The organism is Alkalihalobacillus trypoxylicola (assembly GCF_001590785.1).
GTDB lineage: Bacteria > Bacillota > Bacilli > Bacillales > Bacillaceae_D > Alkalihalobacillus > Alkalihalobacillus trypoxylicola.
In genome coordinates, this window is record NZ_LTAO01000012.1 from 669,796 (window position 1) to 779,723 (window position 109,928).

104 protein-coding genes and 2 pseudogenes (1 of these 106 running past the window's edge) are annotated in these 109,928 nt (G+C 35.7%); 72 read left to right on the forward strand and 34 right to left on the reverse strand.

Annotated elements, in window-relative coordinates:
- Together AZF04_RS10325 and AZF04_RS10330 are read left to right on the forward strand one after the other, a co-directional pair.
- On the forward strand, nucleotides 1-1,309 hold the 3' portion of the coding sequence (locus AZF04_RS10325; protein WP_061948620.1) for an acyl-CoA carboxylase subunit beta. Its footprint begins 224 nt before the window's first position; 1,309 of the gene's 1,533 nt are visible here — the last part of the coding sequence; the start codon falls outside the window, past its left edge; the stop codon is at nucleotides 1,307-1,309.
- Nucleotides 1,310-1,424: 115 nt separating this feature from the next.
- Nucleotides 1,425-2,045, forward strand: a complete 621-nt coding sequence (locus AZF04_RS10330) for a hypothetical protein (protein WP_061948621.1) — start codon at nucleotides 1,425-1,427, stop codon at nucleotides 2,043-2,045.
- 39 nt (nucleotides 2,046-2,084) lie between these two features.
- Here the strand turns inward: AZF04_RS10330 and AZF04_RS10335 are convergent, their stop codons facing one another.
- Together AZF04_RS10335 and AZF04_RS10340 are read right to left on the reverse strand one after the other, a co-directional pair.
- Nucleotides 2,085-2,810: a hypothetical protein gene (locus tag AZF04_RS10335; RefSeq protein ID WP_061948622.1), complete on the reverse strand. Its 726-nt coding sequence runs from the start codon at nucleotides 2,808-2,810 to the stop codon at nucleotides 2,085-2,087.
- A gap of 431 nt (nucleotides 2,811-3,241) precedes the next feature.
- Nucleotides 3,242-4,633, reverse strand: coding sequence for an MATE family efflux transporter (locus tag AZF04_RS10340; protein ID WP_235599971.1), 1,392 nt, complete (start codon nucleotides 4,631-4,633; stop codon nucleotides 3,242-3,244).
- Between the two features lie 170 nt (nucleotides 4,634-4,803).
- On the opposite strand from AZF04_RS10340, the gene AZF04_RS10345 reads away from it, so the two are divergent.
- The 7 genes from AZF04_RS10345 to AZF04_RS10375 all read left to right on the forward strand — a co-directional run bounded on the left by AZF04_RS10345 (nucleotide 4,804) and on the right by AZF04_RS10375 (nucleotide 10,353).
- Nucleotides 4,804-5,832, forward strand: a complete 1,029-nt coding sequence (locus AZF04_RS10345) for a LacI family DNA-binding transcriptional regulator (protein ID WP_061948623.1) — start codon at nucleotides 4,804-4,806, stop codon at nucleotides 5,830-5,832.
- Between the two features lie 90 nt (nucleotides 5,833-5,922).
- On the forward strand, nucleotides 5,923-7,008 hold the full coding sequence (locus tag AZF04_RS10350; protein ID WP_061948624.1) for an AI-2E family transporter: 1,086 nt from the start codon (nucleotides 5,923-5,925) through the stop codon (nucleotides 7,006-7,008).
- Between the two features lie 23 nt (nucleotides 7,009-7,031).
- Nucleotides 7,032-7,397, forward strand: coding sequence for a rhodanese-like domain-containing protein (locus AZF04_RS10355; protein WP_045480389.1), 366 nt, complete (start codon nucleotides 7,032-7,034; stop codon nucleotides 7,395-7,397).
- A 274-nt stretch (nucleotides 7,398-7,671) separates the two neighbouring features.
- Entirely contained in the window at nucleotides 7,672-7,941 is a 270-nt protein-coding gene (locus AZF04_RS10360) for a hypothetical protein (protein WP_061948625.1), read from the forward strand.
- A gap of 270 nt (nucleotides 7,942-8,211) precedes the next feature.
- Nucleotides 8,212-9,003: a serine aminopeptidase domain-containing protein gene (locus AZF04_RS10365; protein WP_061948730.1), complete on the forward strand. Its 792-nt coding sequence runs from the start codon at nucleotides 8,212-8,214 to the stop codon at nucleotides 9,001-9,003.
- Nucleotides 9,004-9,008: 5 nt separating this feature from the next.
- Entirely contained in the window at nucleotides 9,009-9,842 is an 834-nt protein-coding gene (locus AZF04_RS10370; protein WP_061948626.1) for a YitT family protein, read from the forward strand.
- 10 nt (nucleotides 9,843-9,852) lie between these two features.
- Nucleotides 9,853-10,353, forward strand: coding sequence for a BsuPI-related putative proteinase inhibitor (locus AZF04_RS10375; RefSeq protein ID WP_061948627.1), 501 nt, complete (start codon nucleotides 9,853-9,855; stop codon nucleotides 10,351-10,353).
- 190 nt (nucleotides 10,354-10,543) lie between these two features.
- On the opposite strand, the gene AZF04_RS21200 is transcribed toward AZF04_RS10375, so the two are convergent.
- The 5 genes from AZF04_RS21200 to AZF04_RS10395 all read right to left on the reverse strand — a co-directional run bounded on the left by AZF04_RS21200 (nucleotide 10,544) and on the right by AZF04_RS10395 (nucleotide 16,583).
- On the reverse strand, nucleotides 10,544-10,714 hold the full coding sequence (locus AZF04_RS21200) for a hypothetical protein (protein WP_156479502.1): 171 nt from the start codon (nucleotides 10,712-10,714) through the stop codon (nucleotides 10,544-10,546).
- A 14-nt stretch (nucleotides 10,715-10,728) separates the two neighbouring features.
- On the reverse strand, nucleotides 10,729-13,719 hold the full coding sequence (locus AZF04_RS10380) for a DEAD/DEAH box helicase (RefSeq protein WP_061948628.1): 2,991 nt from the start codon (nucleotides 13,717-13,719) through the stop codon (nucleotides 10,729-10,731).
- Nucleotides 13,712-14,956 carry a hypothetical protein gene (locus AZF04_RS10385; RefSeq protein ID WP_061948629.1) on the reverse strand — a complete coding sequence of 415 codons (1,245 nt, stop codon included), beginning with the start codon at nucleotides 14,954-14,956 and terminating at the stop codon, nucleotides 13,712-13,714. The genes AZF04_RS10380 and AZF04_RS10385 overlap by 8 nt, the downstream gene beginning before the upstream one ends.
- Nucleotides 14,957-15,292: 336 nt before the next feature.
- Nucleotides 15,293-15,904, reverse strand: a complete 612-nt coding sequence (locus AZF04_RS10390; RefSeq protein WP_061948630.1) for a hypothetical protein — start codon at nucleotides 15,902-15,904, stop codon at nucleotides 15,293-15,295.
- A 208-nt stretch (nucleotides 15,905-16,112) separates the two neighbouring features.
- Entirely contained in the window at nucleotides 16,113-16,583 is a 471-nt protein-coding gene (locus AZF04_RS10395; RefSeq protein ID WP_061948631.1) for a GNAT family N-acetyltransferase, read from the reverse strand.
- Nucleotides 16,584-16,902: 319 nt separating this feature from the next.
- On the opposite strand from AZF04_RS10395, the gene AZF04_RS10400 reads away from it, so the two are divergent.
- Complete coding sequence (locus AZF04_RS10400; RefSeq protein ID WP_061948632.1) at nucleotides 16,903-19,191, forward strand: glycoside hydrolase family 95 protein; 2,289 nt, start codon at nucleotides 16,903-16,905, stop codon at nucleotides 19,189-19,191.
- A gap of 153 nt (nucleotides 19,192-19,344) precedes the next feature.
- On the opposite strand, the gene AZF04_RS10405 is transcribed toward AZF04_RS10400, so the two are convergent.
- The gene (locus tag AZF04_RS10405) at nucleotides 19,345-20,157 is read right to left on the reverse strand and encodes a Cof-type HAD-IIB family hydrolase (RefSeq protein ID WP_061948633.1); all 813 of its coding nucleotides are present in this window, start codon (nucleotides 20,155-20,157) and stop codon (nucleotides 19,345-19,347) included.
- A gap of 141 nt (nucleotides 20,158-20,298) precedes the next feature.
- Between AZF04_RS10405 and ctaG the strand changes: the two genes are divergently transcribed.
- The 15 genes from ctaG (at nucleotide 20,299) to AZF04_RS10480 (ending at nucleotide 38,227) form a co-directional block, all read left to right on the forward strand.
- A complete protein-coding gene (ctaG, locus tag AZF04_RS10410; protein ID WP_061948634.1) occupies nucleotides 20,299-21,222 on the forward strand; it encodes a cytochrome c oxidase assembly factor CtaG in 924 nt (307 codons plus the stop codon).
- A 15-nt stretch (nucleotides 21,223-21,237) separates the two neighbouring features.
- Nucleotides 21,238-21,831: an SCO family protein gene (locus AZF04_RS10415; protein ID WP_061948635.1), complete on the forward strand. Its 594-nt coding sequence runs from the start codon at nucleotides 21,238-21,240 to the stop codon at nucleotides 21,829-21,831.
- A 379-nt stretch (nucleotides 21,832-22,210) separates the two neighbouring features.
- On the forward strand, nucleotides 22,211-23,248 hold the full coding sequence (gene argC / locus AZF04_RS10420; RefSeq protein WP_045480363.1) for an N-acetyl-gamma-glutamyl-phosphate reductase: 1,038 nt from the start codon (nucleotides 22,211-22,213) through the stop codon (nucleotides 23,246-23,248).
- A gap of 13 nt (nucleotides 23,249-23,261) precedes the next feature.
- Nucleotides 23,262-24,494 carry a bifunctional ornithine acetyltransferase/N-acetylglutamate synthase gene (gene argJ, locus AZF04_RS10425; protein WP_061948636.1) on the forward strand — a complete coding sequence of 411 codons (1,233 nt, stop codon included), beginning with the start codon at nucleotides 23,262-23,264 and terminating at the stop codon, nucleotides 24,492-24,494.
- A gap of 16 nt (nucleotides 24,495-24,510) precedes the next feature.
- A complete protein-coding gene (gene argB, locus AZF04_RS10430) occupies nucleotides 24,511-25,305 on the forward strand; it encodes an acetylglutamate kinase (RefSeq protein WP_061948637.1) in 795 nt (264 codons plus the stop codon).
- Between the two features lie 15 nt (nucleotides 25,306-25,320).
- Nucleotides 25,321-26,493, forward strand: a complete 1,173-nt coding sequence (locus AZF04_RS10435) for an acetylornithine transaminase (protein WP_061948638.1) — start codon at nucleotides 25,321-25,323, stop codon at nucleotides 26,491-26,493.
- An 86-nt stretch (nucleotides 26,494-26,579) separates the two neighbouring features.
- Nucleotides 26,580-27,662 carry a carbamoyl phosphate synthase small subunit gene (locus tag AZF04_RS10440; protein WP_061948639.1) on the forward strand — a complete coding sequence of 361 codons (1,083 nt, stop codon included), beginning with the start codon at nucleotides 26,580-26,582 and terminating at the stop codon, nucleotides 27,660-27,662.
- Nucleotides 27,655-30,816, forward strand: a complete 3,162-nt coding sequence (locus tag AZF04_RS10445; RefSeq protein WP_061948640.1) for a carbamoyl phosphate synthase large subunit — start codon at nucleotides 27,655-27,657, stop codon at nucleotides 30,814-30,816. The genes AZF04_RS10440 and AZF04_RS10445 overlap by 8 nt, the downstream gene beginning before the upstream one ends.
- Before the next feature lie 38 nt (nucleotides 30,817-30,854).
- A complete protein-coding gene (argF, locus tag AZF04_RS10450) occupies nucleotides 30,855-31,796 on the forward strand; it encodes an ornithine carbamoyltransferase (RefSeq protein WP_061948641.1) in 942 nt (313 codons plus the stop codon).
- Nucleotides 31,797-32,057: 261 nt separating this feature from the next.
- Nucleotides 32,058-32,804: a hypothetical protein gene (locus tag AZF04_RS10455; protein ID WP_045480343.1), complete on the forward strand. Its 747-nt coding sequence runs from the start codon at nucleotides 32,058-32,060 to the stop codon at nucleotides 32,802-32,804.
- A gap of 80 nt (nucleotides 32,805-32,884) precedes the next feature.
- Nucleotides 32,885-33,784, forward strand: coding sequence for an NAD-dependent epimerase/dehydratase family protein (locus AZF04_RS10460; protein ID WP_045480341.1), 900 nt, complete (start codon nucleotides 32,885-32,887; stop codon nucleotides 33,782-33,784).
- A gap of 539 nt (nucleotides 33,785-34,323) precedes the next feature.
- Nucleotides 34,324-35,292 (forward strand): sugar phosphate isomerase/epimerase family protein, encoded by a 969-nt coding sequence (locus AZF04_RS10465; RefSeq protein ID WP_061948642.1) that lies wholly within the window; start codon nucleotides 34,324-34,326, stop codon nucleotides 35,290-35,292.
- A 33-nt stretch (nucleotides 35,293-35,325) separates the two neighbouring features.
- A complete protein-coding gene (locus AZF04_RS10470) occupies nucleotides 35,326-36,492 on the forward strand; it encodes a Gfo/Idh/MocA family protein (RefSeq protein ID WP_061948643.1) in 1,167 nt (388 codons plus the stop codon).
- A gap of 34 nt (nucleotides 36,493-36,526) precedes the next feature.
- The gene (locus AZF04_RS10475; RefSeq protein WP_061948644.1) at nucleotides 36,527-37,546 is read left to right on the forward strand and encodes a LacI family DNA-binding transcriptional regulator; all 1,020 of its coding nucleotides are present in this window, start codon (nucleotides 36,527-36,529) and stop codon (nucleotides 37,544-37,546) included.
- A 24-nt stretch (nucleotides 37,547-37,570) separates the two neighbouring features.
- Nucleotides 37,571-38,227: a ThuA domain-containing protein gene (locus AZF04_RS10480; RefSeq protein ID WP_061948645.1), complete on the forward strand. Its 657-nt coding sequence runs from the start codon at nucleotides 37,571-37,573 to the stop codon at nucleotides 38,225-38,227.
- Between the two features lie 443 nt (nucleotides 38,228-38,670).
- Here AZF04_RS10480 and AZF04_RS10485 read toward each other — a convergent pair whose 3' ends face one another.
- Nucleotides 38,671-39,738 (reverse strand): Gfo/Idh/MocA family protein, encoded by a 1,068-nt coding sequence (locus tag AZF04_RS10485; RefSeq protein ID WP_061948646.1) that lies wholly within the window; start codon nucleotides 39,736-39,738, stop codon nucleotides 38,671-38,673.
- A 258-nt stretch (nucleotides 39,739-39,996) separates the two neighbouring features.
- On the opposite strand from AZF04_RS10485, the gene AZF04_RS10490 reads away from it, so the two are divergent.
- Entirely contained in the window at nucleotides 39,997-40,863 is an 867-nt protein-coding gene (locus AZF04_RS10490; RefSeq protein WP_061948647.1) for a M15 family metallopeptidase, read from the forward strand.
- Nucleotides 40,864-40,899: 36 nt separating this feature from the next.
- Here the strand turns inward: AZF04_RS10490 and AZF04_RS10495 are convergent, their stop codons facing one another.
- A complete protein-coding gene (locus AZF04_RS10495; protein WP_061948648.1) occupies nucleotides 40,900-42,495 on the reverse strand; it encodes a peptide chain release factor 3 in 1,596 nt (531 codons plus the stop codon).
- Nucleotides 42,496-42,779: 284 nt separating this feature from the next.
- On the opposite strand from AZF04_RS10495, the gene AZF04_RS10500 reads away from it, so the two are divergent.
- The 4 genes from AZF04_RS10500 (at nucleotide 42,780) to AZF04_RS10515 (ending at nucleotide 44,812) form a co-directional block, all read left to right on the forward strand.
- A complete protein-coding gene (locus AZF04_RS10500) occupies nucleotides 42,780-43,757 on the forward strand; it encodes a BMP family ABC transporter substrate-binding protein (RefSeq protein WP_061948649.1) in 978 nt (325 codons plus the stop codon).
- Nucleotides 43,758-43,824: 67 nt separating this feature from the next.
- Nucleotides 43,825-44,007 (forward strand): ComZ family protein, encoded by a 183-nt coding sequence (locus AZF04_RS10505; RefSeq protein WP_045480780.1) that lies wholly within the window; start codon nucleotides 43,825-43,827, stop codon nucleotides 44,005-44,007.
- A gap of 65 nt (nucleotides 44,008-44,072) precedes the next feature.
- Complete coding sequence (locus tag AZF04_RS10510) at nucleotides 44,073-44,396, forward strand: hypothetical protein (protein ID WP_061948650.1); 324 nt, start codon at nucleotides 44,073-44,075, stop codon at nucleotides 44,394-44,396.
- An 83-nt stretch (nucleotides 44,397-44,479) separates the two neighbouring features.
- Entirely contained in the window at nucleotides 44,480-44,812 is a 333-nt protein-coding gene (locus AZF04_RS10515; RefSeq protein ID WP_081766561.1) for a hypothetical protein, read from the forward strand.
- A 41-nt stretch (nucleotides 44,813-44,853) separates the two neighbouring features.
- Here the strand turns inward: AZF04_RS10515 and AZF04_RS10520 are convergent, their stop codons facing one another.
- Nucleotides 44,854-45,102 (reverse strand): hypothetical protein, encoded by a 249-nt coding sequence (locus AZF04_RS10520; protein ID WP_061948651.1) that lies wholly within the window; start codon nucleotides 45,100-45,102, stop codon nucleotides 44,854-44,856.
- A gap of 224 nt (nucleotides 45,103-45,326) precedes the next feature.
- On the opposite strand from AZF04_RS10520, the gene AZF04_RS10525 reads away from it, so the two are divergent.
- Nucleotides 45,327-46,262, forward strand: coding sequence for a beta-ketoacyl-ACP synthase III (locus tag AZF04_RS10525; protein ID WP_045480311.1), 936 nt, complete (start codon nucleotides 45,327-45,329; stop codon nucleotides 46,260-46,262).
- 32 nt (nucleotides 46,263-46,294) lie between these two features.
- The gene (gene fabF, locus AZF04_RS10530; RefSeq protein WP_045480308.1) at nucleotides 46,295-47,533 is read left to right on the forward strand and encodes a beta-ketoacyl-ACP synthase II; all 1,239 of its coding nucleotides are present in this window, start codon (nucleotides 46,295-46,297) and stop codon (nucleotides 47,531-47,533) included.
- 106 nt (nucleotides 47,534-47,639) lie between these two features.
- On the opposite strand, the gene AZF04_RS10535 is transcribed toward fabF, so the two are convergent.
- The 4 genes from AZF04_RS10535 to AZF04_RS10550 form a co-directional block, all read right to left on the reverse strand.
- A complete protein-coding gene (locus AZF04_RS10535; RefSeq protein WP_061948652.1) occupies nucleotides 47,640-48,146 on the reverse strand; it encodes a MepB family protein in 507 nt (168 codons plus the stop codon).
- Nucleotides 48,147-48,529: 383 nt separating this feature from the next.
- A complete protein-coding gene (locus tag AZF04_RS10540) occupies nucleotides 48,530-51,073 on the reverse strand; it encodes a CBS domain-containing protein (protein ID WP_061948653.1) in 2,544 nt (847 codons plus the stop codon).
- A gap of 126 nt (nucleotides 51,074-51,199) precedes the next feature.
- Nucleotides 51,200-51,841, reverse strand: coding sequence for a hypothetical protein (locus AZF04_RS10545; RefSeq protein ID WP_061948654.1), 642 nt, complete (start codon nucleotides 51,839-51,841; stop codon nucleotides 51,200-51,202).
- Nucleotides 51,842-52,012: 171 nt separating this feature from the next.
- Nucleotides 52,013-52,600, reverse strand: a complete 588-nt coding sequence (locus AZF04_RS10550) for a cell wall hydrolase (RefSeq protein ID WP_061948655.1) — start codon at nucleotides 52,598-52,600, stop codon at nucleotides 52,013-52,015.
- Nucleotides 52,601-53,028: 428 nt separating this feature from the next.
- Between AZF04_RS10550 and AZF04_RS10555 the strand changes: the two genes are divergently transcribed.
- Nucleotides 53,029-53,844, forward strand: a complete 816-nt coding sequence (locus tag AZF04_RS10555) for a CAP domain-containing protein (RefSeq protein ID WP_061948656.1) — start codon at nucleotides 53,029-53,031, stop codon at nucleotides 53,842-53,844.
- Between the two features lie 720 nt (nucleotides 53,845-54,564).
- Here the strand turns inward: AZF04_RS10555 and AZF04_RS10560 are convergent.
- Together AZF04_RS10560 and AZF04_RS10565 are read right to left on the reverse strand one after the other, a co-directional pair.
- Nucleotides 54,565-55,233, reverse strand: coding sequence for a DNA alkylation repair protein (locus AZF04_RS10560; protein ID WP_061948657.1), 669 nt, complete (start codon nucleotides 55,231-55,233; stop codon nucleotides 54,565-54,567).
- Nucleotides 55,234-55,783: 550 nt separating this feature from the next.
- Nucleotides 55,784-56,296, reverse strand: a complete 513-nt coding sequence (locus AZF04_RS10565) for a DUF3231 family protein (RefSeq protein ID WP_061948658.1) — start codon at nucleotides 56,294-56,296, stop codon at nucleotides 55,784-55,786.
- Between the two features lie 343 nt (nucleotides 56,297-56,639).
- Here AZF04_RS10565 and AZF04_RS10570 point away from each other — a divergent pair, with 343 nt between their 5' ends.
- Nucleotides 56,640-57,767, forward strand: a complete 1,128-nt coding sequence (locus tag AZF04_RS10570) for a D-alanyl-D-alanine carboxypeptidase family protein (RefSeq protein WP_061948659.1) — start codon at nucleotides 56,640-56,642, stop codon at nucleotides 57,765-57,767.
- A 144-nt stretch (nucleotides 57,768-57,911) separates the two neighbouring features.
- Here AZF04_RS10570 and coaA read toward each other — a convergent pair whose 3' ends face one another.
- Nucleotides 57,912-58,865 (reverse strand): type I pantothenate kinase, encoded by a 954-nt coding sequence (gene coaA / locus AZF04_RS10575; RefSeq protein WP_061948660.1) that lies wholly within the window; start codon nucleotides 58,863-58,865, stop codon nucleotides 57,912-57,914.
- Nucleotides 58,866-59,052: 187 nt separating this feature from the next.
- Here coaA and AZF04_RS10580 point away from each other — a divergent pair, with 187 nt between their 5' ends.
- From AZF04_RS10580 to AZF04_RS10595, 4 genes are all read left to right on the forward strand, one after another.
- Nucleotides 59,053-59,727: a rhamnogalacturonan acetylesterase gene (locus AZF04_RS10580; RefSeq protein ID WP_061948661.1), complete on the forward strand. Its 675-nt coding sequence runs from the start codon at nucleotides 59,053-59,055 to the stop codon at nucleotides 59,725-59,727.
- A gap of 1,120 nt (nucleotides 59,728-60,847) precedes the next feature.
- Entirely contained in the window at nucleotides 60,848-62,992 is a 2,145-nt protein-coding gene (locus AZF04_RS10585) for a type IA DNA topoisomerase (RefSeq protein ID WP_061948662.1), read from the forward strand.
- Nucleotides 62,993-63,175: 183 nt separating this feature from the next.
- The gene (locus AZF04_RS10590; RefSeq protein ID WP_045488832.1) at nucleotides 63,176-63,481 is read left to right on the forward strand and encodes a hypothetical protein; all 306 of its coding nucleotides are present in this window, start codon (nucleotides 63,176-63,178) and stop codon (nucleotides 63,479-63,481) included.
- Nucleotides 63,482-63,568: 87 nt separating this feature from the next.
- Complete coding sequence (locus AZF04_RS10595; RefSeq protein ID WP_061948663.1) at nucleotides 63,569-63,886, forward strand: hypothetical protein; 318 nt, start codon at nucleotides 63,569-63,571, stop codon at nucleotides 63,884-63,886.
- A gap of 43 nt (nucleotides 63,887-63,929) precedes the next feature.
- Here the strand turns inward: AZF04_RS10595 and AZF04_RS10600 are convergent, their stop codons facing one another.
- Nucleotides 63,930-64,781, reverse strand: coding sequence for a squalene/phytoene synthase family protein (locus tag AZF04_RS10600; protein WP_061948664.1), 852 nt, complete (start codon nucleotides 64,779-64,781; stop codon nucleotides 63,930-63,932).
- Nucleotides 64,782-65,021: 240 nt separating this feature from the next.
- Here AZF04_RS10600 and AZF04_RS10605 point away from each other — a divergent pair, with 240 nt between their 5' ends.
- The 4 genes from AZF04_RS10605 to AZF04_RS21775 all read left to right on the forward strand — a co-directional run bounded on the left by AZF04_RS10605 (nucleotide 65,022) and on the right by AZF04_RS21775 (nucleotide 67,365).
- Nucleotides 65,022-65,315, forward strand: a complete 294-nt coding sequence (locus AZF04_RS10605; RefSeq protein ID WP_061948665.1) for a hypothetical protein — start codon at nucleotides 65,022-65,024, stop codon at nucleotides 65,313-65,315.
- Nucleotides 65,316-65,368: 53 nt separating this feature from the next.
- Complete coding sequence (locus AZF04_RS10610; protein ID WP_061948666.1) at nucleotides 65,369-66,190, forward strand: DUF2268 domain-containing putative Zn-dependent protease; 822 nt, start codon at nucleotides 65,369-65,371, stop codon at nucleotides 66,188-66,190.
- A gap of 113 nt (nucleotides 66,191-66,303) precedes the next feature.
- Nucleotides 66,304-67,050 carry a YjbA family protein gene (locus tag AZF04_RS10615; RefSeq protein WP_061948667.1) on the forward strand — a complete coding sequence of 249 codons (747 nt, stop codon included), beginning with the start codon at nucleotides 66,304-66,306 and terminating at the stop codon, nucleotides 67,048-67,050.
- A gap of 192 nt (nucleotides 67,051-67,242) precedes the next feature.
- Nucleotides 67,243-67,365 carry a hypothetical protein gene (locus AZF04_RS21775; protein WP_268753418.1) on the forward strand — a complete coding sequence of 41 codons (123 nt, stop codon included), beginning with the start codon at nucleotides 67,243-67,245 and terminating at the stop codon, nucleotides 67,363-67,365.
- Nucleotides 67,366-67,426: 61 nt separating this feature from the next.
- Here the strand turns inward: AZF04_RS21775 and trpS are convergent, their stop codons facing one another.
- The gene (gene trpS / locus AZF04_RS10620; protein WP_061948668.1) at nucleotides 67,427-68,419 is read right to left on the reverse strand and encodes a tryptophan--tRNA ligase; all 993 of its coding nucleotides are present in this window, start codon (nucleotides 68,417-68,419) and stop codon (nucleotides 67,427-67,429) included.
- 203 nt (nucleotides 68,420-68,622) lie between these two features.
- Between trpS and AZF04_RS10625 the strand changes: the two genes are divergently transcribed.
- Both AZF04_RS10625 and AZF04_RS10630 read left to right on the forward strand, forming a co-directional pair.
- Nucleotides 68,623-69,777, forward strand: a complete 1,155-nt coding sequence (locus AZF04_RS10625; protein ID WP_061948669.1) for an MGDG synthase family glycosyltransferase — start codon at nucleotides 68,623-68,625, stop codon at nucleotides 69,775-69,777.
- A 197-nt stretch (nucleotides 69,778-69,974) separates the two neighbouring features.
- Nucleotides 69,975-70,529 carry a TlpA disulfide reductase family protein gene (locus AZF04_RS10630; protein WP_061948670.1) on the forward strand — a complete coding sequence of 185 codons (555 nt, stop codon included), beginning with the start codon at nucleotides 69,975-69,977 and terminating at the stop codon, nucleotides 70,527-70,529.
- A gap of 43 nt (nucleotides 70,530-70,572) precedes the next feature.
- Here AZF04_RS10630 and AZF04_RS10635 read toward each other — a convergent pair whose 3' ends face one another.
- Nucleotides 70,573-71,112 carry an HD domain-containing protein gene (locus AZF04_RS10635; RefSeq protein ID WP_045488798.1) on the reverse strand — a complete coding sequence of 180 codons (540 nt, stop codon included), beginning with the start codon at nucleotides 71,110-71,112 and terminating at the stop codon, nucleotides 70,573-70,575.
- A gap of 197 nt (nucleotides 71,113-71,309) precedes the next feature.
- Between AZF04_RS10635 and trhA the strand changes: the two genes are divergently transcribed.
- The 6 genes from trhA (at nucleotide 71,310) to spxA (ending at nucleotide 75,625) form a co-directional block, all read left to right on the forward strand.
- A complete protein-coding gene (gene trhA / locus AZF04_RS10640) occupies nucleotides 71,310-71,957 on the forward strand; it encodes a PAQR family membrane homeostasis protein TrhA (protein WP_045488795.1) in 648 nt (215 codons plus the stop codon).
- Nucleotides 71,958-72,305: 348 nt separating this feature from the next.
- Complete coding sequence (locus AZF04_RS10645) at nucleotides 72,306-72,536, forward strand: excisionase family DNA-binding protein (protein ID WP_061948671.1); 231 nt, start codon at nucleotides 72,306-72,308, stop codon at nucleotides 72,534-72,536.
- A gap of 104 nt (nucleotides 72,537-72,640) precedes the next feature.
- Nucleotides 72,641-73,789 (forward strand): putative glycoside hydrolase, encoded by a 1,149-nt coding sequence (locus AZF04_RS10650; RefSeq protein WP_082795321.1) that lies wholly within the window; start codon nucleotides 72,641-72,643, stop codon nucleotides 73,787-73,789.
- 77 nt (nucleotides 73,790-73,866) lie between these two features.
- On the forward strand, nucleotides 73,867-74,448 hold the full coding sequence (locus tag AZF04_RS10655) for a GNAT family N-acetyltransferase (RefSeq protein ID WP_045488790.1): 582 nt from the start codon (nucleotides 73,867-73,869) through the stop codon (nucleotides 74,446-74,448).
- 29 nt (nucleotides 74,449-74,477) lie between these two features.
- Nucleotides 74,478-74,609 carry a hypothetical protein gene (locus AZF04_RS21780; protein WP_268753419.1) on the forward strand — a complete coding sequence of 44 codons (132 nt, stop codon included), beginning with the start codon at nucleotides 74,478-74,480 and terminating at the stop codon, nucleotides 74,607-74,609.
- Between the two features lie 620 nt (nucleotides 74,610-75,229).
- Nucleotides 75,230-75,625: a transcriptional regulator SpxA gene (gene spxA, locus AZF04_RS10660; RefSeq protein WP_045488787.1), complete on the forward strand. Its 396-nt coding sequence runs from the start codon at nucleotides 75,230-75,232 to the stop codon at nucleotides 75,623-75,625.
- Nucleotides 75,626-75,766: 141 nt separating this feature from the next.
- On the opposite strand, the gene AZF04_RS10665 is transcribed toward spxA, so the two are convergent.
- The gene (locus AZF04_RS10665; RefSeq protein WP_061948672.1) at nucleotides 75,767-76,432 is read right to left on the reverse strand and encodes a TerC family protein; all 666 of its coding nucleotides are present in this window, start codon (nucleotides 76,430-76,432) and stop codon (nucleotides 75,767-75,769) included.
- Nucleotides 76,433-76,749: 317 nt separating this feature from the next.
- On the opposite strand from AZF04_RS10665, the gene mecA reads away from it, so the two are divergent.
- The 3 genes from mecA to pepF all read left to right on the forward strand — a co-directional run bounded on the left by mecA (nucleotide 76,750) and on the right by pepF (nucleotide 80,631).
- Nucleotides 76,750-77,385, forward strand: coding sequence for an adaptor protein MecA (mecA, locus tag AZF04_RS10670; protein ID WP_061948673.1), 636 nt, complete (start codon nucleotides 76,750-76,752; stop codon nucleotides 77,383-77,385).
- A 129-nt stretch (nucleotides 77,386-77,514) separates the two neighbouring features.
- Complete coding sequence (locus AZF04_RS10675) at nucleotides 77,515-78,726, forward strand: competence protein CoiA (protein ID WP_061948674.1); 1,212 nt, start codon at nucleotides 77,515-77,517, stop codon at nucleotides 78,724-78,726.
- Between the two features lie 102 nt (nucleotides 78,727-78,828).
- Nucleotides 78,829-80,631 carry an oligoendopeptidase F gene (pepF, locus tag AZF04_RS10680; RefSeq protein ID WP_061948675.1) on the forward strand — a complete coding sequence of 601 codons (1,803 nt, stop codon included), beginning with the start codon at nucleotides 78,829-78,831 and terminating at the stop codon, nucleotides 80,629-80,631.
- Nucleotides 80,632-81,348: 717 nt separating this feature from the next.
- On the opposite strand, the gene AZF04_RS10685 is transcribed toward pepF, so the two are convergent.
- The 5 genes from AZF04_RS10685 to AZF04_RS10705 form a co-directional block, all read right to left on the reverse strand.
- Nucleotides 81,349-82,239, reverse strand: coding sequence for a ClpXP adapter SpxH family protein (locus AZF04_RS10685; protein ID WP_061948676.1), 891 nt, complete (start codon nucleotides 82,237-82,239; stop codon nucleotides 81,349-81,351).
- Nucleotides 82,240-82,296: 57 nt separating this feature from the next.
- On the reverse strand, nucleotides 82,297-82,680 hold the full coding sequence (locus AZF04_RS10690) for a globin domain-containing protein (protein ID WP_061948677.1): 384 nt from the start codon (nucleotides 82,678-82,680) through the stop codon (nucleotides 82,297-82,299).
- Between the two features lie 184 nt (nucleotides 82,681-82,864).
- A complete protein-coding gene (locus tag AZF04_RS10695; RefSeq protein ID WP_235599957.1) occupies nucleotides 82,865-83,554 on the reverse strand; it encodes a lytic transglycosylase domain-containing protein in 690 nt (229 codons plus the stop codon).
- 120 nt (nucleotides 83,555-83,674) lie between these two features.
- Nucleotides 83,675-84,202: a GNAT family N-acetyltransferase gene (locus AZF04_RS10700; RefSeq protein WP_061948678.1), complete on the reverse strand. Its 528-nt coding sequence runs from the start codon at nucleotides 84,200-84,202 to the stop codon at nucleotides 83,675-83,677.
- A 20-nt stretch (nucleotides 84,203-84,222) separates the two neighbouring features.
- Nucleotides 84,223-84,810 (reverse strand): CYTH domain-containing protein, encoded by a 588-nt coding sequence (locus tag AZF04_RS10705; RefSeq protein WP_061948679.1) that lies wholly within the window; start codon nucleotides 84,808-84,810, stop codon nucleotides 84,223-84,225.
- Nucleotides 84,811-84,970: 160 nt separating this feature from the next.
- Here AZF04_RS10705 and AZF04_RS10710 point away from each other — a divergent pair, with 160 nt between their 5' ends.
- The 4 genes and pseudogenes from AZF04_RS10710 (at nucleotide 84,971) to AZF04_RS10725 (ending at nucleotide 87,727) form a co-directional block, all read left to right on the forward strand.
- On the forward strand, nucleotides 84,971-85,348 hold the full coding sequence (locus AZF04_RS10710; protein WP_061948680.1) for a UPF0738 family protein: 378 nt from the start codon (nucleotides 84,971-84,973) through the stop codon (nucleotides 85,346-85,348).
- 35 nt (nucleotides 85,349-85,383) lie between these two features.
- Nucleotides 85,384-86,022, forward strand: a pseudogene (locus AZF04_RS10715) (GTP pyrophosphokinase).
- A gap of 12 nt (nucleotides 86,023-86,034) precedes the next feature.
- Complete coding sequence (locus tag AZF04_RS10720) at nucleotides 86,035-86,826, forward strand: NAD kinase (protein WP_045488760.1); 792 nt, start codon at nucleotides 86,035-86,037, stop codon at nucleotides 86,824-86,826.
- A complete protein-coding gene (locus AZF04_RS10725) occupies nucleotides 86,819-87,727 on the forward strand; it encodes an RluA family pseudouridine synthase (protein WP_327020388.1) in 909 nt (302 codons plus the stop codon). Before AZF04_RS10720 ends, AZF04_RS10725 begins: the two co-directional genes overlap by 8 nt.
- 216 nt (nucleotides 87,728-87,943) lie before the next feature.
- Here the strand turns inward: AZF04_RS10725 and AZF04_RS10730 are convergent, their stop codons facing one another.
- Entirely contained in the window at nucleotides 87,944-88,369 is a 426-nt protein-coding gene (locus tag AZF04_RS10730; RefSeq protein ID WP_061948681.1) for a DUF948 domain-containing protein, read from the reverse strand.
- Between the two features lie 21 nt (nucleotides 88,370-88,390).
- Entirely contained in the window at nucleotides 88,391-88,732 is a 342-nt protein-coding gene (locus tag AZF04_RS10735) for a DUF5665 domain-containing protein (protein ID WP_045488754.1), read from the reverse strand.
- Nucleotides 88,733-89,230: 498 nt separating this feature from the next.
- Between AZF04_RS10735 and AZF04_RS10740 the strand changes: the two genes are divergently transcribed.
- The 4 genes from AZF04_RS10740 to AZF04_RS21785 all read left to right on the forward strand — a co-directional run bounded on the left by AZF04_RS10740 (nucleotide 89,231) and on the right by AZF04_RS21785 (nucleotide 92,910).
- Nucleotides 89,231-91,279, forward strand: coding sequence for a cation:proton antiporter (locus tag AZF04_RS10740; RefSeq protein WP_061948682.1), 2,049 nt, complete (start codon nucleotides 89,231-89,233; stop codon nucleotides 91,277-91,279).
- A 101-nt stretch (nucleotides 91,280-91,380) separates the two neighbouring features.
- A complete protein-coding gene (gene fabI / locus AZF04_RS10745) occupies nucleotides 91,381-92,163 on the forward strand; it encodes an enoyl-ACP reductase FabI (RefSeq protein ID WP_061948683.1) in 783 nt (260 codons plus the stop codon).
- Between the two features lie 118 nt (nucleotides 92,164-92,281).
- Entirely contained in the window at nucleotides 92,282-92,626 is a 345-nt protein-coding gene (locus tag AZF04_RS10750; RefSeq protein ID WP_061948684.1) for a DUF1360 domain-containing protein, read from the forward strand.
- 152 nt (nucleotides 92,627-92,778) lie between these two features.
- A complete protein-coding gene (locus AZF04_RS21785; protein ID WP_268753420.1) occupies nucleotides 92,779-92,910 on the forward strand; it encodes a hypothetical protein in 132 nt (43 codons plus the stop codon).
- Nucleotides 92,911-93,091: 181 nt separating this feature from the next.
- Here the strand turns inward: AZF04_RS21785 and AZF04_RS10755 are convergent, their stop codons facing one another.
- Entirely contained in the window at nucleotides 93,092-93,787 is a 696-nt protein-coding gene (locus AZF04_RS10755; RefSeq protein WP_061948685.1) for a hypothetical protein, read from the reverse strand.
- Between the two features lie 116 nt (nucleotides 93,788-93,903).
- The gene (locus AZF04_RS10760; RefSeq protein ID WP_061948686.1) at nucleotides 93,904-94,578 is read right to left on the reverse strand and encodes a BMQ_0737 family morphogenetic spore coat protein; all 675 of its coding nucleotides are present in this window, start codon (nucleotides 94,576-94,578) and stop codon (nucleotides 93,904-93,906) included.
- Between the two features lie 207 nt (nucleotides 94,579-94,785).
- On the opposite strand from AZF04_RS10760, the gene AZF04_RS21205 reads away from it, so the two are divergent.
- Together AZF04_RS21205 and AZF04_RS10765 are read left to right on the forward strand one after the other, a co-directional pair.
- A complete protein-coding gene (locus tag AZF04_RS21205; RefSeq protein WP_156479521.1) occupies nucleotides 94,786-94,953 on the forward strand; it encodes a hypothetical protein in 168 nt (55 codons plus the stop codon).
- 156 nt (nucleotides 94,954-95,109) lie between these two features.
- Entirely contained in the window at nucleotides 95,110-95,637 is a 528-nt protein-coding gene (locus AZF04_RS10765; protein WP_061948687.1) for a hypothetical protein, read from the forward strand.
- A 66-nt stretch (nucleotides 95,638-95,703) separates the two neighbouring features.
- Here the strand turns inward: AZF04_RS10765 and AZF04_RS10770 are convergent, their stop codons facing one another.
- Nucleotides 95,704-96,210: a hypothetical protein gene (locus AZF04_RS10770; protein WP_061948688.1), complete on the reverse strand. Its 507-nt coding sequence runs from the start codon at nucleotides 96,208-96,210 to the stop codon at nucleotides 95,704-95,706.
- Nucleotides 96,211-96,374: 164 nt separating this feature from the next.
- On the opposite strand from AZF04_RS10770, the gene AZF04_RS10775 reads away from it, so the two are divergent.
- From AZF04_RS10775 to AZF04_RS10800, 6 genes are all read left to right on the forward strand, one after another.
- Complete coding sequence (locus AZF04_RS10775) at nucleotides 96,375-97,289, forward strand: exosporium glycoprotein BclB-related protein (protein ID WP_061948689.1); 915 nt, start codon at nucleotides 96,375-96,377, stop codon at nucleotides 97,287-97,289.
- Between the two features lie 105 nt (nucleotides 97,290-97,394).
- Nucleotides 97,395-98,588 (forward strand): BclA C-terminal domain-containing protein, encoded by a 1,194-nt coding sequence (locus AZF04_RS21210; RefSeq protein WP_061948690.1) that lies wholly within the window; start codon nucleotides 97,395-97,397, stop codon nucleotides 98,586-98,588.
- A 123-nt stretch (nucleotides 98,589-98,711) separates the two neighbouring features.
- Complete coding sequence (locus tag AZF04_RS10785; RefSeq protein ID WP_061948691.1) at nucleotides 98,712-99,773, forward strand: Gfo/Idh/MocA family protein; 1,062 nt, start codon at nucleotides 98,712-98,714, stop codon at nucleotides 99,771-99,773.
- 301 nt (nucleotides 99,774-100,074) lie between these two features.
- Entirely contained in the window at nucleotides 100,075-101,175 is a 1,101-nt protein-coding gene (locus AZF04_RS10790) for a CotS family spore coat protein (RefSeq protein ID WP_061948692.1), read from the forward strand.
- Nucleotides 101,172-102,722, forward strand: coding sequence for a glycosyltransferase family 4 protein (locus AZF04_RS10795; RefSeq protein ID WP_061948693.1), 1,551 nt, complete (start codon nucleotides 101,172-101,174; stop codon nucleotides 102,720-102,722). Before AZF04_RS10790 ends, AZF04_RS10795 begins: the two co-directional genes overlap by 4 nt.
- Before the next feature lie 129 nt (nucleotides 102,723-102,851).
- A complete protein-coding gene (locus AZF04_RS10800) occupies nucleotides 102,852-103,190 on the forward strand; it encodes a hypothetical protein (protein WP_061948694.1) in 339 nt (112 codons plus the stop codon).
- A gap of 45 nt (nucleotides 103,191-103,235) precedes the next feature.
- Here the strand turns inward: AZF04_RS10800 and AZF04_RS10805 are convergent, their stop codons facing one another.
- Nucleotides 103,236-104,180 (reverse strand): NAD-dependent epimerase/dehydratase family protein, encoded by a 945-nt coding sequence (locus tag AZF04_RS10805; protein WP_061948695.1) that lies wholly within the window; start codon nucleotides 104,178-104,180, stop codon nucleotides 103,236-103,238.
- A complete protein-coding gene (locus tag AZF04_RS10810; protein WP_061948696.1) occupies nucleotides 104,177-105,457 on the reverse strand; it encodes a UDP-glucose dehydrogenase family protein in 1,281 nt (426 codons plus the stop codon). Before AZF04_RS10810 ends, AZF04_RS10805 begins: the two co-directional genes overlap by 4 nt.
- A 549-nt stretch (nucleotides 105,458-106,006) precedes the next feature.
- Here AZF04_RS10810 and AZF04_RS10815 point away from each other — a divergent pair.
- From AZF04_RS10815 to AZF04_RS10825, 3 genes and pseudogenes are all read left to right on the forward strand, one after another.
- Entirely contained in the window at nucleotides 106,007-106,705 is a 699-nt protein-coding gene (locus AZF04_RS10815; protein WP_235599959.1) for an N-acetyltransferase, read from the forward strand.
- 15 nt (nucleotides 106,706-106,720) lie between these two features.
- Entirely contained in the window at nucleotides 106,721-107,806 is a 1,086-nt protein-coding gene (locus tag AZF04_RS10820) for a glycosyltransferase (protein ID WP_061948697.1), read from the forward strand.
- Nucleotides 107,807-108,154: 348 nt separating this feature from the next.
- Nucleotides 108,155-109,928: pseudogene (locus AZF04_RS10825) on the forward strand (beta strand repeat-containing protein); the annotation flags it as partial.

Here is a 109,928-nt window from a genome sequence, read left to right on the forward strand (position 1 = left end):
CTATGGGAAAATAAAAGAAAAACTTGTGTTTGTTTACGCACAAGATTTTACTGTCCATGGAGGAAGTTTAGGTGAAATTCAAGCCAAAAAAATTGTGAAAATCATGGATATGGCTTTTGAAAATAAAGCGCCAATTATTGGATTGATTGATTCAGGAGGTGCAAATATACAAGAGGGAGTCAAAGCTTTAGATGGATACGGCCAAATTCTATATCGGAATTGTATATATTCGGGTATAATCCCTCAAATTTCAGTCATTCTCGGTCCTTGTGCTGGAGGGGCAGTGTATTCACCAGCTTTATGTGATTTTGTCTTTATGGTGAAAAATATTAGTAAAATGTTCATTACTGGGCCAAGGGTAATTGAAGAAGTGACAGGAGAGTATATTGATGAAGAAAAGCTAGGTGGTACAAATATTCACAGTAAAGAAAGTGGAGTTGCTCATTTTGTGGAAGAAACCGAAGAGGAGATACTAAAAAGAGTGAGAGAGGTCGTCTCTTATATCCCTGATGCCAATAAAGGGAACGATACATTCGCTAAAGAGGAAATACAAGCTCCAGTAACAGGAAATTTATTAGAAATTGTGCCAACAGAACGAAAAAAAACTTACAACATGCACCATGTCATTGAGCACATTGTTGATAAGGGAAGCATACTGGAAGTACAAAAGGAATATGCAAGAAATATGATTGTTAGCTTCGCCAAAGTAGGAGGCCAGGTTGTTGGCATTGTAGCCAATAATCCGAAAGTGAAGGCAGGAGCTATAGATATTGATGCTTCCGATAAATGTGCTCGTTTTGTCCGTTTTTGTGATGCTTTTAAAATTCCATTAATTGTATTAGAGGATGTTGGAGGATTCCTCCCTGGAATTCATGAGGAACAAAAGGGTTTAATTCGACACGGAGCAAAGGTTATATTTGCTTTCTCAGAAGCCACCGTACCTAAAATTACTGTGATTATTAGAAAAGCCTATGGAGGGGCTTTTGTAGCGTTAAATAGTAAAGCACTAGGTGCAGATTTTGTGTTTGCCTGGCCAAGTGCAGAAATTGCTGTTATGGGAGCAGAAGGAGCTATACAAATTTTACATACAAAAGAGTTGGCAGAAAATAAAGAAGGAAATTTTAAACAAAAAAAAATAGAAGAGTACTATGAAAAGTACGCCAATCCGTATCTTGCTGCATCTTTTGGAATGATCGACGAAATGATTTCACCTACTGATACGAGAAAATATCTTATTAGTAGCTTACAAACTCTTAAAAACAAATCCAAGCATTTGCCAATCAATCGACATAATAATTTACCTTTATAAGCTGAATAGACGTTTTTAAGCATAGGAATTAAGGGGCGTTACTGTTCTATTGTAAAGAATTATGATAAAATGCAATGATAAAATATTGAAATAAACGTAGAAAGAGAGAAATGGTTTGACAATTATATGGAATGAATTTTTATATTGGTTAATCGTAGTGTTAGTGGTCGTTTTGTTTGTATTTATTGGCAGTTATATCCTGTCATCTGTTTTAAAAAAATTAATGAAACCATCTAGTAAATGGGTGGAGGTTATTAGCTCAGCACTTCTAATGATAACGGTAATTGCTCTATATTTTGTTTTTGAGGAACAGTTTACATTAAAAGCTAATCAAGGAGATTTACTAGTAACGGAAAATGGCTCGCGCTCTATTGAAGAAGAATCAGGGAGAATTATATCGACCGAAAATCCGATGATTATTTATCATCTTTATATGCTAGGGTTTAATGATACGCTAGATTTAGGCTCTGATCCTGGTTTGGATCATCAAATTTTGATAAGTACAAACGACTATCAAGCTCTTTATCCGTATGTTGAAGAGGGTAGATATCACTTAAACGATGGCGCTTTTCACTTTACTAAATACTATGAAAAGAAGATAAGTCCAGTAGCACAAGAAGTGCTGGAGCAGCTTCAGGAGGCTGGTTTAGCGGGGGAACAATTAGAAGCTGAATTTTTGAAAATAATGGAGGAGCAGTTTCCTTACCATCATTTTCATTCCTCTTCTTCATTTTAATCGAAAAGTTTAATCATCAAATAGACATATACTGACAATCTACTTTATAGGGATTTGTAGAGTGAATGTCCATTCAATCTGGTTTAGTTGGTTTCTTCTAAGAATAAGGTCAAAGCTTTTTGGTAATTCTGTAGCAAACTCATATTGTCCGTCCATTTGAAAACCGTCTGCATCATATTCAGTTGTTGTAAATACCGGGTAAATTCTTTCGTTATTTAGTTTAATAGCTAAATCTAAGCCTTTAATAGGATGAATATCATTTGCTTGTAACGTAAGTAGCTGATTATTAATGGTAAATTGTTCAATAACCAATTCATTCATCACATTGTTTTCGAGTTTACCATCTCTATAATTAAAGGTGAGTTCGTAGTCATAATAAGAAGGAGTAGCTATAACTTTCAAGTATAGCTGTTCCTGTTCGGTAATCGGTTCTGTAAGGATAGATAGAGAGAGTGTCTGAGAATCCTCATTTAAAGATTGCTCATTCGAGCTAATGTCTACTTTCTCTGAGTCATTAGATGGTCCTTTTTCAATTAGACTAGTAAAGATAAAATCCTTCTCTAAATCTAAATGATGATTTAATAATTGAATGTCTGCCTCTATTAGAAATTGATCATCAGAATCATTTTGTTCTACAGCTAATAATCTTACGTCTAGATGTTCGTTATTAGAAGAGATAGGTAAAACGATTGGTTCCTCCTGATTTTGAGCAACATGACAGCCTGTTAATAAAGACAAAAGACCTAAAATGATTAGTAGTGGCAAGAAAAGTCACCTCAACATGATTAAATTACATTATGTAGATCTTATCATAATAGGACAAAAAGACCAATCATAAAAATGAATTTTTCATGGCAGGTTCATCAAATAGTATGAATAGGAAAATGAGGAAAGGTGCTGGGAGCAAAAGCATGAATGAAGACCCCACAGATGCCTTTCTGTTCGCTCTCCGACAAGAGAACGGTTTGGTGGTGTCTCACTACCTTTTTTTAGAAGTGGATTCCTGCATAGTCATCTCATCCTACTGTAGTCAGCGTGACTTGTGTCCGCTAAGTTACGTAATTCCATAGAGATTCTTAAAATTCAACAGGCCCCCTTCTTAAATAAAAGAAGATAGAGCCTGTTTGTTTTCGTATATGCAGCTAATACACACACCATTTTAATTTTGCTACATTAGTGAGATGATTAAACAGGTTTTATCCCTGTTCCTGTGGTTTTCGGATAAATGACATTTCTCTCCATTTACCTTGCTTCCACCGCCATAGCATTAATACACCACGCAGCCATTCATCTACTATAAAAGCGATCCAAACGCCTATTAGTCCTAAACCAACATGAATCGTTAGAAAATAGGCAAGAGGTACTCCTACTCCCCACATAGAGAGAATTCCTAAATAGACAGGGAATTTAGCATCCCCTGCTGCCCTAAGTGAGTTGATACAAACCACATTAAAGGCTCGACCCGGCTCTAAAATAATTGTCAACAAAAGCAAGGTGCTTGCCATAGTAATAATATCAGGGTTATCTGTAAAAATACCTATAATTGGTTTGCTGAATAAGAAAAATATAAAGGCAATGACAATCGAAAAGCCAATGGCAATCCATAAGCTCTTAATACAGCGCTTATAAGCAGCATCTAGCTGTTTAGCACCAATTTGATAGCCAATAATAATTTGATTTCCTTGTCCGATAGCTAAAGAAAAAAGTAAAACAAGCATCATAACATTCTGAGTATATACTCGAGTAGTTAGAGCATCTGTTCCAATTAAGACGATAAAATAAGTAATCATTAACTGAGATGTATTATAGGATAAATGTTCACCGGCTGATGGAATACCGATTCGTAATAAATTTTTTAATTCAAATGAAGGCCATCCCTTTTTTAAAAATGAGAAGGGAAGTTCATCTTTAATGCGTTTAATTAAAACGTAAAAGATAATGATAAAGCCTATCATTCGACAAATCGCGGTAGTAATGGCAACTCCAGTAACCCCTAAAACTGGAAGTCCAAACGGGCCGAAAATGACGAAATAGTTAGCAATGACATTTAAAATATTAATAGCAATGGTGATATACATAACATCTTTTGTAAATTGATGACTACGTAAAATAGCGCCAATAGTCATAATTCCAGCTTGAAAAACGATAAATCCTCCAACGATTTGTAAGTATACCTTAGCTTCAGTCATTAAATGAGCTTCAAGCCCCATAATAGAAAGTAACGTCGGGGCTGCAAAAAAGATAACGATTCCTAAGAGGATTCCAAATAGTACGTTAGCCACAATTGAAACAACGGCCACTTGTCCTGCATTTGCCCTTTGGTCAGCACCTAAATATTGAGAAACTAAAACAGTAGTACCTGTTGCTATAAAACCAAACATCACGATAATTAGTGAAACAATCTGATTTGAAACTCCAACCGCAGCAACAGCGTGGTCAGAATATTGACTTAGCATGAGCGTATCTGCATTTCCCATTAACATATGTAAAAGTAGTTCTATAAAAATGGGCCAAGTTAACGCGAAAAGCGATAAAGTTTTAATCGATTTGCTAGACTTGTTATTCAGTAAAAACACCTCCGATTTCAACAAACGAAGTTTATTATACTATGGTTTTAATAAAAATAGTTATAACATTTATGTTTTTGTTAAAAATTAAAGCATTTACTTTATTTTTTATGAAGTTTTTTTAGAAACCTTACTTGATCAGTGTTATGAAGAAGCATAAAATAGGAAGGAATTAGAAAGGAGCGAGCTTGATGTCTGTGACCATTAAAGATGTAGCTAAAAAAGCTAAAGTAGCACCATCTACTGTTTCACGAGTTATTTCAGATAGTCCTAGAATTAGTCAGCAGACAAAGGAAAAGGTTCGGTTAGCTATGACGGAATTAGGCTATCATCCTAATTATCATGCTAGAAGCTTAGTGAACCAATCGACGCGAACGCTCGGTGTCATTATGCCAAGTTCTCCAAAAGGAGCTTTTCAAAACCCTTTTTTCTCAGAGGTATTGAGAGGGATTACTGCTAAAGCATCTGTTGATAAATTTGGATTATATTTATCAACAGGTCAATCAGACGATGAGATATATGATGATGTGCAGCAGATGGTTTTTAGTAGACGAATAGATGGCATTATATTGCTTTATTCCAAAATGAATGACCGTATCATTCCTTTTTTATTAAAGGAAAAATTTCCATTTGTTTTAGTGGGAAGACCCGCTGATCAATTTCATGAGCAAGTATATTATGTCAATAATGATAATTTTAAAGCGGCAAAAATGGTTACCGAATATTTGCTGTTATTAGGTCATAAAAGAATTGGATTTATTGGGGGAGAACTAGACCAAATCGTAACCGTGGATCATCAAAGGGGCTATGAGTCAGCATTAGAGCATAGTGATATCTCAGTCAATAAAAAATATTTAATATACAATAATGAGGGTGTATTAGAGGATAGCCAAGAATCTTTAATTGAGCTTATGGCACACAAGCCATCACCTACTGCTCTTGTTGTGGCAGATGATTTAATGGCTCTTAGTGTATTACGCTTGCTTAATGAAATGGGATTACGTGTACCAGAGGATATGTCAATTGTAAGCTTTAATAATATCATGCTTTCACAGCTTACTCTCCCTCCATTAACGACCGTCGATATTCATATTTACGAATTAGGCTTTATCGGCACCGAAAAACTTATCAACATGATTAATCAAAAAGAGCAAGAAAATGAAACGATTATTCCGTATCGTTTTATTAAAAGACAGACATGTAAAAAGCAAAATATATAGATGTTTATTTTAATAGGGATAAAGTTAGGCTAAAGGCGAAAACAATGATATAATTTACTAAAAAAAAGAGTGGGAAGGAAACGGTCATTTATGCCAAATAGTAAATATTTTAGGTTCGGAATGGGCATTGCTTTAATATTACTAATCATCTTTTTAGCATCATTAGTGGATTGGGTCTTTAAGCCTTTATTAATTTTGGTTCAAACCTTATTTGCTCCTATTTTAATAGCTGGAGTACTGTTTTATATATTAAGGCCATTTGTTGTATTTTTGACGAGGTGGATTCCAAGAGCATTATCTATCTTAGTCGTATTTCTAACATTAATTGGAGTGTTTACTCTTATTATTATCTTAATAGGTCCTGAAATACAGAATCAGTTTAATAGCTTAGTTGAAAATTGGCCAAATATTGTGAATGAATTTAGAGCCTTCTTCGGATCGATTCAAGATAGCGACTGGTTCTCTAGATTCCAAGAGGGTGAAGTGGTAAGCTTTGATGAAATTATGGCTACTCTTGAAAAATACTTACTAGATGTTATGTCTTTAGTAGGATCGAATATTGCCAACGTCATTGGGGCGATCGCTAATGTGGTTCTCATTTTGGTTATCATTCCATTTGTGCTATTCTTTATGTTAAAGGATGGAGAATCAGCTCCAAATAACGTGCTAAAGCTATTTCCTAAAAAGCAACAAACAGAAGGTAGAAAAATTTTAGGTGATATGGATGAGGCGTTAAGCTCTTTTATTCAGGGACAAATTATTGTTAGCTTTTGTGTAGGGATATTAATGTATATCGGCTATTTAATAGTAGGTTTAGAATACTCTTTAGTTCTAGCCTTACTCGCAATGGTGACTAATGTAATCCCATTTATAGGACCATGGATTGGTGCCATTCCAGGTGTTATCGTTGGATTGTTTGTATCTCCAGGAACAGCAATAGTCGTTGCGATCATTGCTGTGGTGGTACAACTAATTGAAAGTAATTTAATTTCTCCGTTAGTGATGGGGAAAAAGCTAGATGTACATCCACTAACGATTATATTTTTATTACTAGTCGCAGGGAAATTTGCAGGAATATTAGGAATGCTGTTAGCTGTTCCAGCTTATGCAGTAGGAAAAGTAATTGTTTACCATATTTATCGATTATGGACCTTAAAAAATCCACGTCCTGAGTAATCAAACGAAAGTGAGTGATCACAATGAGCTATGAAAAAGACGGAATCAATCAAATAGAGGTAGAGGAATTGGAAAAATTGGTAAATGAGGAAAGAGACAATAAAATCCTTATTGATGTCAGAGAAGTGGAGGAATATGATCAATTTCATATTCCAGGTGTTCCGCTAATTCCAATGAATCAAATTCCTCAATTATTTGAGAAAATGGATAAAGAAAAAGATTATGTATTTATTTGCCGAAGTGGAGCGAGAAGCCAAAATGTTGCTCTATTTTTGAAGGACAATGGCTTTAATCATGTCCATAATTACGCAGGTGGAATGCTGGCGTGGCAAGGTGAAACAGCAGAAGGTCCAGAATGGATTGTTAAAGATATTAAAGAAATCTATTAATTAATTTACAACAATAAATAAGAAGTTAGCAGAAAAAGTGAAATGGAGTGCGCTCTATTTCGCTTTTTTATGATCTTTAGAAGGTTTTCCTTCTATTTGAGAACGAGCAATAGGGTAAAGAGATTATATATACGATTCACGACTTTTGAGTATAGTAAATAAAGCAATGTGTTCAATCATCGTCCAGAGTTGACTATTGAAAATCGATAAATAGGTTTAATGACTAAGCTGAAAAGGGAAAAGTATCAATAAGAAAAGAAAGGTGGTTATATAAATGGATATTAAAAAAGCAATTTATGCGACGGTCATCGCAGGAGCTGGAGCCGTTACAACCGTTTATTTAACAGATGAAGAGCGGAGAGAGCGGTTAAAAGCAAAAAGTAAAGAAATGTATCATAAAGTATGTGCGTTAACGAATAAGAAAAAAGGAAAAACGTCTATAAAAAGAATGGGAAATCCAGACCCTTACGATATTGAAGACCAGAGAATGGTTGAAGAAGGAGCTTTATACAGCGTACAAAAATATAATGAAATTAAGCAATAGAAGAGGAGAAATCGTATCAGTTTCTCGTTCTAAAAAAGTGAAATGGAGATGTTCCATTTCACTTTTACTATGTTCAGAGTGAATTTTTGAGAAATACATCACATCATTTATCGCTAGTAACTTAGGTTTACAGTTGAAAACGCCAAAAAGGTCACTGTATAAACCATAGAATGCAGGGAATGACTCTTTTTTTAAAGTTAATGAAAGATGTTTGAGAAGATGGGGGATGCTATAATATAGGAAAATATAGCCATGGAGGGAACTTTTAAAATGATTTTGATTGAAAATGAAACGATTTCGCATATTCCAGCGTTACATGTAGTGAAAGAAGATGTCAAAGATGAAAGCTCACTCCCTGTAGTGTTTGTGTTACATGGTTTTAAAAGTGCAAAAGAAGATCAGTTGCCTATCGCTTATTTATTGGCGGAAAAAGGGTTTCGAGTAATACTTCCAGATGCCCAGTCACACGGTAAGCGTGAGGATTCTATTAGTCGTGATGAACAAAAATTAGCTCTATCATTTTGGAATATTGTCATGACCTCAATAAAAGAAATCGCGATTATAAAGGAATCTCTAGAAAAACGACAATTATTAAAGGGTCCAGTAGCAATAGTGGGCACTTCAATGGGAGCCATTACATTATATGGTGCTTTGACACAGTATGAGTGGATATCTTCAGCGGCCGCTTTTATGGGAGCTGCTCATTACGAGCATCTAGCAAATGAGCAGATTAAAACGATCGAATCTAAAGGTGTGGTCATTGAAGAAAAAGATAAGTGGGAAGTTCTGACTAATTTAAAACACTTTGATTTGACGAAACAAATCAATAAGCTTAATAGGCGTCCGTTATGGATTTGGCATGGATTACAAGATCAAGTGATTCCATTTTTCTATTCTGAAAAGCTATATGAAACTGTTCAGGACCAATATGAAAATCATTCAGAGCAATTAGCTTTTATAAGGGAAGAAAGAGCAGGACATAAGGTAAGCAGAAAAGCCATGTTCGAGGCAACGGATTGGCTAAGGAAACAATCAATCAAAAATCCGACGGAAGTTTCATAGTCATTATGAAAACTACATTATTAAAAGAAACGGAAAAAATGGTTGTAATCCTTATTGGCTCGGCTTTAATCGCCATTTCATTAAACTGGTTTTTAATTCCTGCAAATGTATTTGCGAGTGGATTTACAGGAGTGGCACAGTTAATTTCGAGTGTTATTCCTGTTTCAACAGGAATACTTCTATTCCTACTAAATATTCCAGTAGCGATTATGGGTTGGTTAAAGGTAGGAAAAAGCTTTACCATTTATAGTTTTATAAGTGTTGTATTTACTTCTTTATTTTTAGAATTAATACCCATTCATCAATTTTCACCTGATATTATTTTAAATGCTGTGTTTGGTGGTGTTATTACGGCAATCGGGGCAGGGATCATGCTCAAATGGGGAGCGTCTTCCGGAGGATTAGATATCATTGCCTTACTTTTATCAAGATATAGTGATAGGCCTATAGGAATTTATTTCTTCTTATTAAATGGGGTTATTGTGATAATGTCTGGTCTATTATTTGACCCAGAAAAGGCATTATATACACTTGTCACTCTTTATGTAACTTCAAGAGTAGTAGATGCGATTCATACTCGACATGTGAAGCTGACTGCATTTATTGTTACTCAAAATGCAGATAAAGTTAGAGAAGAAATATACCAACACTTTACTAGAGGAATTACAAGAGTTCCATCAAAGGGAGGTTTTACTTCCAATGATAATGAAGTGTTAATGATCGTGCTCACGAGATATGAATTATATGACTTAAAACAGATTTTAAAACAGACAGATCCAAAGGCTTTTACAAATATAGTCGAAACGACTGAAGTATTTGGTTTATTTCGAAAGGACTGAGGAGGCAATGATGAAAAACATTAGGTTCATACTCATAATAATGGGAATCTTGCTTTTAGGAGCATGTGGAACGCAAACAAGTACAGGAGACGGGTCAGATGATTCAGCTCAAGACTTATATGAAGGAGAATCCATAGTGATCAATGATGTAGAATTTACCCAACAGATTAACCTTAGTGATGAAGAAAGCTTAGATGTTGTAATGCAATTAAAAAATGTCAGTCAAAATGATATCACATTAGCTTTTTCTTCTGGTCAAAAAATGGAAATTGTGCTACGGAATGAACAAGGTGAAGAAGTTTATCGATATTCAGAAGGAAAGATGTTTACGATGGCAATTGAAAATAAAACACTTGCACCTGATGAGCATTTATCCTTTGGAGAGTATATTGATGTAAGTGAATTTGAAGCTGGAGAATATACCGTAGAGCTTACATCACTTGTATATGAAGTTGAAGGAGAAGAGGAAAACTTAAATTTTCAAGAAGAAATAACGATTACATTGCCTTAAAGAGGTAAATAAAAAACGGATAAGTGTAAGCTTATCCGTTTCACCCTGTTGACAAAGGAAGTGGCCATGTCGAATCCACTTTTTAAAGTAAGTAGGTTCGGTGTCAGCCATTGGATGCAAAGTGTCTTGGGGGAGCGAACAGTCGGGTACCTAACCATGGGTGGAATCATTCATTCATTCATGAGTAGTTTTAGGCTCTTTTGTTTTGCTTGTTCCCCCAATTTTTTAGTGCCTTTTCTTGAATTTTCTTTTGTAAGTGAAACCATTCAGGTGATTGATTTTCTGATTGGGGCTCTTTTATTTCCTTTTTGGCAGGTGATGTATATTGTATGGACCAAAAAGAGGAAAAAGGTTCTTTCATTTTTAAAACCTCCGTTAATTAGAGGATGCTGATAAATGAATGAGTGAGAAAATCTCGTCATCCGATAATTCTGTTACTCGTTGTTCAGAAATAGATAGAACTTGATCAGCTAATCCTTGTTTGATCGTAATCATTTGATGAATTTTCTCTTCTAGAGTTCCTTTTGCAATAAATTTATGCACCGTTACATTTGAGGTTTGTCCTATACGGAAAGCTCGATCGGTTGCTTGATTCTCCACAGCAGGATTCCACCAGCGATCATAGTGTATGACATGGGTCGCTGCAGTAAGGTTAAGACCAACTCCACCTGCTTTTAAGGAAAGAATAAAAGCAGGAATTTCCTCATTTTCCTGAAAAGTAGTAATCGCTTCCTGACGCTTAGAACGAGATAAGCTTCCGTGTAAAAATGGAATTTCCTTAGAGAAAATTTCATTCAAAGCCTCAGACATAATCATGCCCATTTCTTTATATTGAGTAAATATTAAAACTTTCTGATTCGTTTGGGCAATATTTTTGACTAGCTGAATGAATCGATCCCACTTTATAGAAGAATGATTTTGATAATCTCTATTCTTTAAATAATGGGCTGGATGATTACATATTTGCTTCAGTCGAGTTAAGCTTCTTAATATATAAGCTCTTCTTTGCATTGAATCAAATTCGGTTAATTGGTTCATTAATTCATCTACAACATTTTGATAAAGAGCAGCTTGCTCCATTGATAAAGGAACTTCATGAATTTTCTCCGATTTTTCTGGAAGACCTAATTGCAAATGTTCATCTGATTTTTTTCTTCTAAGAATAAATGGAAAGATTAGATGTTGAAGCTGTTTTAATCTTTTCTCATCTTTATCTCTTTCAATGGGTTGGATAAAATACTTTAAGAAATGTTGATGAGAACCTAAATATCCAGGAATTAAAACATCCATTATAGACCATAGCTCTCTTAGCTTGTTTTCTATAGGTGTTCCTGTAAGTGCTATCCGGTGTTTAGCTTTAATCGATTTCATCGTTCTTCTCTGCTTCGTTTCTATATTTTTAATATGTTGAGCTTCATCCATAATTAATCCATTCCATGGAATTTTTGCAAGGAAATGTTGATCTCTTACAGCCATTTGATAAGATGTGATGATTAAATCGAATCTATCGGCAGTGTCCATATCTAAACGAGATGATCCATGATGAATAAAAACCTTTAAGTTTGGTGCGAAAGCTTCGCATTCCTTCGCCCAGTTATGAATTAATGAAGTAGGACATATGAGCAGGAAGGGGTGATGTTTTAATTGTTCCTTATGGTTTTGCTCTAATACATGAAGAATATAGACAATCGTTTGTACAGACTTTCCTAACCCCATATCATCCGCTAGGCATCCACCTAACCCTGCTCTACGTAATTGATAAAGCCATGAAGCACCAAGGTGCTGATAGTCTCTTAACTCTCCTAGGAAGCCTTTTGGAAGACTAATGGATTGTGGAGATTGATGGTAAAGCTCCTGTAGAATATTTTTCATATTTCCATCCCAATCAATATGAAAATTAATATTATTTAACTCGTCAGGCACTTTAGTGGAATCCTCTGTCATTTTCCAAGTATCAAAATAGGTTTGCTTGCTACTCATTTCTAGATAATCCTTTAAACGATGAGCCATATTACGATTCCAAACGATCCACTGCCCATTTTTGTTGATAAAAGGTTGATTTTCTTGAAGGTATTGTCGAAATTCTTGTTCAGATATTTCGGTGTCACCTAAAGCAATTTTAAAAGAGAATTGTGCAATGCTCTGCCAATCTACAAAAGGTTCACTTCCTTGTCCCTGTTCATCATTCGACTGTAATAATAAATTGACCTTTACTGAACTAGGTTTTTTTAATGAACTTGGTACGATTAATGAAAATCCAAGTTCTTCTAACTTATGGTCAAATTCAGTATATAATCTATAGGCATCCTCTGTGGTTAAAGATATTTGAGAGCTGGCAATAGAGAGTTTATTTAAAAATGGGACTTCTCTTTTTAATTCAATAATGTCTTCCTTTAATTGAGGAATAGGATTGATTCTCCAAGGGTGTTCTCCAAGTGCTAGAGCGTCCATTTCGATGACGAGGTTTGGATTGTCTCTGTCAACCATACAAAGTGAAATGTGCCAATCGCCTTCTTCTTTCTCTGGTTCTTTTAATAGAAGACCAGAAGAGAATGGATTAAGATGGTGAATACCAATTTGAGATTGAAGCTTTTTGTTAGATATAGTAGAAGCCAGCTTTGAAGGGCGCTCCAAATTTTCAACGAGTGCTCTCCATTTTTTAGGGGTATTTTCTACCCATTTTTCATAAAGGCCTTGTACTTCAAGATCTTTTAATAGATGACGTATTGCTTCGTCCGTTAATTGGTGAATAATTTGCTTCACCAGCTTTGGATGAGTATCGGAGCTTGAGTCTGATGAATGTAATAAGCTCGTTGATTGTCTAAGTTGAATGCTGGCAGGAGGGAGTTCTTGTTCCCATTTACGAAAAGGGAACCCTGCAATTTGCCAACTTCCATCAGCACTTGGCTGAAATTGTCCAGCGAAAAGATAGTGTTGAATTTCTTCGAATAAGTCCAGCCAATATAATAAGTCTGGTGCTATTTGAAAAGCGGGTTCTTTTCTCCACAAGTGAAAAATATTCCAATAGTTCACCATTTCTTCTATGGAGAAGGCTACTCCAAAAATAGGGAAGGAATAGCTGCTTTTTTGTTCAGGTGCTTGATATATCGTGGTTTCACCCGCGAGAGATTGAAATCTTCTTTTAAAAAGAGGAACGTCAATAATCGCTTTTTCGGTTTCAATAAAGGTTCCATAAAAAGAATGCTCGTCCTGACGAAATAATAAGAGCTTCAATTCAAAAGGATCAACTAAAAACGGGTACTGAAAGTTGACTACTTGTTCAAATTTTGATTGAGGTTTTTGCTCTCCCCAAATAAATAGCTGATTCTCTATCCAGCCCCCATGTATAATGATCGTCTCATCCAATTTTTTTCAACTCCTCTATAAAAGCACGATACGTCTTATATTTCTGACGAAGCATGAAAAGATACCTTTGAAAATTTTCAATGCTTTTCGTTTGTTCATAAAGCTGTTTTAGTTCTTGAATGTAAACAACAGCTTGCTCATAATGAGCTCTCGTTTTTTTCTCAATAAGTCTCACCGCAAATTGATGGTAGATAGCCTTAGCATAATCAGGTCGTTTCTTTGATAGTAAATCAAGCAGCTTCACCTTGTCTTTTTGTAAACGAAAGGGCTCCTTTTCATAGGTCATAAAAAAATGCGCAGCTTCATCATAATGCTCGAAATCAATGAGAATTCGTGCATAGGTAATGAGCGCTTCTGAAAGGAATAAACGCTCTTTTAATTTCGGTAAAAGATAATGAGCAATTTCGTTCTTCTGTTGCTCTGACGCAAATTGCGTTAAGGCTTCAAACCTTGTAAAGTGTGGGGCTTGTAACCATCTATCCCATATTTCTTTTTGGTCAGTGGGGTTAGTAAAAATCCTCATATTCATTTCATCATGAAGAGTTTGTAGTGAACCATAATGAGCTTGCAGATTAAATAATGATTGAAACCATTTGTTCATAATCCTCCATTGATTCTGTTGCTTTAGAAGCTCAAAATGCGGGAGGAAGTCAACAGCCTGTAAATGGGTTAATGAACGTATTATGGTAAGAGCTTCGTCTGTTTGATTTTGATCCAGATAAATGTAGCTTAAGACAAGCCTTGTTTTTGGACCTAATTGAGCAACTGGTAACGACTGTTTCATTATTTGTTTATATATATATTCTTTTTCATTCGAAGTTAATAATAAATATAATGGTTTAAGTAGATAAGACCAAGGCGTATCATGCTGGTGGACTCGTTTCATAAAAAAATCCAAAGTTAAATCAATCACGCTCGTAGAGTCTTCTTTATTTTCTTTTAAATAAGTTAAAAGGGATTCTATAGAAGCCTCGTAAAAGTGGAGAAAGCGTCGTTCGTTTTCCTCATATCTACCACTTTCTATTGATAATTGAGATATTTCATCTAAAAAAATAAAAGAGGCTAGTAAATAATGGTTAGGAAACTTTTTGACAATCATAGAATCCGTTTCAGAGAGAATCATTTCTAATTGACCCTTTGTAAAATAACGAGAAGCAATCAATTTTCGATAGAGAGCAGAAACCTCTTTTTCTAAAGCTGAACGGATATGCTGTTGATCTAATAGATGTGAACTCATAAGAGTCCTCCCTTTTAAATGACATCCCTTTATTTTACCCTTTTCAGTAAGAGAAATAAAGGGCAAGCAAATAGTAAGTTATGTATATAGTAGAAAACAGCATGACGAACAGGTATCATCACGGTTAAATAGTGGATTGGATGGACAGCTTTGAAGGCAGCAGAATTTATAAGACCATCTAAAGAGAGGAAGTAAGGAAAGGAGCTTGTTTGTAAGGAAAAAGAGGATGTGCACATGTATAAATGACCATGAACAAAAATCCTCTGTACAATGGTCATTTATTTATCATTTTTATCATTTTGATAGCATGAAAATAATACTCTTGGGGTATTGATTTTAAGATGATTTAGATAATAAATGCTGAACTTGCTCTCGTTTACTTAACAATTTTTTTAACTTTTTTTTATGCTGCTCAATTAATAGAGACTCTTTATTGGTCATTGCTTCATATAGTTCCATAAGTACATAATCAATTTCTAAATTCATCATATTATAAATAGTTTGTGGTTCAAAAGCTTTACCATCATCGCGGTATTGGATCATAGAGCCATTACGATTCATCATTACTTGCTCACTCCCATCAATTTCAATCATAGATTCAATATCACCTGCTCGATATGATGTGATATACAGGGGTCCTTCCGTAACACGTTTGACAATTCCATTTCCTTTTTCTGCTTGTAATAAGTTTTCAAGTGAGGTTGCTAACACTTCATCATATATATGGAGGTTATCAACAGAAAGAGTGAGGAATTCTGGGTTGCGTACGAAGGGAAGTTCATGGATTCGTTCATCTAATTCAATCATTAAGTAAATCGTACTTGCATCATATCGCCAATAAAGTGAATATTTTTGACTCATCATTCGTTTGATGAATTGATGGAGTGCAGTTTTGGATAATTCAATATAGAGTTCAGCAAACTCAACTTCTATATAGGCTTCTTTCATATTCGCACACCCCTTATATTTACTAAATGCATCTTGTGTTTTCGGAAAAATAATGAAAATAGTTTTGCTTTATCATATGTTGAAAATTCAGAAAAAAGAAGCAAAAAGCCCATATCCTAGAAGAAATGGGCGTCACATTATTTTAAATTTGATATAAAAGTACTCAATGGAAAGAAATAAAAGGGATTTGTCTATGAATATTACAATCTTAGAATCTAAACCCATAACGTTTCGATACAATATCATAAAAGCCTAAAGAGTTATAAAGTGCTTTTGTCGCTTCATTATTAATTCCTGTTTCTAGCTCAATTCCTTTAATATTACGCTGTTCAGCCCAATAAATGACCTTTAATAGTATCTTCTTGGCAATTCCTTGATTACGATGATTTTTATGAACAAATAAGTCATTTAACCAAATATAATGACCACCCTTATCCAAACTAATAGCAACATTCAAAAAAGCAGCTCCAACTAACAGATGATCCTTTTCAGCTACAAAGATATGGGCATTTGAATGATTTTCCTGTGTTAATTGAATCGTAGCTAAAATTTGATTTCTAATCTCTGAAGCATAAGGTTCTTTTTGTGCAAGAGGACCCTCTTGTTCAAGAAGTAAGTCTGCTAGTCTTTCTATAAATTGTTGATCGGCATCTGATGTAACTCGATATACCTTTACCATGATATCCTCCTAATGATGAAACGCTCTATTAACGATAGCTTACCATAAAAATGAAAAAGGAGGAGAATGAAAATAATCGTTTCTGAAGAAGACGTATTTAGTTCTCATTAATAGTTAAGTAAACAAGGTATGTATTTTCAAAAAGATACAGTAAAAAAAAGCAGGATTATGTCAGAAGAATAGGGAAGTAAGGGGGGATGTTAAAAGAGAAAGGGGGAAAAGAAAGTTCAGTTATTAAGGTGGTTATATAAAGCAAGTGTTTTTAATTTTATAAAAGAAGAACTCTGTACAGTATTGAAGAGGAGATTGGGGGAAGTGGATGAGTCACTTATTATCGTATAAAAATGAGGCAAATGATTGGAATGAAGCTCTTCCTATAGGGAATGGTAGATTAGGTGGTATGATTTATGGAAAAGTAAAAAATGAGCAAATTCAACTAAATGAGGATAGCGTCTGGTATGGAGGTCCTAGAGACCGAAATAATCGAGATGCACTGAAATATCTTAGTGATGTACAGAATTTATTGAACGAAGGAAAGTTAAAAGAGGCGGAAGATTTAGCTTTATTATCTATGTCAGGAACGCCTTTTTCTCAAAGTCATTATGAGCCTCTGGGAGATTTATTTCTGCAATTTGAAGATCATCAACATATGTATTCGAATTATAAAAGGAAATTAGATTTAGAAAGTGGAATGGTTCATATTACATATGAAATGAATGGAATATGCTATGAGAGAGAAATCTTTGCTAGTTATCCCGATCAAGTAATGATCATCCGACTTCATGCTTCAAAAAGTAAATCACTTTCGTTTAAAGCCTTTCTTGATAGAGGAAAAGGCCGTAACTTTGATTATCTTGAGGCTGTAAATGAGCATCAAATTATGATGAGCGGAAGAACTGGTGGTGAAAAAGGAATTGCTTTTTGTAGTATTTTGCAAGCCGAGGCAAATAACGGTTCGGTTTCTACAGTGGGTAATCGCTTAGTTGTAAAAGAAGCAGATTCAGTTACATTAATGTTAACAGCGGCAACCACATTTCGTTATAATGAACCTTTAGAGCAATGTTTGAAAACGCTAACAAAAGCGGCGGGATATCATTATGAAGATAGAATGAAGAGGCACATAGATGATTATCAGTCACTGTATAATCGGATACAGTTTCATTTAGAAGATAAGGAAGCACTAAATGAGCCACTAGCAACCGATGAACGGCTTGAAAATGTGAAGGCAGGGAAAAGAGATTTAAGCTTGTTATCAACTTATTTTCATTTCGGTCGATACTTATTAATTTCTTCGAGTCGTCCTAATTCATTGCCGGCTACCTTACAAGGAATTTGGAATCAGCATATGTTGCCCCCATGGGATAGTAAATATACGATTAATATTAATACAGAAATGAATTATTGGCCTGCAGAAGCTTGTCAGTTAGGGGAATGTCATCAACCACTTTTTGATTTAATTGAAAGACTTAATCCAAATGGACAAATAACAGCTGAAAAAATGTATGGTTGCCGTGGGTTTGTTGCTCATCATAATACGGATATTTGGGCAGACTCTGCACCACAGGATATGTATATGCCAGCCACTATCTGGCCTTTAGGTGCAGCATGGTTATGTCTTCATATTTGGGAGCATTATGAGTATACTCTTGACTCAGAATTCTTGGAGAAATATTATTATCTATTAAAAGAAAGTAGTCTATTTTTTGTTGATTTTTTACAAGAAGATGAAAGTGGAAATCTTATTACTTCTCCATCGGTTTCACCAGAGAATACTTATATACTTCCAAATGGCGAAAAAGGTACGCTTTGTATAGGACCTTCGATGGACAGTCAAATTATTTATTCCTTATTTACAGCCGTTATAGAGGCTGGTGACGTGTTAAAAAATGATACCGCTTACCAAAAGGAGTTAATGGAGCTTAGAAGCAAATTACCTTCTCCTCAAATTGGAAAGCACGGACAAATTATGGAGTGGTTAGAGGATTATGAAGAGGCCGAGCCAGGGCATCGTCATATTTCTCAATTATTTGCTTTGCACCCAGGAAATCAAATTTCTCCTAGTCAAACTCCAGAGCTTGCTGAAGCAGCCAAGACAACCTTAGAAAGAAGGCTTCAGTTTGGTGGAGGTCATACAGGTTGGAGTAGAGCTTGGATTATTAATATGTGGGCAAGGCTTGAGGATGGAGAAAAGGCATCAGAGAATTTACAGCAATTATTAGCTCAATCTACATTACCAAATTTATTTGATAATCACCCCCCATTCCAAATCGACGGAAATTTCGGTGGCACAGCAGGAATAATAGAAATGCTCATTCAATCTCATTTAAATGAAATTCATTTGTTACCGGCTATTCCGAAAGAGTGGCATTCTGGATATGTCAAAGGATTACGTACAAAGGGAGGCTTTGAAATAGAGATGGAGTGGAAAGAGCATCGTCTGACCAAAGTCTTCATACATTCATTAAAAGGAAACACTTGTCATCTCCGCTATAAAAGTAAAATTCAGGTGCTCAACTCCAATAAGCCGATTGAAGTAAAAGTAAATTCAATTGAAACATTTGCATTTGAAACGGTTGAAAATGAAGTATATGAAGTGAAAATTCTATAGGTCATAAAAGTCGCCGCGTCTCGATTGAAAAGGTTGAGGAATATTCTCCTGTTATAATGAGCAGTGAGATATTCCTAAACTAAATATTAATCGATCAGACTGCGGCGTTTTTTGTATATATTGACTACTTCAATCATTAAGATGCATCTGGTTTTATTTTAAAGAAAGCTCGTCTTCTAAATAAAGGGCGAGGCCATCTTCTTCATTCGTTAACGTCACAGAATGAGCAATTGATTTTAGCTCTTTTATAGCATTAGCCATTGCAATTCCCTTTCCGGCATACTCAATCATCTCTAAATCATTATCTTCATCTCCAAAAGCAATGACTCTATCTCTAGGAATTTGATAATAATCGGCAATCCTTTTTAAGCCTGTAGCTTTATTTACTCCAGATTTAACTAGTTCTAATATATTCATTGGTGCTCCCCATGATCTTTGGTCGATAACCTCTGCATGAGCGCTACTTAATAGGTTTTTTAACTCCTCAGCATGATGATCAAACGGGTGGATAAGTATACAAGTCGGGTCTTGGTTGACAATGTCGATTAAATTTCCATATTCAACTGGACTTTGACCGGCAACAAAAGAATCAACTAATACTTGGTCAAAATGTCTCAAATAAAAATCGTCAATTACTTCGACCATAATGTTACTTACTTCAAATGCCTCGCACGTTTCAATAACGGTTTTGGCTATATCTAAATCAAGAGGAGAATGGACGGCTTGAAAGTTTTGATTTAGTGGATGATGAACAAAGGCACCGTTAAAATTGACGATCGGAGTATCAAGTTTCATTTGTTGATAATACTGAATACTAGCTCTATAAGGTCTACCTGTGGAAATGACAACGATATGTCCTTGTTGTTTTGCTTTTGCAATGACCTTGAGTGTTTTTTCTGATATGGTTTTATCATCTTTTAATAAGGTTCCGTCTAAGTCTAGAGCAATTAAATGTTGTTTTTTCATTCTTTTTTTCCTTCCTTGTTCATAAATAGGTAACAAAATCTTCTTTTTCTCTATAAATGTTAGGGTAGAGATTATGTTATAGTAATGAATGGAGATTTTACTCTCTTACTTATTCTCCAAAGCACATAGGAGGTTCATCTTATGGAATCATTGATGTCTAATTTTACATTTAGAGCACTATGGACACCAGAGCTAATCATTGGTTTAGTCATATTATCCTGTGTTTACTCGCTCTTAATAAATAGATGGAGAAAGCATTTTAAAAATGCAGAACCTGTTAAATTAAGGCAGAAACTTTATTTTGCTTTGTTTACTATTGCTCTTTACTTGGGTTGGGGGAGTCCACTTTATATAGCTGGTCACTTTATGATTACCTTACATATGACCCAAATGGTCTTCGCTTATTTTGTGGCTGTTCCATTATTTCTATTATCGATGCCAAAGTGGTTTTTGAAAGCTATCTTTGATAAATTGTCCAAGGTTCGGTATTCAAAAGCGCTATTATTTGTTTGGAATCCCATTACGGCTATTTTCCTATTCAATGGACTATTTTCATTTTACCATGTCCCATTTATGTTTGACACTTTGATGCAAGCACCAGCTCTTCATAGTCTTTTTCAATATGGATTATTTTTTTCATCTCTTTTAATGTGGTGGTTTATGATTCAACCATTACCAAGCTATGCTTATTTATCAGATTTACGAAGAATACTTTACATTTTTCTCAATGGACTAATGATTACACCAGCATGTGCTTTAATTATTTTTGCTCCTTCAGCTATGTATCAAACCTATACAGATCCAGCCATTTGGGGGAATGCGATGGCCTATTGTTTACCAGCAGGGTCGAGCCTACCCTATGAACTGTTTTCAGGTCCAAATTCTTTTTCCTTCCTTGAATCGAGAATGGACCAGCAGCTGGCAGGCGTATTAATGAAGATTATGCAAGAGATTATATATGGAATTACCATTGGTTATGTATTTAAACAATGGATTACAAAAGAAAAGCAACAAGATGGTGAGCTTACAATTAGTGATATTCCGCAAAAATTACGCACAGAATAAAGGAGTTCGTATAGAATGAAAAAGCTTATTTTTATAACGATGGTTTTATTCTTATCAGGCTGTGGCTGGATGTATGAGCTAGGAAGCTCAAGCTCAGAAGGTTATGAATTTGAAGGAAGCATGCCAGAATTTACATTCACGGATCATAACAATGAAGCATTTGGAACCGAGCAACTTGAAGGGCAGTATTATTTAGCCAATATGATCTTTACTTATTGTGCAACGGTATGTCCTACAATGACCCCCAATATGCAGAGACTACAGGAAACACTTGAAGGAGATGGAGTGGAACTTCAATTTGTTAGCTTTACAGTGGATCCTGTAAGAGATACGCCAGACCACTTAAAACAATACGGAAGCAATGTAGGTGCAAATCTTGAAACTTGGCACTTCTTGTCTGGATATGAAATCGAAGAATTGGCCGCTTTATCTAATGAAGCCTTCTCAGCGATTGTACAAGAAGATAAAGAGAATGACGATATTATTCATTCTACCCAATTTTACCTGATTAATAAAGAAGGGCAAGTTATAAGAAAGTACAGTGGATTGCAACCGAACCAAGAACCTATTATAGAGGATATTAAAAGAACGATTGAAAATGAAATGTAACCGAAAAGTTTGAACAGACGCTTTTGAGAATGATCTCAAGGGCGTCTTTTTTATGTATAAAAAGGGATACATCGTAAATGTTTAAAATGGATATTCATTCATTAAGTGCTAGAAATTCTGAATGCCATCCATAGAAAAAGTATCCTATAAGTCATCAAGATTGAACGAGAGAGAGATTACTATAAAAAAGAAAACAGCTAGATTTCTCAATTAAAATGCCCTTTTTTATTTCAATTTATTTAGATTCTCCTATTTGAAAAAAAATAGTTTTCAAATAAATTTAAAATAAAATAAAAATACAGTTGAATTTATTTTTATTCATATTTATAATGTTAGCAAGATAAAAAAAAGTTCGTGAACGGAAATGGAGAGGGATTAGATGAAGATAGGAATTGTTGGAGCAACAGGATATGGTGGTTCAGACTTACTTAGATTGCTTCATCAGCATCCAAAGGTAAGTGATATTACCCTTTATTCATCTTCGCAAGAGGGAGTGCATATTCATGAATCGTATCCACACTTAACGAATATTTATGAACAGGTCTTACAGCCAATTGATATAGATAAAATAAGTCAACAAGTAGAGACCGTATTTCTAGCTACTCCCCCAGGTGTATCGGCTGAAATTACAGAGCCATTAGCAAATAAGGGTCTTAAAGTGATTGATTTGTCTGGAGATTTAAGAATTACAGATAGAGGTGTTTACCAAAATTGGTATAAAAGAAAAGCAGCGAATCAATCGATTATTGATGAGGCTGTTTATGGCTTGAGTGAATGGAATAGAGAAAAGATTGCAAAAGCATCCATTATTGCAAACCCAGGCTGCTATCCAACTGCGACGTTACTTGCATTAGCTCCACTTGTAAAAAAGAGATTAATAGATTTAGATACAGTGATTATAGATGCAAAGTCAGGAACCTCAGGGGCTGGACGCTCTCCAAGTGAAATGACACATTACAGTGAAATGAATGAAAATTTCAAAGCTTATCAAATAAATCAGCACAAACATACTCCTGAAATTGAACAAGAACTAAGACAGTGGGATGATGACTTACCTTATGTTACCTTTCAACCTCACTTAGTACCAATGGTAAGAGGTATTATGACAACGATTTATGCAAAAGCAAAAGAGACAATGACAGAAGAATTTTTGAGAAATCTGTATAAAGATACATATGCCAACGATCATTTTGTCCGCTTAAGGCCAAACGGAATGTATCCTTCGACAAAAGAGGTTTTTGGAAGTAACTATTGTGACATCGGTATTACGATTGATGAACGAACACAACGAATAACCATCGTTTCAGTTATTGATAATGTTGTTAAAGGGGCATCAGGTCAAGCCATTCAAAACTTAAACATAATGAACGGCTGGAGTGAGCAAGAAGGGCTTGCTTTTACGCCAGTTTATCCATAGGGAGTGTAGAGTAGTGAGTACAGTAAAAATAGAGAAGCAAGTGCGCGAAATTGAAAATGGACACATTTTATCACCTGAAGGCTTTAAAGCCTCTGGAGTTTATACAGGTGTTAAGAGAAAAAGACTTGATTTAGGTGCAATTGTTTGTGAAGTACCAGCAGCAACAGCAGCTGTCTATACATTAAATAAAATCCAGGCAGCACCCTTACAGGTAACAAAGGAGAGTATTGCGAAGGAAGGCAAAATCAAAGCCTTAATTGTGAATAGTGGAAATGCCAATGCATGTACTGGAAAGCAAGGTCTACAAGATGCCTATGAAATGAGAAGTCTTGGAGCCAAAAAATTCGAATGTCCAGAGCATCTAGTAGCCGTTACATCAACTGGGGTCATTGGTGAATATTTGCAAATGGATAAAATTAGAGCAGGAATTGATTTACTTTCACCTAAGCAGTCATTTTTAGATGCTGAACAATTTAATGAAGCGATATTAACAACGGATACAACTAAAAAAATGGCTTGTTATGAAACAACTGTGGATGGAGTTAGTGTGAAGATAGGGGGAGTAGCAAAGGGCTCGGGAATGATTCATCCTAATATGGCAACTATGCTGTCTTTTGTTACGACAGATGCAAATATTGATTCGGCTCAGTTACAGAGTGCTTTATCCTCTATTACGAATAAAACCTTTAACCGAATTACGGTTGATGGTGATACATCTACAAATGATATGGCAGTAGTGATGGCTTCAGCTCTAGCAAAGCATGAGCCATTAACGCCAGAACATCCAGATTGGTCTGGATTTTATGAAGCTTTAGAATTAACATGTGAATCACTTTCCAAGCAAATTGCTAAGGATGGCGAAGGAGCTACAAAGCTTATAGAAGTGATTGTGGCTGGAGCTTTAGATGACCAAGAAGCAGGGATGGTCGCAAAACAAATAGTAGGTTCAGACCTCGTAAAGTCGGCTGTTTATGGAACGGATGCAAATTGGGGGAGAATTATTTGTGCGATTGGTTATAGCGGCTGTGAAATAAATCCTGATACCATTGATATTAGCTTAGGTTCAATAAATACGCTAAAGGAAAGCAGTCCTGTTTCATTTTCTGAGGAAGAAGCTACGACTTATTTAAAAAATGACGTCGTTCAAATATTTGTTGATTTACATGTTGGAAATGGGTTCGGAAAGGCTTGGGGTTGTGACTTAACCTATGACTATGTAAGAATCAATGCCGGTTATAGAACGTAATGGGGAGGAAAGCATCGTGAGTGAAGTAGTCGTCGTTAAATGTGGAGGCAGTACCATTTCTGAATTAACAGATACGTTCTTTGAAAGTATTATGTCATTAAAATTGGCAGGAAAGCAACCAATTATCGTTCATGGTGGTGGCCCTGCTATCAATGAAATGCTAACCCAGTTAAAAATAAAAACCACTTTTGTTGAGGGATTACGAAAAACAACTGATGCGGTTCTAGAAACAGCTGAAATGGTTCTGTGTGGGAAAATGAATAAACAATTAGTAAGAAGTCTTCAGGAGCAGGGTGCTGATTCTATTGGATTATCGGGAAGTGATGGTCGATTACTAGTGGTTAAAGCAATAGATGAAGAGAAGCTGGGATATGTAGGAGAGCCTGTGTATGTAAACAGTGTCTTAATTAACGAGCTTTTACAGAAGAGTTATATACCAGTTATTGCTCCAATAGGGATTGATGATAAAGGACAGCATTTTAATGTAAATGCAGATAGTGCAGCGGCAGCGATTGCTTCTGCCATGGATGCAGAAGAATTAGTATTTGTTACGGATGTAGATGGAATATTAAAAGATAATCAATTGCTAGATGTCGTCACTTCAGAAGAAATCGAACATTATATACAGGATGGAACGATATACGGTGGAATGATTCCGAAGGTGAAGGCAGCGATAAAAAGCTTAACAGGTCCACTAAATGCAGTTTGGATTATGAATGGTAAAGGCAGCTATTTAAGTCAGCCTAACTCTAAGCAATTATTGTACGGTACAAAAATTGTAAAAAAGCAAACAGTAACGAATATGCTATAGAAGGAAGGAATGTAAATGAGTTATTTATTTCCAACTTATGCTAAATGGGAAGTGAAAGCCGAAAGTGGTCACGGAGCCACACTAATAGATGACAATGGCAAAGAATATTTAGATTTTATTTCTGGAATTGCCGTATGTAATTTAGGACATAATCATCCAAAGGTAAATAAAGCAGTTCAGGAGCAATTAAACAAATTATGGCATACATCTAATTTGTTTCAAATAAAAGGGCAAGAGGAAGTAGCTGAACTTTTAGTCACACATAGCTGTGCTGATTATGTTTTCTTTAGTAATAGTGGTGCTGAAGCAAATGAAGCTGCCATTAAATTAGCTAGAAAAGCAACGAATAAGCACAAAATAATTACTTTGAAAAATTCATTTCATGGTCGAACATTTGCTACGATGACAGCAACAGGACAAGAAAAGATTCATAGTGGTTTTGGTCCTTTAGTTTCCAGCTTTGTTTATGCACCTATAAATGATATTCATGCACTAGAGTCTTTAATTGATAATGAAGTGGCTGCTATTATGATTGAAGTTGTTCAAGGAGAAGGTGGCGTTCAGCTTTTAAGTGCTTCTTATATCGAACAGCTAAAACAACTTTTAAATAAACATGATATTTTACTCATTGTCGATGAGATACAAACGGGTATCGGTAGAACAGGAAGACCTTTCGCCTATATGCATTATGATTTATCTCCCGACATTGTAACAGTTGCCAAAGGCTTAGGAAATGGCTTCCCAGTTGGAGCGATGCTAGGAAAAGCTAGCTTAAGAGATTACTTTACTGCAGGAGTTCACGGTTCAACCTTTGGTGGGAATCCATTGGCTATGTCGGCTGCCAAGGCGGTCTTAACGGAAGTTTTCCAAGAAAGCTTTTTAGAGGAAGTTCGTCAAAATTCAGAGGAGTTCTTAGAGAATTTAAGAAGTACGTTCAAAGAATGTTCGTTAGTTAAAGAAGTAAGAGGACTAGGATTCTTAATAGGGATTGAGTGCCAAATCCCTGTCGATAAAATTTTAAAAACGTGTCGAGATAAAGGATTATTAGTATTACAAGCAGGACCTAACGTAATCCGTATTTTACCTCCACTCATCGTAACGACGGAACAGCTAAATCAAGCAATAGATATATTGTCAGAAGTTATTCAGGAAGTATCTCAGGAAGAAAAAAGCTCAATAGAAGCGTAGAGAAATATACGTTTTAATTATTTATGTTTATGAATGCATAAAAATACACTGGATAGAATGAACATTCGTTGGACGGAGGTATGGAGATGGAAGGATATATTGTATTAGAAAATGGAGAAGTTTTTACTGGAGAAATGGTAGGGACTATAGAAGAGGACATACATGCGGAAATTGTTTTCTTTACAGGAATGACGGGCTATCAGGAAGTATTAAGCGATCCTTCCTTTAAAGGTCAGATGGTTATTTTCACCTATCCTCTTATAGGAAATTATGGAATAAACGAACATGATTTTGAAAGTCTTAAACCACAGGCATCGGCCTTAATCGTTCATGAGCTTTCAGAAAATGGCTATCATTATGAATGTAAACATTCACTGGAACTTGGTTGTGAGGAAGCTAATATTCCGTTAATTAAAAATGTAGATACTAGAGCGATAGTAAAAAGAATCCGTGAACAAGGTGATATGAGAGCCATACTGACAACGGACCCTTCAAAGGTTACCTTCGATCAATACGAGGTTCTCGAAAATGTTAATGTGGTTTCACAGGTTACATCAACTGAAATCACTGAATATGGTGAAGGTGATGAGCATGTCGTTCTAATCGATTTTGGTTATAAAAAATCAATGGTAGATATGCTTTTGAATAAGGGAATGAAAGTAACGGTTTTGCCTTACAAAATGGTGGACGATCATCTGGAAGCATTATCTCCCGACGGTATTTTATTATCAAATGGTCCAGGAAATCCTAAGCAATTAGAAAGTGAATTAAGCAGTATAAAAAAGCTAGCGAGCAAATATCCTACTCTAGGCATATGCTTAGGACATCAATTATTAGCATTGGCTTTTGGAGCTGACACTAAAAAACTTCGCTTTGGACACAGAGGAGCGAATCAGCCAGTTATTGATACGAGCACCAATCAAGTGTATATGACCTCACAAAATCATAGCTATGTTGTTAATGAAGATAGTTTAGCTAATACAGGGTTTAAACCTAGGTTTTATAACATAAATGATGGATCAATTGAAGGCTTAGAGCATGAAATTCATCCTATTCTAACCATTCAATTCCACCCTGAGGCTCATCCAGGGCCTAGTGATAGTGAAAGTATGTTCGATATGTTTGTTGAGATGCTGAAGTCAAAAGGGAGAGAGAAAGTATATGCCTAAACAAAGAGAGATTAATTCTGTACTAGTTATAGGTTCTGGACCAATAGTCATTGGTCAAGCGGCAGAATTTGATTATGCTGGTACACAGGCCTGTTTGGCGTTAAGAGAAGAAGGAGTAAAGGTTATTTTATTAAATAATAATCCTGCTACAGTTATGACAGATGAGTCTTGTGCAGATATCGTCTACTTTGAGCCTTTAACCGTTGAAAATGTAGAAAAAATTATCATCAAAGAGAAACCTGATGGAATTCTTGCTACACTAGGTGGACAGACAGGATTAAATTTAGCATTAGCCTTACATGACCAAGGAATTTTAAATAAGCACCAAATTGATTTATTAGGTACGCCTATTGATTCGATTAAAAAGGGCGAAGATAGAGAGTTATTTAGACAGCTAATGAATGATTTAAATGAGCCGGTTCCTGAGAGTGAAATTGTGACGACGGTTGATGCAGCTCTTGCATTTGCTAACAAAACGGGTTATCCGATTATTGTGCGACCTGCTTATACTTTAGGTGGTGCTGGTGGAGGTATTGCCGAGAATGAAAAGGAGTTACAATCCATTATTCGTGGTGGGTTAGAGCTTAGTCCAATCAATCAATGCTTGATTGAGAAAAGCATTGCAGGTTTTAAAGAAATCGAATACGAAGTGATGAGAGATAGTAATGATACATGTATTACTGTGTGTAATATGGAAAACATTGACCCAGTTGGTGTACATACTGGAGATTCTATCGTCGTCGCACCTTCACAAACACTGACAGATGTTGAATATCAAATGCTTCGATCGGTTTCAATTAAAATTATTCGAGCGCTAGGAATTGTTGGTGGATGTAATATACAATTTGCCTTGGATCCGAACAGTAAGCAATACTATTTAATTGAGGTGAACCCAAGAGTTAGCCGTTCCTCAGCCTTAGCTTCAAAAGCTACTGGCTATCCAATTGCAAGAATGGCTGCCAAGCTTAGTTTAGGTTACCATTTACATGAATTACTAAATCCAGTAACAGGCCATACGTATGCGAGTTTTGAGCCTGCGTTAGATTATGTAATTGTCAAATTTCCCCGTTGGCCATTTGACAAATTCGTCCATGCTGATCGCTCATTAGGCACGCAAATGAAGGCGACAGGTGAGGTAATGGCCATTGAACGAAATTTAGAAGCTGCTTTACAAAAAGCTGTTCGTTCATTAGGAATTAAAACAGAAGGCCTTTCACTTAAGCAATTAGAATTATGGTCAATAGATGAGTTATGGTCAATCGTAAAGAAAGCCGAGGATCGTCGTTTCTTTGCAATGTTAGAGCTTTTAAGAAGAGGTATAACGGTTAAAGAGCTTCATGAAGCGACTCAAATTAATTATTTCTTTTTAAATGCTTATGAACGTTTAATAAAACTGGAGAAAGAAATTGAACAGCAATCTTTCTCCGATTTAAACAAAAACGTTTTACAGAGATTTAAAAGATATGGATTTTCTGACCAGTGGTTAGCTCAAAAGTGGAAGATAGATTTACAGGAAATAAGAAGTAAGAGGAAGGAATTGAATATTCATCCTTCTTATAAAATGGTGGACACGTGTGCAGGTGAATTTACAGCATCAACAGCTTATTTTTACTCAAGTTGGACGGGAGAAAATGATGTTGTTCCATCTGAGAACAGTAAAAAAGTTTTAATTATAGGTTCTGGACCTATTAGAATTGGTCAAGGTATCGAGTTTGATTATTGTTCGGTTCATGGTGCTCATAGTCTTCATCAATTAGGCTATGAGGCTATCATCATGAATAATAATCCTGAAACGGTTAGTACCGATTATGCGACTGCCGATCGATTATACTTTGAACCATTAACCGTTGAAGATGTTCTAGATGTGGTTGAATTAGAAAAGGTAGAGGGTGTTATTGTTCAGCTTGGTGGTCAAACGGCTATCTCTTTAGTAGAAGGCTTAGAACAGGCTGGAGTTACATTATTTGGAACAAATCTTTCTTGTATCGATATGCTCGAGGATAGAGGTTTATTTTACCAATTTATGCAAAAGGTAGACGTACCACATATTCCAGGTGTCATTGCAAATAACGAGGAAGAAGCGATTAAAGAAGCAAAGAACATAGGGTATCCAATTTTAATACGTCCTTCTTATGTCATTGGCGGTCAAGGGATGATGATTTTTACGAATCAAGAGGAACTTGAACGTTATTATCAGGATAAGAAAAATGACACGTCTTTCCCTGTTCTGATTGATGCCTACTACCCAGGTATTGAACTTGAAGTCGATGTTTTAACGGATGGAAAAGCTATTCATATTGCAGGAATGTTTGAACACGTAGAAAAAGCAGGGGTTCATTCAGGTGACAGCATGGCTGTGACTCCACCTTTCTCGGTTAGTGATGAAGTGAAAGCAACGATCCTTCAATATTCAGAAAAGATCGCTCAAGGAATGGATTTTAAAGGGATTTTTAATATCCAATTTGTCTATTATGAAAATGAAGTTTATGTGATTGAGATAAACCCTAGAGCATCTAGAACGGTTCCAATACTAAGTAAAGTCTATGACCAGCCCTTTATACATCAAACGGTCCAATTATTATTAGGTCAATCATTAAAAGAGATTGGTGTTAAGGAAAAAATCGTTGATTCACCTTCCTTTTATACGGTTAAGGCACCTATCTTCTCTCATCAAAAGCTTTCAGGACTAGATCCGCTTTTAGAAGCTGAAATGAAATCTACGGGTGAACTTATCAGTATAAGTAATCATATTGATGAAGCTTTTCATAAAGCCTTTGCTTGGTCACAAGGACAAATCCCAGCTTTCTTTAGGGAGAAAGGTTCGATTTTTGTTGAGGCAGATCCAAGCTATAGTTGGAAAGAGAGCTCTTACGCTAAAGCGTTAGAGAAGTTAGGCTTTACTTTCACATATGAGCATTTCTCAGATTGGTTAAAAAGAGATGATTGTATTGCCCTAATTTCACTACCAAAGCCTGGCTTTAAAACAGGCGAAATGAACAGAAAAGAAGCATTAAGACAAAGAATAACGGTCATTACCGAATTAACTACCTTAGAAGCTATGCTTCAGGGTGCTGAGTTAAACGGCGATATTCCTTGCACATCATTACAAGAGTGGTTAAAAAAAGGGAAGGAGCCAGCTATATCATCTATTTAAGAAAAAGGCTGGCTTTTTTAAATAAAGGAGTAGGAGAAATGAAGCAAGATACACTATTAAATAGAGATTTTTTGACTTTATTCGATTATAGCCCTCAAGAAATTGAGCAGTTACTTGAATTAGCTATCGATTTGAAAGAAAAATTAAAAAATGGTCAACCAACACCTATTTTAGCTGGTAAATCATTAGGAATGATTTTTGAAAATTCTTCTACAAGAACTAGAGTCTCATTTGAAGTAGGGATGACCCAGCTAGGTGGACATGCTTTATTTTTAAGTCCAAAGGACCTGCAAATCGGAAGAGGAGAATTAATAAAGGATACAGCCCAAGTATTATCCAGATATGTCGACGCGATTATGATTCGAAAAAATTCTCATGAGCAAGTAGTAGAATTCGCACAGCATTCTAGCGTTCCTGTTATCAATGCTTTAACGGATATGTACCACCCTTGTCAAGCTTTGGCTGACTTATTGACCATTTTAGAGCATAAGAAAAAGTTAAAGGGTCTAAAGCTAGTTTATATCGGTGATGGCAATAATGTTGCCCATTCTTTATTAGTCGCTGGAGCAAAAATGGGCATGGACGTTCAAGTCTGTTCACCTGAAGGTTACCAAGTAAATGCTAATGTTTTAGAGCAAGCCAAAAAAGTGGCAGAAGAAACGGGTGGGAATGTATCTGCTTCTTCGGACCCTAAAGAAGCTGTTAAAGACGCGGATATTATTTACACGGATGTTTGGGCAAGTATGGGATATGAGCAAGAGCAACAAAAGCGAGAAGATGCTTTTTCTGATTTTCAGGTGAATGAAGAGCTAGTGAGCCTTGCGAAGTCTGATTACATTTTTCTACATTGTTTACCTGCACATCGTGGTGAGGAAGTAGCTGCAAATGTTATAGATGGTACGCAATCGGTCATCTATGATCAGGCTGAAAATAGGTTGCATGCTCAAAAAGCTATTCTTGCATCGATTGTCAAAAGCTAAATACTTGTTATACGATGATATAGTAGTCCCTTATCTAAAAATAGTTTTTTTAGATAAGGGTTTTTCAATTTGTAAAAGGTATTTTCATGAAAATGTCTAATAAATCATATAAATATCCAAACCGTTAAATTCAGAAGCTATCTCCTTAAAGTAGATTCTTGTTTATTTTTGACCGTAGTTGTTTCCGAATGATTGATGGTTGCATACGGTAATATAAGGATGAACAAGATTAGGAGAAGAATATGATAAAGAGGCGAGGACATGAGTACTTTTGCACACTATTTTTATTTAGAAGATCAAGCTAATGTTGTTTATTTGCCTTATCGTCCTAATGGCTTCGCAATCATCTTGCTTTCAGAAAATGAGCGTCCTGTGGAGAAGGATTCGAGTATTTGGCAGCAACATCCCGAGCGTCAGGCTTTTTTGAACTCTTTAATAGAAGAAGGATATACGGTAATAACCTCACAATTATTTGGGAAGCATTGGGGTAGTAAAAAAGCGGTTCAGTATTTAGAAAAGATTCATCATCAACTTATAAAAAAGCAAATATTAAATCAAAAATTTCATTTGTTTGCCGAAGGGATGGGAGCGTTAGTCGCCCTGAAATTAATGGAGCATAAAAAGAACTTCATTCGGTCTGTATTCCTTTTAAATCCTTGTATTTATGTAGATAAAGTATATGTACAAGAAAAAAGCAATAAATTGTTTTATAAAAGGTTTGTACAGGAGTTTGCGATGGCTCATGATTTAAAAGAAAGTCAAGTTACAGAAGAAGCGTGTAAAAAGGTCATTGATTTTGGTGAAATTAAACCATTGCCACCCATACAAATCTATCAATTAATGACAGAAAAAAAGTATCCAATGGAAGTTCATAGTCGACCTTTTGAAAAGGCGTGTCATCAACAAAATGAAAACATGAATTTGTCATTATACGGGCTTGGAAAAAGCTTTTCATCCTTTTTGCAGCCAGTGTGTACGTTTTATAAAAAAAATGAAAAAAAGCTATAAAACCCTCTCTTCTCTAATTAGGAGGAGGGGGTGTGCTAGATAGATTCAGGAAATGAATGGATATGATTAGGAGGATAGACATGCAAAAGGTTGTTGTAACAGGAGCGATGGGATTTATAGGCTATCACCTATGCCAACGTTTAGTCCAATCAGGATATGAGGTAGTAGGAATTGATGAAGTCCCAAAAGATAGAGAACGAGAGATTGAAGAAATGAGAATGCGTTTAGGCCGTAACGCTTTATTTCATTTAATTAAAGAAAAAATAGAGAATGTCGATTTGCAAGAAGTTTTAGCTGATGCTGATGTGGTGTTTCATTTAGCTGCCTCGACAAAGTTTGATAGTAAATGGCCAAGGTTACAAGAAGTCATTGCCAATAATGTATTTTTAACGAAACAACTTTTAATGAATTGCTCAGAGAAAACGCGGTTTATATACCCATCTACTGTTCAGGTTTATGGCGAAAGACCTGGACTTATTACGGAGAAAACGCCAACAAACCCCACTTCTGCCTATGGGATTACGAAGTTGGCAAGTGAAACTATTATAAAGAAAATAGGTAAAGAAAAAGGAATTGATTTCTTAATTTATCGATTGCCAACCGTTTATGGTCCGTTTCAGCGTGAGGATATGACCTATCAGCAATTGTTAAATCAAGTAGACCAGCCTAGTATTGACCGGTCATTAATAGATGTCCTATTTATTGATGATTTAATAGAGGCATTGATGTTAGCCATTCAAACTCCACATGTAAAAGAGATTTTCCATATAGCGACTGGAAAACGGGACGAATGGTATGCTGGTATTCAATTATTAACCGATGAGCCTGATAAATTGAGAGAGCGCTCTATTGTATCGACCTTATCGATTGAAAAAGCGAAGACGTTACTTCAGTTCGAAGCCAAAACAACGATTGAAGAAGGACTTGAAATACAGAAGCAGCATCATCAAAAATGGCAAGCCCAAAAAGGACAATCATAAAATTACTCTGTTTATAAAGTTCTTAATATAGCAAAATATAAAATAAGCAACGAATAGGACTTTCCTTACTTTGATTAGAAGGAAGGTCCTTTTACATTTGATGATTTTCTATGAAATAGATGAGCGATTGGGGGCTCATTATTACTTAAACGTCATTTTTTGATAATAGAGTCCATTTCATCATTGCTTTATAAGTAAACGATTCCAAACCATTATTATAAAATGTCTTGAATGTTTGCGAATTCACTCGTTATTGTAATGGTAGGTAGTGGCTCCCAAAGGATGAGCGCCGTTTGAAGATCCACTCTGACGAAAAGCTTTTGGGAAAGCATCTACCTAAAGTGAAAATCAAAAACTTAATCTTTCGGTTTTTATTAAAAGATAGGAAGGATGAAATTCATTCGATCTTATAAATAAAAAGGTGAAACCTCTTGACAAAATAATCAGAAAGTTAGAAAATGTACGCGTGTACATCTTTTTGCTTAAGCGAAAGTTTTAAATGTTATTTAAATCACAAAAGCTAAAGGAGAGTGTAGAAGATGAAGTTAGGTGTATTTACTGTTTTATTTTCTGACAAGAAATTTGAAGAGATGTTGGATTATGTAAAGGAATCTGGGTTGGATTCTGTTGAGATTGGAACAGGGGGTTATCCAGGGGATGCACATTGTAAACTAGATGAATTACTAGAAAGCAAAGAAAAAAGAGAATCCTTTTTGAATGCGGTTACATCTAGAGGCTTGAACATAAGCTCATTAAGCTGTCATGGTAATCCGCTTTCCCCTGACAAAGCTTTTGCCGAGGATTGTCATCAAGCTTTTGTGAAGTCTATTAAGCTAGCCAATTTATTAAATATTCCAGTTGTTAATACGTTCAGTGGAACACCTGGAGCATCTGAAAATGATCAATACCCCAATTGGCCAGTAGCACCTTGGCCAAATGATTTTCAAGATATCTTAAAATGGCAATGGGAAGAGAAATTAATTCCATATTGGAAGGAAATGGCTCAATTAGCAGATGAAAATGGAGTGAAAATCGGTCTAGAACTTCATGGGGGCTTTTTAGTACACACGCCTTATACATTATTGAAATTACGCGAAGCGACCTCTGATGCAATTGGAGCAAATCTAGACCCTAGTCATCTTTGGTGGCAAGGAATTGACCCAGTTGGTGCTATTAAAATTTTAGGAAAAGCAAATGCAATTCATCATTTCCATGCTAAAGATACCTTTATTGATCAAGATAACGTAAATATGTATGGCTTAACAGACATGCAATCATACGGAAACATACAAACAAGGTCCTGGAATTTCCGTTCCGTAGGATTAGGCCATAGTATGCAAGAATGGGCAAATATTATGAGTGCGCTTCGAACTTTTGGTTACGATTATGTAGTTAGTATTGAGCATGAAGATCCAATCATGTCCATTGAAGAGGGATTTGCTACAGCTGTGCGCAACCTACAAACCGTACTTTATCGAGAGCAACCAAATGATATGTGGTGGGTGTAATGATTCTTTTAAATGAAGGAAGGGGAATGTAAAATGAGCAATCAAATTAATATTGGAATGATCGGCTATAAATTTATGGGAAAGGCGCATAGTCTCGCTTATCGTAATATGCCTTTCTATTTTAAAACTGGAAAAACGCCTGTTTTAAAAACGCTATGTGGAAGAAATGAACAAGAAGTAAAGCAAGCTGCGACCAACTGGGGCTTTCAACAAACTGAAACGGATTGGAAGAAAGTAATTGAGGACCCAGAGATTGATTTAATAGATATTGTCACTCCAAACCATCTACATGCTGAAATGGCGATTGCTGCTTTGGAAGCAGGAAAACATGTCATTTGTGAAAAACCACTTGCTTTAAACTTGGAGCAGGCTATAAAAATGGAAGAGGTAGCAAGGAAATCTGGAAAAATTGCGATGATTTGTCATAATTATCGATTTGCACCAGCCGTACAATATGCGAAAAAGCTAATAGATGAAGGGAAATTAGGGAAGATACGACAAGTTCGAGCCACTTATTTGCAAGATTGGCTAATGGACCCGGAATTTCCTCTTACATGGCGTCTAGATAAAGAGGTTACGGGTACAGGTGCCTTAGGGGACATTGGAGCTCATAGTATCGATTTAGCTAGATTCTTAATTGGTGAGATAACGGATGTTGTTTCCTTGCTTGAAACATTTATTAAAGAACGTCCAACAGGAGATATGGTTCAAGGACTCAGTGCCAAGAAAAATCAAAATACTGAAATGGGTCAAGTCACGGTCGATGATGCAGCATTATTTCTTGCAAAATTCGAAAATGGAGCGATTGGTACTTTTGAATCCTCACGCTTTGCTGGAGGAAATAAAAATGGAAATCGTTTTGAAATTAATGGAGAAAAAGGCTCTATAAAGTGGGATTTAGAAAATATGAATTTACTAGAGGTCTACTTTGAAGGAGATGAAGAAGGATTAAAGGGCTTTAGAACAATAAACTGTACGGAAGAAATTCATCCTTATGCTTCCGCCTATTGGCCATCGGGTCACATTATAGGATATGAGCATACATTTATTAATTTAGTAAAGGATTTATTTGATGGTATAGATAATCAAACACAGCCAAAACCAGACTTTATAGATGGACTTCGAAATCAAGAGGTCTTACATGCAGTTGAGCAATCTTCTCTTGAAAATAGCTGGAAATCGATTGATACCGTTCGATAGCAGGATGGTATGGTGAAAAGAAAGGACTATTGTAATGTCAAACGTAACAAGAAAAGACGTCGCAAAAATAGCAGAGGTTTCAGAAGCAACCGTTTCTCGAGTATTTAGTAATCACCACTCAGTTAAAGCAGAAACGAAAGAGAGAGTTTTAAAGGTTGCATCTCAATTGAATTATTATCCAAATGTATTGGCACAAAACTTTGCTAAACGAAAAAGTGGCAATATAGGTGTTGTTTTACCATATATTCCTTCTGCTAATGTTTTCTCTAATTATTTCTTTGCAGAGGTTTTACAAGGAATAGGGGAAGTGACTGAAAAAAACCATTATAATATGGTGTTATTGTTTCAACATGAAAGTAACCCTATGGATTATGAACAATACTTTTTACGTCACGAAATCGATGCTTGTCTAATTCTTGGTGCAAAACATAGAGAGGAAGAGATTCGAAACCTTGAGAAACTGCATAAAAGAAATTTGCCTTTCTGTATGGTGAATCAACATTTCTCCTCTCAGGAATTTTCCGAGGTTGATGCTAATCATGAAGATGGAAGTCATCAAGTGATTCAGCATTTATATGAACAAGGCTGTAAAAAAATCGCTTTTTTAAATGGTCCTCTCGTATTTTCGAACAGCTCTGATCGATTAGCGGGTTATAAAAAGGCTTGTAAAGAGTGGGGATTGCCTTTATTAGAAGAATTCATTCACTACGGAGATTATAGTAGAACAAGTGGTTATCAAAAAACAGATTCTATTCTAACATTGGACATGGATGCTATTTATTGTGCAAATGATAGAATGGCGATTGGTGTAATGAGAAGATTAGAAGAATTAGAAATACAGCCTGGGAAAGATATAGCCTTAGTAGGGTATGATTATTCAGACTTATCTAGACTTGTTACCCCGACATTAACAAGTGTTGAGGTACCTTTTCGAGAAATGGGAAAGCATGCAGCTGAAAAGGTATTAAACGATATAGCCCATTCAAAAGTTGAATATAAACAGGTGAAATTAGCAACTAAATTAATTATTAATGAATCATCATTATTAGTTTGAACAGAAAACTAGGAGGCGTATGGATTGAAGAAAAAAGCTTTAGTATTTTCAGGTGGTTGGGAAGGGCATGAACCTATTGAGGTTGGTCAATTTCTTTCTCAGCAATTAAGGGAAGAAGGGTATGAAGTAAGTACGGAAACGACATTGGATGTACTAGAAGAATACGTCCTAACTGATTTTGATTTAATCGTTCCTAACTGGACACAGGGTCAAATTGAAGAGTCTCAATTAAAGCCTTTGCTAGAAGCTGTTGAGAAGGGTACAGGACTTGCAGGCTTGCATGGTGGAATGGGAGATAGCTTCAGAATGGCTGTTGATTACCAGTTTATGGTAGGGGGGCAATGGGTAGCACATCCAGGAAATGATTTAGTTGAATATGAGGTAGACATTGTAGATGAAAACCATCATCTAACTGCAGGTATGAAAACCTTTAAAGTAAAATCTGAACAATACTATATGCACGTTGATCCAGCAGCTAATGTTCATGCCACTACGAAATTTCCATTAGTAGATGGTCCACATGCTGTCAATGGAGAAGTTCATATGCCAGTCGTATGGTCTAAGCAATGGGGAAAAGGCCGAGTTTATTATTGTTCTCTAGGTCACTCACTAGAAATTGTGAAGCAAGAAGAAGTTCAAAAGCTTATGAAAAAAGGCATGCTCTGGGCGACAAGGTCATAATTAATGGCTATCTAAAGTTTGAGACCGAAGTTGTTTTTAAAGAAATGAAAACCCTATTGCGAAATTTGAAATGATTTGTAGTGGATAAATACAAAATAACGATAGACCTCTCCTTGCTAAAAAAGGAGGGGTTTTTTGAACGGGTAGATTCCCTATGAAAATAGTAGGCTAGCGGACACAAGGTACAGAGACTCCAGTGGGAGGAAGTGGCCATCCCGAAAAAAGTTAGTTTGGCAGCTCCCAACCAAAAGCGAATTATCTTGGGCGAGCGAACAGCCGGGGACATAACATGTGTGGAATTATTCATTCGTGAGGAATTGTCCTGGCCTCTTTTTGATGGCTTGAGAGAAGAGAAGCTTTGCAAGTTCTCTACATAAATATAAAAAAGCAACGTCAAAGCGCTGCTTTTTATGTAATAAATAAAGGTTTTGTAGTAACATTTCTTATAGGTCCCAATTGAGTTTTACTTCATCACCTGTACGGGAGGATTCATAAATAGCATCTAAAATTAAATTAGTGGTTAAGCCACTCGTAGCAGGTATTAATGGCTCATGATTGAGCACAATGGATTCTAAAAAATGTTTAGATAATAAAATTCGGTCATTTTCCACACTTTCAGACTGATTTAAAGGTAAATCGACCGTTTGATTGAAGCTTTCTGTTAATATTTTTGCTTGATTGCCTCGAATATGAGCCCCACCTTCCGTGCCTAAAAGCTGGACATAAGGTTGATTATCCGTATCTACATGAGCTGCCCAACTTACATCTAGGCTTAAAGTAGAGCCATCCTCCATCTTAATTAAGGCGGTTGCTAGGTCCTCAACATCATACTTTCCTTGCCAATCAGGTTTACCCCATTCTCCAATTCCTTTTTGTAAAGGGCCGAATTCCGAGTAGGTGGAGCCGAACACAGAGACTGGTTTAGGATTACCCATTAAATATAAACTAACATCTAACATGTGCACTCCAATGTCTATTAAAGGTCCTCCACCGGATTCAGCCTTTTGCGTAAACCAGCTCCCCCATCCTGGAATCCCTTTTCTTCTTAACCAACCTGTTTTAACATGATAAATCGATCCAAAGGACTTTTTATTTATTAGTTTAATGATTTGCTGAACGTGCCATTGCCATCTCATTTGGTGAGCTACCATCAATTGTTTATTTGTTGATTTTTGGACACGAACAATTTCTTTTGCTTGCTCACTATTTAAAGCCATTGGTTTTTCAAGTAAGACATGCTTATTTGCAAGCAACGCTTCAATAGCTAATGATGAATGCTCTTTATTCGGAACGCATATGACAACAGCATCTATTTCTGGGTTTTCTAGCAAGTCTTGTGCTGTTTTATATACGATCTCAACCCCGAATCTTTTCGCTTTTTCTTCAGCCGCGCTTTTGAAAACATCGGTGATTCCAATTAGCCGAGCTTGCTCTAATTGTTGAAATTGTTCTAGATGGACACCGGCTATTCCGCCAGCTCCGATGAATCCTAATCCAATTTTTTTGTTCATAATTAGACCTCCTCTAATGCTAATAAAATCTTTCTTTTTAAGTTTAATTCAGTTCACATGAAATAGAAATAAAAAAATTTTGATAATCAAAAGATGATTTACTTTTGTGATATACTAGCTCTAAAGTACATCGTTCTTTTGACTTGTTTACGAGAATGTAAATCTAGCTTATAATTATAGACTTTAATAGGTTTAATATAATTAGATATGGTTAATACCTACAAGTATAAGGATTATTTGGTAAGGAAGGTTATAATTATGACGAAGAAGATAAGTATTTCTTTTCTTTCTCTATTACTCATTGTTTTGATTAGTGCTTGTTCCTTTGGGGAGCAGAGCGTCGAAGAGCAAGAATTAGATTTCGAGGAAAAGACAGAAGAGATTTCGGCAACGCCAAGTGAACCACAGCCAGAAGTGGAAGAAGAGCAAGTAGTAGAACAAGAGCAAGAAATAGATGAAGTGGAAGAAGCATTTAAAGAACAGTTTAAGCAATATGATCAAAATGAAGTTATGATGGTCAATGGACAAGCAGTCGTACAAAATCCAGAGAATATCCATGCAGCGATTAATCGTGAATTTCTTTTACCTGAAGGGTATCGCCCGGATGATTTAATCGTTCCTAATGTTCGCTTTTCTTTTGAAGAGGATATTGATAAGCGGTATTTGAGAGAAGAAGCAGCAATGGCTTTAGAGGAACTATTTAAAGCAGCTGAGGCGGATGGAATAGAGCTTTATGCAATTTCAGGATTCCGTTCCTATGAAAGACAAGATACTTTATATGAAAATGCGATTTCAAACCATGGTTCAGACCAAACAGTGGTAGCAATGCCTGGACAAAGCGAACACCAAACAGGACTCGCAATGGACGTTTCAAGTAACAGTAATCAATTTGCGTTAACAGCTGATTTTGAAAATACGGAAGAAGGACAATGGGTGGCAAACCGTGCTCATGAATTTGGGTATATTATTCGTTATCCAAAAGGAAAAGAGGAAATAACAGGCTATGATTTTGAGCCTTGGCATATAAGGTATATTGGTGAAGAAATGGCCCAAATTCTTTATGAGAATGAATGGACACTTGAGGAATTTTTAGAAGAAGGAAAAGCCGTGGTTTTTGATTCATAAGAAGAAAGAGGAGAAGGATTTACCTTCTCCTCTTTTTTATGCTTGCTCTTTAATAAATGAGTTTTCATAAAATTGGAGCCCGGGATATTTATCGATAGCTGTACGCATCTGAAAATCATTGTCAAACAAAGCGACGATGCGGCCGTCTCGGTCTGTGACCAAATTACGCTGATTTTTTTTGAAGCTCTCCATTTCTTTTTCAGGACCACTAACCCACCTAGCAAAAGAAAACGGTAATTTCTCTAGCTGAATATCAACATGGTACTCACTTTTTAGACGATGCTCTAAAACTTCAAACTGTAAGACCCCTACGACCCCGACAATTTGCTGTTCAACAAATCGGTTATAGGTTTTAAAGAGCTGAATAGCTCCTTCCTCAGTTAATTGATGGAGTCCCTTTTCATAGGATTTGTGCTTTAATGCTTCCTTTACTGTGATGGCAGCAAAATGCTCTGGTGAGAAATGAGGCATTTCAGCAAATTCAAAGGATGGACCGGTAACAAGTGTATCTCCAATTCTTAGATTACCTGGATCAAATAATCCGATGATATCTCCAGCATAAGCTTCCTCGACTAAGCTTCTACTTTGCGCTAGAAATTGAGTAGGCTGAGCTAATTTTAAGTTCTTTCCTAAGCGAACATGTTTTACACTCATCCCTCTTTCGAATTTGCCAGAAGTAATTCTAAGGAAAGCAATTCGGTCACGGTGCGCTGGATTCATATTAGCCTGTATTTTAAATATAAACCCAGAGAAGCCTTGGTGTTCAAATGGGTTTATGATACCGTTTGAGCTTGCACGAGATGTAGGAGCCGGAGCTAATTTTAAGAAATGATCCAAAAAGGTTTGAACGCCAAAGCTAGAAATGGCACTACCAAAAAAGATCGGTGTTAATTCTCCGTTCTTTATCTTCTCTAAATCAAATTCATCTCCCGCGACATCAAGAAGTTCTAATTCTTCACGAAATTGGCTCACTAAATCTGGATCACCGATCGCTTCATCTAAAAGAGGATCATCAGGTCCAGTTAGAGAAATGACATCTATTTCTTTAGGGTTATTCGGATTATATAATTCAAGCTTTTTTTCTACTCGGTCATAAACACCGGAAAAAGACTGACCCATTCCTATTGGCCAACCCATTGGATAGGAGCGAATACCTAGAAGGTTTTCTAGCTCTTCCATTAATTCAAAAGGATCACGACCTTGACGGTCAAGTTTGTTCATAAAAGTAAAAATAGGAATTCCTCTCATTTTACACACTTTAAATAATTTTTTAGTTTGTGCTTCTACACCTTTTGCTGCATCTATTAGCATGGTAGCAGAGTCAGCTGCCGTTAACGTTCGATAAGTATCCTCACTGAAGTCTTGGTGTCCAGGCGTATCTAAAATATTAACATGATAATCCTCATACATGAATTCTAAAACAGAGCTTGTAACAGAAATCCCTCTCTGTTTTTCAATTTCCATCCAGTCACTCATAGCATGTTTACTATTTTTCCTTCCTTTTACCGTACCAGCTTCTCTAATAGCTCCACCAAAGAGTAGGAGTTTTTCTGTTAAGGTTGTTTTACCTGCATCAGGGTGGGAAATAATAGCAAAAGTTCTTCTCGTTTCTATCTCTTTAAATGCATTCATTGTTAAAATCCTCATTTCCATTGTAACTGTTGATATATTATACCAATCTTTTCTTTCATATTCACCTTTTAAATGAAAATTACATTTTTATTACAGTTTAGTAAATACGAGCATGATAAGAGGAAATAGTCATAGTTATAACGAATAGATATAGAATCTACATAGATTGAACTAGTAAAAATAGACGTCATGGAAAGTGGTTGATAGTTCTTGAATCTTTACTTTTTTTTATGGCAAACAGTGTTTATACTAGAAATGGTTTGAAAAATAGGGAGAGTGCCAACATGCTGAGACGAACGATTTTCATTTTTTTTCTGCCTATTGTTCTATTTATTGGCTGTTCAAATGAAGTAGTTCATACAAAAAAGGAAAAAGTAGGATTGTTATTAGAGGATTCTATTTATGATCAAGGGTGGAATAGTAAAGGTTATCAAGGCTTATTAAACATTCATACAAACTTAGACGTTGAAGTGTATTCCAAGGAAGAAGTGAATACAGAAGAAAAAATCAAATCAACCATTGAAGAGTTTTATCTTAATGATGTGTCGATCATTTTTGGACATGGACAAATGTATGCCCATTATTTCTCGGAAATGGCAGATGAATACCCAGATATTCATTTTATTAGCTTTAATGGTCATGTGAAGGGAAATAATGTGACGAGCTTACATTTTGATGGGTATGCAATGGGTTATTTTGCAGGAAGTTTATCAGCTATTATGAGTCAAAATAACAAAATTGCAGTCATTGCTGCTTTTCCATGGCAGCCTGAAATTGAAGGTTTTATAGAAGGAGCAAAATTTGAAAACGAAGATATTAACGTTAAAGTAGAATATGTAAATAGTTGGACGGATGAGGAGTTAGCATTGTCTTACTATCAATCATTAAAGAATGACGAAGTAGATGTTTTTTATCCTATCGGTGATGGGTTTCATATAAGTGTATTAGAAGAAATAAAAAATGATGGTCTCTATATTATTGGATATGTTTCTGATTTCTCTGATTTAGGAGAAGCTACCGTTTTAACGAGTACGATTCAGCATGTTGATGAACTATATGAAATAGTAACGAGAAAATATTTAGATGGTGAGCTGGATACAGGTAATTTGTATTTTGATTTTCAAGATAGTGTGATTAGTCTCGGAAAATTTGGGTCGCAAGTTTCTGAAGGCATTGTTGAGTATATGGAGGATGCAGTAATCCATTATATAGAAAATGGTGAAATGCAAGAAGAAAGATATCAAGACTCCAACTTGCCATAATAATCATAAACTAGTATCTTATAGATAATGAACTTTTAAAGAGGTGTTTTGATTGTCAAATTCTGAAATGAATATGAAGCTTATGCAAATTGCGATGAAACATTTACCAGAAGGAAAGAAATTTTTAGAAGAAAAGGGAATTCAGTTAGGAATTGAAGATGCCCAGCCTATGTTAAATTTGTTAATGAATGTTATGAATGAAGCATATGAGCTAGGAAAAATAGACGGTCAACAACAAGAAGACAAATAAGATAAAAGCTCAAGCAGAAATAACGGCTTTGAGCTTTTTTTACTACATGATAGAAAGAGGAAAGGTTGATTAACATGAAACAGCTTCCACTGCAGAATTTTGCGAATCAAATTAAAGAAGGAATCGTTCTCGTAAAATCTGAAAAATATGAAGCAGGAATGCAGCAATTAGCTCCGTTTGTAGAAATCATGAAAGAAAGTAATAAATCACATATTAGACTCTTTTTTTATTATTCAATCTCCCAATTAAGATTAGGTGAAATTGATGGATTTCTCGAATCCTATCGTTTAATTCAATTAATGGAAGCTACTACGAGAGAGGAAGAGCTCATGAAGCAAGAGCTTGATCCATTGTTTAAACAGCTTTTAGAGGAATTAGGCTCTGAATAGGACATTTATCCAATAGGAAAAGCTTCAATAAGAATAAAAGGACATAGTATAACAGTAATCCAATAAAAGGAGTGTCATTTACGATGTCCTTCATTCAGAATTATCCATATAATGGGTATCGGTATCCGAACTCATATCGAAATGCTCGAAATAATGATCAACGATTTTTTCCACTGTTACCATTTGTTGCTGGATTAGCTGTTGGACCCTTACTATTTGGAGGGGGCGGGTTTGGAAACCGTCCACCATATTGTGCCGGTCCATATTGTGGACCAAACTATGGACCGAACTTTGGGCCTAATTATGGACCTAACTATGGACCACAATATGGCCCAGGATTCGGGCCTCAATTCGGACCAGGTTATGGACCTCAATTTGGCCCTAGTTTCGGGCCTCAATTTGGTCCAAATTTTTAGAAATACTAAAAAAAGTGGAAGCACATAGGGCTTCCACTTTTTTATGGACTATTTTCTTCTTTTTTATCTGATTTTTTCCCTTTTGTATCATTATTAAAAAAGGCTTGAGCAATAACGATAAGCGGAGCAAGTTTATCTATGGTTGGTCCAATTGTATCAATAAAATGGGTCATTTGTTCAATCGTTGATAGAAAGGTAGGCTTTTTTTCTGGTTCTGGCTCAGGCTGCTTACCAAACATAAGGTCGTTGAAAATATCACGGTTTTCAGCTTGCTTCTTTTTTCTAGACATTCTATCCCTCCTAACTTACACAAATGTCTAATCGTTATAGTTTATGGCTAGTATTTTAGAAAAGTGAATTTGTTTTATGCCCATTCTTGCTACATAAACACAACTGTTAGGATAGAAAGGAAAACTCTAGACACAGATTATTTTCTGATGTACTATTAGTATCAGGTACTAAGTGAAATGTAAATAGAAAAGAATTGAACTTCTCTTTGAAAGGAGAATAAGAGATGGCGAATGCAGGAATTTTAGGAATGGGAAGCTATGTGCCCGAAAAGGTAGTAACGAACTTTGATTTTGAAAAAACGTTAGATACAACGGATGAATGGATCCGCACTCGAACTGGAATAGAGGAAAGACGCTTTGCAGATGATATAAGCTGTACGGAAATGGCTTATCAATCAGCTGTTGATGCTTTGAAGGAAGCTGATGTCAATCCAGAAGATATAGACTTAATATTAGTGGCAACAGTCACTCCAGATATGACATTTCCAACCGTTTCTACACTTATTCAAGATAGATTAGGAGCAAAAAAAGCGGCTGCAATGGATATAAGCGCGGCTTGTGCTGGTTTTATATATGGTTTGGCTACGGCTCAACAGTTTATTCAAACAGGAGCCTATAAGTATGTTTTAGTAGTTGGGGTTGAAAAGCTATCGAGCATTACAGATATGACAGACCGAAACACAGCTGTTCTATTTGGAGATGGAGCAGGGTCAGCTGTTTTAGGACCTGTAGAGGATGGAAAAGGAATATTAGCCTTTGAACTTGGTGCAGATGGCGCTGGTGGTATGCATATTAATCATAAAGGTGAATTTTTAGAGATGAACGGTCGAGAAGTGTTTAAATTTGCCGTTCGACAAATGGGAGATTCATCGATGAGAGTTATTGAAAAAGCTGGATTAACAAAAGAGGATGTGGATTATCTCATTCCTCATCAAGCCAATATTCGTATTATGGAAGCTGCAAGAGAGCGGCTAGATTTACCAGTGGAAAAAATGGCTAAGACTGTTCAGAAATACGGAAATACTTCATCGGCTTCTATTCCAATGGCTTTTGTTGACGACTTGAAAAATGGTAAAATAAAAAATGGAGATACAGTTGTATTAGTTGGTTTTGGCGCTGGCTTAGTTTGGGGTTCAGTTGCTTTAAAATGGGGTAAATAAAGTTAGTTGGACTAGAAAAGGAGAGAGTATTTGTGGAAAAAAAGCGGGTAGTAATTACAGGATTAGGTGCTGTAACACCACTTGGAAATGATGCAGAAACAACTTGGCAGCAAGCAATCACCGGTAAATCAGGAATCGGACCCTTAACAAGGGTACCGGCTGAAAACTTCTCTATCAGTGTTTCAGCTGAGGTAAAGGATTTTGACCCAGCAGCATTTATGGAAAAAAAGGATGCAAGAAAAATGGACCGTTTTACACAGTTTGCGGTGGCCTCCTCTTTAATGGCTTTAAAGGATGCTAATCTTGAAATTACAGATGAGATTGCGGATCGTGTGGGAGTTTGGATTGGTTCCGGCATTGGAGGCATGGAGACCTACGAACAACAATTTCATCAATTTTTAGAAAAGGGGTATCGTCGTGTAAGTCCATTTTTTGTACCAATGATGATACCAGATATGGCATCGGGACAGGTTTCCATTACAACAGGAGCAAAAGGTATTAATTCTTGTACGGTTACAGCATGTGCATCAGGTACAAACTCTATTGGTGATGCTTTTAAGGTCATTCAACGTGGAGATGCAGATATTATGATAACGGGTGGCTCAGAAGCACCTATTACAAATATGGCCGTAGCTGGTTTCTGTGCGGCAAAAGCTGTTTCAACCAACGAGGACCCTACTACAGCATCAAGACCTTTTGACAAAAACAGAGATGGATTTGTGATGGGGGAAGGCTCAGGTATTCTTATTTTAGAAAGCTTAGAAAGTGCTCAAAAGCGTGGAGCTAAAATTTATGCAGAAATCGTGGGCTATGGTGCTACTGGTGATGCTTATCATCTTACTGCACCAGCACCTGAAGGCGAGGGTGCGGCTCGATCAATGAAACAAGCTATTGAAGATGCGGGCTTATTACCTGAAGAAGTAGATTATCTAAATGCACACGGAACAAGTACCGGCTATAATGATAAATTTGAAACAATGGCGGCAAAAGAAGTATTTGGAGAGCATGCTTATCAATTAGCGATTAGCTCTACTAAATCTATGACTGGACACTTATTAGGAGCCGCAGGTGGAGTTGAAGCTATTTTTGCAGTAAAAGCTATAAAAGAAGGCATTATTCCACCAACCATTAATTATGAAACACCAGATGAAGATTGTGACCTAGATTATGTACCTAATGAAGCAAGAAAAACGGATGTAAAGGTTGCTATGAGTAATTCTTTAGGATTTGGTGGTCATAATGCAACTTTAGTTTTTAAGCGTTTTGAATAAATAAATCAAAAAAAACGGGCTGTCTCAAAGGTCATCGTATGACCTTCTGGCGATTAGCTCGTTTTTTTATCTTACAGCCCTTTTTTTATTTGCTTGGTGAAACATTTTATCTTAAGTATAGTTTTAGTAAATCAGTAGGTAGGTAATCGAGATTAGTCAGATTAATAAAAAAAGGTAACTGCCATTTCTGTGTTTTAATTGCCTGTTTATTAAGTGGTAAATCCCATTCTGGATACACTCTTATGGCCATTTTTCCCTTAGTTGAATGAGAGCGAAACATGTTTTGTTTGAAAAGAATGTCTTTAGGAAAAACAAATTGTCCAAAACCATCATCTTTTTTAAAGGTAGTAATGACTAATAAATCAGGTGATTCTTCATAGGAGTACGGTTGGTTTTTGTTATATTCATCTTTTTCCCATAATACAACAAATTGACCTACTTTTGCTGGAGTTATATGGGCAACTCTGAAACGAACTGTTTTTTCAAGTAATCGGAATGTACCGGCACCATACTTAGAGTTATGTGTTTCCTCTTGAACCGAATCAATGGTTAAATGATTTGGTTCATAAAGCCTTTTATTAATATATTCTAAAGCTGTATAAAAATCATACATGTTTACTCTCCTCTATTGCCTATTTGTGAGGTGAATTGATTTTTCATTTATAAATGCCCTATTTTTATTAATTCCTAACAGGTTTGTAAATAAGTGAATTTCATCATTGCTCTATAAGCGAATAAAACCGACCATTCATCATAAAAATGTCTTGAATGTTTCTGAATTCACTTCTTGATTGAAACGGTAGGTAGTGACTCCCAAAGGATCAGCGCCGTCTGAAGATCCACTCTGGCGAACCTCTGCGTAGTCAGAGTTAGCTGAAGACAAGCCCTTGGGAAAGCATCTACCTAAAGTGTAAATCAAAAAACAAATCGATCGGTCTTCATTATAAGATAGGAATTATGAAATGGATTCAAATAATAAGCTTTTGTATTGAAATACTAATATGGTTCATTACGAAGCTCTTCTTTGACCCAATTAATCGCTTCTTCTCTGGACAGCAGTTCTTGATTGAGCTGCCTTTGCTCAAGTCTTAATAATATTTCTTTAAACAGGGGTCCTACTGGAACATCCAATTTTTTTAAATCATGACCATTTAATAATCTTTTCAAGCTGTCTCTTCTTGCAACATATTCTAAAATTTGGTTAGAGAATTCCCCTTTTCGGCTTAGGGCATAAAATATAAGTGCTTCCGATTTTAAACAGTGAGCAAACTTATGGAATTCACCCATATTATTAAAAGGTGGAAGGTTTGTTGCCTCAATTAAATGCTGTAAAAAAACCTTATCTTCAACGGTCAGAGCATATGGCGTAATGATATCGATCCAGCCATCTGATTCAAAAATCAGCGCCGTAAGAAGCATCATGGTTTTTTCCTGTTTGTGTAACAATAGCTTTTCAAATAAATGCCAATGTTCAGTAGTAATACTTTTATTAAATAAATGATTCCAGACACAAAGTTCATCTAATTGATAAAATAATTCATATCCGTTTTTTTCTTTTTGAATGAGATGGAATTCAGCTAAAATCCTCGTGTAGCTTAAACGTTTTAAAGATGCTCCTGCATTTTTGGCAAGCTCACGTGTCTGAGAATCTAAACGGTATTTTAATCGATGTGCAAAACGAACAGCTCGAAAAATTCTAGTAGGATCCTCTACAAAGCTTAACGTGTGTAGTATTCTTATTTTGCCCTCTACTAAATCTACTTTTCCATTAAAATAATCAATAAGTTCTCCAAAATTCGTCGTATTTAAAGAGATAGCCATTGCATTAATTGAAAAATCTCTTCTAGCTAAATCCTCTTTTAAATTGGAAAAATGGACAGTCGGCAGTTCAGCTGGATTTTTATAATATTCGGTTCGACACGTGACTAAATCTATTTTTTTTGAATCGGATAGGATGAGAGTTGCGGTTCCAAACTGTTGATGCTCTTGTAGTTGTCCTTGCATAATAGAAGCTAAATGCTGACCGAAAGCTATTGCATCTCCGACAATGACAATATCGATATCCTGATTTTGTCTTTTTAATAGAAGATCTCTGACGAATCCTCCAATTAAATAAGCAGATACTCCTTTTATTTCTGCCTCTTCTCCAACCGTTTTTAAGAGTTGAAATGTATCAGAAGATAGCGAAGATTTTAAAAGCCCATCAACCTTATTTAAAGAATGAATGGCAGAACGATTATGTAAATGCTCTCGATATCGTTTATTATGAAGAACTTCAACCATATCTGATCTAGAGATGATTCCTATAACTCGATTTTCTCTTTCTACTAATAACCTTCCTATATTATGAGCAATCATTAATTCTTGAATATGCTCTAATGTAACAGATTCTGAAACGGTAATAGGCTCTGTCGTCATGTATGCCTTGATAGGAGCATGTCCAAGATCGTGTCTTAAAGCTTTATCTACATCTTTTCTAGAAATAACGCCTACTAATTGCTCATCCTCTGATAGTACAGGTAATCCGGTATGACCAAATTGTTGCATTTGTTCAGCGGCATAAGAAATTTTATCCTTTTCATGGACCACCTTTACGGGTGATGACATAAGCTGAGCGGCCGTAATGGCAGGTTTGAGCATGAGAGGAAGCATACTTTCGACATCAGAATAAACAGTCTGTAGGTTTGCTCGTTTTACTGTGGCTGATGCTGCTAGTTCGTGACCATTGCCACCAAGTTTTAGAATAAGTTCTCTAACATTAATTCGTTCGCCATGCCCTCTAGCAACAACATATACGTGTTTATTCATTTTGACAACAGCTATCGCTGCATCTGCTTCTGTAGTTTCTAATAATTTTCCCGTTAAAAAAGCTAGATGATTAACATATTCACTTTGTTCAAATATCGTTAGAAAAACCGTTAACCCGTCAATAGAATGTTTGGTACCGCTTATTAACAACTGTTTAAATAGAATTTGTTCTTCTGCACTAAAGCTTTGTTCAGAAAATTGATTGATAAAGTCTAAATCTAAGCCTTGATGAAAAAGAAAACTTGCCGCCTCTAAGTCTCTAGCTGTTGTATGGTCATAGGTGAAATGTCCAGTATCTGAATAAAGGCCAAGACCGAATAAGGTCGCTTCAAAAGGAGTAATGGTAAGGTTATTCTCAATAATTTCTTCTATTAATAACGTAACAGATGCCCCTAATTCTACGATAGATTCTGATGAGGCTTTAATTCGGTTTTCATTTATAGGATGATGATCGTATACAATAAAATCGGCATGCTTCAACTGCTCATAAGGAATTTCTATTCGATTGGGATTCGTTACATCGACAATGATACAGGTGTCTACTTTAGACCAAGTAATATCCTCTTTTGCTAAAAAACGAAAATGATCGCGATGAATAGCAAGAAATTGTGCTAAAGCGGGGTTTTGCTTTTCAGGTAAAACTAGGTTTGCTTGTGGATATAATTTTTGTGCTGCGATCATGGAGGCAAAGCCGTCAAAATCTAATTGGGTATGTGAGTGGATAATTTGCAATAGTTACTCCCCCTAAATGGAATCCAAGCTCTCAATAAGAAAGTGATATTTGGCTCATTGTAGCAGGATTCCATAGATTTGTCATGTGAAGGAAAGCTTAAGGGAGTTTAGAGGGAGAGGTTGAGCTTATTGTCTTGATTCGACAACAAGCCCTCTTGCTTGATAAGCGGCAATATTTAAATGGCTATTGTAAGGTTGGTCTTTTTCTTTTGAAATCATATGAACGGATTTTAATACAGCTAATTTGAATTGCTCAAAGGCAGAAAGAGCTTCTTGTTTTTCTAACTTTGAGATAGACGGTTGTTCATTCTCCTCTTTTTTCTCGGTATGGTCTCTGACTAATTCTTGTTTTTCATTAAATGAAATGTGCAAAGCTTTTAATGGGTTTTTATAAAATTTGTAACAGTTAATGAGAAGTGTTGAGCTATTAGAACCATATAAACAGTCATTTAACAGAAATTCTTTAAGTAAAAGGTTATATTTATCTAAAAAGTGGTTAATAGACGAGGTTGGTTGAAGTTTAGTTTTTTTTCGCTTTTTACAGGAAGACTGACTAGATGTTTTATGGCTTGGGTTCTTTTGTAATTGATTATAATATTGCTCAAAAGACATAATTTTGTTTTCTGAAATAGATTCTGCATAGTTTTCCGTTCGATTGATCGTTGATAATGGTTCAACTTTTTTTACTGATTCTGGAGAAAAGCTCTGAACATAATTCTCTTGAATTCGAGATGAACGAAGAGAAGAGATCTTCGAAATTCTTGTCAATTTCCGCACCTCCATTTTCTTACTTATACTTAAAGTATTCCTTTAATGTTCTATTATGAAACCTAAAGTAAGAACAATAGGAGTAAAGTATGAAAGGCTAATCAGTGTTTGAATAAACATCGAATAACGATAAAAAAGACTCAGCCATAGAAGGTCTGAGTCTTTACGTGATTATTTTGAGAAAACATGCTTACCAATGGTAATCGTTTCTGTTCTCGTTGCATTCCAATGATTAGTCGCTGTTTGAGGATTATAGAAGAATATAGAGCCTTGTCCTTGTCCATCAAAAGCTAGAGCCTCATTTACCGCTGCTTTGGATTCAGCATCTGCTGGTTTATTGATTTCACCGTTCATATAAGGGGTAAAAGCATAGTGACCAGATGGTGTGACTTCTTGAATGACCTCAGTTATCGTATCGGGAAAGTCTGTATGCTGAACACGATTTAACACAACTGTTGCTACTGCAACTTTTCCGGCATAGGGTTCACCTTGTGCTTCAGCGCGAACAAGACGAGCTAATAAATCCTTTTCTGCTTCTGAAATAGACTCTGGAATTTGAAGTACTTCGCCTACCATTATAAGATTACTGTTTCTTTCATTCATTTCTTTAAGGGATTGCACGGCTACACCGTATTGCTGTCCAATTTTATAAAGACTCTCTCCCTCTTTAACAGTATGATTACTTTGTGCTTTTGCCTCATCTATATTTAAGAACGCTAGAGAAGCTACAGCCAAAAAAGACATTGTAAACTTTTTCAAAAAAAATACCTCCTTTAAATCTAGAGAGGCTATCTCCAAATTAAATGAATTAGAGAATAAACCTCAAAAACTCAATTTTTAATCTATCATAAAAAAATAGGCTATAAGCCATGAAAAAAATTCCAATAATAGGTGAAAAGTAGCTTCGTGATAGTCGTGTCGCGCCGGAAGCTACTTCTTTACGTTTAAATGTACTATATTACGTTTTTGTAACAGGATGTTGACGAACTCATCATCATCTCTAAAATCGTTTGTTGGTAAAGAAAGAAGGTATCTGGTTCATCATGATTTTGGAAAAAAAAGGTTTGAAATATTTCATATTTATTCCACGAAAATATGAATCTTTTTCCATAGTCAGATGGATAAAGGCTATGCTACGATTCAACTCGTAGAAAACAAAAATTTCTCAAATCGGGAGGATTTATAACATGAAAAAAGTTTTAGCTACAACATTTTTGGCAGCAGCGCTTGCCGTTACTGGGTTTTCTGGACAAGCTGATGCAAAGCAGAGTTTAGTTCAACCTTATACTTATAAAGTAGTTTCTATTTCTTCTTTTGATTCAATTGAAAATGAAGAAATTTCAGAATGGGCTCAAACGAAACTACAAGGTTTATTAGAAGGAAGTCAACTAGCAAATATGAATTGGAATTCAGTTTTACCTTTTCTATGTCAAGTTGAATGGCCAAATAAACCTGTAGAGGAGCCGAAGGAAGAAGAACCAGCACCTCAGCCTGAACAGCCTGTAGAGGAGCCGAAGGAAGAAGAACCAGCACCTCAGCCTGAACAGCCTGTAATCGAAGAGCCTGTTGAAGAAACACCAGTCGTGGAAGAAGAAGAAGTACAAAATGAGAATACAGCAAATGTTACTCAAGAAGAACAAGAAATGGTTAACCTAGTTAATCAAGAGCGTCAACAAAGAGGACTAGCTCCTTTAACTATCAACAATGAATTAACAAAGGTTGCTAGAGTAAAAGCTCAAGATATGATTGACAACAATTACTTTGACCATCAATCACCAACTTATGGTTCTCCATTTGATATGTTAAATCATTTCGGTATTTCATATCGCACTGCTGGTGAAAATTTAGCAGGAAATCAATCTGTTGGAGCAGCTCACCAAGCTTTAATGAATTCACAAGGACACCGAGAAAATATTCTTAATTCAAATTATACAGAAGTAGGAATTGGAGTTATTGACGGTGGAAGATACGGAAAAATGTTTGTTCAATTATTCAAAGGATAATATTGCAGTGATTTCAACTCTAGTGACCGTCTAAGGTTACTAGAGTTGACTGCGTTTTAAGGGTTTTTCATTTTTATGAATTTTTATATGTGAATCCATTTCATCATTCATATCTTTTAATGAAAACCGAACGTTTTGGTTTTTGATTTTCACTTTAGGCAGATGCTTTCCCAAGGGCTTGTTCTCAGCTAACTCTGACTATTCAGAGCTTCGCCAGAGCGGATCTTCAGACTGCGCTCATCCTTTGGGAGTCACTACCTACTTTTTCAATCAAGAAGTTAATTCCCAAACATTTAAATCATATTTTATAAGACACGTTGGTTTTACTCGTTTATAGAGCAATGATGAAATTCACTCATGTAGCCTACAAATAATTTAAATAAAAAGAGCCATTAATCTAGCATATCGATTGCTTTGATTAATGACTCTATATCTTTATGAGTGTACACTTAATCGATTTTACTCAAAACTAAAACTAAAATTAAAATTAAATAGATCAAAAACAGATGGAATCATATGCATGAATAACTTCACTGATGTTAGGTACCCAACTGTTCGCATCTCCAAGACAGTTCACCATCTTTAGAAGGGCGGTAACTAATTTTTTATTTGTATTGCCCCGCCCCGCGGGAAATCTGTACTTCTCAAAGAAATGCGCTATTCATACTGAGGATTTAAATTTCTTTTTGCATAGAACTCTAATACATTTTTCAGAGGTAACTATTTAGTATGTCTTTTGTTAACCTCAATGGTAATGAACTCCGGTAAATAGTTAGGAGTACATCCTTTTGATACCATTTCACCTTTGTAAAGACCGGTTTCCTCACCAAGTTTCATACAACGTGCTCGATTTCTTTCATCATAAACGCCTATCCATCCTGCGGTGAAATTCATAGCCCATTGAACCTCTGGCTCTTCATCCGTAATAGTATCTTCTATTGCCGTAAGCAAATCTGGGGTGTTATCAGGCGGTGTTTGTCCAGTCCATCTTAAACGAGCTTGATAATACCAGAAAACTCGCCTTTGAAGAGGAGAAGGACTATTCTTCCATGACTCTATCAATGTAATTTTCTTCTTGTCTTTAGTGAGTTGATTAGCCATTAACCAATCCATTAAGTTATTACGCTCAACAAAATCGTGTGATTGCATATCCTGATCAAGCTTATTAATCACATCTTCTGAAAGAAGTTTTTTGTCCATAATTAAGATGGCTAATAGTCTGGGCAAAAACGCTTTAGTAGACCATAGCTCCATAGCTAGTTCATGATCCTTTTTTATTTGCTTGGCGATTTTTCGTAAGTCTCCTAGCTTCGTTTGACTATTAATCTGAGATAATATGTTTTCTGTTTTTGGAGATAGGCTGATTTTATTCTCATTTTTTCCATCCATTTTATAAGCCTCCTTTATTAAAAATACGGTTTCCAATATGTGCTTGTCAGATATTTGAAGAACTTAGTATTCGTTTTATTGCAGTTATGTAATCATATTGTAGCATATATGAAAGCTTTCTCCTTCTATTTAAAATAATACTAAGAATGTTAGAATTTCGTCAGAATAAATATCGTACTAATTTTATGAATATGATAATGAAGGCTTGATTCAGAAAATAATGATGATTATGATTAAATAAATGATTATACTTTAGGGGGGCTATTTTGAAAAAAATATTTTTAACATTCTTAATCGTTATCATATCAGTAAACATATTATTGGCTATTATTGGTACGGTAGGTGTCGTATTTAGAATATAGTGTAAAAACACAACACGCTCATACTCACGTGTTGTGTTTTTGAATGATGAAAGAAAAGTAGGTTAAGTTGTAACAGAAACAGAACATTTTTTGGTTCGATATTTATAGATATAGCTTTCTATTTGGATAAAATTACCTTATTAAAAAGAAAAGAGTAGTAAAATATATGGAGGTAAGGTTAAGGAGTTTTACTCATCGTTGAGCTGATAATGATGTAAGGGAGGAGGAACTAACCAGCCTTTTTCCTTTGTTAATTTTAAGTATTTAGCTCCTAGAGCTGCTTTTGCTACATGAATTTGGCCAAACATCATGGCGATGTCTTCTCGAATGGATTGGCCCATTATTTGACTACAAGCAACCAATGCTGCTGCAATAGCCATTGAAGCCGATGCTGCTACATCTGCATCCGGAAAACGAGCACCGGCGGGAATGTCATTTAATTCTGCTTTTGGTGCTTCAGGTGCTGCAGGCGGCAGAGCGACACCGTTAGCTTTTAATAATTCAGAAACTTGTTGTACTTGAGCCTTTCCTGATTCAACCGATTCTTGTAATAATTTCTTTAAATCGTTATCTCCCACATGATTAATTAACACTAACGTATCTGCAATGTCTTTATTGGCAGTCATAACGAACTCCCATGTGCTAAAAACCTCGCCGTAATGCATTGGCTCTTCTTGTGGATTTCCACTTAAAATTCCCATATTAACCCTCCTATGTATATTAAAGTTTGAGCTACCTGATTGGCCCATTCATTAAGATAAACAAATGAGGAGCATTTATACATGAAATTTATGGTAATCGAAATGAATCTATTAGAGAATTTGATATTTTTATCCTAATACAAAAGATGTTATAGAATTAGTGGTAAATTCCGGTTTTGTTTAAAATAAAGGGTTTTATTACTGTGACATGCTTAGACATAGACTTAAAGGAATGGGACTTTTTTATGTTTGTGTAATGTAATTGTAATTATTCTGATATACTCATGTAAATAAGATCTTTTATCCTATTAAGGATACGTAATTAATCTGGAGGGAAGAGGTTTTGAGCTATTTTCGATATTACTTTATTTTCTTAATGATTTTAGGCTTATTCATATTTATTCAACCTAATGTATCAGCAGACTTTGAACAAGACTTCCAATTAAATAGTGAAGTTGCATTATTAATGGATCAAAAAAGTGGAGATATTATATATAATCAAGACATTAATCAAAAAATGTATCCAGCAAGTATTACGAAAATTGTAACGGGGATTATTGCCATAGAGCAAGGAAACCTAGATGATATAGTAACAGTAAGTAAGGGAGCAACAGAGGTAATTGGAACAAGAGTTTATCTCCTAGAGGGGGAAGAGGTTAGCTTAAAAAAGTTAGTTCAAGGCTTATTAATTAATTCAGGAAACGATGCAGGAACAGCTATTGCCGAATATTTTGATGGAAGTGAAAAAGCTTTTTCTGAAAGGATGAATCAGTTCCTTCAAGATATTATTGGTGATAACCACACTAACTTTACCAATCCTCATGGATTATATGATGAGGATCATTATACAACGGCGCTAGATATGGCTAAAATAACGAGCTATGCCCTACAGAATGAAACGTTTAGAGAGATTGTAGAAACAAAAGAACTTGATTGGATTGGAGAAGGGTGGGAAACGACGATTCATAACCATCATCGTTTATTATGGGACTATGAAGGAACGACTGGAGTAAAAAACGGCTTTGTCCAAAATGCCGGGTACACTCTTGTTACTTCAGCTCAAAGAAATGATTTGGATTTGATTGCCGTGACTTTAAATGCCCCCAATGCTCAGTTAGCCTATAAGGATACGATGTCTCTTTTAGATTATGGTTTTGATCATTTTGAAACGAATCAGGTTCATGGTAATAATAAGTTCCTTGGTCCAAATGGACATGAATTTATCTTAAATCAGGATGTTTATTTTACCCAGTTATTAAATGAAACTGTTGAATTTCAAGTAAATCCGGATCATAAACTTGAAATTATTGGAACAGAAAATCGAATGATTAAGGAAGTTCCATTACATGAACTAAAGGTAGAACCGGTTCAAACAAAAGCAGAGCTTGAAAAGAAGCATGAAGCCACAGAAACAGAAGCTAGCGGATTTTTCCTACAATTATGGAACCATATTAAAGGATGGCTTTTCTAGTTCTGTATACATTCCAACCTATACAAACAATAAAAAAACGAGTCTGCTCTAATCGAGCGGATTCGTTTTTTAAACGTTAAAATCAGGATTTTATCAAATATAATGAGCTATAAACCGCTCTGCAACAAGAAAAGGAACCATTTTTTATAATTTTTTTATTAATATATCGGTGACTCTATGTCCAATGCCTTTATTTAATATTAAATTTGCACGGTATTTTGTTGGCTTAATATTTTTTTCTAGGTTGATTTTATTTACTGTATTCCATACATCTGTAGCAAATTCGACTGCTTCATTGTCTGAGAGGTTACGATATCTATGAAAATAAGAAGATGGATCATGAAAAGCAGTATTTCTTAAAATTTTAAAGCGATCAATATACCACTGTTTAATGTTATTTTCATCTGCATCTACATAAATGGAGAAATCAAAGAAATCGGAAACAAAAACCTCTGGAATATTTTTATTTTTTTTATTGACTTGTAAAACATTAATTCCTTCAACGATGACGACATCAGGGCTTTCAATCACCTGGGATTTGTTCGGTATTCGATCGTATGTAAGGTGGGAATAGACAGGTACTTCCATCTTCTCAGCTCCTGATTTTAAAGATAATAAAAATTGAATTAATCTTTCTATATCATAACTTTCCGGAAAGCCTTTTCTTTTCATAAGTTGGCGTTCTTCAAGCTTCGCATTTGGCAAGAGAAATCCGTCTGTTGTCACCAAGTCAACTTTAGGTTTAGTTGGCCACTGAGAAATTAAAGCTTGAATTAATCTAGCTGTCGTTGATTTTCCTACAGATACACTTCCAGCAATTCCAATAACGAAAGGTACCTTTTTCGTTGATCTTTCAAAAAATACATTCATATCATGATGAAGATTCATGGAATGAGTCATTTGAAGAAAAAGAAACTGTGAAAGAGGAAAATAGATATCAGCGACCTCATCACTAGAGATTACTTGATCGATTCCCTGTAGTTTACTTATTTCCTCTGAGCTAAGCGCGACTCTTTCTGGCTTAGCAAGAGATGACCACTCGAGCCTATTAAAGTGAGAATAAGCTTCACTAGTCTTCATCGTTATATTGGTTGACATAGGTTTATACTCCTTTTTCACACACTTGATGACTTTGTCATGGTAAAACTTTTGAAAGTAAGTAGTTTTAATATCGCCATTTTACCAAACGATGATTCAACTCACAACCTATTGAAACGATATAAAAAAAATATCTTGATTGCTGTTTCAATTAAAGTAAAATATATCATTAGAAGGGGTGAAAACGTTGTTAAAAACAAAAATTTATTTAGCAGGGGATTCTACAGTTGCTAATTATCCAAAAACTTCTGCACCGATGGCAGGTTGGGGTCAATTTTTGCACCTATTTGTCAAAGAAGGGGTCGAAATTGTCAATGAAGCGACAAACGGTAGAAGCTCAAAAAGTTTCATTGAAGAAGGTCGATTAGAAAAAATTCAAAAAAACCTAAAGGCCGGTGACTATTTATTCATTCAGTTTGGTCATAATGACCAAAAAAGCGATGAAAGAGGAACCGATCCGCAAACAACATATCCTGAATATTTAAAAAAATATCTGAATGTTGCTAAGAGTGCTCAAGCCCATCCTATACTGATTACACCGGTTGAAAGAAGAAGATTTTCAGCAGAAGGAGAGTTTTTACCTGCTCATGGTGAATATCCAAATGCGGTTAAGGCTTTAGCGATACAAGAGAATATTGCATTAATCGATTTAAGAAAGCGCTCACAAATGTTAATGGAAGAACTTGGTGATGAGCAATCGAAATTATTATTTACACAGCTTGAAAAGGGTGAGCATCCTAATTATCCTGATGGTGTCATCGATAATACGCACTTTAATGAGAGTGGTGCTAAGCAAATTGCTAATCTTGTAGTAAAAGAGATTCATTCATTAAATCACTCATTAAAAAAATGGTTTATATAAAGATGCTTTTGTAAAAAGTATGTTGACTGAATCCATTTCATTATGAAAACGGAACGGTTAGGTGTTTGATTTTCACTTTAGGTAGATGGTCTTCAGCTAACTCTGACTACGCAGAGCTTCGCCAGAGTGGATCTTCAGACTGCGCTGATCCTTTGGGAGTCACTACCTACCGTTTCAATCAAGAAGTGAATTTGCAAAAATTCAAAACCTTTTTATCATAGATGTTCGGTTTCGTTCACTTAAATTGATCCTTCCTATCTTTTAATGAAAATCGAGCGATTAGGTTTTTGATTTCCACATTAGGTAGATGCTTTCCCAAGGGCTTGTCCTCAGCTAACTCCGACTACGCAGGGCTTCGTCAGAGTGGATCTTCAGACTGCGCTGATCCTTTGGGAGTCACTACCTACTGTTACAATCAAGAAGTGAATTCAAAACATTTAAGGCATATTTTTTAATAAAAGTTCGGTTCATTGACTTAAACCCACTTCGTCATTTCTATCTTTTAAAGAAAACGGAACGATTAGGTTTTTGATTTTCACTTTAGGTAGATGCTTTCCGAAGGGCTTGTCTTCAGCTAACTCCGACTACGCAGGGCTTCGTCAGAGTGGATCTTCAGACTGCGCTGATCCTTTGGGAGTCACTACCTACAAGTTACAATCAACAAGTTAATTAACAAACATTCAAATAAATGTGTATTATAATTTTTCGGTTTATTCACTTATAGAGTCATTATGAAATTCATTCGATTGTTTAATATTTCATATTCTACCAATATATTTTACAAAATAAGATGAAAGAAGCTCGATTTTTCCTATTTTTCTTATATCGTTTTTTCGTTATTAAAGCTATAATAAATGATGATAAAGGGATTGGGGAGGAATCGGTATGTCACAAGCTAAAATAATAAAAGGATTACTTTTGCTTTTTGTTATTGGGGCTGTGGGTATCATCTTAGTAGCTGCAACATAAGCTCTTTTAAGTTTAAATGAAGAAACTACAGCCTAAATACATGACGAACTCTATATCAGAAGAACTGCTAGCTATAAAGGCAGTTCTTTTTTTCTATACTTGAAGTTTTGGATAGTTCTCACTAAGATCAAGTTGAACGGAGGAATACATAATGAAATTAATTTTAACAGAAAAGCCATCCGTTGCTAAAAATATAGCGGATGCACTAAAGATTAGAACAAAAAAAGATGGATATTTTGAAGGGAACGGCTATATTATTACATGGGCATTTGGTCATTTATTACAACTATATGATGCCAAGGATTATCATCCTAAGATGAGAACATGGAAAATGGAAAACTTCCCTTTTATCCCAGATAAATTCGAATATAAAATAAAGTCCAATATAAGAAATAAACAGAAAAGTGATAGTGGAGCAAAAAAGCAAATGAGTACGATTAAACGATTAATGAATCGAAAGGATGTTATAGGAATTATCTCTGCCTGTGATTTTGATCGTGAAGGGCAAATTATAGGGGACAGTATTATCTATAATAATCAAACAAAGAAACCAGTAGAAAGACTACTTCTTAATGAGTGGACACCTAAGGAAATCATGAATGGTCTCCAACAATTAAAGCCGAATGAACAATTAAAGCCTCTACAAGATGCTGGAGTAAGTCGACAATGGGCTGACTGGCTCATTGGAATAAATTTAACATCAGTAGCAACTTTAAAATACCAAAAAGGGAAAGGAAAGGCATTAAATATTGGTAGAGTTTTATTGCCTACTTTAAAAATTATTTATGATCGTGATCAGGAAATCGCTCAGTTTAAATCAGAACGCTTCTACCGTTTAGAAGCTGATTTTAAGTCTAAAAGTGGCGAAGCTTATACGGGTATTTATCAGTTTGACAAGAAAAGCTCTTTTAAAGATAAAGAGCTTTTACATAAATGGAAGGAACAAATCGTCGGTCAGGCTGCAGAGGTTGTAAACGTAGAAACGTCTGTCAAAAAAGAATTTCCGCCTTTTTTGTTTAATTTATCTAATCTTCAAGGTTATATAACGAGTAAATACAACGGTTGGACTTCTGATAAAGTGCTTAAAGTAGCCCAGTCTTTATATGAAAAAAAATATATTACCTATCCTAGAACATCAAGTATAGCTTTAGATGAAAGTTTAATGAGAAAAACGGAAGACGTCTTAAATAAAGTAAAACAGGGCTTAGACTATGAAGAAGAAGTTAGGTTCTCACGTTCAAAAAGGATATTTAATAATCAGAAGGTAGAAAGTCATAGCGCGATTATTCCTACATATATCGTTCCTAAAAAGTTGACGAATGATGAGGATAAAGTCTATCAAGCTATTAAAAATCGGTTTATTATGCAATTTATGCCTATTTCTCAATATGAAGAAAACGTGATTGAAACGAAAATACTGATCCCTGAGATGTTAGGGACTTTTTTATCAAAGGGAAGAAGAGAATTAGTAAAAGGTTGGAAGAAGGTCGAACAAATAAAAAGCAAAGAATACTTCCTGCCTGATTTACAAAAAAAAGAGCAGGTTATGGTCAAAAGCAGTCAAATAACCGAGCATGATACAGAGCCACCTAAACCTCATAGTGAAAAATCATTATTAAATATGATGCAAACTTGTGGCAGAAAAAGCTCAGCTGTCAATGAGGAAGAAATTCTTTCTGGATTTAGTATTGGAACAGCTGCAACGAGAGCAGATACGATTAAGAAATTAAGAGAAATAGGTTATATTAAAATAGATAAAAAGAGTTTATTTTGTACAGAGCTAGGCAAAAAGTTAGTAGAAACGTTTCCCATCCAGTCACTTTTTAATTTGAATTTCACCGGGAAATTAGAAAAGGCACTAGCTGATATAGAAAAAGAAAAAGTTCGTAAGCACGATTTTCTTTCGTTTATTTATGATTTTACAGAGAAGTCAGTGAATCAAATAAAAAATGGGGAAGAGGTTACTATCCATGAAACGGTACAAATGGATAGAAAAAAGCAGGAGAATTTAGGAAAATGCCCAAACTGTGGTCATCCAGTTATAGAAGGAGTAAAGGGTTTTGGCTGCAGTAATTGGAAGCAAGGCTGTAAGTTTGTCATTTGGAAAAATGATAAATATTTACTCTCCATGAAGAAAAAACCTAGCAAAACAATGGTAAAAAGCTTATTAAAAAATGGGAAAGTATTAGTTAAAGGGTTAACGAGTAAAAATGGGAAAAAATTTAATGCTTATTTAAGCTATCAAAAAAATAAAGAAAATGATTACTTTAGCTGGTCAATGGAATTTATGAAGTAATGTGAGGAAAGATGTCAAATATTCTACAGTCTCTTGGAGCATTCTCCAAGGGGCTTTTTTATCGTTTTAAAAATACTTTTCCTTTTAAGCTACTAAATTGATGAATTTGTTACTAATAGATTCGTCTATGCAAAAAAAATAGAGTTGCATAGGATGTACTATCACTGGAAAGGAGGAATTAAAATGAGTTGTTCAAACTATGGTAGATGTAATTCTTACGGAGGTAATAGAGGAAGCAATAGAGGGAATTGTGATTGTGATACGTTTTTTAGACATGTTTCTAAAAATCAATTTGTTAGAGTTTTTCTTAAAGCATCTAAGCACGTAGATGGATTTTTTATTGAAGCCAATGGAAATGAAGCAACATTATTTGATTTTAATGAGAGATGTCATTCGGTCATAACAATTTGTTGTGATGACATTGTGGCTGTTGAAGTAAGTCATGCGAATAATGATAATCGTTGTCACGATCACAAAAAACATCACTAAAAATGTGTGAAAGTCTTGCTTCAAGTGACCAAACATTAGCTTTAAGTGTTGAATAATATAACGTAAAGATAGAAAGGAGTGAAGAAAATGTTTGGATACAACAACTATAACAACTATGAAACTAGAGGAGCTTCAGATTACAATAATGGCTGTAACTGTGAAACTTTCTTTAGACATGTTTCAAGAAATCAATTTGTTAAAGTTTTCTTAAAAGCTTCTAAACCAGTTAAAGGATTTTTTATTGAAGCAAATGGAAACGAAGCAACATTATTTAACTTTAATGATAAGTGTCATTCTGTTATTACAATTTGTTGTGATGATATTATTGCTGTAGAAGTAAGCCACAGTAACGATGATCAAAGATGTCATAGAGATGATGACAAATGTAAATGTCATGACAAATAATAAAAAATAAAAGAAACACCTCTATGGTGTTTCTTTTTTTTGCTCATGAAGAAAAATGCGATTCTTTTACTGCTTTTTGAACAAGATAGGCTACTTTTGTGCGGCTAAGCTTTGTTTTATTCTGTTCAATCGCTTCAATGGTACCGATCGCCAATTTTAATGGAATGTTGCAAAAAGCATGGATTTTACCAGATGGTATCGATGCCAAATAGCTTTCTGCTTTTTCAAGGTTCGAATAGGCATAATTCATCATATCATTCATTTCCCAACCATTTGGAAAGAAATCAATGCCTCTTTCGATATCCTCCGCTCGATTTCTAATCATATTTACAGCCTGTAAGCCTCTCCCAAAGGAAACAGCCAATTCCTCATCTGCTTTTATATCCTCGAACCAATCCCAAAGTTCATTCAATAAAAGCCCAACAATTCCAGCTACGTAGTATGTATAGTCATCTAAATCAGCTTCAGTGTTAATGACCCATTCCTTTTCTACCCATGAAGCCATTCCACCAGCCATCGTAGCCGTATATTCAATGACTTTATCGACTACAGAGTCTGGAGTAAGATGAATCCAGCAAGCTAAAGCCAAGGTAACGTGAGGTAGTCTATCGTTGTAGGGCTGGAATAATTGGGTTAACTCCCTCTCAAGAGTATCACTATTATTCCCGTGTTCCTTCAGTAAGTTTTCAATCGATTTTAATAGAAGAATTTTATCTTGACTATCTAACTCCGTATCATCCTCGATCTCATCAATGGCTCTCATGGCCAAGTATGCAGTGGCTACTCCCTCCTTTAACTCTTTAGGTAGGTAAGTGATTGGAATAAAAAAAGTTCGACTTGTCTCCTTTAGAACCTTCATGGCTTCTTTCATTGTCGTATTTGCAATCCGTGTCATTTCTCTTCACCCTCAAATCTTATACTCATTCTCATTTCGATAAATTCATACTAAGCCTATTATACATGTAGATCGACAAATGATCGAATGGTAACGATCATTTCCTATTTTCTAAATCATGCTAATACGTTGATATTTCATGAGAGGGATTAAGGTCGTTTTTAAGGAAAGAGACCATACGAAAAAAGTAGAGTAGCATAAGATATAAAAAACAGCTTCAAAAAGGAGTGTGTCATCTAGATGGACTGGAATCAATTGATGTGGGGAGTCAGCACATCAGAATGTGAAAGTGATGATTCAGAGAGAACAAATATAAAAAGTAAACGTTTGTTCCGCCGAGTAGCTAGAAATAGTTTTGTAACCGTTTATTTAAAAGCCTCAAGCACACTTTCTGGATATTTTATTCAAGAAGCAGACGATGAGGTAACTCTTATTCAATATAGCCATTTCAATCACTCTGTCATCAAAGTATGTACGAAGGAGATTGTAGCGGTAAAAGTTACAAACAAAAGAAAAAAACAAATTCAAAGCTGAAATGATTTTAATGCAGTTCACATATATTTAGTTAAAAGGAGGTCGTTTAACGAATGGGTGTTATAAATACGGAGAGATGGCTTTGTTATTATCTTAAATATTGGCATGAAAAAAAAGATAAGAAGCAGAAGCTTGACTGGCAAAGACAAATTTTAATACAACCATTAGAAAAGCGATTCTCTATGAAGGTAGAGGAAATTCATTCCTATTTTATGGACTTAGGTTTACCGAAGCCAGATTTACAGGTGGATGACCTAGTCACCCAATTTATTGAAAATAAAATTCTAGAATCAACAGAAACGTATTATCAAAGACTTTTAAAAGAGTGGAATGGACCAGATGTTCCTATTTATATCTTTCCACTGATTTCCTCAAATCAAAAAAAGCATGTTGATGAAAATAAAATGGGAGTTTCCTTTAGCGATTTCATTTGTTTATTTATCGAACCATTAATTGATGAGAGAGGGATTCAATCATTAATGACCCATGAATATCATCATGTTTGCAGATTAGCTCTCACGAACGAAACAGAGGAAAAAATCACACTACTTGAGTCAATCGTCATGGAAGGATTAGCAGAAGCAGCAGTAAAAGAAGAGGTAGGTACGGAACATGTAGCCAATTGGATGACACGATATAATGAAGAGTTTTGTAGAGGGTGGTTTGAACGTTTGATTCAACCAAATTTGTTGATGCAAGGTAGAAAGAGTTATCATGAATTATTATTTGGAGATAGAACGAAGCAAATTCCCGAAATGATTGGTTATGCTGTTGGATATTATTTAATTCAATCCGTAGTGAAAAAAGAAAAAATAAAAACAAAGGAACTGTTAAAGCTTTCTTCCAATACCCTTTATGAGCTTTCGGGTTGGTAAGTGCTTTTCATATAGTCATAACGAATTCAATTTAGAGTAACGATGTGGAATAAATTGGTTAACTATTGACCATACTTAAGGTACAATTCTTTTCTATGTTAGGAGGAGTATCAATGGTCCAAATGAGAGATGTTTGGGTAAATTGGTTTGAGGGAGAAGAAAATGGTTATAATGTTTGTCCTTTTTATGAGTGGCGTAGTGAGGACCGGGTAGAGGTTTTAGATCAGGTTATTGTCATAAAAGTGACAGAGGCATTGTTTCATTACATTGAAAATGATTTAGCAGATTTACCTGAATATTTATTAAAAGCCGTTCATAATCAAAGCTATTTAAGAAAAAATATGACAAGGATCCAATTAGATTATTGCTTTATTGCTACGGATGGAAACCGAATCATTGCAGTAGATACAATGGGTTATAAAACCCCCATACGAAAAAGCAGACTTTCTCCGAGACAGGAGCAGCTTGTTTATGAAGTATTGGAACAAAACCATTGTGAATATTTCGAGATGGAGTTACCTTACGAAGAGAAGGAATTTCATCTTCTATCACCACATCCAAATGAAATGAATGGTTTAACAAGAAAAGAGCGTCAGATGAAACAGATATTGTATATGACTTTAGATCAATTATTTACAAGTGGTGATGATGCAGAAATTCGCTATTGGTTTACAGAATGGGCACCTCAATCCTATCGTTCCATTCAGAAAATGTCTAAAGAAGAGGTCATGGAAAATATGTATCAGGATATAAAAAGTGGTTGGAGTAATAGGCATCACCAATTATGTCAATCATTAGTTAAAGGACAAGCATTTTTTGAGAAATTATGGGATTTAGAACAGGGTGAAAGTGTTAAATAAACTGGGTTCCTATTTAATGATCTCCCCAAAAACCCTAGTGGTTTACTTAATCAGAGGCTTATATTAATATATAGTAGAGATAAAATGTGAAAATAATGTTATAAATAACGAACAGTAAATTTTTTAGCATTGTTGTAGGGTTTAAATCTGCTATAATAGACAAGAATAAGCTTAAAGGAGGGGAGTCTGTCCATGGAAAATTGGGATGGTTTTGCTCGTCTAGTCATGCAAATTTTTACGGTTGTTTTATTAGTAGGAACTGTAGGATTATCATTTTTTGTTGGTAAAATAATGAGAAGAAATAGTGGATATTAAAAAAAACGGGTATCGCTCAGAAGCGAACCCGTTTTTAATTTGGTTTGGAATCATAACCGTTTTATCTTCGTTGCTTTCGACCAAGTCCCATTGCATTTTCCGCTTTTTTGATCATTTTTTGAGCAACAAAGTCTGCTTTTTGAGCGCCTTGGTCAAGGATTAAATCTAATTCATCAGAATTTAATAATTCATGATATTTCTTTTGGATAGGCTCTAATTCTTCAATGATTACTTCAGCTAGTTCTTGCTTGAAGTCCCCATATCCCTTATCTTCATAACGTTTCTCTATTTCTTTAATAGAGAGCTTTGAACAAAGTGAATAAATCGTTAATAAGTTGGAGATTGCGGGTTTATTCTCTCTGTCAAATTTTATTTTACCATCAGTATCAGTTACTGCGCTTTTCACCTTTTTACGGATGACATTCGGTTCATCAAGCATAGAAATAAAGCTTTTAGGGTTTGGGTTGGATTTACTCATTTTTTTGTGAGGGTCGTTTAATGACATAATTCTAGCGCCGACCTTTGGGATTTTCACTTCTGGAATAGTGAAGATATCATTAAATTTTTTATTGAAGCGCTCGGCTAAATCTCTTGTTAATTCTAAATGCTGCTTTTGATCCTCTCCGACAGGGACAATATCGGTTTTATATAGAAGTATATCCGCAGCCATTAATGGTGGGTAAGTTAATAATGAAGCAGAAACGGCTTCTTTGCCCTCTGACTTATCTTTAAATTGAGTCATTCTTTCTAATTCTCCAATGTAAGCAACACACTGCATCAGCCATCCTAATTGTGCATGCGCAGGAACTTCAGATTGGATAAATAAAGTCGATTGATTTGGATTAATTCCAACAGCTAGATAAAGAGCAGCTAAACTGCGTATGTTTTCTCTTAGCGTCAAACGGTCTTGTGGTACCGTAATCGCATGTTGGTCAACAATACAAAAATAGCAATTGGCCTCATTTTGCATCTCAACAAAATTCTTCATGGCTCCTAAATAATTTCCTAATGTTAGTGTTCCACTTGGCTGTATACCTGAAAAAACAGTTTTCATATATGGGTACTTCCTTTCCAATTGACATCATCTCTATTTAATGAATGTTATAAAAGTAATATTTCTCTTTATTTATCTTATTATCTTAACGGAATCCATTTAAAACGTAAACAACTGTAGGACAATTATGAAAATTAGCGAATAATTTTCCTTCTAACTTGTATATTAAAAACAAGACTACTTTTTAGGAGAGATGGAAAAACATGAATAATCGTCCACTTATCTTTTCCGCTTCAATTGGACAAGGACATTATCAAGCGGCTCTATCTTTACAAAAGCAAATGCTTACAGATCAACACTTTCACCCTGAAATTATCGACGTTTTTGAAGGAGCACATCCGTTTGTTACTAACTTTATTAAGCGATCTTATCTATGGGTGATTCAGAAAAGACCAGAAGTTTGGAAAAAAATATATGTGGAAATGGATAGCTTTCAGTTTTGGTTAAAGAGAGTTTTGAACGCTTATGTAAAAACATTTGCGAAGTTACTAAATGAAAAGCAGCCTCCTTTTATTATTTCCACACATCCAATCTCTACTTGGTTATTAGGCTTAGTGAAGGAGTTTTCAAATAATAAGGTTCCACTATTTAGTGTTATTACCGATTTTTCCTTCCATAGAGCTTATTTAATTAAAAATGTTGATGCTTATTTTACAGTAGATGCTACTACGTTAAATTTAAATATAATGATGGATACAGAAATAAAACCGATGATTTTTAATACAGGAATTCCTTTTCCGAGTAAGCTTTCCATGCAAAATCAACTTGATATCCGGAAGAAGCTTCAAATTCCAGAAAATAAACGTACTATTCTCATTGCAAGTGGTGGCGAAGGGTTATTTGATTTTGTAAAAATTATCTCTTTGTTACAAACTTTACCCTTTGCTGTCACCATTATATGTATGGTGGGATTTAATCAATCTATCGTTCAAAAAATCAATAAGGTGTCTTCAAAGCATGAGATTATTATTCACCATTTTACGGATTCTTTCTTGGAATTTGTCCAATGTAGTGATGTAATGATTTCGAAAGCAGGGGGATTAACTCTCAGTGAAGCTTTAGCTTCGGGAACTCCTTTAATTATTTATCGGCCAATAGCAGGTCACGAAGAAGAAAATGCGTTAATCTTAGAAAATTGGGGTGCTGCTTTATACGCAAGAAACCAAAAAGATTTAATTAACTACATTCGAGATATGCTCGCTGATTCATCCAAACGAGAATCTTTAGTAAGATCGGCTCAAAAATATAAAAAACCTCATGCTTCAAAAGAAATTATGGAGCATATTTATCATCATTATGGTCAGCAACGCGTTTTTTGCGACGCTCTACCAAACGTAGCATCCATAATACAAAATTAATTATTATTAACGGATACATGAGCCAAGCGTTTACAACATCATTTATGTAAGAATAAATAATTGTAATGACTAAAGGGATAAGCGCAATGATTTGATATATTTGAATCTTGGTCATTTTTTTATTAACCTCCTTGTCCTCAGTACTCTTCATTATAAAGAATTTTGAACAGCAATTAAATAAAAAAGGGAGTTTATCTATGTTTAATCAGAAAAGAAAAAGGATTTTCTTGTTAGGAACGATTTTAATCGTAAGTTTTTTATATACACAAATTGAGTACTTATTTTCACATGTAGAAGAGACGATTGCTGCAGAAAAAGTAGGGGTGAATATTGAAGACTTTGCCCCGAATATAGTTGGTGAAACATTAAATGGAGAGTCCTTTGAATTAGAAAAACTAAGAGGGAAAAAAGTTATTTTGAATTTTTTTGCTACCTGGTGCTACCCATGTCAAGAGGAGATGCCTTTAATTTCTAGACTTATTCAGCATTTACCTGCGAATGAAATAGAATTTGTAGCTATAAACTTAACAAGTCAAGAAAATAGTATGAAGGATATAACTCCTTTCTTGAACCATTTTAAAGCAGAACTTGATCCGGTTCTAGATGTAGATGGAGATATCATGAACACATATCGGATTATTGGAATACCGACTACATTTATACTTGATGAAGAAGGGATGATTATCGAAAGGGTAGATGGACCATTAACGAAGGAATTAATTGAAAGAGTTTTGTCAGTTTCCATTCATTAATATACAAAAACTGCCTTTACAGTATAAACTGAAGGCAGTTTTTTTATGAAGAATCTTTTTCTAAAAGATTACGATTCATTTTATCTGAAACCATTTGGTCAAGAGTCGATAGCATTTTTTTAGCTTTAGATGGAGAGATGGTTCGGTAGTGATGGTTTCCTGCTGGTTCTTCATCAGCTTGGTCGGCTAAATGAACAACTTCCTGTAAAGGAGTAAGCTGTAAATTCCCTTTTGGTAAATAAGAATCTGTATGCAGAAGAATAGCTAAGGAAATATCCTTCGCATTTTTGGGATGCTCACCTAAACGAATTAAAAGCTTATGTGCCCTTTCAGCTCCTTTAATGGCATGGATATCGTTTGCTTTATATAAACTAAAGTCCCATTCACCATCTCTATACCAAGTATAATGGCCAATGTCGTGAAGTAATGCAGCCTTTGTGGCTAGATCAGGATTCACCTTATGTTTTCCAGATAAATGAAAGGCATGATATGCGCATGAGATTGCATGTGCCATACCAGACCGATTGACATATTTTTGGGTAATATGATGATGATAAATATCCATTAATGTTACATATCTCATAAGCGAAATCTCCTTTCTCTTTTTTAATTGGTTTAATTTTCTAACAGTAAAAAATTATATTTTTTCTATTATATAGAGATCCTATAATGGATGCAACTATTAAAAGATCCCATTTTTAAATTAACCTGTAGGTGACTTTCTTCTAATCAATGTTCTCTGTTATACTAAGAATACTCAAAGGAAAATGAGGTGAGCTTTTGGCAACAACACATACCTTCTCGAAATCAGAAGAAATAGCTAATGCCATTACACATGGAATTGGAGCGGTTTTAAGTGTAGCAGCGTTAGTATTGCTAATTATTTATTCAAGTCTTTATGGCTCTGCCTGGCATATCGTAAGTTTTTCCATTTATGGTGTGACGATGCTACTTCTTTACCTATCATCAACACTACTGCATAGTTTGCCCAGAGGAAAGGGAAAAGATGTTTTTGAAATATTAGATCATGCGGCCATTTACTTATTTATAGCAGGAACCTATACACCTATCACTTTAGTAATCGTTCAAGGTACACTTGGCTGGGCGCTGTTTGGAATCGTCTGGGGATTAGCTATTGCAGGAATCATTTTTAAAGTGTTTTTTGTAAAAAAATTTTTATTTGTGTCTACATTTTTTTATATCGTGATGGGATGGATGGTCGTTTTTGCTTTTCAACCGATCTTATCGTACCTGCCTTTTCCTGGTATCGTATTATTAGTTTCTGGAGGCCTGTGCTATACAATAGGGACGATTTTTTATTTGTGGCGCGGCTTTAAATACCATCATGCAATATGGCATTTGTTTGTATTAGCTGGAAGTGTTACACATTTCTTTGCTATCCTATTATATGTTTTACCCGCTAGATGACATCCTAAATCAATCTTTTTGATTTAGGATTTGTTTTTAGATGAGTGAATCTCAACATTAAGTGAAACCAACCATTCAATATAAAAAATGTGTTGAATCGTTGTGAATACACTCGGTGATTGTAACGGTAGGTAGTGACTCCCAAAGGATGAGCGCCGTTTGAAGATCCACTCTGACGAAGCCTTGCGTAGTCGGAGTTAGCTGAAGACAAGCCCTTGGGAAAGCATCTACCTAAAGTGGAAATCAAACACCTAATCGTTTGGTTTTCATTATAAGATAGGAATGATGAAATTGATTCACATACATAAATGTTCAACCATTTTATTTACGTAGAGGAGGGGGGAGTCGTTGTACATAACGATTGGAGAATTAGCAGATTATTTAGGGGTGAGCGAGAGATATTTATTTGAAAGAGTTCATAACGGGAAAATTCAAGCCGTTTACGATGGACAACAATACCTTTTTAATAAAACTCAATTTTCTTGGCATAAAGAACAGCTTGACCTGAAAAGAAAACAATTGAAGCTAGAATTAGAAGAAGAATTACCAGAAGATTGGGATGCTAAAGATGAGGATTAAGAGACACACTAAAATGAATAAAAAATGTGTTAAAAAAGGCAGTGATAATTGTGGGGAAAAAATGTTATATACTAATACCTTTTTGTCTATTAGTTGTTTTAATAATGTCCATTTCTGCGGATGCACAGTCTGATTTATCAAATGTAAAAGAACATCCACAGAAACAAAATAGTAAAGAAGCCTTACAGCTACCAGAATCGCTAGTGAGATTTACTACACACACAAGCTTAGATATTCCATATCCAGAGGATGGTGTTAGAGGGATTTATGTGACAGGTAATTCAGCTGGTGGTCAAAGGTTTGATTCATTAGTGAATTTAGTTTCAACAACTGATTTAAACGCAATGGTTATTGATATTAAAGAGGATCATGGTTATTTAACGTATCGTCCTGAGGAGGATTCTCCCTATTATGATATATCTAAAAACTATATTGGGGATATAGAAGGGTTAATGAAAAGGCTGGAAGAAGAAAATATTTATCCAATTGCCAGAATTGTCGTATTCAAAGACACCGAATTAGCCGAGAAGAAGCCTGAGTGGTCCTTTTTAGAAGATGATAAGGTATGGAAGAATAACCGAAATGAAGCTTTTGTTAATCCATTTCTAAAAGAAGTATGGGAATACAATGTTGATATTGCTAAAAAAGCGGCAGAATTAGGGTTTAAGGAAATACAGTTTGATTATGTTCGTTTCCCAGAAGGCTTTGAAAGAAGAGATGAAGAACTCCGTTACGATGTAGGAGACTACTCAGGTGGGGATGGAGATCAAATCCAAAAAAGAGTACAAGCTGTTACTGATTTTGTTGCTTTTTCTAGAGAAGAATTAGCCAAATATGATGTGGACGTTTCGGTCGATATTTTTGGATATGCTGCTACGATTAAAGAGGCACCAGGTATAGGACAAAACTTCTCGAAAATATCCGAAAATGTAGATGTCATTTCATCGATGATTTATCCGAGTCATTGGACCCCTTATTTTAATATTGATAAGCCAGATTTGTACCCTTATGAATTAACAAAAGAATATGCAAAGGTTGAAAATGAAGTGCTAGGTGCTTTAGACAATCCGCCGATTTCAAGACCTTGGATTCAAGACTTTACAGCAAGTTGGTTAGGGCAGGGGAATTATATTCCTTATGGGGTAGAAGAGGTAGAAGCTCAAATAAGAGCATTAAATGAACAAGGCATTAGTGAATTTTTGCTATGGAATGCAGGGAATTCTTATACAGAAGGCGTTAACTACAAGCCATAACACTCTAAAATAGAGGTTTATACTCCAATAAAAAAAGGAATTAAAAGCAGCATGAAAAGATATCGGAGGCTAAGAATATGAATTGGTATGAGAAATTAAATCAATATTTCCCCATTGAGGAAATGAAATCGAAAGAACATTTAGATTTATTATTAAAGGAAAAGGCAGAAATTTATTATAAAGATGAAGGACAAAATCATGTTATGATGTATGTAGAAACGGATGATTTTATATTTGTTGATTATTTATTCGTTTCAAAGGAGGCTAGAGGACAAGGGTTAGGAAAAAAGCTGTTAAATCAGCTTAAATCAAAAAAAAAGCCTATCATCTTAGAAGTTGAGCCTGTCGATTATTCAGATACAGATACGGAAAAGAGACAAAATTTTTATAATCGTGAAGGTTTCACTCATGCAAAATCTATTGGTTATAAAAGGCGCTCTCTGGCAACAAATGAAGTAAATGAACTTGAAATTTTATATTGGGCTCCCGATAATGAATCTGAAAAAGTGATTTATGACCAAATGAAGCAAACCTATGAAATGATCCATACGTATAAGGATGAGCTTATTTATGGGACAGCTTATGAGTCAGTAGATGAAGTATTAACCTTTGAAGAAAAAAAGAAAAAACAAGCATCGGATCAAGTAACACCATCATAGATTAAAGTATAGGTGGAGGTGTTTTGTCCATGAGGAAAAAAGATAAGAAAAAAAAGGAAAAAAACCAAGTCATTAAAGAACTTTTGAAGAAAAATCTCAAAGGATTAAAAGTTAAAGGAAATAATCAAGCGAGACCATCATTTAATAAAACGATCGCTTAAAACTATATAGATGAGTGAATTTCATCATTGCTCTAAAGTGAATGAAACCGAACGCTTATTAAAAAATATGTCTTGAATGATTTTGAATTTACTCGTTGATTGAAACGGTAGGTAGTGACTCCCAAAGGATGAGCGCCGTTTGAAGATCCACTCTGACGAAGCTCTGCGTAGTCGGAGTTAGCTGAAAACAAGCCCTTGGGAAAGCATCTACCTAAAGTGGAAATCAAAAACCAAATTGTTCGGTTTTCATTATAAGATATGCATGATGAAATGGATTAGATAATAAGAGGTTTATAAACCGGCTTCTTATTATTCGAGGAGTGAAATGGATTTTCCATTTCACTTTTTTTCTTAACTAACAATAGTTTATCAAAAAAAGTGGATGAAATATGAAAAAAATGTGGCTGAATTAAGTAAATCCTTACATAATAAAAAAAACTTTCTAAACATATATGTTTAGAAACATATTTTTAGTATAATAGGTTTATAGTATTATGATAAAGGGTAAAAACCATATAGAAATCATGTGATGATATTCTTTTATCGTATATTTATCTACATTTATTAAATGATTAGTATTATTAAGATAGATCTCATTTTTGGAAGGAGAGGTCCATATTATGGTCACACTACTTACATCGCCAAGCTGTACTTCTTGTAGAAAAGCAAAAGCATGGCTAGAAGAGAATCAAATCCCTTTTGAGGAGCGTAACATTTTTTCAGCACCATTGTCCGTTAAAGAAGTTAAGCAAATTGTAAGAATGACAGAGGATGGAACCGATGAAATTATATCAACTCGCTCAAAAGTTTTCCAAGATTTAGATGTTGAAGTGGAATCACTACCTTTACAAACATTATTTCAAATTATTAGTGATAATCCAGGATTACTTAGAAGACCAATCATTTTTGATGAAAAGCGCCTTCAAGTAGGTTACAATGAGGCTGAAATTCGTCGTTTCTTACCTAGAAAAGTTAGAACTTTTCACTTACAAGAAGCTCAAAAGCTGGTTAATTAATGATGTAAAAAAAGCACAAAGTATGGGTATGATTAATAATATATATGAATAATAAGTCAAAGTTCGTATAGAGCAATTATGAGCAATATACGAACTTCTGACTACAAGATAAAGCCATCCAAACGGAGGGCTTTTAAACATTTAAACAGAAATTTCTTGTCGACTTTTAATAATCCATCCACCTATAAGAACTCCAATTATTAACGAAATTTGGAATACTAATTTAAAGGTAGGTGCATGAATAAAAAGTGGAGCTAGCATAGGCTCATGAATAATCATTTTAGAGGCAGTAAAGGCTAATATACCAGCGCCGACATATATAATTTGTGGGTAAACATCAAATGCTTTTAAAATAAGCTTACTTCCCCACAAAATGATGGGCACAGAAACCAAAAGTCCAATAATGACTAATAAAGTATTTCCATGCGCTGCTCCTGCAACGGCTATTACATTATCGAAACCCATTATACAATCGGCAAATATAATGATTTTGATGGCTGCTAAAAGTGAGGTAGAACCTTTAATTTTGGGATCATCATGAGAATTCAATAATAGTTGAAAGGCGATAAACGTGAGTAGACCACCACCTATTGCCAATAAAAAAGGAATAGAAAGCAAGTGAACAGCAACGACTGTTAATCCCATTCGAATTATAATAGCAAGAAGAATTCCGAGTACCATAGCCTTATTTCTTAACTCTTTAGGAAGATTACGGCATGCTAAGGCAACGACGATAGCGTTATCTCCACCTAAAACGATATCTACGCCTATGATGGTTAGTACAGAAAGTATGAACTCTAAATCCATTTTTTTCTCATTCCTTTTTTATCAAGTTTTTCCAAATAGAATATTTCTAAACGAAATAATAGCTATTTAAGCTTGTCTATAATAAACATATATTGAAACTTTCAGCAGAATATGATAACAATACTTATAATATCTTTTTAATTAATGTAATTAATTGAATTGATTTGCTTTTCTTTAGTAGTCGTTTTATCATAAAATGATAGTAGAAAGAAATTTACAGAGTATGAAACCTAAAAAAAGGGTATAGCGAATTAAACACAATTCATTTGCATACCGTTAGCGTTTGAATGACCTAATTGATAGGAGGGGGAGCGAGCATGGATATTGAGCGCGTGAATGATTCAACAATTAAATTTTATATTACTTATGCGGACATGGAAGACAGAGGATTTGATCGCGAAGAAATTTGGTATAATCGAGAGCGTGGCGAAGAGCTCTTCTTTGAAATGATGAATGAAGTAAATGAGCGTGACGAATTTGTATTGGACGGACCATTATGGATTCAAGTTCATGCATTAGATAAAGGTTTAGAAATCGTAGTGACAAGAGGACAAATTTCAGATGGGCATGTAAAGCTTGAAATACCTGTCACTCAAGAGGAAGAGGACCTCAACAGTGCTGAGGATGAAGACGCTATTCATGAAGTGGATGACCCAGAATATATTGAGTTAATTCTTGGTTTCTCAGATATAGAGGATGTCATTTCATTGAGTCACAGCTTTGAAAATGAAGAAGTTGAGAATGACTTATATTACTTTGAGGGAACTTATTACCTTCACACCTTATTTCATTACGAGCGTTTCTCTGAAGATGAACAGGATGATATGTTAAGTCAGATGCTTGAGTTCGGGTATGAATCAGATATTTCGATTCATCGTATTTTAGAATATGGAAAAGAAATTATGTCTGAAAAAGCATTGTCTAAACTAAAGCAGTCATTTCCTATGAAGTAAAAAGATTAAAGTAATCTTCATCTAATAAAATAAAGTTAGTTACTAGCATTCAGCTGGTAGCTAGCTTTTTTGTTCGTTTTAAAAAGGAAAAAAATAATTTTTATCGAATAAAAAGGAGTAAATGAATAGATGGGAGGTTTTATAAAATTGCTAACGGCGTATTTACCTAATGAAACAAAAATATCAATGCTCGATCAATGGAAGCTGAAGGAGCTCCAAGCTTTAAGAGGAAGGGTAGACTTCACCTGTCCTATATGTCGAAAAACAGTCATATTAAAGCTGGGAAGTAAAAAAATATGGCATTTTGCTCATAAAAAAGAGGAAAATTGTAAATTACACCTAGAAAGCGAATCAAATTATCATTTACAAGGGAAGATAGATATTTATCATTGGTTAAAAAATCAGGGATATCAGGCAGCGCTAGAAGTTTACCTGCCCATTATAAACCAAAGACCGGATATTTTATTAAAAAAAGATTCTAAACTTTTTGCGATTGAGTTTCAATGTTCGTCCGTACCATTAGCTAATATTCAAAAAAGAAATAGGGGCTATAAGCAAATAGGAATAACTCCAATTTGGATACTTGGCGCCAACCGATTAAGAAGGAAAACGTCTGATACTTATCATGTTGAGTCAATAGAATGGGAAATGATGATAGAATCAGGAATAAAGTTACAATTAATTTATTATTGTCCAGAAGCTAAGAAGTGGGCATTACTGCAAAACATCATATCTTATTCCTCAAAAAAAGCTTTAGCTAATTTGAAAGTCTACCCCTACAAAGAAGTGACCTACTCCCTTTTATTTCAATCACCTATATCTCAAGTTCCACTAAAAAATTGGTTAACCATTAGAAAACAATGGCGTAAACACTTACCATTAAATCAACGAAACCTACTTATGAAAAATTATTACCACCTATTATATCAAAGAAAAGTTCCCCTCTCCTTATTTCCACTGGAAGCTGGATGGCCGACTCCTTATCATTATCAATTAGAATGTTCACCCCTCATTTGGCAAACTTTTTTTCTGTTAAATTGCCTTGAGTATCAACCTCTGTTTAAATCTATATCGTTTACTTTTTTTTACCAATGGTTGTTAACCTTTATTCATTCCAATCGTCTTTTGATCAGGTTTGAAGAGAAGCCACTAATTAAAAAGATGTTAATTTTTTATTTGGACTGGCTTTGTGAGGTAGGATTATTGAGTAAAGAAAGTGATTTTGGTAAAATTTATACAAAGCTCAAGCCGATTACAATCCCTTCAAGCCTTGAAGAGGCGATACAATATGATGCTAAATGTCTCCCTTTATTTATAAATACCTTCAGGAGAATTAATTAAAATGTAATAAAGGACTTTAGCTATTATAATCGAATGTCTATAGTAGAGCTTTTTTTAGTATATTGGAACATCAAATATAATGTACTGGTGGAGGTGCCGATTATGGCAAAAGTATTACCTAAAAGACAAGATATACCCGTTGAGAAAACATGGGATTTAGAAGACATTTTTGAAACCGATGAATTATGGGAGCAGGAATATCAAGAAATCAAAGAGAAAATGCCCGAACTACAACAATATAAGGGAAAATTATCACAATCTGCCCAAGTTTTATATGAAGCACTAGAAGCTGAACATCAATTATCGGAAAAGCTAGGGAAACTGTATACATATGCGCACATGCGCTATGATCAAGATACAACTAACTCTTTTTATCAGGGTTTAGATGACCGTGTCAAATCCTTAGCTGCTCAATTCGGGCAAATTGTGTCTTATATTGTGCCAGAATTGCTCTCAATTGAAGAAGAAAAGCTTGAACGTTTTATCCAAGAACATGAAGGCTTAAGCTTATATAAGCAAATGCTGGATGAATTAAATGAACAAAGAGCTCACGTGTTATCGGAGGCAGAAGAAGCTCTTCTAGCCCAAGCAAGTGAGGTTACAAGTAGTGCAAGCAATACCTTTGGAATGTTAAATAACGCTGATCTAAAATTTCCTGTGATTAAAGATGAGAATGGGGAAGATGTACAAATTACTCATGGACGTTATATTCGTTTCTTAGAGAGTAGCGACCGCAATGTACGAAAGGAAGCGTTTCAATCCGTTTATAAAACATATGGCTCTTATCAAAATACGTTTGCTTCTACATTAAGCGGTCAAGTAAAACGAAACACCTTTTATTCAAAGGTTAGGAAGTATGAATCGGCTAGACAGGCAGCTTTGAGCAAAAATCATATTCCAGAAGTAGTTTATGATCAGTTAGTTGAAACGATTAATGAGCATCTTCATCTATTGCATCGATATGTAAAATTAAGAAAAAAAGTATTAGGTCTCGATGAGTTGCACGTCTATGATCTTTACACACCTTTAATAAAAGATGTGAAAATGGAGATCCCTTATGAAGAAGCCCAACAATTAGTATTAAAAGGAGTGGAGCCTCTTGGAGAAGAGTATGTCTCCGTATTAAAAGATGGCTTTTCAAAAAGATGGGTAGATGTGGAAGAAAATGAAGGGAAAAGAAGTGGTGCTTACTCATCTGGAGCTTATGGTACGATGCCATATATCTTAATGAATTGGCAGAATAACATAGACAACACTTTTACATTGGCTCATGAATTTGGCCACAGTCTGCACAGTTATTATACACGTAATCATCAGCCGTATGTTTATGGAAATTACACTATTTTTGTTGCAGAAGTAGCTTCAACTTTGAACGAAGCACTTCTAAATGATTACCTAGTTAAGAATACAAAGGATGAAAAACAAAAACTCTATTTATTAAATCATTTCTTAGAAGGTTTTAGAGGAACAGTCTTTAGACAAACGATGTTTGCTGAGTTTGAACAACTTATCCATGAGAAGTCAGCCAGTGGAGAGGCTCTTACACCTGACCTTCTTACAAGTCTTTATTATGATTTAAATAAAAAGTATTTTGGAGATGACATTGAAATGGATCAAGAGATTGGTCTAGAATGGGCTAGAATTCCTCATTTTTATTACAATTTTTATGTTTATCAGTATGCAACTGGCTATAGTGCAGCGACTGCATTATCTAAACAAATTTTAGAAGAGGGTCAGCCAGCAGTAGATAGATACCTTGATTTCCTTAAAGCTGGAAGCTCACAATCTCCAATTGAGGTACTAAAGAAAGCAGGAGTTGATATGACTTCATCTGAGCCAATTAAGCAAGCTCTAAAAGTATTTGAAGAAGCATTAAATGAAATGGAACAATTAATTGGAGAGTAAATAATCAGGGACAAGAGCTGAGTTTAGATGAGCTCTTGTAGCGAAGCTTGAAATGCTGTGTCATGAATGCATGAACAAATAACCTACAGGGCCTACCTTCTTATAAAAAAAGGTAGGTCCTGTTTCATTTTTTGTAGATTCTCTAAAAAATACGGTAATGTAGCACATACAGCAGATACAAGGTGCGAAGTTTCCATGTATGAAGTTGGCCAAGCCGTAATTCGGCGCCATCTCATCGGGTTCTGAGTGTCATAGGAGAGCGAACAGCAGGAGAGCCTAAAACGGTTGAGTTTCTTATTCATACCCATTATCTCAGCTTCTTTTTTAAAAGCCTTTAAATTTTCTTTTCGTAGGTGAAAGTGGTGAAAGTGAGAAAAAAATAGAGAAAAACAGTAAAGGAAAAGCAAGCCATTTGGGGAAGATATGCAAGAAAGATAATAGAACTAAATAAAAGCTGAATATAATGGCTATACAAGCAGTCATATTTTTCAATAGCTTCATTAGATGTCACTCCTAATATTAAAAAAGGCTTCATCTAATTCTATGCATTTTACCAAACTTTTAAGACAACTTTACCACAGATATGACGAAAAACTGAACGTTAAAGAGATAGCATTGTCACATGAAGAAGGATTTGATATTCTAATAATGTGAAGCACATCACATTCTCTCCCCCATAGAGAATAAAAGAGCGAACCGATTCGGTTCGCTCTTTATTTATGAGTCAGTAGGAATATATCGCCAAAACATCCCATGTTTAACGGAGACCTTTTCTACTTTTTGTTGTAGGACAAGTTGCTTTAATGTTTTTTCTACTTCATCTGTTGTTAAATCGAAAACAACGGCAATTTCCACGGTTGCTACAAATTCATATTTTTGTATGAACTGTTCAATGGACATCTTCGGTGCCTTTTTAGGAATAAAACCAAGCATTTCGGTTAATATTTGTACATAAATATCATAAGCATAGCTACCTGAAATTTTAATTCCATCCTCTTCGACATTGTCATTAAAGAATACAAAGGTTGGAGTACTATCAACATTCATTTCGCTAGTGGAGATCATATCACAGCTCAATGCCTGTTTAGCACTATCAGAATATAAATCTTTAATAAATTCCTCTACATCTAAATCAGCATCTTGACTGCATTCCTTTAAAATGTAGCTATTAGTGACATCCTTCTTTTCAAGAAAAAGCTTCTCTCTCAGCTTTCTTAAAAATTTCGCCCCTGCCTGCGGCCCTTGTAGCTCAGCTGCTTTTATTGCAAGTGAAGCTAGATAGGGAGAATCCCATTGATTCTGCTCTAACCAAAAATCACCATCACAGCACATCCCTGATTTCGAAGCAACCATATTCCAAAAATTTGATAATTGGGCTTTTCGTTCTTGGACTTTTTTCGGATCTTGACAGCTATTCCAAGCTTTTATACCACCAGCCAATAAAATTCGAATTCGAAAGTATGGTCCATATTCAATCTTTAATTTTTTTATAATCGGCTCAAAAGACCAGCATTCAGGACATAAAGGGTCAATAAAAGCATAAATTTCTATAGGCTTTGTTGAATGATTGGAAGAAGATTCAGTTGGATCAAGACCACAAACGCCCATTATGTTATTGCATGTTTGATTTTTTTAGGATTCAATGGTCATTCTCCTTTCTATCCTTTATGCTTGATGGTTTACCATATGATGAGCTGTCATGGTAAGGCGATTTAGCATATACTCGCGAATATTTTTTTCAATTTGACAATCATCCATTGCCTTCTTCATGCAATCAAGCCATGCCTCTGCTTGAACTGAAGTAATGACAAAAGGCATATGCCTTGCTCTTAACATAGGATGACCATGTTCATTAGTATATAGTGAAGGTCCACCTAGAAATTGTGTTAAAAATTGAATTTGTTTTCTTTTTGTTTCCGATAAATCATCTGGAAATAAAGGAGCTAAATCAGGATGCTGGGAGACATAGCCGTAGAACGTATGAACGAGCTTCGATAATACGGCTTCACCTCCAAGCGCTTCGTATGGAATTTCAACCCTATCTGACATGGGAATTCCTCCTATAAAAACAATATAAAGTATCAAGAATGGGAGCATTGTTATTTTACATGAGATTTACTAAACTGTCCCATAATTTGCTTTGTTCTAATACACATTGTAGCAATTGAATGTTCATACGGCAAATAATCAAGCTTTGAACACAAAAATAAGACAAGAATATTTCATTCTTGTCTTAGGATAAATAGGTGTTCATAACCTTTGGCACATAATTTTGTGTTTCTTTAAAAGGAGGAATTCCTCCGTATTTATCGACATTTCCTGGACCTGCATTATAAGCCGCTAAAGCTAACTCAGGGTTTTCGTTATAGCGATTTAACATATTTCTTAAATATTTGGCTCCGCCCTCAATATTTTGTTTTGGATCAAAAATATTCGTTACTCCAAGGCTTCTAGCTGTTGCTGGCATTAGTTGCATTAATCCTGAAGCACCTGCATGACTTTGTGCATTTGGGTTAAAGTTAGATTCGTGTTTTATGACAGCATAAAGTAGTTTAGGTGGTAGCTTATATTTTTGAGCAGCTTCATTTATAAGCTGCTGATATTGATTAGAAGGTGCAGCTTGATTCGAAGTGCTTTGGTTTAGTGAGGCTTGAGGTTGACTTACTGTGTTTGTGATAGAACCAAATTCATTCGTTTTATCAAACCAAAATGGCATCATCGCTTGAGATGAATGGAAGGAATTTAAAAATAAAGATTCGCTTTGATCCATCAGCGGTGATTGAACATGAAGGGCTTCTGATAAAAACGTTTGAAACCTTTTAGCGTCAACACCTTCTGAGCTGTAGCGTTGTTGCTCTTGAACTTTTTGTATTAAATTAATCGTATGCTGACTATTATTTGTAGAAAAAATCGAATGATTCATTTTGTTCACTCTCCAACAGTATGCTTATAGTTAAATCGTATCAGATAATGGACGACTTAAATATCAGACTTTTATACTAAGATGTGACAAGAACTATGAGGTTTGGCTGTAATAGGTTTCTCATTTTAAGTCAGATAAAAGCATCCCAAAAACAATACTATCTGTCCATTCATTTTTGCTCCAATAATCTTGAACAAAATAAGCTTCCTGTCTCATACCGATGCGTTCACAAACCTTTTTAGAAGCGGTATTTCTAGCGTCTAGGGTTGCTTGAATACGGTGTAATTGAAAATCGGCAAATAATTGGTTTGCTAAACCATTCATGGCTTCTGTTGCATACCCTTTTCCATTTTCATCTTTGGAAAAACAATACCCAACTTCAACGGTATCCTTCATAGAAGTATACCAAATCGATAAATCCCCGATTGTTTTTGAAGAGGAGGTTACTACCGCCAAGCTTAATGCATTATTTTTACTTAATGTGCTATTTTCAAGCTTTTTCTCAAATTCCATCTCTTTATTTTCGCTGGTCCAATGCTCATGTAAAAGATATTTACATGTAAGCTCGTCTTTGTAAATAGTATAAACATCTTCAATATCTTGCTTTAGAAACGGTCTTACTGTTAATCTTTCAGTCGTAAAATTCATAGTTTCTCCTTTTATTGATTTTATAGAGTCTTACTTTTTTGTACTTGCTCATAAAATCGTTGTATTTTGTTTTTAGTTTTAAGAGGTTTGAGGCCAATAGAGTGTAGTAGGTTTTCTAGAGTATGAATGGCGTGTTCTCTTGAATAACCTTCGAATTCTATTTCATAATCTTCCACACCAGCATAAATACTTTTATCAAAACATAAAAGTCCTTGATTATAGGATAATTCTGCTCGATAGGTTTTTAACATTCCTAAATAATGAAAATGCCAAGTATCAGTTGATAGTTTATTCAACTGTTCTAGTACTTTTCCTTGAGGTAGCTTTCCTTCTTTTTTTAGCTCGTTAAATTGAGGTAGGTTCAAAGGTTGATGAGTTTCTAATAGTCCATCTGGGTGTGGCTGTTTTAAAGTTAATTGATAGGTATCATTTTTTAATCGCACTCTTAATGCTGTATGATGATTTTTTAAAATCATACCGCTTGTGTCAAAATAATGGTTTTCCTGTAAAATAAAATCTTTATTAGAAAGCTGCCATTTTTCTACTAGTATTTCAAAGCCATCTTTACTAAGAAGCGATTTTTCTTCAATCTCAATTTCTTCTGTCATAAGGAACCACTTCCCTCTATTTTTTCTTTATAATATCACACATTGCCTTAATCCTCTCAATCAATAGAATAGAAGTAGACAATCGTATAAGAAGCATGGAAAATATGATAAAATAAAGCGGAGATATTAGGTAGGCATGGAGAGGTTGTGAAAAGGATAGATGAGTAAATTAATCGTCAATCAAATAAAAAAACAGGATAACAAAGCCATTTTAATTTTAGAACACGAAGTTGAGGAGGCTATTGCAATCCATTTAAAAGATGGTGAAAGGATGTTAGTTGATTCTGATAATCAAGCTTTTATTTATATCCTTGAAGATACTGAACAGTACTTTTACCTAGTATTACAACATGATTTATGGTTAGATTTAGCCAATATACTGAAAGAAAAAACAGCTGTACACATTCAATTAAATGAACAAATCATGATTGAATTAAAACAAATTCATCATGAATTCGAATTTTTATTAGATAATATTAAGGGGAATGGAAATTACGCCATTGAATTTGAACAAAACGTTGTAAAAAGCTTTACATAAAATCGAGCTATGTTAGTTAAATGGATGGTGGTTGAATGAGAAAGTGGGAAATGCTATTAACACCGTATAAACAAGCCGTTGATGAATTAAAAGTAAAACTAAGAGGAATTAGAGAACAATATCAAAAGTCATCTTAGCATACACCGATTGAATTTGTTACGGGAAGAGTTAAACCTATTTCAAGCATTATTGATAAAGCTAATAGAAAAAATATTCCTCTTGGTGAATTAGAGGAAAAGCTTCAGGATATAGCAGGAGTAAGAATTGTCACACAATTTGTTGAAGATATTGAAACAGTTGTGGAATTGATTCGAAAACGCAAGGATTTTGAAATTGTTGAAGAGCGTGACTATATTGATCACAAGAAACCTAGTGGATATCGCTCTTATCACATGCTATTGAATTATCCTGTTCAGATGATTACAGGAGAGAAGAAGATTTTAGTAGAGCTTCAAATCAGAACGATGGCCATGAACTTTTGGGCTACGATTGAGCATTCATTACGTTATAAATATAGCGGAGAAATACCTGAGAATATTAAAATGAGATTACAAAGAGCCTCTGAGGCGGCGTTTTTATTAGATGAGGAAATGTCTATTATTCGTGATGAGGTAAGAGAAGCACAAAAAATCATTTCTGAAAAACAAGAGCAAAGTCGTAAAGAACAACTATAAAGGAGGAAGTAAATGAAGGTAACCGTTACTTCTCGTGGAGACGACGTTTCCAATACTTTAAAGCGACAAATCGAACAATATTTATTAGATTTTGGTTTATATATAAATGAAGAGGAGCCTGATTTAGTCATTACAGTGGGGGGGGATGGCACTTTATTACAAGCATTTCATGATTATAGCCACCGTTTAGAATATACAGCATTTGTAGGTATACATACTGGACATCTCGGCTTCTATGCAGATTGGATCCCAGAAGAGGTCGAAAAGCTAGTGATTCACATAGCTAAAACCCCTTATCATGTTGTGGAGTACCCTTTACTTGAAGTAATGATACAAACAGCTGAAGAGAAAGAATATAGACATCTTGCCCTAAATGAATGCACCGTAAAAAGTATTGAAGGCTCCCTTGTCAGTAGTGTAGATATTAAAGGAGATACTTTTGAAATTTTCCGTGGAGACGGTCTATGTATATCGACTCCATCAGGAAGTACCGCTTATAATAAAGCGTTAGGAGGAGCGATTTTGCATCCTTCATTAGCCTCCATTCAGATAGCTGAAATGGCTTCGATTAACAATCGTGTTTATCGTACAGTAGGTTCTCCACTTGTATTACCGCAGCATCACACATGTTTGTTAAAGCCATTAAATGATGTGGCTGTTCAAGTGTCTATTGATCATTTTACGCCTGCTTTTAATCAAATTAAATCGATTCAATGTCGTGTGGCTGACGAAAAAATTCGATTTGCACGCTTTCGACCTTTCCCATTTTGGAAGCGAGTAAAGGAGTCATTTATTGGTGAATGAACAGCCTAGGTTGAGATGGCAAATTACCATGAAAGAAAATGGCCTTTTACTAAGGGATTTTTTAGTGGTCGAACAACAAATTTCCAAAAAATCATTAGCACGGATTAAGCATGGTGATGGCTGTATTTTAATCAATGGAACAGAAAAAACGGTTCGGTATGTTGTTCAAACTGGTGATATGGTTGAATTGATTTTACCTACAGAAACACCAAGTTCTTCTATTACGCCTGAAAATATAAAATTAGATATACGTTACGAGGATGAGCATTATTTAGTTTTAAACAAACCAGCCAATATGAATACGATTCCTTCAAGACAACAATCAACTGGATCTTTGGCAAATGCGGTGCTTTTTTATTATGAACAAAAGAAAATCGCAGCCACCTTTCATGCTGTCAATCGACTTGATCGAGATACATCTGGCTTGTTAATTGTCGCGAAGCATCAGCTAGCACATGATAAGCTTTCTAAGCTTCAACAGGAACATAAGGTTCACCGTATTTATGAAGCTATTGTAGAAGGGAAGGTAACTCCTCTTAACTGTATGATTAATATTCCGATTAGAAGAAAGAAAACGAGTATTATCCAAAGAGAAGCTCATTCTTCAGAAGGACAGCATGCAGTGACCCATTACAGAGTCATCAAACAAAATGAACAATATTCTCATGTAGAAATAAAGTTAGAAACGGGAAGAACGCATCAAATTAGAGTACATTTTTCATTTCTTCATTATCCTTTATGTGGTGACGATTTGTATGGAGGAAGTTTGCGATGGATTACTCGTCAGGCTCTTCATTGTAAAGAAGTTCGCTTTTGGCATCCCTTTATAAAAGAAGAAATAAAGGTACAGGCTAGCTGGCCGGATGACCTTCAAAATCTATACGAGTTGGTTGGATTATGAACTAGTGCCGAAACAAAATAGAAGAAGGACCTGTGACAAATAGTGAGGAACACGAACTGTCAGTTTCTCCGGTAGTTCTTTCTCTTAAAGCTTTCCTGTTCTGTGGGGTGTAGCAAAAAAATTTTTGAATGTGCATCCTTTATGTACTTACTAAGTTTCAACAGGACCTTCCTTCTACTCAAAAGAAGGAAGGTCCTGTTTAATATTCAAAATAGATTAGACAGTAGGTCTGCTTTTCTTTTTCTTTAAATAATAGAATAGGATTAGAGCTCGAACAAATCCTTTAGCTTTTTTGTTATTTGCTTCGTTAATACCTTCTTTCATAATAAGTGATTTTTTATCTGTGTAATCAGCAAGAGTAGAGCTAACATGATGAGAAGCTTTACCTACCTCCTCAATCGTATCAAATATTGGATTTAACTTTCTCACTTTTTCATTAACATCTATAAGAGTTTCATTTGTATTATAGAGGATTAATTTTACTTCGCCCGTTAATTCATTTAAGCTTTCCTCAGTTTGTGATACTACTTTAGCTGTATTTTCGAGGGTGGCAGTTATTTTTTTGATAACTGGAATTAAGATGATAAGAAAACCAGCAAATACAAGAGATATGATAAATACACCAATTCCTAACCAATTCATGAGATTACCTCTCCTTTTTTGTTATTGTCTATATGATTCTACCATTTCTAAAAAGTTAGCGACCCATTGCCCAACAATAGGTAAAGAGATCATTTGGGTTAAAAGTAGGATAAATAGTCCAATAAATATAGCGGTACCAAGTGTGAGCCCTACCCCTCTAGAAATCCCTGCAAGAATATTTACTTTAATAACCTCACGTTTATTCGTAAAGTGAAGGACAATGTCATCTATACGACCATTTGTTGTCATTTCTTCTAGCTTATCCACGATCTTTTCAAGCTTTTCTTCGGATTTAGAAGACTGATGATTAGAACGATTAGAAGGAGTAACCATTCTTGTTTTTTGTTCCTTGGAAAAACTCATGTAGCATTCCTCCTTTCGAAAACTTATTTCTACCATCATACCCGTAATTTTCTGAAGTAAAACGATTCTCTTATTAAAGAGATACTATTATCTAAATTTGATAATAAAGTTGGATTTAAAAATAGATTTATCTGCACTTCTTATATATAATGGTAAAATATTGGACTTCTTTATTGATTTGAGTGAATTTCATCATTGCTCTATAAGTGAATAAAACCAAACATTCATTATAAAAAAAGTCTTGAATGTTTGCGAAATCACTCGTAGATTGTAACGGCAGGTAGTGACTCCCGAAGGATGAGCGCCGTTCGAGGATCCACTCTTACGACGCTTTTCATAGTTAGAGTTAGCTGAAAACAAGCTCTTAGGAAAGCATCTACCTAAAGTGAAAATTAAAAACAAAATCGTTCGGTTTTCATTATAAGATATGAATGATGAAATGGATTCATTTATTTAAAGATTACTATTTTTGTTTTGTGTTAGGAAAGGGTGAATAGGTTGCTTAATCAGCCAATAACAGATCCCGTTCTCATTTTTGCGATTACGATGCTCATATTTTTAATTGCACCGTTATTGATGGCGAAATTAAGAATGACGGGTATTATAGGTTTAATTTTAGCCGGTTTAATTGTAGGACCAAATGGACTTGGGTTATTAGAAAGAGATCAAACCATTTTATTATTAAGTACAGTTGGTTTGTTATTTATCTTTTTTATTGCTGGATTAGAAATGGATTTAGATGGTTTCAAAAAAAATCGACACAGCAGTTTAACTTTTGGAACTCTATCGTTTATCGTTCCATTTATTTTAGGAAGCGTAGCTTCTTACTTTATCGGTTATCCTTTATTAGCAGCCATCCTTATCGGCTCCATTATTGGATCTCATACTCTTTTAGCTTTTCCGATTGCTAGTCGATTAGGTGTATCAAAAAATAGAGCGGTAACGACCACTGTAGGCGGAACAATGATAACGGATACAGCGGCTTTTTTAATACTAGCGATTGTAGCTGGAGCAGCTAATGGTATTATCAACGCCGAATTTTGGATTACAATGATTGTTTCATTAATCGTTTATGTTCTAGCTGTTTTTTTAATTATTCCAAGGTTGTCTAGGTTTTTCTTCCGTACGTTGGGCAGTGAAGGGAATTCAGAATTTGCCTTTGTTATGACCGTTTTGTTTATTACAGCCTTTGGTGCGAGCCTAGCTGGCATTGAACCAATTATTGGTGGTTTCCTTGCCGGACTTGCGATGAATCGATTTATTGTAGAGCATGGAACGCTTATGAATCGCATTAAATTTGTTGGAAATTCAATCTTTATTCCTTTTTTTCTACTATCAGTCGGTATGTTAGTTGATTTAAAGGTCCTTTTTACAGAAGTACAAACTTGGAAGGTGGCAGCAATTGTTGTTACGTTTGTTATTTTAGGTAAGTTTTTAGCTGCTTATATAACAGGGAAATTTTATGGGTACTCTAAGGCTGAGAAGATTCTAATGTTTGGATTGACGGTCCCACAAGCAGCAGCTACCTTAGCGGCAACCTTAGTTGGTTATGATTTAGGATTACTAGATGAAGCCGTCGTAAATGCAATGATCATTAAAATCCTTATCACATGTTTAATTGGACCTTATTTAGTTGAAAAATATTCAAAAGTGATTGCCTTTTTAGAGGAGCAAAAGCCACAAAAATCATCTGCTACACCTGAACGTTTAATGGTCCCAGTTGCGAATCCGAAAACTCTTCCTTCTTTACTGGATTTAGCTTTTATCGTGAGAGGGACTTCGAAAGAACCATTATATGCTCTGAGTGTGGCTCAAAGTGGAGAAGGTACCTCTGATTCGTTAGCTAGAGCTGAGAAAGTGTTAAATCATGCGGTAAGTTATGGCGCGGGGGCAGAAATCCCCGTCCAAACTTTAACGAGAGTAGACCAAAGTATTTCAGCTGGTATGATGAGAGCAATGGAAGAAACACGAATTACGACGGCGGTTATAGGTTGGAATGGAAAGCTTTCAACACCACAGCGTATTTTTGGAGGGGTTCTTGATCATTTGTTAGAGCATACAAGGCAAACGGTTTTAGTAACAAAGCTAGAATCTCCCATAAACACGATGAAGCGACTCGTTGTCATTGTTCCATCTGGATTTACACATAAACCTGGTTTTTATACAGCAATTGATATGATTAAAACATTATCAAGAGAATTGGGTATTCCTATTCATTACATGATTATTAATGACGATATTGAATGGTACAAAAAAGCGTATCGAACATCGAAAGCCAATACGACCATTACGTTTGAGAAGTTCGATAGCTGGGGTGTTTTTCATAAAGAGATTTCATTATTAAAAAGAGATGACCTTATATTCTTATTAAGTGCAAGAAGAGGTACTTTAGCATGGAATCCTAATTTAGAAGACGCACCAAGATTGTTAGCCAAAAATACGGTGTTAAGTTTCATTGTATTATATCCACCTGAAGACGAGCATGTTGATACTAGGGGAACGAAAGGGATGGAAGTTCCAAAGGCGGTCTTAGGTTCCTATGAATAATGATGTTAAAGAGAAAAGCTATTCAACTTCTTTAAACTATGTTACTATTATTAGTACTTGATGCTAATAACTACTATTAATAATAGTTGGAGGGATTTTAGATGATTGAATTATCATTAAAAGGACGTACATATGTTGTAATGGGTGTTGCTAATAAAAGAAGTATTGCTTGGGGAATTGCACAATCATTAGCAAATGCTGGAGCGAGACTGATTTTTACCTTTGCAGGAGAAAGATTAGAAAAGAATGTTAGAAGCCTAGCAGATTCTTTAGAAAATGATGACCATTTAGTATTACCTTGTGATGTTACAAATGATGATGAAATAAAGAAAACATTTTCGGATATTAAAGAAAAAGTCGGAGTTATTCATGGACTAGCTCATTGCATCGCATTCGCTAATAAAGATGAGTTAGAAGGAGAATATTTAAACACAACTAGAGAAGGTTTCTTGCTTGCTCATAATATTAGCGCGTATTCATTAACAGCTGTATTAAAAGAAGCGAGACCACTTATGACCGAAGGGGGAAGTGTCATTACATTGACCTATCTTGGAGGAGAAAAGGTAGTGAAAAACTACAATGTAATGGGTGTAGCCAAAGCTTCTCTTGATGCAAGTGTTAAATATTTAGCGAATGACCTTGGAAAAGATGGAATTCGTGTTAATGCCATTTCGGCAGGACCAATTCGTACATTAGCAGCTAAAGGAATCGGCGGCTTTAATGATGTATTAAAAGAGATTGAAGAAAGAGCACCTCTTCGTAAAAATACGACTCAGGAAGAAGTAGGAGATACTGCCCTATTCTTAATGAGTGATTTAGCTAGAGGAATAACAGGAGAGCTTCTACATGTAGATGGAGGCTATAATATTTTATCGCTTTCTTAATACTCCATTCGTAAAAAACGTTTAATCTTTTGATTAAACGTTTTTTTATTTTCTCCAATTGAATAGTTGTTGCGTAAGATGAAAGGAAGAAGGAATTAAATCATAAGGAGAATGAAAAATGGGATTAGATTGGTTGGAAATCATTATATTAGCTTTAGCTACCTTTCGATTCACTCATTTACTTGTATTTGATAAAATCACTAATTTTATTCGCAAACCATTTCAGCATATAAAAGAAGAAAGATTGGAAAATGGAGAAGTGATTGAATATGTGAGTGTAAAAGGCACCGGGATAAGAAAATTTATTGGTGAAATTTTAAGCTGTTATTGGTGTACAGGTATATGGATGGCCTGTGTTCTCTTTTTATTATATAGCTGGCTTCCGGTTATAATGGGCCCTATTCTTATTATTTTTGCTATCGCTGGTATAGCTGCCTTCTTAGAGGCTATTTTAAATAGGTAAAAAAAAAAGAAACTATCTCAGGAATAAAAAAAAACTCCAGCCTGTCGACAAAGTCTCGTAAAAGCGAGATAGTCGATAGGCTTTTTTATTTATCAAGAGACAGTACACAACACTCGCTTGGTCAAGGAAAACGATCAAAAGGGAAAGCTCTATTGGAAGGAAGAGCTGCTGAACGAGTAAAAACGGTCAAAAGGAAAAGCTCTATTCGCCCGAAAAAAGAAGTGGACGAGAGAACTGGTCAAAAGGGAAAGCTCTATTGGATGGAAGAGCTGCTGAACGAGTAAAAACGGTCAAAAGAGAGCTGTCTATTCACCGAAAAAAGCGAAAATCAACAAAAAGAGTCAAAAGGACAGCGCCCTTATTTGCACCAATGGCATGTTCATGAATAAAAAAACTCCTTTGCGAATGCATTTCTCAAAGGAGTTGTGTCTACAGTTTGAAGCTACTTTAGCAACCAGATAATGATTAAAATAAATTACCGATAATTTGATTATCTGCTGACAGTCCATCAGGTATTTCTTGGCCGTATATAAACCCGTCTATTGAAAAAGTTACTCCTTCTTTCTGTCTTCTAATTTCTAATTCAAAATCAGAAAAGGATAAAACGTCGTTAGCTTTTAGAACAGGAAAATTAGTTGGTTTAAGCCAATATTTACCGGATTTTCTAGCTTCCTTCAATGAGTGATTTTCAACAAAGTCCCAAGATTGATACAATTCTTCATTATCCACTAAGTAATCATTAAGCTTTCTTTGTTTTGGATGATTAATTTTTCCAGATAAATGAATAGCTTGTGGCTGGTTAACAACAAGACAGATTAAAGGCTCATGTAGGGGGAGCGTACCTTTATTTTTTATAATGAAATGCCCTTTTACCGAAATCTGATCATCATCCTTTGGAATCATAATGGAATAAGAAAAAAAGCTAGAAATACTTAATTCGGTTGATGTTTGAGAATGAAAGCTCTCGATTAAGTGCTCTTGAGGTGCTTCGGAAAGTTTCTCTTTTAAAAATGTAATGGTGTCCTTCTGTTCTTGCAGTATTTTATCTTTTTTTTCAATAGTTGAAGTGAGTTTTTTTAATTCAGATCGGTAATGTAAAATTTTCTGTTTGTATTGAATGTTAACGTCTTGAGAGGATCTTGTAGAAGATGAATGAGACAAAATGGATGAACCTCCTTTTTATTCTCTGTTTTATTAATATGTATGTGGGAGTCTTGCTTTTAAGAAGAAAAATCGAGAGAGGATAATCCTCATCTCGATTTTCTTATTTAAGAAAACTATTCTTTTGTCAACCCTGGAAAAATAACATCGCAGTTTGGTGGACGTTTGTGCGTACCACATACTACGTCATTAATAGGTAATTCATTACGTGGATGACAATATGAAGCCTCTATTTCAACTTTTACTGTATCGGTAACCACAACGTCTAAGCATAAGCTTACTGAGATATCTAGTTGTTGGAAGTTTTCAGTACATACAAATTCAGCGTCACATTCTCCCTCAAGGATACAAGCTTCAACACATGTTCCCTTAGGTGCGCATAAATATAACGTTTGAATCGTGAAAAATTCTACTGGTTCATTAAAAGTAAAGCAATCATTTTCATCAACAATGGCAATTTCCATTTGACCTTTTGCTACAATTTTGACTCGATGTAGAACAACTGTATCACCATTTGGTAGAGTCACTTCTACTTTTTGACGACCGTTTGGTTGAGTAATTTCTTGAGTGTATAAAGTATCCTCAAGTACACGGCATCTTGTCGTATAACAAGGGTGGTTGGCTGTTAAAAATTCGCAGAAGCTATCATAATCAGTAGGATCAAATAATCCAGTTGTCAAACCAGCTAAATCTGCTCCTGTAATGCTAATAGGTTGAACTTCAACAGGACGCATAACCCAGTCATAAATTTTTTCTGCATTAATGACAATGCTATGTTTTTTGGATTTCATGTTTGTACCTCCTATTTTTTTACCCTGCTTTTTCGAAATAAACGATAAAGTAGGTATTCAGACTACTGTATAGTATGACAATATCCCAAAATGGTGTATTGACTTATTCGGTTTTCTAAAAACGGGCTAATGCATATTTTTTAGATTGGGATAAAAGTTGGGAAAGCTTTATACATACTATATGTAGAAAGTGAAGGAGGGGAAATCATGGGGAAATTTCATCAGAGTAAAAAAAGAAGAGATAAGGAAGTCAGAAGAACTGTAAATTCATCGTTATCGGGTGATGTTGTTAGAAAAGGGAATGTGAAAAGAGTATTAGCATCTGAGCCAAAATTGAGTGCAGTAAAAAATTGTTGTGGTGGAAATGCTGAATAAATCTTTTAACAAACAAATCTTTAAAAGATTTGTTTGTTTTTTTTTTCTTTCTTTCTTTGGGTATTTATGGATTTTGAAATAAATAGGTAAATCATACAGGCTAGATGTTTGCTTGGATAATAGTATGAACTATACAAAGGAAAGGAGAGATTGAACATGAGTTGTTGTTCACCACGTTATTATGTTAATGAGAATGGTTTTTTACAATCATGTCCTAAACGTAGTCGTAAAAGCTATTGCTCGATAGTTACACCGAGCTTTTTATTTGCTTCAAATGATGTAGCAGTTCTTACTTCCACGGATACCGTTACACCGGTTTTAATTCCATGGGATGAGGATACAATTAGAGCGAGAGGATTTATCATTTCGCCGGATTTTAATCAAGTAGCTTCAGAAAACTCAGGTATCTATAATGCTTCTTATAATCTAACTTTATCTAGTTCCATTACAGGAGTTGTTACAGCAAGAATAGCTGTAAATGGAGTACCAGTTGCAGGAACAGAAAGAACGGTTACTTTAGTAGCTAATACACCTCAAAATGTATCAGTTAACAATTTACCATTAACTTTATTCAGCGGACAAATTGTTAGTTTACAACTTGTAACAAGCACTGCTGCATCGACTGTTACCGTCACAGATGCAACATTCAATTTGAATCGTATTGCTAATTTAGGTGGTCGTTAATAAAAAAAGTGCTCTGTTTTAGAGCACTTTCATTTCAGAGAAACCCCATATTTATGTGGGGTTTTTCTATTTTTTTGGAGTGAAATTTTTATAAAACCAGTGATCATTCCTTTTTTCATCTTCATCATTTAGCTCATCAGGTTGATTGAGCTGCTCATTGCTTTGAAGATATGGAAATACTTCTTTTTTTTCTTCTAATTCTTTCTCTGCGGGCTCACTGTCAGTCTTCGAATGTTTTTGTTGAGATTGCTCTAATTGTTTTTGTAAATTTTGATGATCTTTTTCTAGAGAGTGCAGTTTCTTATCATAACGGTGTTTATAGGTTGAAAATTCCTCTGAAATAGTTTGATAGGATTTTTTTTCTTTCTTTAAATTCTCTTCTAATAAAGTAATGGTCTCTGCTTGCTGATTCACTTGTTCTTGTAAGGTGTCTATTAAATTATAATGATAATTATTTTGATATTGTTCGACTAAAGCTTTATATTTGTTCAGCTCAGACTGTAAATGAATGACGCGCTGTTGTAATTGTGTAGGAGTAAGTTTGGATGAGACTTTACTTACTTGATTAGTCATTGGTTTTCCCTCCAGTCTGTGAGTCGTTAATTATTTATATGATTCTTTTGCTAAGGTATGAATTGATTAGGCATTTTACTCATTTTTATTTTTTTGGATTCGAATACAAGCCAGTTTCTAGAACTTACATAATATAAGTACAAATAGATGAAAGGAGTGAAAAGGTGAAGTTTTCAAAACGAGGATGTAGTAGTTGTAATAGCGGACATTCTTATAAAGGCCTCCCTTTTGGTCGAAATCCTTTTGCTCGAGGAGCAACTGGACCTAGAGGGCCTGTTGGTCCAACGGGTCCAACAGGCACTGCAGGTGGTGGAACAGGAGTAACGGGAGCGCCAGGAGCTACAGGAGTCACAGGAGCTACAGGAGTCACAGGAGCGCCAGGAGCGCCAGGAGCTCCAGGAGCGCCAGGAGTAACGGGAGCGCCAGGAGTCACAGGAGCCACGGGAGCGCCAGGAGTCACAGGAGCCACGGGAGCGCCAGGAGTCACAGGAGCACCGGGAACCACAGGAGTCACAGGAGCTCCAGGAGCACCGGGAATAACTGGACCAACTGGAATTACAGGAGCGCCAGGTTCTGGGGCTATTATTCCATTTGCTTCTAACCTACCTATTGCTATGACAACTGTTGTTGGTGGATTAATAGGAACAGTTAGTTATATAGGATTTGGAAATAATGTCACGGGTGTTAGTTTGCTAGGTGGTACTATCGACACTACTTCTTTAGATAATTTAGCATTTTCTGTTCCAAGAGACGGATTCATTACTTCAATAACAGCATTCTTAAGCACGACTGCCGCGTTAACATTACTAGGGACAACTGTTACAGTAACTGCCCAACTTTTCTCAGCCACTGGTAATAATGTGTTTACTCCTATTCCAGGAGCAGCAGTTGCATTAGCACCATCATTTTCCGATATTATCGCAATTGGCACCGTATCAGAGGGGTTAAATGAAGGTTTATCGATTCCTGTTTCTGCTGGTCAACGTTTATTAATGGTTTTTTCTGCGGAAGTAACGGGTGGAATTGATATAGCTACAGCTATAACAGGATATGGAAGTGCAGGAGTGGCTATATCATAAATTTAAAAATAAAAATGTGTTTTAAAGATACATCTAAAATCTGTTTGAATAGAATATCTGAGTAATACTAATAAACAGATTTACAGGGAGGAGAACTTAACGGATATGAGGTTTTATAATAATAGAAATTGTTGTGGAGGAAATAAAAAAGGTTTTCCACTATATAATGGAATTAGAAACCCATTTAATGGTGGTGTAACTGGTCCTAGGGGTCCAATCGGCCCAACAGGTCCTATTGGTCCAACAGGAGCGACAGGTCCAACGGGTCCTGGAGGTGGAGCCACAGGAGTAACGGGAGCGACCGGAGTAACCGGTCCAACAGGTCCGACTGGCCCAACAGGAGTAGGAGCAACAGGTCCAACGGGAGTAACGGGTCCAACAGGAATAGCGGGAGCTACGGGTCTGGCAGGAGCGACGGGAGCGACCGGCCCAACAGGAATAGGAGTAACGGGTCCAACAGGAATAGCAGGAGCTACGGGTCTGGCAGGAGCGACGGGAGCGACCGGCCCAACAGGAGTAGGAGTAACGGGTCCAACAGGAATAGCRGGAGCTACGGGTCTGGCAGGAGCAACCGGAGCGACCGGCCCAACAGGAGTAGGAGTAACGGGTCCAACAGGAATAGCAGGAGCTACGGGTCTAGCAGGAGCGACCGGAGCAACCGGCCCAACAGGAGTAGGAGTAACAGGTCCAACAGGAATAGCAGGAGCTACGGGTCTGGCAGGAGCGACCGGAGCAACCGGCCCAACGGGAGTAGGAGTAACGGGTCCAACAGGAATAGCAGGAGCTACGGGTCTGGCAGGAGCAACCGGCGCACCTGGCCCAACTGGAGCACCAGGTCCTACAGGAGCAGGAGTGACAGGTCCGACGGGAGCAACCGGTCCGACGGCTGAAAACTTTACGGAAACGTCAGGTTTTGCTGCGAATACGACGGGAGCGACAATTGCTGTTGTTTTAGGAGGGACACCTGTACCATTACCAAGTGAGCAAGATCTTGGACCGATTACAGTAAATGGAACAGACACCATTTTCACTGTTCCAGATGCGGGTAGATACTTTATTTCCTATAATTTAAACTTTACCGCTGGCTTACTAGTAAGCTCTCAAGTAGAGATTAATGGTGTAGTAGATCCTGCATTAACAAGAGCACCAGCTTTAGCTTTAAGCTCTTTAGAAGCAAATGCAATTGTTACCTTGACAGCTGGATCGACGATAGAGCTACAATTATTTGGATTATTAGGAGCAGCTGTATTACAGGGTGGGGTAGGAGCATCCTTAACCATTATTAGATTGAGTGATTAATCGTTTGTTTCTATAAATAACCTCCATAGCATTTATGGAGGTTATTTTTTTAGGTATGACATACTCCGGACAAGCATGCTGCATAACATATTTTAGCATGAAAATATAAAAGGAGTTGAAATGATGAAACTAGGTATAATTGGCTGTGGGAGAATAACAGAAAAGCACTGTCAAACGCTTAGTCACATATCTGACATTGATGTTGTAGCACTTAGTGATATTAAGCTTGAACGGATGGTGGCTATTGACAATCTGTTGCCAACTATAAATAAAGAAAGAAAATTTCATCATAACTATCTAGACCTGATTGAGCGAAATGATATCGATGTAGTCTTAATTGCTACAAGCTCAGGTTTTCATTCAGAGATAGCAAAAGCAGCGATCGAACAAAAGAAGCATATTATCGTTGAAAAACCGATCGCATTAAGCTTAGAAGAAGCGAAAGAGTTAAAGGTTCTAACCGAACAATATGGTACTAAACTGTTTGTTTGTCATCAATTACGATTTTTAAAAAGCATGATGAGAATTAAAGAATTAATTGATCGTTCTTTACTCGGTGAAATATATTACGGAGTAGGTTCAATTGAAATTAATCGTGGGGATAAATACTATCAAGTTTCCCCTTGGAGAGGAACTTGGCAACACGATGGTGGAATGTTAATTAACCAAGGTATTCATATTATTGATTTATTACTTTGGTTTATGGGTGATGCATCAGAGGTTTATGGAAAATTAATGAAGGTAAATAAAAATAAAGAAACGGAAGATATCGCTTTAAGTATGATTGATTTTAAAAATGGTTCAAAGGCAATCATTGAAGCAAACACAGTTACGAAACCCTATAACTATGGCTACGCGATTAAACTTTTTGCGGAGAATGGAACGATCGTCATTGAAGGCAATCAATTACAACAAATCAACCGTTTTGTTATAAATAACATGGATGTTCCGTTCATAGAGATGGAACACGATTACCAAGAACATGTGAGAATGTATCAATCCATCTATGATGTCATTTTCAATCATAAATCATCTTCTAGTTTAGTAGATAGTACTTCAGCAATTGCGTCACTAGAATTGATATTTGCTATTTACCAATCAGCATTAAAGGGAGAAAAAGTAAATCTACCACTTAACCGGTTTTCTTTAAGTGAATTAATTGATTGGGAAAGAGAGGAAAGGTAGTTTTACTAATAGAGTTTTGGAGTGGAAAGAAATAAAAGGCAATCATCTTTCTACAAAAAACGACTACGACTATCCATTGATAGTCGCTTTTTTTGTAGAAATGAAAAAGAGCTTGTTTGTCATTTATAATCTTTACAGTTTCTGAAGTTGAAATGTATAAAATGAAGACAAACTAATTGACATACTTAGGTTTCAGTTCTTGAAATATAAGCAAATATAGGCTTTCATCTATACAAATTTTCCATAGACCGAATAGCTTAACTAGTGAATAACCCAATTTGTTGATTTAGGGAGGATTAAAATGTCTGAAGAAATCATTACACCATGGACTGTCGACGAAATGACACAATCAGATTTATACGTACCGCAATATATTGTGGATATGGCCCAGGAAGTGATCGCTCATTATGATATGACCGTTCATACAATGGACGTTATTACAACTAAAGCAGATAAGGGAGGATTGATTTGGAAGATAGAAACGGATAAAGGACCTTTCAGCTTAAAAATTCTTCATCGAACACCCGCTAGAAGTTTATTTAGTTTAGGAGCACAAGAATATTTAGTAAAAGAAAAGCAAGCGAGAGTGCCGTCATTGATCAAGACTAAAACGGAAGAAAATTATGTAGAGAAAGGTGGGAAATTGTGGTTCGTTGCAGAATGGATTGAACCGCTCTATCCTGTAACAAAAGATTTAGAAGGAGCCAAGTCACTTTGTTTTGCATTAGGAGAATTTCATCAACTTTCTAAAGGATATCTTCCTCCAAAAGGATCTGAAAAAGCGACCAGAACTAAAAGATGGCCAAAATCTTATGAAAAAGTGGTAAAAAAGATGGATTGGTTTAGAAAAATTGCGGAAGCTTACAATGAAATGCCAGCCAGTCCAACTATTCTTTCCGTCATTGATCAATTTGAAATTCAAGCAATAAGTGCCTTCGACAGACTGAATCAATCTGCTTATCAAGAATTAATCACTAGAGATGATAGTGAATGGGGACTTGTTCATCAAGATTATGGTTGGTCTAACGGTCAAATGGGACCAGGTGGAATGTGGATTATTGACCTTGATGGTGTCGCATATGATATACCGATTCGAGATTTAAGAAAGTTAATAACAGGAACCATGGATGATTTAGGAGTTTGGGATGTCAATTGGATGAATGAAATGATCAATGCTTATCATGAAGCGAACCCAATAGATGATTTTCTTTTTGATATCTTAATGATTGATATGGAGTTGCCCAATGAATTTTATAAAAATGTAAAAGAGTTAGTTTATGAGCCTTCTATTTTTATGGATGAACAGTTAGATGTTCTGTGTAGAAGAATAGTAGAATCCGATCAATCAAAATGGCCAGCAATTGAAGAGTTAAAACAATGGAGAGGAGCAACTTCTACATGAATATTCTCATGATTTGTACAGAAAAACTACCTGTCCCTCCAATAAGAGGAGGAGCCATTCAAACTTATATTGATGGTGTTTCGTCAATATTAGCAAAAGAACATCAACTAACCATTTTAGGGCGGGATGATTCCTCCTTAGAAAATGATGAGTCTGTTGAAGGGATTCGTTATGTAAGAGTTAAAAGTGGAACGTTTGAAAATTATGCTGAAGGTGTAAAGGAATTTCTACGTTCACATTCGTTCGATATCATCCATCTTTTTAATCGACCGAGGTTAGTAAAGTATATTAGAGAGGTTGCCCCTCAAACAAGGCTTGTTTTAAGTATGCATAACGACATGTTTACGACCAATAAAATTAGTTCTAAAGAAGCGGAGGAGACGATCAGCCAACTCGATCAAATTGTCACAGTTAGTAATTATATTGGTAGAACGATTGCTGAATTATATCCGCAGGCTGAAAACAAATTAAAAACGGTTTATTCGGGGGTCGATATTGGAAGATTTGTTCCACCTCATTCAGAGGATGCTCAGAGAATGAGAAGGAGGATCCGCGAAGAAAATAATTTGCAAAATAAAAAGGTCATCTTGTATGCAGGAAGACTTTCAGCCAATAAAGGTGCCGATATTTTAGTTCAAGCTATGCCAGAGTTAGCAAAAAGACACTCTGATATTGCTTTAATTATCGTAGGTAGTAAATGGTTTAGTGATGATAAAGTGAGTGATTATGTTGCCTATGTTCGCGCATTGGCATCTCGTTTACCAATACCAGTTATAAATACAGGATTTGTCGCTCCGGATGAAATTCAAAATTGGTTTGCAGCAGCTGATGTATTTGTTTGTCCTTCACAATGGCAAGAACCATTAGCAAGAGTTCATTATGAAGCAATGGCATCCGGACTACCAATTATTACAACAGCACGTGGTGGAAATCCTGAGGTTATCCTTCCTAATGAAAATGGAATCGTTATTGAAAACCCTGAAAATCCTCAGGAATTTACCGAGCAGCTGACGCACATCTTTTCAAATCTAACCCAAGCTAGAAATATGGGGCAGTACGGAAGGAAGTTAGCAGAGTCCAACTATACTTGGGAGAGGGTTGCTTCAGATATTCTCGATGTATGGAAAGAAGTGGAGAGAAAAATTCATAATCATATTCCTATTTCAGATGAAAACATAGAGCCTCTCACGAAAGAGCTAGTTTCAACTATTCATGGACAGGACACACAGATTCAGCCAATTAAGTTAATAGAGAATGAAAGTGAGGGAGATATTGTGAAAAATCATGTGTCAACGAAGGAAAATGTAAAATCCATTTTACTTTATGAATTATCTAATAAAAATTCACTTATTGAGTCATTATTAGAGAAAATTAATAAAAAAGCTGAAGATAAAAATCATACAAATATCAATCAAATTATTCAAAGTACGATCGGTGAATTAGAAGAAATGATCGAAAAAGTTCATTCCAATCATAAAAAGAAAGAAGCTACAAACGACGTGGTTAATGATATTTCAACAGCTAAGCTTTATTTGAAAAATCATTGATTAAATAGGAGAAATACTCATCATTAAAAAAGTGATTCGCTTTTTTTAAAAATCATTATCCCAAAATGCTGACTTACAACATACCTTATAAATGTGTTAATTAAAATGATTTATGGGAGGTAAATGAAATTGAAAAAAGAGATAGTTGAGATCAATATTGATGTAGAGCTTAATGATGATTTGTCGGTTGAGTTGGAATTTGATTATATGAATGACAGTAGTAGATTCGTAAAGGTATCAGAAATAGAAGAAGAAATTTCTGATGTGAGTGAATTCTTTGATATTAGTGCTTTAACCACATCTGATTTTCCTCATTTAAGTGAAGATGAAATTACAGACACCATTATTGCTGCATTAAGTAAGATTACATTTCAAGAGGTTGATATTGAAATCGTATTTAGTGACCAAACTGAAGTGAAATTTAAAATTGATGGAGAAGAATTCAACGACCATGATCACGAAGAATAATACAAAAACAACAATTAGCTCAGGCTAATTGTTGTTTGATACTTTTTATTGATATAATTCTTTGATATAAAAAATTTCGTTTTCTAATCCTGTCCTTAGTTGGGTGCTAGGAGTATAATCTAAAAGGTTTTCAGCTTTTGAAATATCAGCCCACGTATGTTTGGGCTCACCTATTGCTTGACTGACAAAATTCACTTTTGCTTTTTTTCCTAATAGCTCTTCAAGAATGGTGATGACCTCTAATACGGATGAGCGTTCCTTTCCACCTATATTAATAGTCTCTCCAATCACATTTTTAGCTTCTTTTACAGCTGCCGTTGCTTGAACACAATCGGAAATGAACGTGAAATCACGTGTCTGACGGCCGTCACCGTAAATGGTGATGAACTCGTCGTCTAACATACTCTTAATAAATCGATGAAAGGCCATGTCACTTCGTTGTTTTGGGCCATAAACGGTAAAATATCTGAGAATAACGGTTGGAATGTTAAAGCTTTCTCGATACACATGGCATAAATGTTCACCAGTTAATTTCGTAATTCCATACGGAGATAGTGGCTCTGGTATACTTTTTTCTGAAACTTTCCCTTCTTTCTCACCATAAACAGATGAAGTTGAGGAGTAAATGAATTTTTTCAAATGTACGGATTTACACGCTTCTAAAAGTCGTTGTGTTGCCGTAATATTATGCTTTACATATTGTTGGAATTCAGCACCCCAGCTTGATCTTACTCCAGGGATACCTGCAAGGTGGTAAATATAATCGGTCCCGTTTAGAATCGGCTCCCAATTAACATCGAGAATGCTTGTTTGCTTGAAAGTAAAGCGGGGGTGTTTTAAAAGTTTTTGAATGTTTTCGTCCTTCTGCTTTTTTGTAGTAGGCCCAATATAAGCATCTACTCCAATAATATGCACAGAAGGATTTTTAAGAAGTTCCAAACAAAGGTTTGAACCAATAAAACCAGCTGCACCTGTTACGACTATTTTCATAATCTCCCCACCCCCAAGTAATGTAATCCGAAATGAGAAATTGTTTCTGGGAGAATACAATTTCGACAATCGAATAGTAAATTTCCTTTCATTTTCTTTGAAACAAGTGACCAGTCAGCTTGTTTATATAACTCCCAATCGGTTGCAATGATAAGAACATCAGACTGTTCAATAGAATCATATAAGCTTTCATAAAAAGTTGTGTTAGAAAGAGGGATATTTACTACTGGATCATGAACGTGGAGATGATAGCCTTTTGCACTTAAGAGCTTAATCATTTTAATAGATTGAGATTCTCGAATGTCATCTGTATTAGGTTTAAATGATAGTCCCCATATCGTGATTTTTTTATCGATTAAATCAGGCTCTGTTTTCATTAATTTCTCAATAAAAAATTCAACCTGTTGATCATTAATTGTTTTCGTTGCTTCTAAAAGATAGGGGATGATCTGTTTTTGTTTAGCTAAGTAAGTAAGAGCTTTGAGGTCCTTAGGGAAACAAGAGCCACCATAGCCTAATCCTGCTCCTAAAAAGTGTGGACCAATTCGCGGATCCATGCCAATGCCTTCAGCTACTTTTTCAATATCGATGTTATAGCTATCGCAAATTTTGGACATTTCATTTATAAAAGAGATTTTTGTTGCCAGAAACGCATTTGAAGCATATTTTATCATCTCTGCTCCTTCTAAACTTGTAACTAGATAAGGTGCTTTAAGAGGTTCATATAGCTGCTTGATAGAGTGGATCGGTTCGTTACCTTTTCCACCTATTACGATTCTATCGGGTTGAAGCATATCTTGAATGGCGGACCCTTCTCGCAAAAACTCAGGGTTTGAAACAACATCAAAAAGGTGAGAGGGTACTCCTAAGCTTATTAGTTCATCGATTATTTTTTGATTTGTACCGATTGGAACAGTACTTTTTGTTGTAATGACTTTATAGGAGTGAATACAGGAAGATAATTCTTCTATTACACTCTCCAAAAAAGAAAGATTCGTACTTCCGTCAGATAAAGTAGGAGTGCCGACCGCAATAAAAATAATAGAGCTGTCGTTAATCGCTTTAGCTAAGTTTGATGTGAAATAGAGTCTGTCATTTTTTAAGTGGGTCTTGATTAAGGGTTCTAACTGAGGTTCAAAGATTGGGCAATGCCCATTTTTTAATGTTTCTACTTTCTGCTCATCTTTTTCTACACAATATACATAGTTGCCTAAATCAGCTAAGACAGCGGATGTTGTCAAGCCAACATAGCCAGCACCGATTACACATACATTCATTACTTCCTCTCCTTTTTAATCCTAACCATAAAGAAGCTATTTAATTTAGTGGCATTAATATCGTATTTTAATAGGTTTGAAAGAGTGATACATGTTGTAAAAATCTAACTATTGCCTATAGCTATAAGAAACATGGTGAGTTTCTATTTGTGGGGGATTTGTTCCCCGTTTAAGGAATGAAATCTACCAATCTCTGATTATAAAAGAAGGAGTAAAAAGTAGATTAAAACAACAGAATAGTAAAGGTTTATTCGGTTAGAACCAGACGTTATCTTCAAACCATACCTCTAATCATCAAATGAAATAATGAATAAAATATTTAGAAAAGCAGAACAGCAGATCACCACTTTATAAAAAAAAGTACACTTCTTGTTTTTTTATGTATCGTCATTACATTCACGCATACTTTAGTAGTAATGATGGTGGATGTAATACTAAAAATGAGACTAGGAATTGGGCGGAAATTCGCTCTCAATTAAGTAAGGGCTAATCAATCTATTCATGACTTTGTTATTAAAAATTTCTATGAAGAATGGGAGGAGATTGATATTGAAGATTGATCCTTCAGCACGTTTAGGTAAGCAAGTAAAAGTGGGCTACAATTCCATTATAGAGAGTGAGGTTGTCATTGGAAATCATGTCACTATTGGCGAGCATAGTATTATCCGTAAAGGAACGGTGATAGGAGATGATGTTCAAATTGGTGAGTTTGTTTTATTAGGAAAAACACCATCTTCAAATAAGAAAATGGCAAGAAAACCTAAAAAGGAACTGCAAAATTTAGTTGTTGAAAAAGGAGTAACAATTGGTACAAATGTAACGATTTATAAAGGGAGTTCAATTGGCGAAGATGCCTTCATTGCAGACTATGTAAGTATTAGGGAACAGGTCAAGATCGAGAATCATACCATAATTGGTAGGCATGTAATGGTCGAACCGAATACAACCATTGGAGAAAGAACGACAATACAAACGGGTTCTTATATAACAGCAGATACGGTTATAGAAAGTGATGTTTTTATAGGTCCTTGTTGTTCAATGTCAAATGATAAATATATGGCTTCAGGTAAAGGATTTCATACAGGTCCTAAAATCAAAGCAGGTACCAAAATTGGAAATCATGCAACGTTGTTACCTAATATTATAATCGGACCAAATGCTACGGTTGGAGCGGGGGCGGTTGTCACAAAAGATATACCACCACAATCTATTTATGTAGGAAATCCTGCTAGGCCACTAAAATCATAAAAGTGAGGTGTTTTGATGGTTACAATCAGTTTATGTATGATCGTCAAAAATGAAGAGGCAGTATTAGCTCGAGGATTAGATACGGTTAAGGATATTGTCGATGAAATAAATATTGTGGATACAGGTTCTACCGATAAAACGGTAGAAATAGCAAAACAATATACCGACAGGATTTTTTATTATGAATGGACGGGGAATTTTGCGGCAGCTAGGAATGAATCCTTTAAATATGCTACAAAGGATTATATATTATATCTTGATGCGGATGATGTTTTATTAGAAGAAGATCAGAGGAAGCTAAAGGAATTAAAGGAATCATTAGATCCTTCCGTTGACTCTGTTTCCATGTTTTATAATGCTGGTATGGATAGTTTTGGGAATGTAACGTTACGATATCGTCGGAATCGTCTTGTTAAAAGAGAAAAAAATTTTAAATGGGGCGGAGATGTTCATAACTATTTAAATGTTTATGGAAAAATTATTAATTCAGATGTGGCGGTTACACATAAAAAAATAAAACATGCAGTCAGTCGAAACTTATCTATTTACAAAAAGAAGATTGAAAGAGGCGATAGCTTTTCCGCGAGAGATTATTTCTATTACGGCAATGAATTACGTGAGAATGGACATCCGGAAGAAGCTATTAAAGCTTATGACCAAAATATTGAATTAAAAGAAGGTTGGATAGAAGATAAATTTTATGCATGTATCAATAAAGCGGATTGTTATCGGAATTTAGAAAATCCAGAAAAAGAGTTAGAATCTTTATTTCAATCTTTTTTATTTTCAAAGACACCTAGACCCGAAGCATGTAGTAGAATAGGCTATCATTTTCAACAAAAGAGTGATTATCATCATGCGATATATTGGTATGAAGCAGCTATTGAATTAAAGCCTGATACCAATCAATGGAGTTTTAGTTACCCAGCTTATTCAACCTGGTATCCTCACCTCCAGTTATGCGTTTGTTATGACCGAATTAAAAAGTATGTTAAAGCATATGAGCATAATGAAAAAGCAAAGGAATATAGACCAGAGGACCCTTCTGTTTTACACAATAAAAGCTACCTAGAAAAAACCTATGGATTTGGAGAAGAGTGAAATCATAGTAATAATAGGCAAAAAAGATACCTAAAGCAGGTATCTTTTTTTATTCAGACAAATGACTAGTTAAACTGGGTGTTTGTGCAATCCAAACATATAGAAAAGAATATATTGATTAATAAAAATAGTTTTTCGTCTATGTTTTTGCATTTTGAGGTGGTTAAAATGAAATTTAAACAGAGGAGAAATCAATGCTGTAACGATGAACATGTACTACGAGCTGTTGATCATAAAAGAAATATTTCAGGCCCAAGAGGCCCGACAGGTCCAAGAGGACTAAGGGGACCAACAGGAATTACAGGTGCTACCGGAGCAGGATTAGAAGGAATTGTTGCTTATGATCCAATGTTAGCCCCGGATTATCCAGTAGGTCAAGTCGTAACATATGAAGGAAGTACTTTTATTGTAAACAGTGCACCACCAATCGGTACCCCAGATACATCTGATGACTATACATTAATTGCAGCTGCCGGAGCAACAGGAGCAACAGGGGTAACAGGGATTACTGGTGTAACAGGAATAACCGGTCCAACCGGTCCTACTGGAGTGACAGGGATAACAGGAGCCAGAGGAGAAACTGGAATAACAGGACCGATAGGAGTAACTGGGGCCACAGGCCCATCTGGTGCTTCAGGTGTTACAGGCCTGACTGGTCCGACAGGAATCACAGGGGTGACTGGAATCACCGGTGCAACAGGTCCGACTGGAGCCACGGGAATAACCGGACCCACCGGTCCAACCGGAGCAACGGGGTCAACCGGTGCAACAGGAATCACCGGTGCAACGGGAGCCACTGGGGTGACTGGAACCACCGGAGCCACAGGTACAACAGGGATTACTGGGGTAACAGGAGTCACAGGGCCAACGGGTGTAACCGGTGCTACNCGGGAATAACCGGGCCCACCGGTCCAACCGGAGCAACGGGGTCAACCGGTGCAACAGGAATCACCGGTGCAACGGGAGCCACTGGGGTGACTGGAACCACCGGAGCCACAGGTACAACAGGGATTACTGGGGTAACAGGAGTCACAGGGCCAACGGGTGTAACCGGTGCTACCGGAGCAACAGGGGCTACAGGGGTAACTGGAATTACTGGACCCACCGGAGTCACAGGGTCAACAGGACAGACTGGTCCGATAGGAATAACCGGAACGACTGGAGTAACCGGTCCAACCGGAGCAACGGGGTCAACTGGAGTTACAGGTTTTACAGGAACAACAGGGGCTACAGGATTAACTGGAGTCACGGGACCTACCGGACCAATTGGTATTACTGGAGTATCAGGGATTACAGGAGTCACCGGGGTGACTGGAGCCACAGGAGTTACTGGTGTAACTGGAGTCCCTGGAATAACAGGAGCCACAGGAGTGACAGGACCTACCGGGCCAACAGGTCCAACGGGATTAACCGGTTCGACTGGAGAAACAGGCGCTACTGGTGTCACTGGAGTGACAGGGTCAATAGGACCAACAGGGATTACTGGAATCACAGGAGCGACAGGATTAACAGGACTAACGGGAGTCACCGGAGTAACTGGGTCTACGGGTGTAACCGGCCCGACAGGATTGACAGGACCTACCGGAGCAACAGGGTTAACAGGGCAGACCGGCCCAACAGGAGTAACTGGAATCACTGGTGTAACAGGAGCAACGGGACCCACGGGTCCAATCGGAGTCACTGGCACTACCGGAATCACTGGATTGACAGGTTCAACAGGAGTTACTGGTGCTACCGGAGTCAATGGAGTAACGGGGATAACGGGACCGACTGGTGTCACAGGAGTGACAGGGTCAACAGGAGCAACTGGACCTACCGGACCAACTGGTATTACTGGAGTATCAGGGATTACAGGAGTAACCGGGGTGACTGGAGCCACGGGTTTAACAGGATCAACAGGAGTGACAGGACCTTCCGGAGCCACTGGAGCTACTGGTGTAACAGGTACGACCGGACCTACAGGAATCACCGGAGTGACAGGGATAACGGGACCAACGGGAGCAACAGGAATCACCGGGACAAGGGGAGCCACTGGGGTGACTGGAACCACCGGAGCCACAGGTACAACAGGGATTACTGGGGTAACAGGAGTCACAGGGCCAACGGGTGTAACCGGTGCTAC

Excerpts from the sequence above, each read along its gene's own strand:
- AZF04_RS10460 (WP_045480341.1), top strand. The coding sequence starts at position 32,885 with ATGCAAAAGGTTGTTGTAACAGGAGCGATGGGATTTATAGGCTATCAC.
- AZF04_RS10350 (WP_061948624.1), top strand. The coding sequence starts at position 5,923 with ATGCCAAATAGTAAATATTTTAGGTTCGGAATGGGCATTGCTTTAATA.
- trpS (WP_061948668.1), bottom strand. The coding sequence starts at position 68,419 with ATGAAAACTGTTTTTTCAGGTATACAGCCAAGTGGAACACTAACATTA.
- AZF04_RS10600 (WP_061948664.1), bottom strand. The coding sequence starts at position 64,781 with ATGACACGGATTGCAAATACGACAATGAAAGAAGCCATGAAGGTTCTA.
- AZF04_RS10485 (WP_061948646.1), bottom strand. The coding sequence starts at position 39,738 with ATGAACAAAAAAATTGGATTAGGATTCATCGGAGCTGGCGGAATAGCC.
- AZF04_RS10665 (WP_061948672.1), bottom strand. The coding sequence starts at position 76,432 with ATGGATTTAGAGTTCATACTTTCTGTACTAACCATCATAGGCGTAGAT.
- AZF04_RS10730 (WP_061948681.1), bottom strand. The coding sequence starts at position 88,369 with ATGAATTGGTTAGGAATTGGTGTATTTATCATATCTCTTGTATTTGCT.
- AZF04_RS10505 (WP_045480780.1), top strand. The coding sequence starts at position 43,825 with ATGAATATGAAGCTTATGCAAATTGCGATGAAACATTTACCAGAAGGA.
- AZF04_RS10785 (WP_061948691.1), top strand. The coding sequence starts at position 98,712 with ATGAAACTAGGTATAATTGGCTGTGGGAGAATAACAGAAAAGCACTGT.
- AZF04_RS10615 (WP_061948667.1), top strand. The coding sequence starts at position 66,304 with ATGGTCCAAATGAGAGATGTTTGGGTAAATTGGTTTGAGGGAGAAGAA.
- AZF04_RS10770 (WP_061948688.1), bottom strand. The coding sequence starts at position 96,210 with ATGACTAATCAAGTAAGTAAAGTCTCATCCAAACTTACTCCTACACAA.
- AZF04_RS10495 (WP_061948648.1), bottom strand. The coding sequence starts at position 42,495 with ATGAATGCATTTAAAGAGATAGAAACGAGAAGAACTTTTGCTATTATT.
- AZF04_RS10440 (WP_061948639.1), top strand. The coding sequence starts at position 26,580 with ATGGAAGGATATATTGTATTAGAAAATGGAGAAGTTTTTACTGGAGAA.
- AZF04_RS10760 (WP_061948686.1), bottom strand. The coding sequence starts at position 94,578 with ATGAAATCCAAAAAACATAGCATTGTCATTAATGCAGAAAAAATTTAT.
- AZF04_RS21780 (WP_268753419.1), top strand. The coding sequence starts at position 74,478 with ATGAGGAAAAAAGATAAGAAAAAAAAGGAAAAAAACCAAGTCATTAAA.
- AZF04_RS10585 (WP_061948662.1), top strand. The coding sequence starts at position 60,848 with ATGAAATTAATTTTAACAGAAAAGCCATCCGTTGCTAAAAATATAGCG.
- AZF04_RS10415 (WP_061948635.1), top strand. The coding sequence starts at position 21,238 with ATGAAAAAGCTTATTTTTATAACGATGGTTTTATTCTTATCAGGCTGT.
- AZF04_RS10355 (WP_045480389.1), top strand. The coding sequence starts at position 7,032 with ATGAGCTATGAAAAAGACGGAATCAATCAAATAGAGGTAGAGGAATTG.
- AZF04_RS10365 (WP_061948730.1), top strand. The coding sequence starts at position 8,212 with ATGATTTTGATTGAAAATGAAACGATTTCGCATATTCCAGCGTTACAT.
- AZF04_RS10765 (WP_061948687.1), top strand. The coding sequence starts at position 95,110 with ATGAGTTGTTGTTCACCACGTTATTATGTTAATGAGAATGGTTTTTTA.
- AZF04_RS10655 (WP_045488790.1), top strand. The coding sequence starts at position 73,867 with ATGAATTGGTATGAGAAATTAAATCAATATTTCCCCATTGAGGAAATG.
- AZF04_RS10810 (WP_061948696.1), bottom strand. The coding sequence starts at position 105,457 with ATGAATGTATGTGTAATCGGTGCTGGCTATGTTGGCTTGACAACATCC.
- AZF04_RS10605 (WP_061948665.1), top strand. The coding sequence starts at position 65,022 with ATGGACTGGAATCAATTGATGTGGGGAGTCAGCACATCAGAATGTGAA.
- AZF04_RS10650 (WP_082795321.1), top strand. The coding sequence starts at position 72,641 with ATGTCCATTTCTGCGGATGCACAGTCTGATTTATCAAATGTAAAAGAA.
- AZF04_RS10515 (WP_081766561.1), top strand. The coding sequence starts at position 44,480 with ATGTCCTTCATTCAGAATTATCCATATAATGGGTATCGGTATCCGAAC.
- AZF04_RS10590 (WP_045488832.1), top strand. The coding sequence starts at position 63,176 with ATGAGTTGTTCAAACTATGGTAGATGTAATTCTTACGGAGGTAATAGA.
- AZF04_RS10690 (WP_061948677.1), bottom strand. The coding sequence starts at position 82,680 with ATGTCAGATAGGGTTGAAATTCCATACGAAGCGCTTGGAGGTGAAGCC.
- ctaG (WP_061948634.1), top strand. The coding sequence starts at position 20,299 with ATGGAATCATTGATGTCTAATTTTACATTTAGAGCACTATGGACACCA.
- AZF04_RS10720 (WP_045488760.1), top strand. The coding sequence starts at position 86,035 with ATGAAGGTAACCGTTACTTCTCGTGGAGACGACGTTTCCAATACTTTA.
- AZF04_RS10490 (WP_061948647.1), top strand. The coding sequence starts at position 39,997 with ATGACGAAGAAGATAAGTATTTCTTTTCTTTCTCTATTACTCATTGTT.
- AZF04_RS10405 (WP_061948633.1), bottom strand. The coding sequence starts at position 20,157 with ATGAAAAAACAACATTTAATTGCTCTAGACTTAGACGGAACCTTATTA.
- AZF04_RS10370 (WP_061948626.1), top strand. The coding sequence starts at position 9,009 with ATGAAAACTACATTATTAAAAGAAACGGAAAAAATGGTTGTAATCCTT.
- AZF04_RS10400 (WP_061948632.1), top strand. The coding sequence starts at position 16,903 with ATGAGTCACTTATTATCGTATAAAAATGAGGCAAATGATTGGAATGAA.
- AZF04_RS10795 (WP_061948693.1), top strand. The coding sequence starts at position 101,172 with ATGAATATTCTCATGATTTGTACAGAAAAACTACCTGTCCCTCCAATA.
- AZF04_RS10445 (WP_061948640.1), top strand. The coding sequence starts at position 27,655 with ATGCCTAAACAAAGAGAGATTAATTCTGTACTAGTTATAGGTTCTGGA.
- AZF04_RS10565 (WP_061948658.1), bottom strand. The coding sequence starts at position 56,296 with ATGGGAATTTTAAGTGGAAATCCACAAGAAGAGCCAATGCATTACGGC.
- AZF04_RS10535 (WP_061948652.1), bottom strand. The coding sequence starts at position 48,146 with ATGTATGATTTTTATACAGCTTTAGAATATATTAATAAAAGGCTTTAT.
- AZF04_RS10345 (WP_061948623.1), top strand. The coding sequence starts at position 4,804 with ATGTCTGTGACCATTAAAGATGTAGCTAAAAAAGCTAAAGTAGCACCA.
- coaA (WP_061948660.1), bottom strand. The coding sequence starts at position 58,865 with ATGTCAACCAATATAACGATGAAGACTAGTGAAGCTTATTCTCACTTT.
- AZF04_RS10735 (WP_045488754.1), bottom strand. The coding sequence starts at position 88,732 with ATGAGTTTTTCCAAGGAACAAAAAACAAGAATGGTTACTCCTTCTAAT.
- argF (WP_061948641.1), top strand. The coding sequence starts at position 30,855 with ATGAAGCAAGATACACTATTAAATAGAGATTTTTTGACTTTATTCGAT.
- AZF04_RS10700 (WP_061948678.1), bottom strand. The coding sequence starts at position 84,202 with ATGAATTTTACGACTGAAAGATTAACAGTAAGACCGTTTCTAAAGCAA.
- AZF04_RS10610 (WP_061948666.1), top strand. The coding sequence starts at position 65,369 with ATGGGTGTTATAAATACGGAGAGATGGCTTTGTTATTATCTTAAATAT.
- mecA (WP_061948673.1), top strand. The coding sequence starts at position 76,750 with ATGGATATTGAGCGCGTGAATGATTCAACAATTAAATTTTATATTACT.
- AZF04_RS10455 (WP_045480343.1), top strand. The coding sequence starts at position 32,058 with ATGAGTACTTTTGCACACTATTTTTATTTAGAAGATCAAGCTAATGTT.
- AZF04_RS10475 (WP_061948644.1), top strand. The coding sequence starts at position 36,527 with ATGTCAAACGTAACAAGAAAAGACGTCGCAAAAATAGCAGAGGTTTCA.
- AZF04_RS10360 (WP_061948625.1), top strand. The coding sequence starts at position 7,672 with ATGGATATTAAAAAAGCAATTTATGCGACGGTCATCGCAGGAGCTGGA.
- AZF04_RS10805 (WP_061948695.1), bottom strand. The coding sequence starts at position 104,180 with ATGAAAATAGTCGTAACAGGTGCAGCTGGTTTTATTGGTTCAAACCTT.
- argC (WP_045480363.1), top strand. The coding sequence starts at position 22,211 with ATGAAGATAGGAATTGTTGGAGCAACAGGATATGGTGGTTCAGACTTA.
- AZF04_RS21205 (WP_156479521.1), top strand. The coding sequence starts at position 94,786 with ATGGGGAAATTTCATCAGAGTAAAAAAAGAAGAGATAAGGAAGTCAGA.
- AZF04_RS10520 (WP_061948651.1), bottom strand. The coding sequence starts at position 45,102 with ATGTCTAGAAAAAAGAAGCAAGCTGAAAACCGTGATATTTTCAACGAC.
- AZF04_RS10750 (WP_061948684.1), top strand. The coding sequence starts at position 92,282 with ATGGGATTAGATTGGTTGGAAATCATTATATTAGCTTTAGCTACCTTT.
- AZF04_RS10685 (WP_061948676.1), bottom strand. The coding sequence starts at position 82,239 with ATGGGCGTTTGTGGTCTTGATCCAACTGAATCTTCTTCCAATCATTCA.
- AZF04_RS10390 (WP_061948630.1), bottom strand. The coding sequence starts at position 15,904 with ATGAAAGAAGCCTATATAGAAGTTGAGTTTGCTGAACTCTATATTGAA.
- pepF (WP_061948675.1), top strand. The coding sequence starts at position 78,829 with ATGGCAAAAGTATTACCTAAAAGACAAGATATACCCGTTGAGAAAACA.
- AZF04_RS10500 (WP_061948649.1), top strand. The coding sequence starts at position 42,780 with ATGCTGAGACGAACGATTTTCATTTTTTTTCTGCCTATTGTTCTATTT.
- AZF04_RS10470 (WP_061948643.1), top strand. The coding sequence starts at position 35,326 with ATGAGCAATCAAATTAATATTGGAATGATCGGCTATAAATTTATGGGA.
- AZF04_RS10695 (WP_235599957.1), bottom strand. The coding sequence starts at position 83,554 with ATGAATCATTCGATTTTTTCTACAAATAATAGTCAGCATACGATTAAT.
- AZF04_RS10790 (WP_061948692.1), top strand. The coding sequence starts at position 100,075 with ATGTCTGAAGAAATCATTACACCATGGACTGTCGACGAAATGACACAA.
- AZF04_RS10820 (WP_061948697.1), top strand. The coding sequence starts at position 106,721 with ATGGTTACAATCAGTTTATGTATGATCGTCAAAAATGAAGAGGCAGTA.
- spxA (WP_045488787.1), top strand. The coding sequence starts at position 75,230 with ATGGTCACACTACTTACATCGCCAAGCTGTACTTCTTGTAGAAAAGCA.
- AZF04_RS10435 (WP_061948638.1), top strand. The coding sequence starts at position 25,321 with ATGAGTTATTTATTTCCAACTTATGCTAAATGGGAAGTGAAAGCCGAA.
- AZF04_RS21200 (WP_156479502.1), bottom strand. The coding sequence starts at position 10,714 with ATGAAAGAACCTTTTTCCTCTTTTTGGTCCATACAATATACATCACCT.
- AZF04_RS10375 (WP_061948627.1), top strand. The coding sequence starts at position 9,853 with ATGAAAAACATTAGGTTCATACTCATAATAATGGGAATCTTGCTTTTA.
- AZF04_RS10595 (WP_061948663.1), top strand. The coding sequence starts at position 63,569 with ATGTTTGGATACAACAACTATAACAACTATGAAACTAGAGGAGCTTCA.
- AZF04_RS10675 (WP_061948674.1), top strand. The coding sequence starts at position 77,515 with ATGGGAGGTTTTATAAAATTGCTAACGGCGTATTTACCTAATGAAACA.
- AZF04_RS10710 (WP_061948680.1), top strand. The coding sequence starts at position 84,971 with ATGAGTAAATTAATCGTCAATCAAATAAAAAAACAGGATAACAAAGCC.
- AZF04_RS10555 (WP_061948656.1), top strand. The coding sequence starts at position 53,029 with ATGAAAAAAGTTTTAGCTACAACATTTTTGGCAGCAGCGCTTGCCGTT.
- AZF04_RS10560 (WP_061948657.1), bottom strand. The coding sequence starts at position 55,233 with ATGGATGGAAAAAATGAGAATAAAATCAGCCTATCTCCAAAAACAGAA.
- AZF04_RS10635 (WP_045488798.1), bottom strand. The coding sequence starts at position 71,112 with ATGAGATATGTAACATTAATGGATATTTATCATCATCATATTACCCAA.
- AZF04_RS10630 (WP_061948670.1), top strand. The coding sequence starts at position 69,975 with ATGTTTAATCAGAAAAGAAAAAGGATTTTCTTGTTAGGAACGATTTTA.
- AZF04_RS10625 (WP_061948669.1), top strand. The coding sequence starts at position 68,623 with ATGAATAATCGTCCACTTATCTTTTCCGCTTCAATTGGACAAGGACAT.
- AZF04_RS10385 (WP_061948629.1), bottom strand. The coding sequence starts at position 14,956 with ATGAGTTCACATCTATTAGATCAACAGCATATCCGTTCAGCTTTAGAA.
- AZF04_RS10705 (WP_061948679.1), bottom strand. The coding sequence starts at position 84,810 with ATGACAGAAGAAATTGAGATTGAAGAAAAATCGCTTCTTAGTAAAGAT.
- AZF04_RS21775 (WP_268753418.1), top strand. The coding sequence starts at position 67,243 with ATGGAAAATTGGGATGGTTTTGCTCGTCTAGTCATGCAAATTTTTACG.
- AZF04_RS10525 (WP_045480311.1), top strand. The coding sequence starts at position 45,327 with ATGGCGAATGCAGGAATTTTAGGAATGGGAAGCTATGTGCCCGAAAAG.
- fabI (WP_061948683.1), top strand. The coding sequence starts at position 91,381 with ATGATTGAATTATCATTAAAAGGACGTACATATGTTGTAATGGGTGTT.
- AZF04_RS10465 (WP_061948642.1), top strand. The coding sequence starts at position 34,324 with ATGAAGTTAGGTGTATTTACTGTTTTATTTTCTGACAAGAAATTTGAA.
- AZF04_RS10395 (WP_061948631.1), bottom strand. The coding sequence starts at position 16,583 with ATGGTAAAGGTATATCGAGTTACATCAGATGCCGATCAACAATTTATA.